At 36.4% G+C, this 115,343-nt stretch carries 106 protein-coding genes, 2 tRNA genes and 1 pseudogene (1 of these 109 running past the window's edge); 82 read left to right on the forward strand and 27 right to left on the reverse strand.

Features of this window, described 5'->3' with window-relative positions:
• The 7 genes from FT993_RS03160 to FT993_RS03190 form a co-directional block, all read right to left on the reverse strand.
• Window positions 1–4,202 (reverse strand): hypothetical protein (locus tag FT993_RS03160; RefSeq protein ID WP_147861092.1); only part of this gene is annotated, 4,202 nt, incomplete at its 3' end.
• 229 nt (window positions 4,203–4,431) lie between these two features.
• Window positions 4,432–6,312, reverse strand: a complete 1,881-nt coding sequence (locus FT993_RS03165) for an OmpA family protein (protein WP_147861093.1) — start codon at window positions 6,310–6,312, stop codon at window positions 4,432–4,434.
• Window positions 6,313–6,338: 26 nt separating this feature from the next.
• Window positions 6,339–7,250, reverse strand: a complete 912-nt coding sequence (locus tag FT993_RS03170; RefSeq protein WP_147861094.1) for a type IX secretion system membrane protein PorP/SprF — start codon at window positions 7,248–7,250, stop codon at window positions 6,339–6,341.
• A gap of 63 nt (window positions 7,251–7,313) precedes the next feature.
• Window positions 7,314–10,115 carry a gliding motility-associated C-terminal domain-containing protein gene (locus FT993_RS03175; protein ID WP_147861095.1) on the reverse strand — a complete coding sequence of 934 codons (2,802 nt, stop codon included), beginning with the start codon at window positions 10,113–10,115 and terminating at the stop codon, window positions 7,314–7,316.
• 61 nt (window positions 10,116–10,176) lie between these two features.
• Window positions 10,177–14,295, reverse strand: coding sequence for a T9SS type A sorting domain-containing protein (locus tag FT993_RS03180; RefSeq protein WP_147861096.1), 4,119 nt, complete (start codon window positions 14,293–14,295; stop codon window positions 10,177–10,179).
• Between the two features lie 89 nt (window positions 14,296–14,384).
• Complete coding sequence (locus FT993_RS03185; protein WP_147861097.1) at window positions 14,385–20,297, reverse strand: GEVED domain-containing protein; 5,913 nt, start codon at window positions 20,295–20,297, stop codon at window positions 14,385–14,387.
• A 165-nt stretch (window positions 20,298–20,462) separates the two neighbouring features.
• Complete coding sequence (locus FT993_RS03190) at window positions 20,463–25,406, reverse strand: GEVED domain-containing protein (RefSeq protein WP_147861098.1); 4,944 nt, start codon at window positions 25,404–25,406, stop codon at window positions 20,463–20,465.
• Between the two features lie 288 nt (window positions 25,407–25,694).
• On the opposite strand from FT993_RS03190, the gene metK reads away from it, so the two are divergent.
• On the forward strand, window positions 25,695–26,951 hold the full coding sequence (gene metK, locus FT993_RS03195) for a methionine adenosyltransferase (protein WP_147861099.1): 1,257 nt from the start codon (window positions 25,695–25,697) through the stop codon (window positions 26,949–26,951).
• A gap of 174 nt (window positions 26,952–27,125) precedes the next feature.
• Window positions 27,126–27,773, forward strand: a complete 648-nt coding sequence (locus tag FT993_RS03200) for a MarC family protein (RefSeq protein ID WP_147861100.1) — start codon at window positions 27,126–27,128, stop codon at window positions 27,771–27,773.
• 514 nt (window positions 27,774–28,287) lie between these two features.
• Here FT993_RS03200 and FT993_RS03205 read toward each other — a convergent pair.
• Window positions 28,288–30,423 (reverse strand): Tex family protein, encoded by a 2,136-nt coding sequence (locus tag FT993_RS03205; protein ID WP_147861101.1) that lies wholly within the window; start codon window positions 30,421–30,423, stop codon window positions 28,288–28,290.
• A 139-nt stretch (window positions 30,424–30,562) separates the two neighbouring features.
• Here FT993_RS03205 and FT993_RS03210 point away from each other — a divergent pair, with 139 nt between their 5' ends.
• Genes FT993_RS03210 through FT993_RS03245 form a run of 8 tightly spaced genes read left to right on the forward strand, consistent with a single transcriptional unit; the run spans window position 30,563 to window position 37,444 of the window.
• Window positions 30,563–31,924 carry an acyl-CoA dehydrogenase family protein gene (locus FT993_RS03210; RefSeq protein ID WP_147861102.1) on the forward strand — a complete coding sequence of 454 codons (1,362 nt, stop codon included), beginning with the start codon at window positions 30,563–30,565 and terminating at the stop codon, window positions 31,922–31,924.
• Between the two features lie 20 nt (window positions 31,925–31,944).
• The gene (locus tag FT993_RS03215; RefSeq protein ID WP_147861103.1) at window positions 31,945–32,880 is read left to right on the forward strand and encodes a glyoxylate/hydroxypyruvate reductase A; all 936 of its coding nucleotides are present in this window, start codon (window positions 31,945–31,947) and stop codon (window positions 32,878–32,880) included.
• Between the two features lie 44 nt (window positions 32,881–32,924).
• Window positions 32,925–34,685, forward strand: a complete 1,761-nt coding sequence (locus tag FT993_RS03220; RefSeq protein WP_147861104.1) for an SLC13 family permease — start codon at window positions 32,925–32,927, stop codon at window positions 34,683–34,685.
• Window positions 34,686–34,697: 12 nt separating this feature from the next.
• The gene (locus tag FT993_RS03225) at window positions 34,698–35,024 is read left to right on the forward strand and encodes a DUF202 domain-containing protein (RefSeq protein WP_147861105.1); all 327 of its coding nucleotides are present in this window, start codon (window positions 34,698–34,700) and stop codon (window positions 35,022–35,024) included.
• Entirely contained in the window at window positions 35,024–35,365 is a 342-nt protein-coding gene (locus FT993_RS03230) for a DUF6122 family protein (protein ID WP_222708297.1), read from the forward strand. Before FT993_RS03225 ends, FT993_RS03230 begins: the two co-directional genes overlap by 1 nt.
• A 1-nt stretch (window position 35,366) precedes the next feature.
• Window positions 35,367–36,137 (forward strand): hypothetical protein, encoded by a 771-nt coding sequence (locus tag FT993_RS03235; protein ID WP_147861107.1) that lies wholly within the window; start codon window positions 35,367–35,369, stop codon window positions 36,135–36,137.
• A gap of 3 nt (window positions 36,138–36,140) precedes the next feature.
• Window positions 36,141–36,755: a deoxynucleoside kinase gene (locus FT993_RS03240; protein WP_147861108.1), complete on the forward strand. Its 615-nt coding sequence runs from the start codon at window positions 36,141–36,143 to the stop codon at window positions 36,753–36,755.
• An 11-nt stretch (window positions 36,756–36,766) separates the two neighbouring features.
• Window positions 36,767–37,444 carry a sterol desaturase family protein gene (locus tag FT993_RS03245; RefSeq protein ID WP_147861109.1) on the forward strand — a complete coding sequence of 226 codons (678 nt, stop codon included), beginning with the start codon at window positions 36,767–36,769 and terminating at the stop codon, window positions 37,442–37,444.
• Between the two features lie 33 nt (window positions 37,445–37,477).
• On the opposite strand, the gene FT993_RS03250 is transcribed toward FT993_RS03245, so the two are convergent.
• The 5 genes from FT993_RS03250 to FT993_RS03270 form a co-directional block, all read right to left on the reverse strand.
• Window positions 37,478–38,485, reverse strand: a complete 1,008-nt coding sequence (locus FT993_RS03250; protein WP_147861110.1) for a phosphatase domain-containing protein — start codon at window positions 38,483–38,485, stop codon at window positions 37,478–37,480.
• 30 nt (window positions 38,486–38,515) lie between these two features.
• The gene (locus tag FT993_RS03255; protein ID WP_147861111.1) at window positions 38,516–40,753 is read right to left on the reverse strand and encodes a sodium-translocating pyrophosphatase; all 2,238 of its coding nucleotides are present in this window, start codon (window positions 40,751–40,753) and stop codon (window positions 38,516–38,518) included.
• A gap of 109 nt (window positions 40,754–40,862) precedes the next feature.
• Window positions 40,863–41,372 (reverse strand): inorganic diphosphatase, encoded by a 510-nt coding sequence (locus FT993_RS03260; RefSeq protein WP_147861112.1) that lies wholly within the window; start codon window positions 41,370–41,372, stop codon window positions 40,863–40,865.
• Window positions 41,373–41,457: 85 nt separating this feature from the next.
• On the reverse strand, window positions 41,458–43,950 hold the full coding sequence (locus FT993_RS03265) for a DUF5686 and carboxypeptidase-like regulatory domain-containing protein (RefSeq protein WP_147861113.1): 2,493 nt from the start codon (window positions 43,948–43,950) through the stop codon (window positions 41,458–41,460).
• Window positions 43,951–44,003: 53 nt separating this feature from the next.
• Complete coding sequence (locus FT993_RS03270; protein WP_147861114.1) at window positions 44,004–44,987, reverse strand: pyruvate dehydrogenase complex E1 component subunit beta; 984 nt, start codon at window positions 44,985–44,987, stop codon at window positions 44,004–44,006.
• A gap of 162 nt (window positions 44,988–45,149) precedes the next feature.
• Here FT993_RS03270 and FT993_RS03275 point away from each other — a divergent pair, with 162 nt between their 5' ends.
• The 4 genes from FT993_RS03275 (at window position 45,150) to FT993_RS03290 (ending at window position 49,328) form a co-directional block, all read left to right on the forward strand.
• A complete protein-coding gene (locus FT993_RS03275) occupies window positions 45,150–45,896 on the forward strand; it encodes an electron transfer flavoprotein subunit beta/FixA family protein (RefSeq protein WP_147861115.1) in 747 nt (248 codons plus the stop codon).
• A gap of 36 nt (window positions 45,897–45,932) precedes the next feature.
• Window positions 45,933–46,901: an electron transfer flavoprotein subunit alpha/FixB family protein gene (locus FT993_RS03280; RefSeq protein ID WP_147861116.1), complete on the forward strand. Its 969-nt coding sequence runs from the start codon at window positions 45,933–45,935 to the stop codon at window positions 46,899–46,901.
• 100 nt (window positions 46,902–47,001) lie between these two features.
• Window positions 47,002–47,634, forward strand: a complete 633-nt coding sequence (locus FT993_RS03285) for a bifunctional nuclease family protein (protein WP_147861117.1) — start codon at window positions 47,002–47,004, stop codon at window positions 47,632–47,634.
• Between the two features lie 2 nt (window positions 47,635–47,636).
• Window positions 47,637–49,328 (forward strand): NupC/NupG family nucleoside CNT transporter, encoded by a 1,692-nt coding sequence (locus FT993_RS03290; RefSeq protein ID WP_147861118.1) that lies wholly within the window; start codon window positions 47,637–47,639, stop codon window positions 49,326–49,328.
• A 54-nt stretch (window positions 49,329–49,382) separates the two neighbouring features.
• On the opposite strand, the gene FT993_RS03295 is transcribed toward FT993_RS03290, so the two are convergent.
• Window positions 49,383–49,769 (reverse strand): helix-turn-helix domain-containing protein, encoded by a 387-nt coding sequence (locus FT993_RS03295; protein ID WP_147861119.1) that lies wholly within the window; start codon window positions 49,767–49,769, stop codon window positions 49,383–49,385.
• Window positions 49,770–49,985: 216 nt separating this feature from the next.
• On the opposite strand from FT993_RS03295, the gene FT993_RS03300 reads away from it, so the two are divergent.
• The 5 genes and pseudogenes from FT993_RS03300 to FT993_RS12565 all read left to right on the forward strand — a co-directional run.
• The gene (locus FT993_RS03300) at window positions 49,986–50,183 is read left to right on the forward strand and encodes a hypothetical protein (protein ID WP_147861120.1); all 198 of its coding nucleotides are present in this window, start codon (window positions 49,986–49,988) and stop codon (window positions 50,181–50,183) included.
• 62 nt (window positions 50,184–50,245) lie between these two features.
• Window positions 50,246–50,620: a hypothetical protein gene (locus tag FT993_RS03305; protein WP_147861121.1), complete on the forward strand. Its 375-nt coding sequence runs from the start codon at window positions 50,246–50,248 to the stop codon at window positions 50,618–50,620.
• A gap of 127 nt (window positions 50,621–50,747) precedes the next feature.
• Window positions 50,748–51,884: an HlyD family secretion protein gene (locus FT993_RS03310; RefSeq protein ID WP_147861122.1), complete on the forward strand. Its 1,137-nt coding sequence runs from the start codon at window positions 50,748–50,750 to the stop codon at window positions 51,882–51,884.
• On the forward strand, window positions 51,885–54,035 hold the full coding sequence (locus FT993_RS03315) for a peptidase domain-containing ABC transporter (protein WP_147861123.1): 2,151 nt from the start codon (window positions 51,885–51,887) through the stop codon (window positions 54,033–54,035).
• Between the two features lie 27 nt (window positions 54,036–54,062).
• Window positions 54,063–54,158: pseudogene (locus FT993_RS12565) on the forward strand (Na+ dependent nucleoside transporter domain-containing protein); the annotation flags it as partial.
• An 85-nt stretch (window positions 54,159–54,243) separates the two neighbouring features.
• On the opposite strand, the gene FT993_RS12490 reads toward FT993_RS12565, so the two are convergent.
• Complete coding sequence (locus FT993_RS12490) at window positions 54,244–54,375, reverse strand: hypothetical protein (protein ID WP_255504410.1); 132 nt, start codon at window positions 54,373–54,375, stop codon at window positions 54,244–54,246.
• Here FT993_RS12490 and FT993_RS03325 point away from each other — a divergent pair.
• The 4 genes from FT993_RS03325 (at window position 54,374) to egtD (ending at window position 58,022) form a co-directional block, all read left to right on the forward strand.
• Entirely contained in the window at window positions 54,374–55,198 is an 825-nt protein-coding gene (locus tag FT993_RS03325; protein WP_147861124.1) for a thymidylate synthase, read from the forward strand. The genes FT993_RS12490 and FT993_RS03325 overlap by 2 nt on opposite strands.
• Window positions 55,199–55,209: 11 nt before the next feature.
• Entirely contained in the window at window positions 55,210–55,614 is a 405-nt protein-coding gene (locus tag FT993_RS03330) for an energy transducer TonB (protein ID WP_147861125.1), read from the forward strand.
• A gap of 243 nt (window positions 55,615–55,857) precedes the next feature.
• Window positions 55,858–57,024, forward strand: coding sequence for an ergothioneine biosynthesis protein EgtB (gene egtB, locus FT993_RS03335; protein WP_147861126.1), 1,167 nt, complete (start codon window positions 55,858–55,860; stop codon window positions 57,022–57,024).
• A 17-nt stretch (window positions 57,025–57,041) separates the two neighbouring features.
• Window positions 57,042–58,022, forward strand: coding sequence for an L-histidine N(alpha)-methyltransferase (gene egtD, locus FT993_RS03340; RefSeq protein WP_147861127.1), 981 nt, complete (start codon window positions 57,042–57,044; stop codon window positions 58,020–58,022).
• Here the strand turns inward: egtD and FT993_RS03345 are convergent.
• A complete protein-coding gene (locus FT993_RS03345) occupies window positions 58,019–59,104 on the reverse strand; it encodes an aminotransferase class V-fold PLP-dependent enzyme (protein WP_147861128.1) in 1,086 nt (361 codons plus the stop codon). The two genes, egtD and FT993_RS03345, sit on opposite strands and share 4 nt — an antisense overlap.
• 60 nt (window positions 59,105–59,164) lie before the next feature.
• Between FT993_RS03345 and FT993_RS03350 the strand changes: the two genes are divergently transcribed.
• From FT993_RS03350 to FT993_RS03375, 6 genes are all read left to right on the forward strand, one after another.
• Window positions 59,165–59,617: a 2TM domain-containing protein gene (locus FT993_RS03350; protein ID WP_147861129.1), complete on the forward strand. Its 453-nt coding sequence runs from the start codon at window positions 59,165–59,167 to the stop codon at window positions 59,615–59,617.
• A gap of 4 nt (window positions 59,618–59,621) precedes the next feature.
• The gene (locus tag FT993_RS03355; RefSeq protein ID WP_147861130.1) at window positions 59,622–60,104 is read left to right on the forward strand and encodes a dihydrofolate reductase; all 483 of its coding nucleotides are present in this window, start codon (window positions 59,622–59,624) and stop codon (window positions 60,102–60,104) included.
• 6 nt (window positions 60,105–60,110) lie between these two features.
• On the forward strand, window positions 60,111–60,956 hold the full coding sequence (locus FT993_RS03360) for a fructosamine kinase family protein (RefSeq protein ID WP_147861131.1): 846 nt from the start codon (window positions 60,111–60,113) through the stop codon (window positions 60,954–60,956).
• A gap of 78 nt (window positions 60,957–61,034) precedes the next feature.
• A complete protein-coding gene (locus FT993_RS03365; protein WP_147861132.1) occupies window positions 61,035–61,535 on the forward strand; it encodes a pyridoxamine 5'-phosphate oxidase family protein in 501 nt (166 codons plus the stop codon).
• Between the two features lie 122 nt (window positions 61,536–61,657).
• Window positions 61,658–62,539, forward strand: coding sequence for an ACP S-malonyltransferase (gene fabD, locus FT993_RS03370; protein WP_147861133.1), 882 nt, complete (start codon window positions 61,658–61,660; stop codon window positions 62,537–62,539).
• A gap of 50 nt (window positions 62,540–62,589) precedes the next feature.
• Entirely contained in the window at window positions 62,590–64,986 is a 2,397-nt protein-coding gene (locus FT993_RS03375) for a hypothetical protein (protein ID WP_147861134.1), read from the forward strand.
• Between the two features lie 44 nt (window positions 64,987–65,030).
• Here FT993_RS03375 and FT993_RS03380 read toward each other — a convergent pair whose 3' ends face one another.
• Window positions 65,031–66,161, reverse strand: a complete 1,131-nt coding sequence (locus tag FT993_RS03380; RefSeq protein WP_147861135.1) for a DegT/DnrJ/EryC1/StrS aminotransferase family protein — start codon at window positions 66,159–66,161, stop codon at window positions 65,031–65,033.
• A 95-nt stretch (window positions 66,162–66,256) separates the two neighbouring features.
• Here FT993_RS03380 and FT993_RS03385 point away from each other — a divergent pair, with 95 nt between their 5' ends.
• Together FT993_RS03385 and FT993_RS03390 are read left to right on the forward strand one after the other, a co-directional pair.
• The gene (locus FT993_RS03385) at window positions 66,257–67,504 is read left to right on the forward strand and encodes a 3-deoxy-D-manno-octulosonic acid transferase (protein WP_147861136.1); all 1,248 of its coding nucleotides are present in this window, start codon (window positions 66,257–66,259) and stop codon (window positions 67,502–67,504) included.
• Window positions 67,505–67,621: 117 nt separating this feature from the next.
• A complete protein-coding gene (locus FT993_RS03390) occupies window positions 67,622–67,972 on the forward strand; it encodes a hypothetical protein (RefSeq protein WP_147861137.1) in 351 nt (116 codons plus the stop codon).
• A gap of 497 nt (window positions 67,973–68,469) precedes the next feature.
• Here FT993_RS03390 and FT993_RS03395 read toward each other — a convergent pair whose 3' ends face one another.
• Together FT993_RS03395 and FT993_RS03400 are read right to left on the reverse strand one after the other, a co-directional pair.
• Window positions 68,470–68,973: a hypothetical protein gene (locus FT993_RS03395; RefSeq protein ID WP_147861138.1), complete on the reverse strand. Its 504-nt coding sequence runs from the start codon at window positions 68,971–68,973 to the stop codon at window positions 68,470–68,472.
• 2 nt (window positions 68,974–68,975) lie between these two features.
• The gene (locus FT993_RS03400) at window positions 68,976–69,467 is read right to left on the reverse strand and encodes a hypothetical protein (RefSeq protein WP_147861139.1); all 492 of its coding nucleotides are present in this window, start codon (window positions 69,465–69,467) and stop codon (window positions 68,976–68,978) included.
• Between the two features lie 194 nt (window positions 69,468–69,661).
• Between FT993_RS03400 and FT993_RS03405 the strand changes: the two genes are divergently transcribed.
• From FT993_RS03405 to FT993_RS03545, 29 genes are all read left to right on the forward strand, one after another.
• Complete coding sequence (locus tag FT993_RS03405; RefSeq protein ID WP_187240743.1) at window positions 69,662–69,952, forward strand: hypothetical protein; 291 nt, start codon at window positions 69,662–69,664, stop codon at window positions 69,950–69,952.
• Between the two features lie 4 nt (window positions 69,953–69,956).
• Window positions 69,957–70,154: a hypothetical protein gene (locus FT993_RS03410; RefSeq protein ID WP_147861141.1), complete on the forward strand. Its 198-nt coding sequence runs from the start codon at window positions 69,957–69,959 to the stop codon at window positions 70,152–70,154.
• Between the two features lie 84 nt (window positions 70,155–70,238).
• Window positions 70,239–70,856, forward strand: a complete 618-nt coding sequence (locus tag FT993_RS03415; RefSeq protein ID WP_147861142.1) for a response regulator transcription factor — start codon at window positions 70,239–70,241, stop codon at window positions 70,854–70,856.
• Window positions 70,853–71,041 (forward strand): hypothetical protein, encoded by a 189-nt coding sequence (locus tag FT993_RS03420; RefSeq protein ID WP_147861143.1) that lies wholly within the window; start codon window positions 70,853–70,855, stop codon window positions 71,039–71,041. The genes FT993_RS03415 and FT993_RS03420 overlap by 4 nt, the downstream gene beginning before the upstream one ends.
• 36 nt (window positions 71,042–71,077) lie before the next feature.
• Window positions 71,078–71,272, forward strand: coding sequence for a hypothetical protein (locus FT993_RS03425; protein ID WP_147861144.1), 195 nt, complete (start codon window positions 71,078–71,080; stop codon window positions 71,270–71,272).
• The gene (locus FT993_RS03430) at window positions 71,272–71,478 is read left to right on the forward strand and encodes a hypothetical protein (RefSeq protein ID WP_147861145.1); all 207 of its coding nucleotides are present in this window, start codon (window positions 71,272–71,274) and stop codon (window positions 71,476–71,478) included. Before FT993_RS03425 ends, FT993_RS03430 begins: the two co-directional genes overlap by 1 nt.
• 128 nt (window positions 71,479–71,606) lie before the next feature.
• The gene (locus FT993_RS03435; protein WP_147861146.1) at window positions 71,607–73,268 is read left to right on the forward strand and encodes a hypothetical protein; all 1,662 of its coding nucleotides are present in this window, start codon (window positions 71,607–71,609) and stop codon (window positions 73,266–73,268) included.
• A gap of 18 nt (window positions 73,269–73,286) precedes the next feature.
• A complete protein-coding gene (locus FT993_RS03440; RefSeq protein ID WP_147861147.1) occupies window positions 73,287–73,481 on the forward strand; it encodes a hypothetical protein in 195 nt (64 codons plus the stop codon).
• A 65-nt stretch (window positions 73,482–73,546) separates the two neighbouring features.
• The gene (locus FT993_RS03445; protein ID WP_147861148.1) at window positions 73,547–73,783 is read left to right on the forward strand and encodes a hypothetical protein; all 237 of its coding nucleotides are present in this window, start codon (window positions 73,547–73,549) and stop codon (window positions 73,781–73,783) included.
• Window positions 73,780–74,181 (forward strand): hypothetical protein, encoded by a 402-nt coding sequence (locus tag FT993_RS03450; protein WP_147861149.1) that lies wholly within the window; start codon window positions 73,780–73,782, stop codon window positions 74,179–74,181. The genes FT993_RS03445 and FT993_RS03450 overlap by 4 nt, the downstream gene beginning before the upstream one ends.
• A 129-nt stretch (window positions 74,182–74,310) precedes the next feature.
• Window positions 74,311–74,805: a hypothetical protein gene (locus FT993_RS03455; protein WP_147861150.1), complete on the forward strand. Its 495-nt coding sequence runs from the start codon at window positions 74,311–74,313 to the stop codon at window positions 74,803–74,805.
• 105 nt (window positions 74,806–74,910) lie between these two features.
• Window positions 74,911–75,243, forward strand: coding sequence for a hypothetical protein (locus FT993_RS03460; protein ID WP_147861151.1), 333 nt, complete (start codon window positions 74,911–74,913; stop codon window positions 75,241–75,243).
• A 4-nt stretch (window positions 75,244–75,247) separates the two neighbouring features.
• Window positions 75,248–75,625, forward strand: a complete 378-nt coding sequence (locus tag FT993_RS03465) for a hypothetical protein (RefSeq protein WP_147861152.1) — start codon at window positions 75,248–75,250, stop codon at window positions 75,623–75,625.
• 85 nt (window positions 75,626–75,710) lie between these two features.
• Complete coding sequence (locus FT993_RS03470) at window positions 75,711–75,980, forward strand: hypothetical protein (RefSeq protein WP_147861153.1); 270 nt, start codon at window positions 75,711–75,713, stop codon at window positions 75,978–75,980.
• Between the two features lie 187 nt (window positions 75,981–76,167).
• Window positions 76,168–76,425 (forward strand): hypothetical protein, encoded by a 258-nt coding sequence (locus FT993_RS03475; protein WP_147861154.1) that lies wholly within the window; start codon window positions 76,168–76,170, stop codon window positions 76,423–76,425.
• A gap of 275 nt (window positions 76,426–76,700) precedes the next feature.
• Window positions 76,701–77,087, forward strand: coding sequence for a hypothetical protein (locus FT993_RS03480; protein ID WP_147861155.1), 387 nt, complete (start codon window positions 76,701–76,703; stop codon window positions 77,085–77,087).
• Window positions 77,088–77,323: 236 nt separating this feature from the next.
• Window positions 77,324–77,755 carry a hypothetical protein gene (locus tag FT993_RS03485; protein WP_147861156.1) on the forward strand — a complete coding sequence of 144 codons (432 nt, stop codon included), beginning with the start codon at window positions 77,324–77,326 and terminating at the stop codon, window positions 77,753–77,755.
• Window positions 77,756–77,880: 125 nt separating this feature from the next.
• Window positions 77,881–78,120 (forward strand): hypothetical protein, encoded by a 240-nt coding sequence (locus FT993_RS03490; protein ID WP_147861157.1) that lies wholly within the window; start codon window positions 77,881–77,883, stop codon window positions 78,118–78,120.
• Window positions 78,121–78,272: 152 nt separating this feature from the next.
• The gene (locus FT993_RS03495) at window positions 78,273–78,512 is read left to right on the forward strand and encodes a hypothetical protein (protein WP_147861158.1); all 240 of its coding nucleotides are present in this window, start codon (window positions 78,273–78,275) and stop codon (window positions 78,510–78,512) included.
• A 192-nt stretch (window positions 78,513–78,704) separates the two neighbouring features.
• A complete protein-coding gene (locus FT993_RS03500; RefSeq protein ID WP_147861159.1) occupies window positions 78,705–79,172 on the forward strand; it encodes a hypothetical protein in 468 nt (155 codons plus the stop codon).
• 59 nt (window positions 79,173–79,231) lie between these two features.
• Window positions 79,232–79,774: a hypothetical protein gene (locus FT993_RS03505; protein ID WP_147861160.1), complete on the forward strand. Its 543-nt coding sequence runs from the start codon at window positions 79,232–79,234 to the stop codon at window positions 79,772–79,774.
• Between the two features lie 73 nt (window positions 79,775–79,847).
• On the forward strand, window positions 79,848–80,996 hold the full coding sequence (locus FT993_RS03510; RefSeq protein ID WP_187240744.1) for a head maturation protease, ClpP-related: 1,149 nt from the start codon (window positions 79,848–79,850) through the stop codon (window positions 80,994–80,996).
• Between the two features lies 1 nt (window position 80,997).
• Window positions 80,998–82,023 (forward strand): hypothetical protein, encoded by a 1,026-nt coding sequence (locus FT993_RS03515; protein ID WP_147861162.1) that lies wholly within the window; start codon window positions 80,998–81,000, stop codon window positions 82,021–82,023.
• A gap of 12 nt (window positions 82,024–82,035) precedes the next feature.
• Complete coding sequence (locus tag FT993_RS03520) at window positions 82,036–82,356, forward strand: hypothetical protein (RefSeq protein ID WP_147861163.1); 321 nt, start codon at window positions 82,036–82,038, stop codon at window positions 82,354–82,356.
• Window positions 82,357–82,359: 3 nt separating this feature from the next.
• Window positions 82,360–82,935, forward strand: a complete 576-nt coding sequence (locus FT993_RS03525) for a hypothetical protein (RefSeq protein ID WP_147861164.1) — start codon at window positions 82,360–82,362, stop codon at window positions 82,933–82,935.
• Window positions 82,936–82,938: 3 nt separating this feature from the next.
• Window positions 82,939–83,280, forward strand: coding sequence for a hypothetical protein (locus tag FT993_RS03530; protein ID WP_147861165.1), 342 nt, complete (start codon window positions 82,939–82,941; stop codon window positions 83,278–83,280).
• A gap of 122 nt (window positions 83,281–83,402) precedes the next feature.
• The gene (locus tag FT993_RS03535; RefSeq protein ID WP_147861166.1) at window positions 83,403–84,164 is read left to right on the forward strand and encodes a hypothetical protein; all 762 of its coding nucleotides are present in this window, start codon (window positions 83,403–83,405) and stop codon (window positions 84,162–84,164) included.
• Between the two features lie 145 nt (window positions 84,165–84,309).
• Window positions 84,310–85,623: a DNA modification methylase gene (locus tag FT993_RS03540; RefSeq protein WP_147861167.1), complete on the forward strand. Its 1,314-nt coding sequence runs from the start codon at window positions 84,310–84,312 to the stop codon at window positions 85,621–85,623.
• 52 nt (window positions 85,624–85,675) lie between these two features.
• Window positions 85,676–85,981, forward strand: coding sequence for a hypothetical protein (locus FT993_RS03545; protein ID WP_147861168.1), 306 nt, complete (start codon window positions 85,676–85,678; stop codon window positions 85,979–85,981).
• A gap of 24 nt (window positions 85,982–86,005) precedes the next feature.
• Here FT993_RS03545 and FT993_RS03550 read toward each other — a convergent pair whose 3' ends face one another.
• The 3 genes from FT993_RS03550 to FT993_RS03560 form a co-directional block, all read right to left on the reverse strand.
• Complete coding sequence (locus FT993_RS03550) at window positions 86,006–86,320, reverse strand: hypothetical protein (RefSeq protein ID WP_147861169.1); 315 nt, start codon at window positions 86,318–86,320, stop codon at window positions 86,006–86,008.
• A gap of 183 nt (window positions 86,321–86,503) precedes the next feature.
• On the reverse strand, window positions 86,504–88,057 hold the full coding sequence (locus FT993_RS03555) for a terminase large subunit domain-containing protein (RefSeq protein WP_147861170.1): 1,554 nt from the start codon (window positions 88,055–88,057) through the stop codon (window positions 86,504–86,506).
• Entirely contained in the window at window positions 88,041–88,643 is a 603-nt protein-coding gene (locus FT993_RS03560) for a hypothetical protein (RefSeq protein ID WP_147861171.1), read from the reverse strand. The genes FT993_RS03555 and FT993_RS03560 overlap by 17 nt, the downstream gene beginning before the upstream one ends.
• Before the next feature lie 102 nt (window positions 88,644–88,745).
• Here FT993_RS03560 and FT993_RS03565 point away from each other — a divergent pair, with 102 nt between their 5' ends.
• The 18 genes from FT993_RS03565 to FT993_RS03645 all read left to right on the forward strand — a co-directional run bounded on the left by FT993_RS03565 (window position 88,746) and on the right by FT993_RS03645 (window position 105,265).
• Window positions 88,746–89,099, forward strand: a complete 354-nt coding sequence (locus tag FT993_RS03565) for a hypothetical protein (protein WP_255504411.1) — start codon at window positions 88,746–88,748, stop codon at window positions 89,097–89,099.
• Window positions 89,099–90,442 carry a hypothetical protein gene (locus FT993_RS03570; RefSeq protein WP_147861172.1) on the forward strand — a complete coding sequence of 448 codons (1,344 nt, stop codon included), beginning with the start codon at window positions 89,099–89,101 and terminating at the stop codon, window positions 90,440–90,442. The genes FT993_RS03565 and FT993_RS03570 overlap by 1 nt, the downstream gene beginning before the upstream one ends.
• The gene (locus FT993_RS03575) at window positions 90,442–91,380 is read left to right on the forward strand and encodes a DUF6712 family protein (RefSeq protein WP_147861173.1); all 939 of its coding nucleotides are present in this window, start codon (window positions 90,442–90,444) and stop codon (window positions 91,378–91,380) included. The genes FT993_RS03570 and FT993_RS03575 overlap by 1 nt, the downstream gene beginning before the upstream one ends.
• Before the next feature lie 51 nt (window positions 91,381–91,431).
• Window positions 91,432–92,526, forward strand: a complete 1,095-nt coding sequence (locus tag FT993_RS03580) for a hypothetical protein (RefSeq protein WP_147861174.1) — start codon at window positions 91,432–91,434, stop codon at window positions 92,524–92,526.
• 11 nt (window positions 92,527–92,537) lie between these two features.
• The gene (locus FT993_RS03585) at window positions 92,538–93,290 is read left to right on the forward strand and encodes a hypothetical protein (RefSeq protein WP_147861175.1); all 753 of its coding nucleotides are present in this window, start codon (window positions 92,538–92,540) and stop codon (window positions 93,288–93,290) included.
• 1 nt (window position 93,291) lies between these two features.
• Entirely contained in the window at window positions 93,292–94,764 is a 1,473-nt protein-coding gene (locus FT993_RS03590; RefSeq protein ID WP_147861176.1) for a hypothetical protein, read from the forward strand.
• 1 nt (window position 94,765) lies between these two features.
• Window positions 94,766–95,014 carry a hypothetical protein gene (locus tag FT993_RS03595; RefSeq protein ID WP_147861177.1) on the forward strand — a complete coding sequence of 83 codons (249 nt, stop codon included), beginning with the start codon at window positions 94,766–94,768 and terminating at the stop codon, window positions 95,012–95,014.
• Complete coding sequence (locus FT993_RS03600; RefSeq protein ID WP_147861178.1) at window positions 95,011–95,307, forward strand: hypothetical protein; 297 nt, start codon at window positions 95,011–95,013, stop codon at window positions 95,305–95,307. Before FT993_RS03595 ends, FT993_RS03600 begins: the two co-directional genes overlap by 4 nt.
• A 22-nt stretch (window positions 95,308–95,329) precedes the next feature.
• Window positions 95,330–95,713, forward strand: a complete 384-nt coding sequence (locus tag FT993_RS03605; RefSeq protein WP_147861179.1) for a hypothetical protein — start codon at window positions 95,330–95,332, stop codon at window positions 95,711–95,713.
• Entirely contained in the window at window positions 95,710–95,856 is a 147-nt protein-coding gene (locus tag FT993_RS12260; protein ID WP_187240745.1) for a hypothetical protein, read from the forward strand. The genes FT993_RS03605 and FT993_RS12260 overlap by 4 nt, the downstream gene beginning before the upstream one ends.
• Entirely contained in the window at window positions 95,853–96,263 is a 411-nt protein-coding gene (locus FT993_RS03610; protein ID WP_147861180.1) for a D-Ala-D-Ala carboxypeptidase family metallohydrolase, read from the forward strand. The genes FT993_RS12260 and FT993_RS03610 overlap by 4 nt, the downstream gene beginning before the upstream one ends.
• Entirely contained in the window at window positions 96,257–96,751 is a 495-nt protein-coding gene (locus FT993_RS03615; RefSeq protein ID WP_147861181.1) for a hypothetical protein, read from the forward strand. The genes FT993_RS03610 and FT993_RS03615 overlap by 7 nt, the downstream gene beginning before the upstream one ends.
• Window positions 96,752–96,839: 88 nt before the next feature.
• Window positions 96,840–97,616 (forward strand): hypothetical protein, encoded by a 777-nt coding sequence (locus tag FT993_RS03620; protein ID WP_147861182.1) that lies wholly within the window; start codon window positions 96,840–96,842, stop codon window positions 97,614–97,616.
• Entirely contained in the window at window positions 97,616–98,119 is a 504-nt protein-coding gene (locus FT993_RS03625) for a hypothetical protein (protein ID WP_147861183.1), read from the forward strand. Before FT993_RS03620 ends, FT993_RS03625 begins: the two co-directional genes overlap by 1 nt.
• A gap of 79 nt (window positions 98,120–98,198) precedes the next feature.
• On the forward strand, window positions 98,199–98,693 hold the full coding sequence (locus tag FT993_RS03630; protein ID WP_147861184.1) for a hypothetical protein: 495 nt from the start codon (window positions 98,199–98,201) through the stop codon (window positions 98,691–98,693).
• Window positions 98,683–101,391 carry a phage tail tape measure protein gene (locus FT993_RS03635; RefSeq protein ID WP_147861185.1) on the forward strand — a complete coding sequence of 903 codons (2,709 nt, stop codon included), beginning with the start codon at window positions 98,683–98,685 and terminating at the stop codon, window positions 101,389–101,391. Before FT993_RS03630 ends, FT993_RS03635 begins: the two co-directional genes overlap by 11 nt.
• Window positions 101,391–103,469, forward strand: a complete 2,079-nt coding sequence (locus tag FT993_RS03640) for a BACON domain-containing protein (RefSeq protein WP_147861186.1) — start codon at window positions 101,391–101,393, stop codon at window positions 103,467–103,469. The genes FT993_RS03635 and FT993_RS03640 overlap by 1 nt, the downstream gene beginning before the upstream one ends.
• Window positions 103,466–105,265 carry a hypothetical protein gene (locus FT993_RS03645; RefSeq protein ID WP_147861187.1) on the forward strand — a complete coding sequence of 600 codons (1,800 nt, stop codon included), beginning with the start codon at window positions 103,466–103,468 and terminating at the stop codon, window positions 105,263–105,265. Before FT993_RS03640 ends, FT993_RS03645 begins: the two co-directional genes overlap by 4 nt.
• On the opposite strand, the gene FT993_RS03650 is transcribed toward FT993_RS03645, so the two are convergent.
• The 4 genes from FT993_RS03650 to mutS all read right to left on the reverse strand — a co-directional run bounded on the left by FT993_RS03650 (window position 105,262) and on the right by mutS (window position 109,581).
• On the reverse strand, window positions 105,262–106,572 hold the full coding sequence (locus tag FT993_RS03650) for a site-specific integrase (RefSeq protein WP_147861188.1): 1,311 nt from the start codon (window positions 106,570–106,572) through the stop codon (window positions 105,262–105,264). The two genes, FT993_RS03645 and FT993_RS03650, sit on opposite strands and share 4 nt — an antisense overlap.
• A 59-nt stretch (window positions 106,573–106,631) precedes the next feature.
• A tRNA-Leu gene (locus FT993_RS03655) sits at window positions 106,632–106,715 on the reverse strand.
• Between the two features lie 35 nt (window positions 106,716–106,750).
• Window positions 106,751–106,823 (reverse strand) — tRNA-Gly (locus FT993_RS03660).
• Window positions 106,824–107,001: 178 nt separating this feature from the next.
• On the reverse strand, window positions 107,002–109,581 hold the full coding sequence (gene mutS, locus FT993_RS03665; RefSeq protein ID WP_147861224.1) for a DNA mismatch repair protein MutS: 2,580 nt from the start codon (window positions 109,579–109,581) through the stop codon (window positions 107,002–107,004).
• Window positions 109,582–109,784: 203 nt separating this feature from the next.
• Between mutS and FT993_RS03670 the strand changes: the two genes are divergently transcribed.
• Complete coding sequence (locus tag FT993_RS03670) at window positions 109,785–110,321, forward strand: RNA methyltransferase (protein ID WP_147861189.1); 537 nt, start codon at window positions 109,785–109,787, stop codon at window positions 110,319–110,321.
• A 2-nt stretch (window positions 110,322–110,323) separates the two neighbouring features.
• Here FT993_RS03670 and folK read toward each other — a convergent pair whose 3' ends face one another.
• Entirely contained in the window at window positions 110,324–111,442 is a 1,119-nt protein-coding gene (gene folK / locus FT993_RS03675) for a 2-amino-4-hydroxy-6-hydroxymethyldihydropteridine diphosphokinase (protein WP_147861190.1), read from the reverse strand.
• Window positions 111,443–111,543: 101 nt separating this feature from the next.
• On the opposite strand from folK, the gene FT993_RS03680 reads away from it, so the two are divergent.
• The 3 genes in view from FT993_RS03680 to FT993_RS03690 are tightly spaced (at most 40 nt apart) and all read left to right on the forward strand, a layout consistent with a single transcriptional unit that may run on beyond the window.
• Complete coding sequence (locus tag FT993_RS03680; protein WP_147861191.1) at window positions 111,544–112,239, forward strand: queuosine precursor transporter; 696 nt, start codon at window positions 111,544–111,546, stop codon at window positions 112,237–112,239.
• A complete protein-coding gene (locus tag FT993_RS03685) occupies window positions 112,236–114,872 on the forward strand; it encodes an AsmA-like C-terminal region-containing protein (RefSeq protein WP_147861192.1) in 2,637 nt (878 codons plus the stop codon). The genes FT993_RS03680 and FT993_RS03685 overlap by 4 nt, the downstream gene beginning before the upstream one ends.
• A gap of 40 nt (window positions 114,873–114,912) precedes the next feature.
• Window positions 114,913–115,343 carry the 5' end (the start) of an RNA polymerase sigma factor RpoD/SigA gene (locus FT993_RS03690; RefSeq protein WP_147861193.1) on the forward strand. 433 nt of this gene lie beyond the right edge of the window, so only the first 431 of its 864 coding nucleotides appear in the window; its start codon is at window positions 114,913–114,915; the stop codon falls past the right edge of the window.

Consider the following 115,343-nt stretch of genomic DNA (forward strand, 5'->3'; position numbering starts at 1 on the left):
TAGGTCAGGGTGAAATTAGCTGGTGTTGCTTCATTGGCCAAAATGGCTGCAGATTGACTGGTTAAGTCAAAGGTCTGCACACCATTTTGCGCATCGTCACAAGCTTCTAAAGCCGGTAGGTTGGTCACTAGGTCTGGGCTAGGCAATACATTAAGGTTCACTGCAATCGTATTGTAACAACCAGCAGGGCCGTTATCTTCTACTCTTGCATAAACTGTAGTAGTTACTGTACTGTAATTCATTGGTAGCGTTGCCGTTGCGTTGTCTGCATCGGCTTGTGTAGGATGGTAGGTAGTGGTTACACTTCCTGCCGCTCCACCTTCAATAGTCGCCGTTAGGCTGGCTAAAATAAAAGTTTCGCTACCGTCTAAATTTGCATCACACAATTCAAGTGGTCCCGCAGGATTCACTGTTGGTGAAGCCACTACTTCTAAATCTAATTGATCTACCATAGTACAACCTGTTGTGGTGTCTTCAATCAATACATAAATAGTCTGATTATAAGGGGTTGTATTATCATAGTTATTAGCTAAAGTATTGGTATTAGCCGCATTTGCATCTGCCTGAAGCTCATAATAACTCAAGTTAAGATTAGCAAAACCAGCTGTTATTTGTGCGGTTGCTACACTTAAATCAAAAGTGGCAAGACCATCTTGTGCCCCTTGATCACAAATAGAGTACAAATTAGGCGTATTATACGTTGGCAATGGATTTACTACAAGGTCAAAACTAATGGTTGCAATACAAGTATTAGCCCCCTCTACTTCAACCACAATACTTTGCGGATTGCTTATGTTGTCATAAGCAGTAAGGTTAGCACCAGGTATAGGCGTACCGCTATTATAGTCGGTTTGACTCGCATAATAAGTTAAGCTTGCACCAGCGGGATTAGCCATATTAGCAGTAATTGCCGCCGCTTGTGAAGTCAAATCAAAGGTTTGAACACCGTTTTGAGCATCGTCACAAGCTTCTAAATTAGGTATAGAAGCAGGAAGATTTGGCGCATCACCGATTTCTAAATCAATGGCTACTGTATCATAACAGCCTGCACCAGAAGTGTCTTCTAAACGTGCATAAATAGTAGTAGTTGCACCACTAGCTGTATAAGGCGAATTTAAAGCAGCTGTACCGGCTTGAGCATTAGCCAAGCTTGCATGATAGGTTACTGCTAAGTTAGCTCCACCTCCAGATATGGTATTATCCATAGCGGTTAATACAAAATCTTCGCTACCATCGCCATCATTGTCACAGGCAAAAAGCGGACCAGCAGGATTGGCTACTGGAGCAGGAGTAACATCTAAAGTTAATGGCTCTACTACATAACAACCGTTAGAAGTGTCTTCTATGTAAACGTAAATCGTTTGTTGGTTGGCAGTAGTATTGGTATAGTTTAAAGGCAATAAATCGTTAGGGTCTTGTGCATCGGCTCCCGCTTGGGTTTCATAGAAGTCTACCGAAGTATTCGGGTTTCCTCCTATAATTTGATTTGCCGCTGCATTTAGATCAAACTGCGTAAATCCGTCTTGGGTACCTAAATCACACTCCGCTAAATTTGCAGGGGGATTGTAATTTGGTGGCGTACCTACCACTACATCAAAAGTTGTGATTTCATAACAACCTTCTGCATTCTCTACACGAGCATATACCGTCGTGGTTACTGCCGGACTATAGTTAGTTGGATTGGCAATAGGAGACAAATTATTTTGTGCATTATTTAAATCGTCAAAATAAGTAACGCTAACCGTTATGGTCGCTTGCGCTGAAGCCGCCGCATCTTGAGTGGTTAAATCTACAGTTCCCCCACCACAAATGTTCATATTTGCGATAGTAGCTGGAACAGCAGGCACATCACCGATTAAAATATCTAAAGGCACTACATCATAACAATCGGCAATAGCTGGTATAGCATCTAAACGAATATAAACCGTGGTAGAAGTAGTCACTGTATAGTTATTTATGTTGGCTGCTGGAATCTGTGAAGGGCCAGAACCATTTAAGGCGTCGTTTTGATCTGTCCAATACGTAAAGCTAAGATCTGACGCATTCATACCATCTAATACGGCACTTTGGGTGTTAGGATCTTCTAAATCTACGCTAAAACTAGAACCTGTAGTACCACAGAAAGAAACAGCTGGCGGACAACCGGCAGTAGGACAAATTTTAAAACCATTACTGATTGCTTGTACTGGATAGGTATAGGGTTGCGTACCACCACAATTATTCATCACGTACTCAGCATTACTCACAAAGTTATAAGCACCAAAACCTGCTGGAATATCAGTTTGATTAATAGTGTAGTAATAATAACCGGTTACAGGATCTGTACTTACTGTTGAAGGTACTGGAGTGTAGACCTTATTCCCATTAGAATCAAAAATATCAAACTGCAATTCATTTAACTGCCCACCGATAGGTGTATCATAATCAAAATATACATCTATAGGGAACTGTGGGTTCAAAGCAGGTAGCGCTGGCGCGCAATTAGGATCTTGAGGAACATCGAATAAAGAACAAGAGGCGTACGGATCTGTTCCGTCATCCACAGGAACAATAGATAAATAACCGAAAGCTGAATCATCGCAAACTCCTGCTACATCATCTCCGGTATAAAAGTTATCTAGATAACCTGTCGCCCAGTGGCCACTTAAATCACAGTCACCAATAGTTACTTGCAATTTAGCTTTTTGCCCTTGTAACTCACCGGTATTTAATTTGATACAAGACCAAGTACTATAAATTATAAGATCTGTTGCCCCAGGATTAGCTATATTAAATATACAATCTTCAGGATTTGACACCACACAACGGGTTTGTACTAAATTTCCATTTTCGTCAAAAACCCGAATCGTCATAAAAGGCTGATCATCAAAAGCGTGATCGGCAGGATTCTCAAAAACCAAAGCAAAATCAAAAACAAGCACTTCGCCTGCGATAAATTCTTTTTCTAAAATACCAACGGTTCTACCTCCTCCAGTGTTATCATTCAACTTAATAGAGTTAGCAGAACAACCAAAAGGACTGGTGGTGGGAACATATACTGAATAAGGCGTCAAAACCGGTATATTATTACCAGCGGTAGCATACGAAATCGCTGCAGCTTGATCATTGGCAGGTATACTGGCTCCATTTATAAGTGTTGCTCCAGGCATATAATCCATCCCTTGACAAGCCGAAATACTACCAAAAGAATTAGAATAAAAGTCAAAACCAGCTGGATTAAAATTACCACCTTGGTCTTGGAAACCTGAATTTTCCAAACACGCACACTCTTGTTCCGTCACCGTAATGGCCAATAAGTCACTTTCACAACCCAATACGGTTTGACTTACGTAATAGGTTTGTCCTTGAACCAAAGCCGTGCTAGTTGGAATAACTGTTGTACCCGCTGCATCTGAGTACCAAGTTAAATTTTGACCACAAATAATTAAATCTTCTACGGTGTCACCGGGCTGGGCAGGAAAACCTGCAGCCGCCCAAGTGGCCGCTGTACAAAATTCTTGCACACTGGCCGCTTCGGGAACTGGCGATTTGGAACTGATTTGCACCGGTACCAAAGCACAACCTAAACCTAAATCGGCATAGTAAATCTCGTTGAATTGCAATTGGGTATTACTCGGTAAAGCGGTGGTTCCCGCTGCATCATCATACCAAGTAATACTAGGGTAATTCCCCAAAATAGGGATATCGTTTTCTAAATCAGTTAAATCTTTTACATCTCCCCTACACAAGTCGTCATAAGTAAACCCAGTGGTAATTAAAGTAATATCAAAAGTATCTTGACCACAACCTGGTATGGTAAAGGTACCGGTATATTGGTAACTGGTATAATCTTGCGCCCCAATATCTGGGTTGGTGTTACCAGCACCACCTGCGTGCGGGTTACCGTTCCAATACACACTAGGCAATGGAGGTGAGGTTTGACCTGAGGCTCCTCCTGGATTTGGCAATGGCCCCGTTTGACCAGGAGCCACATAAATCCAATCATTATTGTTTAACGTAAAAGTTAGTGGTGCACCCACAGCATCTTCGAGTGTAATTTCCAATTCATAGGCCGGATCTACAATATAGAGTCCGGTAGCTGGATCGGCACAAAGCACAGGTGCGCTAGGATCTGTATACGCCACCGTAAGGTTAGGTGTACATTGCCCAAACGCCGCAAACCTAGCGAGTACTAACAGTAGTAGTAGGGTAATTTTCTTCATAAGTAATCTTTTAATCCAAGTTTTTATCTTAATGGTTACTTATAAAACAACTAAGTAAGGAAAACTCCTACCTCAAAGTTGTTTTATTTATGATAATTTTTGAGTTTCGAAATTTAAACAATTTTTTGGACTTCTCTTAACAAGTATTTAACCTTTCTTTTAAAAATATGAAAACAAAAAAAAGCCTGTGAACAATCACAGGCTTTTATGAGATTAAAAATAAGCTAAGCTATTCTTTAACAATCTTAAATTCAGATCTACGGTTTTCTTGGTATTGCTCTTCTGTACAAGGTGAACATTCAACTTTTGGTTGACTCTCCCCGTAACCTTCTCCATCAATACGACTTGCATCTATACCTTGATCGATAACATATTGTACCGTACTCTTAGCTCTAGCTTGAGACAACTGTAAGTTGTAAGCTTCAGAACCGCGTTTATCGGTATGCGCACGAACAAAAATCTTTAAGCTGTCGTGTTTTTTCATAATTGCCACCAATCTGTCTAGCTCATAAGCACCTTCTTTGGTTATAGCCGACTTATCAAACTCGAAGTAGATAGGATTTAACACGATTTCTTCTTCTTGAATCATCGGTTTAATCGGCGTAAGCTCGATAGTGATTTTCTTAGGTCCTTCTACACTCGTTACAGCAGCCGAATTACTTTCGTATTCTCCTGCATTAACTTGAACCGTATAATCTTCTTGTGAAGAAAGAACAAATTTAGCATTTCCTTTTGCGTTGGTACCGGCAGATTTAAGCTTCTCTTCTGCTTGGTTATACACCGCCACTTCTGCATTGGTAATGCTTTCGCCTGTTTCCATATTGATTACGTGTACCATAAGCTCTAGATCTCTGATGATATCTTTGAACATATAGATATTATCGTTAGCGATATTTTCTAAAACCTCGCCACGATTTGAACTTACAAAACCGTATTCTTTACTTGGGTAATAGGCAAATGCGAAATCATCTCCTTCGCTATTGATCGGTTTACCGATATTGATTACTTGACCGTTTTCGTATTTAAAAACATCTAATCCTCCTACTCCTAAATGTCCATCACTTGAGAAGTATAAGATTCCGTTTTCATCTACAAACGGGAAACTTTCTCTACCCGAAGTATTGATTGCAGTACCCAAATTTTGAGGCGAACCAAAAGTACCGTCCTCGTTGATGCTCACTTTATATAAGTCTGATTGACCTTCTCCTCCTGGCATATCGCTAGAGAAGTAAAGCGTACGACCATCAGGGCTAAGTGCAGTGTGACCTGTAGAATAGTTGGAGTTGTTAAAAGGCAAAGGCTGTACATCTGCCCATTCGCCTTCTAATAAAGTAGCTTTAAAAACCTTTAATTGGTTGATTCCTGTGCTATCCTTTTCGTAATCACCGTCGTAATAATCATTACGCGTAAAATACATAGTTTGCCCGTCTGGAGTAATACTCACTGTACCTTCGTGGTACTTAGAGTTTACATCCCCTGGTATCAAACTAGCCTCTGTATATTCACCAGCCATTTTGGTAGCCACATAAACATCTAAGGTTGGTTGCTTGTTCCACCCGTAATCTTTTCTTGATTTATTACGTGAAGAAACAAAGTACAATTGATTATTGAACTCATAAGCTCCAAAATCTGAAAGTTCTGAGTTCAAGTTCTCTAAAGCCATCATTTCGTAAGCAGGTTGCTTGCTTAACAAATCTTGCATATAGTTAGGATTTGCCATAAAGCTACGTGCTCTACCGTCTCTTGGAAACTTTTGTGCAAAATCTTGCATAGCCTTTTGCGCTAAGTCATACTTTTTGTTGGCTTTTAGCATTTGAGCATAGTTGTAATACTCATCTGCCGAAGCATCTTCTGCAGTCTCTAGGTACAATTTATAATAACGCTCTGCTTCTTTGGTGTTGTAAAGATTGTAGTAGCTTTTGGCTAATCTCCCATACACATATGCATCTGCGTCTCCGTCTTCTACGATATCTAAATATTTGTCGGCTGCTTTTACATATTGCAAGCGCTCAAAATATTTGTCGGCCTTTTTGGCATCGTAATTTTGTGCAAAGCCCATGGTCATAGAACCCATAAAGCCAAGTATAAATAAATAATATATTTTTCTCATAATTAAATTCACTTAAGTTTTTAGCATTAGAAGTAACGAGGCGATCTATAGGTTTTCTTGTTGAAGAACACATCAAATATGATGAAGGCTTCGTACGAAGGCTCATCAATATCTGAAATTGAGTTATCATATGCAAAACCAATATGCATCCAATCGGTTGCTCTAACTCCTACCAAACCACTGATAGCATCTTCATAACGGTAAGAAGCCCCTATTTCAAAACGGTCATAGAATAAAAAGTTAGCATTCAGATCGAATGACAAAGGCGATTCAAATGAAGCCTTAACTAAGGTAGAAGGTTTAAACTTTAAGTTTTCTCCTAACTGAAAAACGTAACCTGCCGTTGCAAAGTAATGCATTTCTTCATTACCATACTCTCTCCCGTCTGGATCTGCATCAAGGTGAGTTGACTTAAGAAAGTTTGGCGCCGATAAACCGATGTAGTAATTATCTCCGTAAAGCAAAACACCGGCACCTACATTAGGGTAGGTATTGTTGATGTTACTGGCAAATGCTGGATCTGCAGTATCATCTAATTGCAGGCTATTCAAGTTAACATCGTGAAAAGTAGCTCCCGCTTTAAGACCAAAAGCCAACTTGGTAGTTGCCCCTAAGTTTAAAGTATACGAGAAATCTGCATACACGTTAGTTTCTTTTACAGGCCCTATTTCGTCTGAAATAGCCGATAGTCCTAATCCTGTTTTTTCTCCTACCGGTGAATGAGCCGAAAAAGTGAATGATTTAGGCGCACCGTCTAGACCACTCCACTGATCTCTGTACAATAAGCCTATACTCAAGTTCTCTTTTGAGCCGGCATATGCGGGGTTCACCACGTTCATATTGTACATATACTGCGTATACTGTGGATCTTGCTGCGCTTGGGCGTCAAAACCGAAAAGCGACATCCCTGCGAACAGTAAAATATATAGTTTTTTCATATTTAATATTTCAAGTTTTATAAAGCACCCCACCCGTGGGTTGGGGTGCTTGCTATACAATTATTAATTAGCCTCACGGTTAATGTAAATCCAACCTTTTTTAGATTTACCAAAAACAGCATCTTCTTGCTTGAATTCGATCACATAGAAATAAGTTCCTGTTGGTAATTTATTTCCATCTTTATCTTGACCGATGAATGAATCTCTGTAATTGTTCTTTTCAAAAACAATTCTTCCATATCGGTTGAAAACCTGCAAAGAGCTTATTCCTGTTCTGTCATCTAAGAAAGATAAATCAAAATTATCATTTTCTCCTGGTGTAGTATCAGGCGATAAACCTTCTGAAATTACACAATTTTCATTGGCATAAAATCCTACGTTAACCATTGCTTCTCCGAAGCAATTACCTACTCCTACTTGATTTACTCTTACTTTATAAACACCTGCTTCACTTACGTTAAGCATAGTTCCTGTTTCTCCAGTAATTTCAACATCATCTCTAAACCAAGTAAATTCAAGGCCACTAGTATCGGTGAAGTTAGAAACATCGGCCATTAATTGGTTAGAATCACCCGAACAGAAAGTAATATCGTCTCCTAACGAAACAATTGGCTGGATAGCAAGTTGTACGTTAATCATTTCGGTTACTGTACAACCCTCGTAAGTTACATCAACTGAGTAGTCTCCAGATTCGGTAACATCTATACTAGGAGTGGTTTCACCATTACTCCAAGCGTAGGTTACCTGACTCATATCCATACCCGCTGTAGTATTGTCAATAATATTAGCGGTAATCGTATAAGAAGAATTACTACAAATTTCTACCATAGGGTCTCCTAAATCTACATCAAACTCTATTACTTCTACGTTTACGGTTTCTGAAACCTCACAATCGTTATTCCATACTGTAAAAGTATATTGACCTGGCTCTGTAGCGGTATAATAACTACCTGTATGTGGTAACTGCACACCGTCTTTGAACCATACATATCTAATATCTTCTAGATCTGCTAAGTTATCTGGTGTAGCTACAATATTTGTAGAAACCGATGAACTAGACCCACAAACGGTTCTATCGGTATCGATATTGATTACTGGCAACGCATCCACATTTAGCTCAACTTTTACTAAGTAGTAGCAATCACTTCCGGTAACACCGTTTGGATTCCAATCTACACGAGCATAAATAACTTGCTCATAAGCAATGGTATTGTTATAAGCCGATAGGTTGGTAATTTCATTTCCACTTGCTGCAAAAGCATCTGCCTCGGTTTCGTAGTAAGTGATATCTAGATCACCTGCCGCCCAAGAAGCTTGAATTTGAGGTGTTGCTTGAGTTAGATCAAAAGTACCGATACCTGTTCCTGTATCATCACAAACCGTGATTGGTGCAGGACATCCTGCATCTGGACAAATATCTATAGAGAATTGATCATCAATAGGCACCACTTGTGGTCGACCACAGTTTAATCCGAACTCAGCATAGGTCTCAAAATTAAAGTCTCCGTATGGCGAAGCATTTACATCTTGTGCCGTTACGGTAAAACAGAAAGTTCCGTTTACCGGATCTAATACAGGATTGGTAAGTGACCCAACCACTGTATTATTTTGTAAAATATCTAATCTGAATTCGTCAATTGTAGCAGGATTACCTGAGCTCTGTGGTAACACATAAGTACCACAAACCTCTAATGGGAAAGGTAAAGCATCGGCAATATTAGAAGTACCACAAGCACCCGTAGTTGTGCTGGTTGCTCCAATCACACAGCCTTCATCACCATTATTACCAGAAGTTTCTAAATTATCAATCGCAACGTAACCAAAGGCAGGATCATCACAATTTGCATCTGCTTCGTCTCCTACAAACAAGTCATCTACATAAGTATACCCGAAGTGTCCTCCTAAGGTACAGTCGGTTGCTGTAAACTCAACACGTACACGTTGACCAATTAAACCAAGTGTATTAATTTTAACACAAGACCATTCGCTAAATAAAAGATCATTTCCAGGGTCAGGTGTAAAAATACAGTCTGTAGGGATAGATATAATACATCTGTCAGCATACAAATCGCCTGAAGCTACATCATATACTCTTACTTGGAAGTGAGGCAACTCATCGAAAGCGTGTTCATTTGAAGGATCTTCTAAAATCATAGAAAAATTAAAAACAAACACCTCACCGGCCACAAACTCGGTTGTTGCGTGCGCTACTTGACCAGTACTGTTGCTATTCAATCTAAGTGAACGCTGAGAGTTCGGATTGTTAGGGTTGGTCGTAGGCACATTAGCCACTTGCACAGTTGGGTCTATTCCCGAAGCTACAATCGATGCATCTTGGTCACCACCTGTTATAGTTGCAGCTCCTAAAGTGGTACCCCCACAAGTTTTATGACCAACCTGATAGGGTTGCTTATAAAAGCTATATCCGGAATAATCGGCTTGTCCATCTTGTGTTTCAAAAGTTCTGTTTTCTATACAACCACAGCCCTTGTCGTTTACCGTAACAACCAGCGGGGTACTTTCGCAACCTCCGGCTGGAGTTTGAGTTACATAATAAGTAGCTCCATCTACCATTTCTTCGGCTGATGGATTAGCAATTGGGTTTCCAGGAACCCCATTGTTATCATCATACCAGGTTAAATTCTCACCAGAGATAAGTAAATCGGTTAAAACATCTCCTTCAGAAACGTTAAAGCCTCCATTATTCCAGCTGGTTTGAGAACAAAAATCTTGTAAGGATTCTCCAACCGGTGGCGGGGTGGTACATTGAGCCATTGCCGAATTGATAGAGAAACCTAAAACACCAACCAATATAACCAACCAACGGGTATCTATTAGCGGTAAGTTGAGTAATTTCATATTCATTTTATTAAAGTTTTATAAGAGCAAGCTCAGTAATAACTAAGCTTGCTCATATTTTAATTGATTAATCTCTTATTATTCTAACCATTTTAGCGGTTTGATTCGATACTACCTTCACAAAATAACTACCCGAGGCTAATGCACTAAAGTCAATTTGCGCACGGTTATTATTTACTTGCTTCACCATAATTTGCTTACCAGAAATGTCATACACTTCTAAACGTTCCATTTCAATTTGGTTTTCGAAGTTAACCAAGCTTGAAGTTGGGTTCGGGTAAAAATTAAATCCGATAAAAGCTGGATTAGCACTACTTAAGTTATTGGTATCGAAGTTAATTGTTTCTGTATTACTTCTTACTGGGTTAGCACTATTTCCGTCACAAATCGTTGAGAACTCTAAGGTATAATCTTCATCTAGCGCTAAGTTTTGGAATATAGCGAAGTCATTACCTACGGCCACATTCTTTTGTGCTATTTGATTTGATTGGCTATCTAAAAGAATTAACTCATAATCAACCACACCATCTAACATGGCCGGCTCTGTCCAAGTTACCACTATGCCTGCGGTGGTAGAGCCTGGTTGCTTAGATGCGCTTACTGTTACATTAGTAGCTTCTGGACACTCCATTGCCACTGTCACAGCAAGATAATCGCTTTCACAATTACCTGTAGACTGTGTTACATAGTAAGTTTGTCCATCGCTTAATGGCTCATTGATGGTTACCTGTTGGTAATCACCATTATTATCTAAAACATACCACTTCAAGTTGGTTCCTGTTACCACTAAATCACTAATTGTTCCTGAACCTGTATAGGTTTGGTTAGCCGCTCCAGTAGGTGCAACTACCTCGGTTACATTTACTGTTATAGTATTGTTCACCGGGTTACAACCTAAAACATCTAAGCTTGCGGTATAAGTAGTTTGCCCGTTAGTATTTCCTTTTACGTAAACCACAGAGGCTGGTGAACCATCATAAGGTAAAGTCGCTTGATCATCAAAATATAAATCGGTAGTAGGTGTCCATTCTACTTGTGCATCTAGGTAAGATCTTGCAACTGAGACATTGTCTACAGCCCAATACCATCCCCAACCGCCTACGTGTCGGAAACGTACGCGTACATCATTAGAACCTGTATAGTTAGAAAGATCGATAGTTTGCATAGCAAAATTATCTGCTGTACCTACATCAGGAGAAGGGGTATCATACTCCTTCAACAACTGCCAAGCACCTTGATCTACAGACACTTCAACTCTAGCCGAAGTAGTTTGATTAGTCATATTACTAAAATATCCTCTAAAGTATTGGTAGAAAGTTAATTCTGCCGAAGACACTCCTGCTAAATCGATAGAAGGTGAAACCAAACTAGCATCCAAATTAGCTCCAGGCCCTAAGTCATCTGCATTTGAAATATAGAACGAAGAATTATCGTTACTAGATATTGAACTCAAGTTTATACCATAAGGAGAACTCACTTGCACCCAATCTGAAGAATTTGGATTCAATCCAGTTACCTGAACGGTTGAATTATTTAGATTTGTCCATCCCATTGGTCCCGATTCGAAATCATAAATAATACTACCTGCTTCTAAAGCAACTACATCATTCTTACAAATATCTAGGCTTGTGGGCGCTACAGGTAAGAAGCTAACTCCTTTAGTGATAATGTCAATAGTATTTACATACTCACAGTTGGTTACTGAATTAACAGCAGTAACGGTATAAGTGGTATTTCCGTTTGGATTAACGGTAATATTAGCACCAGTGTCGGTCTGCAATTGACCACCACTATTCCATTCCCATGTATATACATAATCTGGGTCTGTACTAGTTACCGATAAATTCACAGGGTCACCTACACAAACTAAAGTGTTATCTGCCGTAACAGTAGTTGGAATAATGTCTTCAACAACAGCGTCAACTTGGGTTCTTGTTGTTTCACAAAGAACGGTAGGTCCTGTAATGGTCCAATTATAGAAGTAATAATAATTACTTGAAGTTCCAAAACTTGTTCTACCCCCGGTAACTTCACCCGACTGCCCTAAAGCATATGGGAATGTTGAATTACCTGAAGTACTGTATAATAAATTCGCATTATTGGTTTTAACCAAACGGTAAGTACCTGGATTAGTAATTTCCCAATTTAAATTCACTTTGGTTAAAGTAGGGTTATTTGAAGTACCACTATTTAATGGGACTAATGCAACATCACCTGTTGGGTTTCCACTTCCATCTTGCAATTCTAAAGCTAGATTACCTGAACCAGCAGAATATACATCTAAACTAACAATGGTCATGGGTTGGTTTACCGTAAAATCTAGACCATAATTGGTAGAACTTGAAGTTGAAATGGTAGTAGGTCCTGGCTTGGCCTGACCGTTAATTTGACCTTCTCCTAAAAACACTTCAGACACCCAGTAAGGAGTAGTCTGCGTTAAGTTAGGAGTGGTAAATGAACTACCCACCGCTACTACTTCTCCGCCGGTTGGCGCGTTATACCAATAAATTTTAGTAGGATCTGCTGCGGTAGCTTGTAAAGTCATTGATCCAGATTCACAAACATAAGCACTGGTTGTACTGGTAATTCCTGCTAAATCGGAATTACAATCAAACTCATCAAAAGTTACCTGCAAAGCTGGACTTTCACAAGTTCCAATATTTTGAGTCACCCAATATACGTCTTGGTCATTTAGATTAATACTAGCCAGATTGGTAGTAATTGCAGCTCCTTGCGCACCGTTATTATCTTGGTACCAAGTTAAAGTAGCTCCTGTTATAGTAGGCTGAACCCCTAAAGATGAATCTGAAAAATCATTCAAAGTTTGACCTGATACAAATTGTATATTACTAGCACCGTTTGGAGGCGTCCAGGTATTACAATCAAATCCTTCGATATCAAAAGTGAAAGACGCATCTAATGGCTCAAAAGTATTGTCTGTACTGGCTAGAACAAAGTAATAAGTTTCTCCTTGATTAATAAAAATACTGTTTACATTGATTGGTGTTCCATCATCAGAAAAACCACCTGCAACGCAGAAGTTTCCTATATCGGCACAACTTTCATATACAAACAATCCAACATTAGCGTTGGCCGGTAAATTAGTCACGTTAACCTCAAGAATATCATCCTGCGAACTTGTATATTCATAAACTACTTCATATCCGTTAAGGATAGCGGTAGCTACTCCACAATTAGCACCTGGTGTTCCTGATTCAAAATCACCATAAACCATAGTCTGGCCAGATTGAGTATAAGGAAGATCGGCTGCAACTGGATTATTTGGGTCTGCATTAATCACTAAAGGATCATTACAGCTCGAACCAATTGCAATGGTTTGAAACTCTACTACTTCAGACCAACTGCTATCTCCATTTGTTCCTCCACAAAGGGCTCTTATGTAAACATAATAGTTAGTTGCATCCGTCAATCCTGTTAAACTAATCGAATTGTTACCGGTTACAGTAGTGTTGGTACAAAATGCAACATTCCCAGGTAAACCAGGAAGCGTACAAACAGACACTTCATATTGTGCCGCGTTTGGATTGTTTATGTCTTGCCATGAAATATCTGCACCAGTAGTTGTAATCGAAGTTTCATCGATATCTACATAAACCGGTTGAATACAAGCAAGCTCTTCATAGGCGTAAAAATCATCTATAAAAACTTGAAAGCTACCATTCAGACGGTTGGTAATTAGTTTCCAACCAAAATTTGAACCAGCCGGCAAGTTAGCCGCGGGTATAGTAAAAGAATGATTGGCACAACCCGAAGCTTGCACATCTGTTTGATCTAAAGTTTCGTAGGTAGTCCAAGTGGTTCCACCATCTGCTGTGTACTGCAAGTCAATGGTACCAAAATTACCGGTTACCGGAGTAGTACCATTGGCGCCAGTAATTTTATAGTCAAAAGAGACTGTAATGGCTTCACCAGTGGTAACATTTGGCGACAGATAACGCACGAAAGAACTAAGTGTTGTTGCATTATTCTCTGCTTTTATGGCTTGGTTTCCTTCGCAAGCATTAGAAGTGGTCAAAATAAAAGGCGGCAGAGGAGAGAACCAACCTGGAAAGTCGGTGACCATTGAGCCGTCCTCGAAGTTTTGAGTCTCCAAGACTTGAGAATGTAAATTACTAAACGTCATAAACAAGGTAATGACGCTTAAATACAAGTATATTTTCTTCATATTTAAATAAATTTAGTTGTGTTACAATAATAAGATATTTTTTAACACAGAGAGCAATAAAATTCACTCTCTGTGCTAAAAAAATTACATTAATTTTTAATTAATTTAACAATAACCCAATTACTTCCCACTTTTACACGCATGAAGTATGGACCACTAGCTAAATTACCAACATCAAGGCGAGCTTCGTTAGCTCCTACTTTTTTACTAGCAATTTCTTCGCCTAGCAAGTTATATACGGTCAAACTTTCTATAGGTGAAGTATGCGAAACTTGTATAAAATCAACCATCGGGTTAGGGTAGTATGACAAACCTTCTAGCACTGGGTTGGTTGTACTTAATTCTGAATGCACCGTAATTCCAAGCAATTCACTTTCACATTCATCTGTAGGCGTTTGACTAACATAATAGGTCGTTTGGTCTACTAATGCTTCTGTGGTTGGGTCTGCTATAGGATTGAGTCCGAATGCATCGCTATACCAAGCCAAGTTAGAACCTGTAACCACCAAGTCGCTTACCATATCTCCAGCTCTGAAGCTTTGGTTCCTGTTACCCGCTGGCATTGGTGCTTGATCAAGCACAACTACTGTAACGGCCAACCTTGAAGTACTTTCGCAAGCGTCTACGGTTTGGGTTGCATAGTAAGTTTCTCCATTCACCAAAGGAGTAGCCAATGGTAAAGGCGAGTTACTTGTATTTGAGTCATACCATTGAATATCACTACCAGTAGCTTGCAGATCGCTCACACGCGCATCTTCACAGAAATTTTGTGTGGTCGCACCAGAAGGTACTCCTGTAGGTTGATTATTTACGGTAACCGTTATTGCTTGTCGTGGTGATTCACATAAAACAGTTCCTGTAGTAATAGTCCAATTGTAGAAATAATAATAGTTTGAACTCGTCCCTGTCCCACTGGCGCCATTGGTAATAGAACCATACGAACCACCAGGACCGATGTCATAAGGGAAGTTATTTCCTGAAAAATCACGTATCATACTAGGACCCGACACCGCCTCTAATCTATAAGTTCCTGGTGTAATTGCGAAATTAAGATTCGCAATATAAGACGTAGGATTACTGGTTGTTCCGACTGGAAGCGTAACGGTACGGCTATCTAAAACAGTACCTGATGGGTCTTGCAACTCTATCACCGCTGGACCACCATTTCCTGAACTAAAAAGCTCTACGCTAATTAAATTGAAAGGTTGAGTGGCGTCAAAAATCAATCCATATCCACCAGAAAACGGACTTACTCCAGAGTTTCCTGTCGGGGCCACTTTCCCACTTCCTGAGCTGGCTGACTCGCCATCGATATACACTTCGGTAGCGTAGAAAGTAGTAGTATTACTCACATCTGGCGAATAATTTGGACCTACATTAATTAATTGACCAGCAGTTGCTGCATCATACCAATAAACTTCTGAACCAACACCAGATGGGGTTGCTGTTAAGTCAACTACACCACCGGGAGCACAAATAGTAGTATCTCCTGAGGTTGTGATTCCCATTAAATTACAATCAAATTCAACTGGGGTAATGGCAAAGGTCGCACTTTCACAACCCAAGATTGTCTGGGTTACATAGTAAGTAGTACCACTTACAAGAGCTGTACTGGTCGGGATTGAAATTGTACCCGCTGCATCACTATACCAATTAAAACCAGTATTATGTACAGAACCAGTTACCTCTAAATCAGCAATCGTTTCACCTGCTATAAAATAAGGTGCTTGATCACCTTGAGGAAGATCTACGTTTGCGCAGTCTAATCCTTCAATGGTTAAAGTATAATTAGTAGAACCAGACTTAGAACTCACTACAATAAACAATTGCTCACCAGCCTGAACCAAGTAATCTTCAATACTAATTACAGAAGCTCCCTGGTTTTCTACCCCATCAATACAATTTGTTCCTACATCACCACAACTAGAGTACAGGTACATACCCGTTTCTGGATTGGTAATTCCTGACAATTCAATATTAATTATATCATCATTGGCAGGATCTGCAGTATATTGATAAATCACATCATTTCCTCCTAAATATCCTGCTCCCGGACAGTTTGAACCTGGATCTCCATCAAAATTATCACCAAAAACCGAAGTTGAATTGGTATCCACGTAAGTTAAATCGGTATAATTCACTTGAACATCACCAGTTTGGTTGATTGTTGCTGTAACTTTTGTTCTAGGGGACTCACAAATTACTTGTCCCATCATTACTAAATAATCGTGGGTTTCTCCAAAACTACCTCCTGCATCACAAGAATCTGTAGGTGCTCCTAACCAACGTGAGGTAACGCGCATTCGTGTAACACCTCCTAAGGCATTTCCTGGAATGGTAATCGAACCACTATGAGCATTCGCTCCACTTGTTGAGGCATAAAGCATCTCTCCTGGATCTTCAAATGAACCGTTCTGATTGGCATCTACCCAAATTTTCACGTAGTGCCCAGAATAATTATGAGTAGTTGAGAAATTATACGTTGAACCCGGCGCCATCATAGCATGTAAACTTGGATCATTAGTAAAGTCTCCATAACCATTAGGAGAACAACCCGTGGCTAGATGATTAATACCTGCATCATTCATAATAAAGTCATTAATATCATCACCTACACCACAATTTTTATTAGGTGGGGTACAATAACTATTAATACCTCCTGATCCTCCACCGGTCTCGGTTTTTACTTCTGCTACCCAATAATCGGTAGTGGTTGTAATCTCTGGAGTTGTAAATGAAGAACCAATTCCTACAATTTGCCCTCCAGTTGCAGCATCAAACCAATAAATATCATCACCTGTACCACTAGCGGTTGCCGTTAAAGTCAACTTTCCTTTACAGCTAGCTGAATCATCTGTTGTTGCCGTGATAGCTAAAGTAGTACAATCTATTTCGTTTACAGTAACTGCTGTTAATCCGCTAATACATCCATTAAAATCTTGACCTACATAGTAAGTAGTTCCATCAACCAAAACAGTCGTATCAGCAATTGGGTTATTCCCTTGCGGATCGCTATACCACACTAAAGTCGCATTAGGTTTTGTGGTATCTGCTTCTAAGTCGGCCAAGGTATCCCCTGCCACGTATTCTTGCGCTGGCGGAGCCGTAGGACTCGTTAAGTTATTACAATCAAAAGGTATAATATCTAAGGTGAATCCAATATGATTAACCAGCCAACTAGAAATTACAATATAATAGGTTTGGCCAGCAGTTACTTGAAAATCTTCTATAGCCATATCATCATCGCTAGGACCTGCCACCAAAGAAGCCACACAACTTGAACCTATATCGTTACAGTCTTCATAAACAAACAAACCAGCATAATATGCAGATAAATCCGAAAGTTCAATATCAACATTTTGTGTGGTAGCTGCAGTAAATTCAAACACCACTTCGTCACCATTTAAATAATTTTCGGTGGTACCACAAGTAGACCCTGGGGTTCCTTGGTACACATTCAAATAGTTTTGTGTATCTCCAGTAAAAGTATAAGGTAAGGCGTTAACCACTAAAGGTACGTCGCAACTTGCCCCTGGCGTAAAGGTTCTAAAATCGTAAGGCCCTTCCCAAGTTCCTAGGTCTCCTCCTCCACAATCGGATTGGATGTAAAACTCATAAGCCGTTCCTTGCGTTAATCCTGTTAAGGTGTAAGGATTATTAGTAGCCACCACGGTGGTTCCTGTGCCCTGTGTAAATCCTGGTGCACCATACTCAATATTCCACTGCGTACCCGCTCCGTTGAAATTCAACCAAGAAATATCTACTTGGGTTAATTGCTCATTAGAAACTTCTACGTCATCAACATCAATACACGGAGGCATTTCTAAAAACTCTACGTCATCAATTAAAATATCATTATAAAACGCACTTCCTGTACCGCTGAAGCCGGTCACTGTAAATCGAACTTGAACGTCTCCGGTGATTGTTAAATTAGATAGACTAAATATATATCTTTTCCAATCTGCGCCAAGTAAGCTATTAATGTTAAGTAATGGATTCCAGTTAGCACCATCAAACACCTCGACATCTATAACATTAATAGCTCCGTCATTGGTATTATTACTAAAAAGGTAAAACTGAACAGCTGGTTCGGTAAGCCCTGAAACATCAATCTTAGGACTCGTCAGGGTACTTACATCACCGTTTGAATTAGTAGAACCGTCCATCCAAGCATAATTAGTACCTCCACCGGGCGTATGATCTGGCGTATTCGCTGCAGCGTAAGCAGGACCAGTACTATATTTCCAAGCCGTATCGCCGCTTTCTGTCCAACAATTAGGCGTAGAAGATCCTGCAAAATCCTCATTCCAAGGGGCTATGAATGTTACACAAGGTGTTGTGATTTGCAAAGGACCCACCCAGTTTCCTGGAGTACCGTTACATACATATCGAATATAAATATCATAATCTGTAGCCGCAGAAAGCCCAGTGATCGTTTCCCCGGCAACACCATCGGTATCATTGATTATGGTACCTGATGTGTTCGGATCAAAGCCGGCAGCACCATAAATTATATCCCAAGTTGAAACATTCCCGCCTTGTTGCCAAGTTACATCTACACTCGAGGCCGTTAAATTAGAGAAAGAAGCATTATACGGGTTGGTACAAGCTGGCATCTCATCAAAGGTTATATCGTCAAGTAAAACATCATTATGAAAGGTACTACCTCCATTTGCTGTGCTTCCTGTGATGGTAAATCGAGCTTGTACAATTGTACCTGTGATATTTGAAGCCGAAAGGTCAATAGCCACTTCTTCCCAAGAAGGCCCTAATAAGGTGTTTAAAGTATAAGCATTCACCCAACCCGAACCGTCGTTTAGCTCAACGTCTAAAATATTTGCCGCTGCAGAATCTGTATTATCGCTAAATACATAAAAAATAAGTGCCGGATCGGTTAAAGTAGACACATCTATTTGTGGCGTGGTTAGCGTACTAGATTCACCATTGGTATTAGTACTACCATCGATCCAGGCATAATTGGTACCACCTCCAGCGGTATGATCTCCGGCATTAGATGCAGCATAATCTGCAGCGGTACTGTACTTCCAAGCGGTATCACCACTTTCAGACCAGCAACTAGGTGTTGAAGAAGAGGAAAAATCTTCAACCCAAGGCAAAGTTACCGCAACACACGGGGTTGCAAAACTAAGTGGTCCTAAAAAATCACTATTTACACCATTACATACGTTTCGAACATATAAATCATATGAGGTGTTAGCACTTAATCCTGAAATGCTTTCGCCTAAGGTACCATCATTATCTATTATTGATGTTCCAGCGGTTAGCGGATCAAAACCAGGTGTACCGTATACAATCTCCCATTGCGTAATCCCAGCTCCAGGCTGAGTCCAACTAACATCTACTCCTGTTGCCGTTAAATTATTTAAATCTATTCCGTATAAATCTGGACAAGTTGTAATTTCATCAAAGCTTACATCATCAATTAAAATATCGTTATGAAAGGTACTTCCTCCATTTGCATTTCCAATAATTTTAAACCGAGCTTGCACATTTCCTGTTACATCAACGTAATCTGCTAAATCAATTACAATTTCTTTCCAACTAGCACCAAGAAGGTAATTTTGTTGATAAGCATTTACCCAACCCGAACCATCATTAAGGTCAACTTCTAAAATATTAACTGCAGAAGAATTGGTGTTATCTGAAAATGCATAAAAAATTAAAGCTGGACTAGTTAAAGTCGACACATCTACATTTGGCGTTTCAAGTGTTGAAGCCTCAGCATTGGTGTTATTACTACCATCTATCCAAGCATAGTTTGTAGTACCTGAAGCCGAATGGTCTGCTACGTTTGAAGCAGCATAACCTGGCGAGGTACTATATTTCCATGCGGTATCTCCTCCTTCGACCCAGCAAGATGGCGTCGACGAGGCCGAAAAATCCTCGCTCCAAGGAGCAGTTAACCCACTACACTGCCCAAAAGACAGCCAGGAGTTTAAAAATATGACGGCAAGCGTCATTAAACAGTATTTTTTTTTCATAAATCATTAATTTTAGGGTAGGTTATATTTAACATTATCTCCAAATATATGGATTTTTTAATGACTTATTAAGATTGTTTATGATAATTTTTGGTAAGTATAGTCAATAAAAAAGCGAGAATCATATGATTCCCGCTTTTATTAATTGCGTTAAAATTAGAAGCCTTATTTTTTAACAAGCTTTAACATAACAGATTGTCCGTTAATCGATACTCGCATAAAATAAGGTCCGCTAGCCAAATTAGAAACCTCTAGTTTACTTTGTTGAGCATTTACCGATTGAGTCATCACTTTCTGACCTAAAAGGTTGTATATCTCAATAGTTTCAATTGGATTGCTGTGATTCACCTGAATGAAATCTTCCATTGGGTTAGGGTAATAAGACAAATCTACCAATAAAGGATTCGAGGTACTCAATTCAGAATGAACAGTAATTTCAACCAAACCACTTTCGCATTGATTGGCAGGTGTCTGGCTTACATAGTACTTACCTTGATCAACCAGAACCTCTGCAGCAGGGTTAGTAATTTCATTAGCGCCAAAAGCATCATAGTACCATTTCAGGTTATCTCCCACTACGCTTAGATCCATAACCGTTTCTCCTGCTACAAACGACTGGTTGGTTTGAGCTGTTGGTAAGCTAGAGTTAGGCAATATACTTACCACCACTTCTAATCTAGCCGTACTTTCACAAGCATCAACTGTTTGAGTAGCATAGTAAGTAGAACCATCTACTAAAGGCATTGCATTATCTAATGGTGTAGTGTTCGTATTGCTATCATACCACTGCAAATTAACACCACTAGCTTGCAAATCACCTACACGAGCTCCCTCACAGAATTGCTGGGTTGCATTTCCTGTTGGTACTCCTGTTGGCTGATTGTTTACGTCTATGGTAATACTCTGTCTAGGCGACTCACATAATACTTGCCCAATCATTACCGCATAGTCGTGTGTTTCTCCAAAAGAACCCTGCGGATCACAAGAATCTGTTGGTAAGCTACCATATCTATCCATTACGCGCATTCTAGTTAATCCACTAGGAGTATTAGCAGGTAAGGTAATACTACCAGTAGTATTATTAGAACCTGAACTTGAGGCAAATAACAGCTCTGTTGCATCATCAAATACACCGTCTTTATTTATATCAATCCAAATTTTCACATAGTTACTTGAGAAATTATGCGTAATACTAAATGGATAATTTCCACCAGGAACCATCGCCCCTATTAAACTAGGATCGCTTGTAAAGTCACCATAACCATTAGCTGAACAACCACTTGCCAAATGAACGATATTAGCAGCTGCCATATCAAAATCATCAATATCATCGCCCGCACCACAATTATTATTAGGCGGAATACAATAAGCTACACCTGCACTTCCAGAACCTCCTTCAATGTAAACTTCTGCCGCATAAAAAGTGGTAGTTGCAGTAACATTAGCAGCAAAATTTGCTCCTACATTAACCACATTACCTCCAGTTGGAGCATCATACCAATATACATCGGTTCCTAAACCGCTAGGCTGACCTACTAAATTTACTACCCCACCTGGCGCACATACTTTTGTTGGACCAGAAATAGTTACACCCATAGCATTACAATCAAACTCTTCGGGGGTAACTGCTAATAAAGCCCCTTCACAACCTAAAACAGTTTGCGAAACATAATAGGTTACTCCGTCAACCATTGCTGTAGTATCTGCAATTGGCATTGTTCCAGCCGCATCACTGTACCAGTTAAAAGAAGTTGCATATTGAGAGCCCTCTATATCTAAATCGGCTAAGGTATCACCTGACGTAAAGAAAGGAGATGCCACATCTGTAGTTGGGGCAGCAATATTATTACAATCAAGACCATTGATATTCAAAGTATAGTTAGTACTTCCGTTTTTAGAACTGATTACAATAAAAATTTGTTCACCTGCATTCACATAGTAATCTTCAATAAGAATGCTATTAGCCCCCTCATTCACATCTCCAGCTAAACAATTGGTTCCAACATCTCCACAACTAGAATAGATAAACATCCCTGTGAAATTATTGGTAATTCCTGTCAATTCAATATCTAATATATCATCATTATTTGGGTCTGCCGTGTATTGGTAAACAACATCACTACCATTTAATATATCTACACCTGGGCAGTTACTTCCTGCATCACCATTGAAATTATCGCCAAAAACACTAGTAGTATTGGTATCTGTATACGGCAGGTTGGTATAATCTAAAGATACATCTCCCGATTGATTAACGGTAGCGGTAACTTCTGTTCTAGGAGACTCACAAATAACCTCCCCTTCGATCACCTTCCAATTGTTAAAGTAATAATAGCTTGTAGAAGGACCTCCAAAGGCATATGCTCCAGTAATTGATCCTGTAGAACCAAGCGTATAAGGGAAGTTTACACCGCTAAAGCTATACATCATTGCCGGACCTGTTGCCAACAACCTGTAGTTACCAGGCGTGGCAGCTGTAAAGTTTAAAGAAAGATCAACAGGCACAGGGTTTGAAGAAGACCCTGCAGGAATATTAATTACTTTTGACTGTAATACTGTACCGTTATCATCGGTTAGCTCAACCGTAAGCGGACCTCCGCTACCAGAAGAATAAACACGTGTACTTAATATCGTTGTAAATTGATTAACAGTAAAAGTAAGTCCTCTTGGTGTAGATGGTGTACTCGAAAAATCATTAGGAGTAACTTTACCTTGGTCTTGGTAAGTACCACCCATAAGCATCACTTCTGATGCCCAATAAGACGTAGTTGAGGTTAACTCTTCTGTTGTAAATTGATTTCCTACTCCAACGATTTGTCCTCCAGTAGCGGCATCGTACCAAAATACTTGAGAACCCGTTCCGCTTGGTGTAGCCGATAATTGCATAACACCCTTACAAGAAACAGTATCGTCTATACTAGAAATAATTGCCAAAGATGTACAATCAATTTCATCAACTGTAATTGGAATTAAAGTACTCTCACAGCCGTTAAAAACTTGAGCTACATAATAGGTTGTTCCATCAACCAAAGTAGTAGTATCGGCAATCGGATTATTTCCTTGAGGATCGCTATACCATGCAAGGGTAGCTGTATTTTTTGTGGTATCTACTTCTAAATCCGCTAAGGTGTCTCCCGCTACAAAATCTTGGAGTGGGTCTGCTACTGGGCTGGCTAAACTGGCACAAGAAAAAGGTATAATATCTAAGGTATAGCCAACTGTTGAAGTTAACCAACTCGATACTACTATAAAATAGTCTTGACCGGCTGTCATTTGAAAATCTTCGATTCCAAAATCATCATCGCTTGGACCAGCCACAGCGCCAGCCACACAGTTAACTCCTAAATCGCCACAGCTTTCATAAACAAAAACCCCTGCATAGTAACCTGACAAGTTGGACATTAAAATATCTACCAACTCGGTATTGGTTGCGGTATATTTATAAATAACATCGTTACCGCTTAGGTAATTTTCAGATCCAGCACCGCAATTTGTGCCGGGGGTACCCTCAAACGGATCTCCATAATTAGCGGTATCATTACTATTGTTATAAGGTAGTGCTGTAACTGCTAAATCACCAGCAGCCGAAACGTTTGCTGTTGCAGCTACACGAGGAGACTCACATTCTAAATCTGCAATAATCACTTGGTAATCGTGTGTTTCTCCGAAAGAACCACCGGCATCACAAGCAGTTGCTCCGCTGCCGAACGAGCCATATTTACCCATCACTCGCATCACTGTTGCCCCGCCAACAGATGCAGGAATCGTAATGCTTCCAGTTGTTGTACTTCCTCCGTTTGGAGAATCAAATAGCATTTCTGACGGATCGAAGTTACCGTCCATATTTAAATCGATATAAATTCTCAAATGATGGCTTGAGAAATTGTGCGTAGCACTAAAATTATAGGTTGCACCAACCGATAAGGTACCTATCAAGCTAGAATCATTTGTGAAATCGCCATAGGCACCTGTTGAACAGCCTGAACCTAAATGATTTATTCCGGCATCATTCATAATAAAGTCATCAATATCATCTGAAGAAGTACAACCTATACTATAAGTAGGCGTACAATAGGTGGGTAAACTAGACCCTCCTGAACTCCCTCCAGAAAAAGCTACTTCCGAGGCATAATAAGTGGTGGTTTGTGTTAGGTACGGAGTAGTAAAACTAGCACCAGCACCAACAAGGTTACCACCTACCGCTGCGTCATACCAAAAAATATCGCTACCGTTACCACTAGCAGTTGCTGTCAAAACGGTACTACCTGCGCAAGTAATAGATCCATCTGTAGTTGAGCTAATCCCTAAATTCAATGGTCCGCAATCAATAGTTGTGGTACCTGAAATAGGACCCACCCAGGCAGAATCACCATTGGTACCACAATTTGCCCGCACATAAAAGTCATAAGTTGTACTATCTGTAAGTCCTGATATGGTAGTATTTGGATTTGTGTTTACCACTACAGTCGTCCCAGCACCTTGAGTAAAACCAGGAGCACCGTATTCCACTTCCCAAGATGAAACCGTTCCTGTTTGACTCCAAGACAAATCTAAAGTTGTATTGGTCTTATTAGAAACTTGAAGATTGTTCGGTGCAATGCAAGTAGGTGCAGTTTGATAATTCACTGTAATGGTCCAGGTGTTGTCATCTACTTTATTATATTGTGTATCACATAGAGACCCTCCATAGGTTCTCCAAGCCTTCATTTCAAAAGTCAAAACATCCCCTCCATTATAAAAACCGTTTGCTATAGCGATATTGGTTCTGTTATAATTTTGAGTCCCTGCCGAGGAACCTGAGCCATTAACAACCGCCTCTTCTATACCATTTATTGCTATTTGGGAGCGTTGCTCGCTCATCCAGCCACCAGAGGCAGCCGTCATATCGTAGGCCACGTCAAATCCGGTTACCTGCCAAGGCCCTCCAGCAGGCAAAGTAATATCTAAAGTCGTGCTAGGCCCTGTACAACTAGCATCGTAACTGCCATAAGAAGTAGGTATATCTCCTAAACTATAAGTAGCAGAAACCGTAGACTGCGCAGAAACGCTTGCTACGCCCAATACCACTAGGCAGAATGTTAAAAAAAAGCTTAAGTAGTTTTTTTTCATAATTATTATTTTTGAATATGTTGATTAAATGGTTTACAAAAACTTAACAAATATATACTTTTTAGGTTTAAATCCTAATTATGTGATAGCTTTTTAAAGCAAATAGATAGAATTTAATTTTCGTAAATAAATCTTAAAAAATTATATTTCTGCAATAGACTTACGTATTTTTCTATCTTTGCTCATGTTAAACAGGGAAAGATTTGACTGATTGCAACCCTTAAAAAATGCTAAAGCAGAAATTCTACTTTAGTGGCGTGACCCAAATCTTTCTAAATTATTTAAAACATGCCTTACTTATTTACTTCTGAAAGTGTTTCTGAAGGACATCCCGATAAAATAGCCGATCAAATTAGCGATACATTGCTAGATAATTTTCTGGCTTTTGATAATTCTTCAAAAGTTGCCTGCGAAACCATGGTAACTACCGGCCAAGTAGTTTTGGCAGGTGAAGTAAAATCAAATACCTATATAGACGTACAACAAATTGCTAGAGAAGTGATAAATGACATAGGATATACCAAAGGAGAATATCGTTTTAGCGGAGATTCTTGCGGAGTTATCTCCTTAATTCATGAACAGTCTCCCGACATCAATCAAGGAGTAGATCGAGCAACTCAAGAGGAACAAGGAGCAGGAGACCAAGGAATGATGTTTGGATATGCTACCAATGAGACTGAAAACTATATGCCTCTAGCATTAGACATCTCACACAAATTGCTTATTGAGTTGGCCAAAATCAGGAGAGAAGGGAAAGAAATGACTTATCTTAGACCCGATTCAAAAAGTCAGGTTACCATAGAATATAGCGATGAAAACGTACCTCAAAAAATTGTAGCTATTGTTTTGTCTACCCAGCACGATGAGTTTGATGAAAATGAGGCTGATATGTTAGCTACGATAAAAAAAGACATTCAAGAAATTTTAATTCCGCGCATAAAAAATCAACTTCCAGAAGGGCTTCAAGATTTATTTACAGATGATATTGTTTACCATATTAACCCTACAGGAAAATTTGTGATTGGTGGGCCGCACGGAGATGCAGGATTAACGGGTAGAAAAATTATTGTTGACACCTACGGCGGAAAAGGCGCCCACGGTGGTGGTGCGTTCTCGGGCAAAGATCCTAGCAAGGTAGATCGAAGTGCCGCTTATGCCGCAAGACATATTGCTAAAAATTTAGTTGCCGCTGGTGTTGCCGATGAAATTTTAGTACAAGTATCCTATGCTATTGGTGTAGCAGAACCTACGTCTATTTTTGTTGACACCTACAAGAGCAGTCATTTAAACATTTCGGATGGAGAAATTGCAAAAAAGGTAGCTCAGATTTTTGATATGCGCCCTGCTGCTATAGAAAAACGTCTTGCACTACGCAACCCTATTTATAGAGAAACCTCTGCATACGGCCATATGGGTAAGACCCCAAGAACAGTTACTAAAGTTTTTGAAAGCCCTTACTCTGGTGTGGTAAAGCACGAAGTTGAACTCTTTACTTGGGAAAAATTAGATTATGTAGATAAAATTAAAGATGTTTTTGAAATATAGGACGCACTTGATATATCACCAACCGCCCTTCTAAATCGTATTTAGAAGGGCGGTTTTTTAACCCTCTTGGATCTCATTTATGGAGTTCATATTTATTTAAATAACACCAAATGCATCTGAATTCTGTTGCTTAATTTTTTTTTGTATTCTTGCAATAAAATTTAACTGGCCGTTATGAGCGATTTACTTGGTTTTGGGTTATTAGCATTTACTTCTTTCTTCACCCTGATTAATCCAATAGGCACCATGCCCGTTTTTATGAGCATGACCTCTGAGCTAGATGCAGAACACCGCAATAAAACGGCGAGAAAAGCAACCATTGCTGCTTTTTTCACTATTGTAGCTTTTGCTTTTTCAGGACAACTTCTTTTTCAATTTTTCGGTATATCGGTAAATAGTTTTCGATTGGTGGGAGGGGTTATTTTCTTTCTTATGGGTATGGACATGCTTCAAGCAAGATTAGCCAGTGTAAAAGTAAAGACCAAATTAGAAAAGAAAAGTTATGTAGAAGATATTTCAATTACCCCACTGGCAATACCTATGATTTCTGGACCAGGATCAATTACCAATGCTATCATAATGATGGAAGACGCTAAAACCATTCAGTCCAAAATTGCCTTAATAGGAGCTATATTCTTGGTTTTATTACTCACCTATTTAATATTGCTTAGTTCTTCTAAAATATTAAAAATACTAGGCAATACAGGAAAAAATGTCTTGATGCGTTTAATGGGGTTAATAGTAATGGTTATTGCAGTAGAATTTTTCTTTAGCGGACTAAAACCCATATTAATAGATATTCTCAATAGTTCGAATTTATAGATTTTTTCAGCTTTTTAAGCGTTAATTACTACTTAGTAACTATAAGTTTATATAAAAAGGTGTATCCGATATTAACTAAACCACTACATATTAGCGGTAGCTCACGCTTAACTTACTATTTATAAGTAGAAATATTTACCTCTCGATCATTTGACACCTTAATAAAAGAGGTTGCTACTACTCTAATAAAAGCAAACACAAAATTAAATTGGAAAGAAAATTCAAGTCTCAGTTACGCAAGCATGTTATTAAATGGTTAATTCATTAATAAATTTAGACACAATTTTAAAAAAATAATAAAATAATGGCGAGATAATAATTGGCTCGATTTATGATGTAGAAATTGAAAAAGTTGACTTTACTAAGTAGACTATAAAAATTTATCTAAACATAAATATTAGTGTTAATTTACTGTCCCGCGTTAAAGCGATATAAAATTATGGTTTTATATTCTTGTTTTATTTGCCATTAGCCAAAATGTTATTCAACAAGTTAAGCTAGTGGGACAGTTTTTTTACTTTTCGTTCAATTTTATTTTTTTGAGTTGTATACGCTTTCGCGGAAGATCTATCTCGAGTACTTTCACCAATATTTGTTCATGTAAGTGTACATATTCATTTACATCACTTACAAATTCATCGGCTAGGTTAGACACGTGAATCAAGCCACTTTCCTTTATTCCTATCGATACAAAACAACCAAAATTGGTAATATTATTTACAATTCCAGGTAAACGCATACCTACTTCTAAATCGGCAATGGTTTTTATATTCTGATTAAAGCTAAAAGCCTTAGCTTTTTCTCTTATATCTCTGCCCGGTTTTTTCATCTCTTCTCTTATGTCTTCGAGGGTTGGTAAACCAAACTTTGTTGTACAATATCGCTCTAAATCAATACTGTTTAATAAGGCATCATTGCCTATCAAATCAACCACCTCAACCCCTTCTTCTTGCGCTATTTTTTTTACCAATTCATATTGCTCTGGGTGTACAGCAGAATCATCTAACGGATTTTCACTTTGCTTCACTCGTAAAAACCCAGCGGCTTGTTGATAAACTTTTGCACCTAAGCGCGGAACTTTTTTAAGGTCTACTCTTTTACCAAATGCACCATGCTCGTGCCTAAACGTCACAATATTTTCGGCTAGTTTTTCACCAATACCCGATACATGTTGCAATAAAGACTTACTCGCCGAATTTAAATTAACTCCAACCGTGTTCACGCAGTGCTCTACCACTCTATCTAAACTCCGCTGCAATTCAATTTGATTTACATCGTGTTGATATTGGCCCACACCAATTGATTTAGGATCAATTTTAACCAGTTCGGCCAAGGGGTCTTGTAGTCTTCTCCCTATAGATATTGCTCCTCTAACCGTAATATCATAATTAGGAAATTCTTCTCTAGCAATCGATGAAGCCGAATAAATGGAAGCACCCGCCTCGCTCACCACAAAAACTTCTATAGGATGTTTAAACTGTATGCGCTTAACCAAAGCTTCGGTTTCTCGCGATGCCGTCCCATCACCAATGGCAATTGCCTCAATTTTATAAGCCTCGCATAAAGTACTTATCTTCTTGATACTTTCTTTGTGTTGTTTTTGTGGCGGATGCGGAAAAATAGTTTCATTATGCATTAAATCGCCTTGTTCATCTATACAAACCAGTTTACAACCTGTTCTAAAACCGGGATCTAGCGCCAAAACTCTTTTTTGCCCCAGTGGCGCACCCAATAACAACTGTTTTAAATTTTTAGCAAAAACACTTATAGCGGTAGCATCTGCTCTTTGCTTAGCTTCTTGAAAAATTTCTTTACTCAAGCTAGGATACATCAAACGTTTATAAGCGTCTTTAATAACATCCTTTAAAAAAGAGGCAGTTTCTCCTTGTGTTTTTATCAATTTACTTTCAAACTTCGCTAATAAATGTTGTTCGTCTATCACCAGTTTTATTCGTATAACACCAGCCTGTTCGGCTCTTGAAATCGCTAAAAATCGATGAGATGGCAGGTTTTTCAATCGCTCTTCCCAATCAAAATAATCCTTATACTTTTGAGCGTTTTCCTCCTCCTTTTTACTGGAAATTACTCGTGCCTTTAAAAAACTAAATTCTTGCAATTGAAAACGCAAATAATTCCGTAAATCAATTCGTTCAGCTATCCACTCGGCAATGATAAACCCCGCCCCAGTGAGCGCGTCCTGACTCGTCTTTACTTGGCTCGAACAGTAAGACTTACTTAAATCACGTAGGTCTGTACGTTTTTGTACCATAATTTGTTTGGCCAGTGGTTCAAGTCCTAAAGCCTTTGCTTCATCGGCTTTGGTTTTTCGCTTTTTCTTATAAGGCAAATACAAATCTTCTAGCCTTGTTAAGTCTTGAGCCTCTTTTATTTGCTTTTTTAAGTCTGTAGTTAGCACCCCATCCGCCTCTAAGCGATTTAAAATAGATTCTCGTCGCTTTTCTAGTGTCAAATAGTCTTCTTGTGCTTTACGGATTTGCTCTAGGTCAACTTCATCTAATTGCTGGGTAAATTCTTTTCTGTACCGAGCGATAAAAGGTATGGTGGCATCTTCAGAAAAAAGTTGTAATGCTTTCTCTATACGTTGACTCTCTAGCTTAGTGTGCTGTTCTATATATTGGATTACTTGCATAAAAGCGAAAGTAGTAAATTATAAGCATTCTTATTTATTTAAAAAAAACGCACTTATCAAATTCTTTTTTATTCGCAATTCTTTAACAGCGAGAGAAAAATTATTTCAATAATTTTAAACTAACTGTAAATTAAACGCTATGACCTTCTTTCAAAAAATAAAACAAACGATTAATCTTTTAAAAGAGGTCGATTTAGATCAATTAACTAAAATACATGATAAAATCGATTTAAAGCAAACCCTAGCAACTTTAGGAAAATTAGATGATCGGCAAATAAAAAATATGCTCAAGTTGTTGCACCACCAGGGCAAACGCGGACAGCATCAATTACCACCTATCGATGGAGATTTTTATAATTTAGATCTCAAACTAACCGATACTCAACGCGATTTACAACTGCGGGTACGACAATTTATGGAAAAGGAAGTTCGCCCTATTGTTAACGATTATTGGAACAAAGCAAAATTCCCTTTTGATATCATCCCTAAATTAGGAGAATTGAATATTACGGGTATTGCCTACGAAGGTTACGGTTGCGCGGCTATGCCTTTTTTAATGGAGGGCATTATCGCCCAAGAAATTGCTCGGGTAGATGTTTCTATTTCTACTTTTTTTGGTGTACATAGCGGATTGGCTATGGGCTCAATATACCTTTGCGGAAGCGAGGCTCAAAAACAAGAATGGTTGCCCAAAATGCAAAAATTAAAAACGATTGGAGCTTTTGGTTTAACCGAACCAAATGTAGGTTCGGCCGTTTCGCAAGGAATGGAAACCACCTGCCGTTTTGATGGAGAGAACTGGATATTAAACGGTCAAAAAAAATGGATTGGTAATGCCACCTTTGCAGATGTTATTGTAATATGGGCAAAAGACATCGACTCAAAGCAGGTGAAAGGATTTTTGGTACGTAAAGAAAACCCTGGCTTTAAAGCCGAAAAGATGGAAGATAAGATGGCTCTGCGCATCGTGCAAAATGCCTTGATCACCTTATCCGATTGCAAAGTTCCCGAGACCGATCGTTTGCAAAAAGCTAACTCTTTTGCCGATACTGCCAAAGTCTTAAAAATGACCCGAGCGGGCGTAGCTTGGCAAGCCGTTGGCTGTGCGCGAGGGGCTTATGAAAGTGCCTTAAAGTATACTAAAAAACGTGAACAATTTAGCAAACCTATAGCCAGTTTTCAACTTGTTCAAAATCATTTGGTAGAAATGCTATCCAATTTAACCGCTATGCAAACCATGGTTTTTCGCTTGTCTGAATTACAAGACGAAGGAATTTTAACCGATGAGCACGCCTCCTTAGCCAAGGTGTTTTGCAGTTTGCGCACCCGTGATGTGGTAAGCCGCGCACGAGAAGTACTAGGCGGCAATGGAATATTGCTCGAGCATGATGTGGCACGTTTTGTAGCCGATGCCGAAGCAATTTATAGCTATGAAGGAACCAAAGAAATCAATACATTAATCGTTGGTAGAGCTATAACAGGTTATAGTGCGTTTGTTTAATCCATAAAAAACACCTTAAAATGAATAACAAAATTGTTGTCATCGCTCCAGGAAGAAATTTAGACCAATGGGTTCAAGCCTTAAAGGATGAAAATAAGAATTTGACCATAGAAATTTATCCAAATGATACCCAGCGAGAAAAAACCGAATTTATATTAACCTGGCAGCCTCCAGCAGGAGTTTTTGACCAATACCCTAATTTAAAAGTAATCGCCTCTATGGGGGCGGGTGTACATCATATTTTTGCTCAAAACACCATAAAAGAGCATATACAAGTCACAAAAATTGAACACCCGCGTTTAGCAACCGATTTGAGTCAGTTTGTGCTATCGATTTGCTTGATGCACATTCGTGACTTATATGCTTATTTTAAGCTTCAACAAAAAAAGAAATGGAAACCTATTGCTTACAAACGCCCTAAAGATACTGTTGTAGGTATATTAGGTTTTGGAAAAATTGGTCAATCGGTGGGGGAGCTTTTGGTTAAAAATAATTTTCAGGTTTTAGGCTATTCTTCTACCGCAAAAACACACGAAAATATTACCACCTACCATTCTGAACAACAACTGCCTCAATTTTTGCAGTCTTGTGATATCTTAGTGTGTCTTCTACCCTTAACATCTAAAACCCGTGGTATTCTCAATAGCACGCTTTTTAATCAGCTTAAGCCTGGTTGTTATTTAATAAATGTAGGACGTGGTGCGCACTTGAAAGAAAACGACTTATTAGAAGCTTTACAAAATGGACAATTATGTGGAGCCAGCATTGATGTATTTTCAGAAGAGCCTCTGCCCCAAAATCATGCTTTTTGGGAAAACGAACATATTCAAATTACACCGCATATGGCTAGTGCTACCGACCCTAAGGTGGTAAGCCAGCAAATTGTATCTAATTTAGAACGATTGCATCAAGGTAAAGCAATGAAAAACCGAATTGATCAAAATCGAGAATATTAAAAATTATGTTTTAACTTTATAAACCTTCATAAAGAAAAGGCTTTATGTATTTAACCATCACCTTTATAATAATAGGCATAGGCATCTTTCTTTTTGTGAAAGACTACTTTAGTATAGATACTACTTCTATACTCATAATGTCTTTGTTTATTGTTTCTGGTGTACTAAACCCCGAAGAAGGTTTTGCCGGCTTTAACCATCCCGCCACTATAACCTTAGGCTGTATGTTTGTGCTTAGCGCTGCCGTGTTTAAATCGGGTATTATTAACGGATTAAGCTCAAAAATTGTAAAAATAGCGCGGGTAAACTACGTACTGGCTTTAATTGTTTTTTGCCTTACGGCGGCTGTTTTTTCTGCCTTTATAAATGATACGGCTGTGGTCGCTATGTTAATTCCTATGGCGCTAATGGTATCGCGAGAAACCGGTATTGCGCCTTCGCGTTTGCTTATTCCTATTTCATTTTCGGCTCTGTTTGGAGGCACTTGTACGCTAATAGGTACATCTACCAATATTTTGGTTAGTAGTTATGCTCAAGAATTAGGCAGTACTGGATTTAAGATGTTTGAATTTTCACTTGCGGCTTTGGGTATTACAGCAGCTGGACTCATTTATATTTTTATCGTAGCTCCCTTGATTCTGCCTAAACGCATAAAAAAATCTGAAACCCTACAACATGAAGCCGAGGATTATATGGCAGAAATCGAAATTTTACCCAAAAATCCAGACATCAATAAAGCTATCGGTAAAAGCTTTTTGATTAGTGATTTACAAGTGCAAATTTTAATGATAAAGCGAAACCATCTTCGGTTTTATGAGTTTAATGAAGAAACTATTTTACGAGAAGGAGACGTGCTCAAGGTACTTATGAATCCAAGCAAAACCAGTAAAATAAGAGAAAGTAAATACTATAAGTTTAGCGGTATAGGAGAAATTAGCGAAGACGATAGTGAAAAGCGCATCTTTGAGGTAATGATTCCTCACGGTTCTTCACTATCAGGAAAAACTTTAGCGAAAACCAAATTTAGAAACAACTATTATGCTTCGGTTTTGGCTATTAGGCAACGCAAAGAGACCATTACTAAAAACGTGGCTAACGTTTCTCTTAAAGAGGGAGATATGCTGCTTATTTATACAGCACGCCATAATATACAAGCTTTAACACGCAACAAAATGCTTGTGGCTTTATCTGAATATGAAGACCGTAAAATAAATTATAAAAAGGCTATACCGGCAATTCTCATTTTAATGGGTGTAATTTTGGCCGCCGCTTTTAATATTACTTCAATACTCATAAGCGCCTTGGTAGGGAGTTTACTTATTGTGACCACCGCTATACTTAAGCCTAATGAAGCTTATAAAGCAATAGAATGGAAAGTGATTTTTATGGTCGCCGGAGTTTTATCTATGGGTAAAGCCTTAGAAAAAACCGGTGGCTCAGAGCTAATATCTAATTTTCTTTTTGAAAATTTAGGCGGCCTACCTCCACAAATTATGTTAAGCTTCATATTTCTATTTACCTTTCTAGCAACCAATGTATTATCAAGTAAAGCTACCGCTGTGCTAATGACCCCAATTGTGATAGAGTTTGCTCAAATTTTGCAGGTAAGCGAAAAACCTTTTTTAATTGCGGTTATGTTTGCTTGTTCGCTCACCTTTATGACACCCGTAAGTTACCCTACCAACACCATGGTTTACGCTCCAGGTAATTATAAATTTACCGATTATTTAAAAATAGGCACCCCACTTAATCTTGTTGTCTGGATTGCTGCCTCTATTATCATACCTTTGTTCTTTCCCTTTTAAAGTCTGACCATCATGAAAAAGAGATTAAAACTACATAACCCATTTAAACCACGCATAACCGATGAGAAAAACTTGCGCGAACATTTGGCGCTTGAAAGAACCAAACTTGCCAATGAGCGCACTTTGCTTTCTTACATTAGAGCTTCCCTTTACCTACTGTTAGGCGGTATAGCCCTGCTGCAAGTAAAAGAATACACAAATTTAAAAATCATTGGGTATATCGCACTGTTTATTTGCGTGGTATTTTTATTGATTGGTATTGGCCGTTATATATCATTAGAGCGAAGACTCAACGATTTACTTTTACCTGATGAAGACGATATAGAAAAGCCAGATTGATGCAAACTTTCACCCACTACTTTTTACATTTTGGTTTTATTTTTTTCATTGCTTTTCTAATCGATAGAAATAACATCAAGCAAAATTATTTGATTTTATTAGCTAGTATGTTAGTCGATTTAGATCACCTGCTAGCCAATCCTATTTTTGACCCTAATCGCTGTAGTATTAACTTTCATATATTACATACCTATTGGGCTTGGGGATTGTACTTTTTAGTAGCTATTTTAGCAAAAAATAAAATGATAAAAACCTTTGCAATTGGATTAAGCTTTCATCTATTTACAGATGCTATCGACTGTTTATGGAGCTATAATTGGGATTTTAAAGTACTTTTGTAAGATGAAACTATTCTTATTTTTCTTTATTATTAGCGTCAATCTACTTCAAGCACAAACACAAGAAGGTACTATATTAAATACGCTTAAAGCGGATAAGTTTGTAGGAGTAGATGTATTCGGTCGGTATTATTTTATAAAAGACCAAGTTTTTTACAAGAAAACCCAAAATGATTTAAAACAGTATACCAACCTGAATTTAGGAAATTTAAGCCTTGTTGATATCAGCAATCCGCTACGCATTAGCTTATTTTATCAAGACTTCAACACGGTGGTCATACTAGACAATCAATTGAATCCCATTACAAAAATTAACTTTAACAATTTAACCCCTTTACGGATTTTAAAGGCCGCTTACACCGCTCAAAACAATAGTTTATGGCTGGTAAATACTGAACAAGGTATACTCGATTTTTTTAATTTTCCACAGCAAAAAACCTTGTACCAGTCGCCTCCTGTTTTATCAAACGAGGCTTTTCACGCTTCAAACTTAACCCACTTTTTTGAAGCTCAAGAAAATAAAATCCGGGTTTTTAATATCTATGGAAATATCACCCAGGAATTTTATTTTAAAGGTGCCGAGCAACTTGTGGCAACAGCCAATCATTTGTATGTTTACGCCGAAGGTAATTTCTATCGTCTCAACTTAAACTCTAATGAGGTTTTAAAACTTGATATTTATGAAAATGACGTTAAAGATTTTTATGTGAGTAAGGAAAACCTTTATATTTACAAGCAAAACAAACTAATTTATTACCAAATCAACACAAACTAATCTATGCACGTAGCCATAGCCGGAAATATAGGCGCGGGAAAAACAACCCTAACCAGACTCTTAGCTAAACACTTTAATTGGGAAGCGCAATTTGAAGACGTATTAGAAAATCCGTATTTAGAAGATTTCTACAATCAAATGGAGCGCTGGTCATTTAATTTACAAGTTTATTTCTTGAACTCGCGCTTCAGACAAATATTAGATATCCGCAAAAGCGGAAAAGACATTATTCAAGATCGAACCATCTATGAAGATGCCTTTATTTTTGCTCCCAATTTACACGCAATGGGACTTATGACCAATCGTGATTTCAACAACTATAGTTCATTATTTAACTTAATGGAGCGCGTTACTGAAGCACCAGATCTTTTGATTTATTTGCGTAGCAGTATACCCAATCTTGTTGCACAAATTCATAAACGCGGAAGAGATTATGAAAGTAGCATCTCTATTGATTATTTAAGCCGACTTAATGAACGTTATGAAGCTTGGATTGCGACTTATGACAAAGGCAATTTATTGGTTATTGATGTTGATAATATTAATTTTGTAGACAACCCTGAAGATCTTGGAGAAATTATTAATAAAATAGATGCAGAAATTAACGGACTCTTTTAAAAATCAGCCATATGGAATCGACAAAACTAAAAAGGCCTAAACACAAGGGCTCTCCTAAATTATTCAAGAATCCTATTTTAGAAAAATTAACGCACACCCATATTTCTTTGCCCTTGATTATCTTTTCGGTAATTTCTGCGGCACTAATATATTATGGAATTGTAGAGAAAGGGTTTGAAACCCCTACAATGGTTTTATTGTTCTTTGCAGGATTATTCTTTTTTACATTTATTGAGTATATCATGCACCGTTACTTATATCATATTCCTGCTACAAGCGAACGTAAGAAGAAAATTAGTTATACCATGCATGGTGTGCATCATGACTACCCAAAAGATAAGTCTAGGTTGGCCATGCCGCCCGTTTTAAGCTTGATTATTGCTACCGTACTCTTTATTGTGTACCGCGTGTTTTTAGGTGAATTTGTTTTTGGTTTTTTAGCTGGTTTTTTAATGGGATATGCTGCTTATCTAGCGGTACATTATTCGGTTCATGCTTTTAAGGTACCCAATAACTTTTTAAAGGTTTTATGGCACCATCACAGCATTCATCACTACCGTGAGCCAGACCGAGCTTTTGGAGTGTCTTCTACCCTTTGGGATCATATTTTTGGCACTATGCCCAGAAAGGATATTAAGGCTAAAAGAAAACAAAAAACCAATGTTTATATAGACCCAGAAACAACCTAATTTCATTGAGAAATTACCTTATAGGGCTTAATTTTATTGAATTAAGCCCATTTTTTTTGCCGCTGTAATAGCTTCTTCTCCATTTGAGAAAAAGACCACAGGAGTGGTTTTAAATTTACTTACAATACGACTGGCGAGCCTCATTTTAGATTTACTTTTTACTCGTCTTAACAGTATGGCCGTTATCCTATCAGGATATACCTGTGCTATTTCAGTGTAAATACTAGGATCATGCTCTCCACTGTCACCAATAAGAACAAAGGTTTTATCTTGAAATGCGTTTAAGATGCGTAAAATTTCTTTTTGTTTATGCGGTTTTTCTTGGTTAAACATTTGCCGCCATAGGTTAGGAAAATCACGTAATAACAATACCCCTTTGGGGAATTTATGAATGCGTAAAAAAACTTGTAAGTAACTATATAAATTAAATGGACTATTACTTAAATAGAAAAATGGTCGATCTACATCAGTAGATTGGGCTCGTAAAGCTTGATAAAACTTACTTGCAGAGTTAATAGGAACTCTTTCTTCTGCTAGGGTAAAAATAGAATTTTTAATTAGCTCCCATTTAAAAAAGGAGTTCACCCCCGTATGAATAAGTGTGTCGTCTATATCACTAATAATCCCATAATCAAAATTAGAATTAGGCTGAAAAAACCAACATTTTTTCTCTTGAGCAAGTTTTTGGTACTCGCATTGTATTTTATAAGGCAGCCATTTTGTTTGCTTTTCTTTTGCTTCTTCCCACAGCATTTGAACTTCAAAATAATAGTATCCTTCGCTATTGGTTAAACAACAAGCTACAGGTTTCCCATTAAACCAAAGCGTTACTTGAACATTTTCTACTTCATAGGTATTAAAATTGGCAAAACTAGCTTGCCAGGCATAAGGTGAATTATCTGTTTTACTATTTCTTGGTTTATGATTTAAAACTCTTCCCGTCACCCTTAAGCCATCCGCGAAAGCATAACCTGAAAACGACTGAATATACAAGTGATCGACTTGTTTAGACAACCGAAGAAATTTAAGAAATTGTTTCAAAGTAAAATATTTTAAAACGCAAATTGACGCCTAATTGGATTTTGTTTTTACCAAAATAATATTTTCATTTTGATTGTTCAAGTTTTTGTCTAATTGAGCCTTACGCGGCTCTTCATGCTGCACTTCGGCAATTAGAGGTGCCAAAACTAAACCTACAAGACATGTAAGTTTAATAAGAATGTTCATACTAGGGCCAGAAGTATCTTTAAAAGGATCGCCTACCGTGTCTCCTGTCACGGACGCTTTATGTGCATCGCTGCCTTTATACATTTTTTTACCATCAATAAGCACTCCTGCCTCAAAAGATTTTTTAGCATTATCCCAGGCTCCACCCGCATTATTTTGAAAAATAGCCCACATTACTCCTGAAACACAAACCCCTGCCATATAACCCCCAAGCGGCTCTGCTCCCAGCCATAAACCAATAAGTATAGGGGTTATGAGTGTTAAAACCCCTGGTAAAATCATTTCTTTTAGAGCCGCTTGCGTAGATATAGCGACGCATTTTGCGTGTTCGGGTTCGGCTGTACCTTCTAAAATTCCTGGTATTTCTCTAAACTGTCTTCTCACCTCTTTTACCATCTGCATGGCCGCTTTCCCTACCGACTCCATAGCTAGTGCCGAAAAAACTACAGGCACCATACCGCCTACAAACAAAGTGGCTAAAACATCTGCTTTAAAAATATTAATACCCTGAATACCTGTAAAGGTGACATATGCCGCAAAAAGAGCCAGGGCAGTTAAGGCAGCCGAAGCAATTGCAAAACCTTTACCTACTGCAGCAGTTGTGTTTCCTACAGAGTCTAAAATATCTGTTCTTTCTCTCACTTGTGCTGGTAATTGGCTCATTTCAGCTACTCCTCCAGCGTTATCGGCAATGGGTCCGAATGCATCGATAGCCAACTGCATAGCCGTTGTTGCCATCATTGCCGAAGCGGCTAGAGCAACACCATAGAATCCCGCAAGCGCATAAGAGCCAAAAATAGCCACCGCAAAAAGCAAAACGGAAGCAAAAGTAGATTTCATCCCAACCGCCAAACCTGCAATGATATTAGTGGCTGCGCCTGTAGAACTATTTTTCACGATACTCATAACTGGCTTTTTACCCAGGCTGGTATAATATGCCGTAACCACCGAGATAAGTGCTCCTACTGCCAGCCCAATTACTGCTGCCCAAAAAACATGCGTTGCAGGTATGCGTTGCATTCCCTTACCAAAAAACAACATTTCAAGCGTTTCGGGAAGCATCCAATCTATCAAAAACCAAGTAGCAAGTAACGTAATACCTATAGCTATCCAATTGCCACGGTCTAAAGCGGCTTGAACTTGGGGTTCTTTGGCTTTGTTGCTGTTAATTCTTACAACGAAAGTTGCTAAAATCGTGGCAAGAATACCAACCCCTGCAATTAGTAGCGGCAGTAAAATAGGCCTCATATTACCAAAATCGTCTGTAAAGCTTGTAGAGATAGACATATCTCGAATCAAATAGTTACCCAATACCATAGCCGCTAAAACGGTAGCTACATAGCTACCAAATAAGTCGGCACCCATACCTGCCACATCTCCTACGTTATCGCCAACATTATCGGCAATTGTAGCCGGATTTCTTGGGTCATCTTCGGGAATTCCAGCTTCAACTTTCCCAACTAAATCGGCACCTACATCGGCTGCTTTAGTATAAATACCACCGCCAACTCGTGCGAATAATGCTATAGACTCGGCACCTAAAGAAAAACCTGCTAAGGTTTCCAAAATAAGGGTCATATCATAGTAGAAACTAATTGTATCTCCTAAAAATTGATTGATAAAAAAAAGAAATAACAAACTTAGTCCCAAGACGGCTAAGCCTGCTACCCCTAACCCCATAACTGTACCTCCATTAAACGAAATTTGTAAAGCTTTAGGCAAACTTGTTTTGGCTGCTTCGGCGGTTCTAGAATTGGCTTCTGTCGCTATACGCATTCCAATATTTCCTGCTAGTGCCGAAAAAAAAGCTCCTAAAATAAAAGCGGGAACAATCATCCAATGAGTTGAACTTACTTGAGTGGAAACAAAAAATAAGGCCGCTGCGGCAATTATCACAAAAACAAACAATAGGCGGTACTCTGCGTGAAGAAAAGCCAAAGCTCCTGCTTTAATATTTTTAGAAATGCGCTGCATGCTTGCATCGCCTTGTGCTTGTTTCTTTACCCATATTGCTTTTATTAGCATAAAAACAATACCTAAAACGGCGCATAAAATAGGTAGATAAAAGACCAAAGATTTCATAAATTATTGATTTTTAATTTACTAAATCTAAGTTTTTCTTTTTAATTAATAACAAAAAAAGCAGCACTTTTTACAAAATGCTGCTTTTCTAATAATTTAAAGCATATCGTTATTTAATACTTACTTCGGCCGTTGGCACGTCACTTTCTTTAAATCTTTCTACACATTTACGTACAATTTCTTTTGCTTCTTGAGCATCTCCCCAACCACCTACATCAACTTTCTTCTCTTCTAAATCTTTATACACACGGAAAAAATGCTCAATCTCTTTTATTAAGTGAGGATTTAAACCAGAAAGATCATCTACTTTATTTGCTATAGGGTCACTAACTGGGACACATATAATTTTTTCATCTGGACCTTTTTCATCGGCCATATGAAAAACACCAATAGGAGCAACTTCCATTACGCAGCCTGGAAAAGTAGGCTCGGTAACCAATACTAAAACATCTAATGGGTCCCCGTCTAATGCTAATGTTTCAGGAACAAAACCGTAATCTGCAGGATACATCATTGATGAAAATATCATTCTGTCATAACGAATTTTCTTTAACTCAAAATCGTATTCATATTTATTTCTGCTCCCTTTTGGGATTTCAATCAATACATCAAAGGTCATTTTTCGTTTATTTTAAAAATTAGATTTATTTCAAAAAATTCAAGATTGCAAATTTAAGAAATATAACTCGTTCTGTAGTACTTTTTTAGAAATAAAAACCGAAGGCTCCCGTAACTCCAAAAGAGCGTGCTCCTGGGTTCTGAAAATAGTTTCCACGGAAATGAAAATCGATTCGAAAGATCTTAAAAATATTACCGATACCCGCACTCCAAGACCAGTAAGGATCTTGATCTGGAGCCAGTAAAATAGGATTAGAAGTACTGGCGTTTAAATCTCGATTGGCTTGCGATAGTGTGCCATAAACTCCTCGAACACTAATAATTTCTCTCAGGTTCCAGTCGCGCACCACAGGAATTCGGCTAAATAATCTACCGTTAAAGTTATGCTCGATGTGCAAACTCGCATATTCATCGGTTACAAACTCATAGAAATCTAGTAGTGGAAAACTGCCGTAAATAGAAAATAAGGTTTGATTCCCAGGCACCACATTAAGTAAACTCAACGGTACCTCACCATAAGTTTTACCAGTTTCTAAAGTTGTAGTTAGCTTGCCAAAGCCTCCTAACTGCCAAGGATGTCTATAATAAAACTGCAATTTCTTATAATCAAAATCGCTGAAAAGTACATCTTTTATACCCAGAGAATAATTTAAAAACAAGTCAGGATAATCCCCATCATTTACTACTATTCGTTCTACACCATAACCTGTAGTTTTACGTTTAGGGGTGTATTTTAGCATGGTTGAAAATTGGGCTTGACGTGTTTTATTTTCAATTTGTGTTCTGGCTTTATCCGTAAAGTAAGCTAAACTAAATTGATTTGATGCCGATTCGAGCGTACGAAAAGATCCGCCAAAGCGAACATTAAAATTTTTAAAAGGCTCAAAAGAGAGTGCGGCCGTAGTTAGATTGATGTTGGTTAAACTAGTATTGGCTCCTATTGTAATTAACGACGAAGAAGCCAAGCTACGCCCCAAAACATCATTAGTATTGGTAAGGCTCGCCCCCAGTTGTTCTACGTCTCGCCGGTTACCACCCGAAATTATAAGCCGCATTTTTTTATCAAGCAACCACTTTCCCGAAATACCATACTTAAATTTGTTATCTTTTAATCCGTAAGCTGTGTAACCTTCGATTCGCCAAGGGTCGTTCCTACCAAAATAGGTACGCCCGCCTACACGCAATCGCAAGCCTTCAACATCATTATAGCCAAAGGTTGAAAAAATGGGACCAAAATCAAAATTATCAAATTCAACATACCCTGAGGCCAAAATAGAACCCACATTATACAATCGCTGAAAAGCTTTTACGGTTTTAAGCGTATCTAACATTACATATACTTGACGCTCATCTTTGTTTAATTCTTCCAAACGATTGTTTTCCCAGAAGGTAGATTCACGATTGTAAACGTGATCGTTATAGTATTGCGGCTGGTATTTATAAAATTGTGCTCCTTTCTCTTGGTCAAAAACATACTCGTCATACAATGTGGTCCGCTTGCCATAAATGCCTCGTGATTCTTGTTTTTTATTCAAGGAGAAGTCAGACATAAAATGATCTCTAGTAATCAAGAATACAGAATCATTCAACACCTTAAAATCTTGCTCAATATAAATTTCTTTAACCCAATTTATATTAGCGCTTTTGGTTACCTGTAACTTGATATTTTTAATCGCCCAAGTAGTATCGTTTACCCAAAAATCACCTTTAAAAGTAAGTTCATTTTTTCTTCTAGGATAATAGACAATTTTGTAACACCACTTATTATCTACAAAGGCACTATCGGCCAAGACGTAATTATAGTTATCAATACCCGTTGTGCTTAGCGGACTAACAAAGCTTTTATCGAAAAATTTAAGGTAATTATCATAAACATCATACTCGGCATACAAATCTTTAACAAAGGCAATTAAGGTTTGGTTATCGCTAAAACCAGAATTTTTATTGCCAAGCAAAATTTCTTTTTCTTTGTTTAATTTATTATCCCCATAAACGCGATACACGGCCTCATTTAAAAAAATTGGCAAATAGGTTTTACCAGTTACCGCATTGGTGTCTGTTTCTTTAAAGATAAACTCCATACCTTTAAAAATTGGACTTTTAATCAAGTTGCTATCAATAGTATTTAGATCAAATTCTTGTTTTTCGTATTTTTTGTATTGGTATTGATCAAAAAGTTTAACGCCATTTTTACGTTTATTGGCCCATATTTTACGTAAGATATCAATTGCAGGATTGTTCTTTTTTGAGGTTTTTCCTTGATAAATGACCACTTCAGATAGTGCACTGGCCTCCTCCTTTAATACTATATCTAGCTTGTAATTTACTGCGTTTTTTAGGCTTATCGATTTAGTTTCGAATCCTACGAAAGAAAACTCTACGCTCGTATAGGTGTTTTCAGATTGCAAATAAAAAGTGCCATCATCATTGGTTATGGTACCCTCACTAGAATCTGTAAAAACAACATTTACAAAGGGTATAGGCTCTCCATGTTCATCGGTTACCTTACCCCCTACTTTTGTTTGTGCATAAGTAAAAAAAGTACACAAACAGCATATAAAAACTGTGATTTTAGACATAAAAAAACTTCATCTTTTAAAGATGAAGTTTCAAATATAAATCTATAATTTATTTAAGCGTCTTTATATAAAACTTTTTTTACTGCTTTAACAACGTCTTCACTATTTGGCAACCATTCTTTTAACAAAACTGGTGAATAAGGCGCTGGAGTATCTGCGGTATTGATTTTTAAAATGGGCGCATCTAAATAATCAAAAGCATTTTCTTGAATATGGTAGGTAATTTCTGTTGAAACATTACCAAAAGGCCAAGCTTCTTCTAGAATAACTAATCTATTGGTTTTCTTTACGGATTTGATGATTGCTTCATAATCTAAAGGGCGTACCGTTCTCAAATCGATAATCTCACAAGAAATACCATCTTTTTCTAGTTGTTCTGCAGCTTTATAAGCCTCTTTAATAATCTTTCCAAAAGATACAATGGTTACATCGTCTCCCTCTCTTTTTATATCAGCTTTACCAATAGGAATGGTATATTCTTCTTCTGGAACTTCTCCTTTATCGCCATACATTTGCTCGCTTTCCATAAAAATAACCGGATCGTCATCGCGAATAGCCGACTTTAAAAGTCCCTTAGCATCGTAAGGATTTGAAGGAACAATAACTTTTAACCCAGGGCAATTAGCATACCAACTCTCAAAGGCCTGAGAGTGTGTTGCTGCCAATTGACCGGCCGAAGCTGTAGGCCCTCTAAAAACTATAGGGCAATTAAACTGCCCACCAGACATTTGTCTAATTTTTGCGGCATTATTAATAATTTGATCTATACCTACCAGCGAAAAATTAAATGTCATAAATTCTATAATAGGTCTTGTACCGGTCATGGTAGAGCCTACACCAATACCACTAAAACCAGCCTCTGAGATTGGGGTATCCCAAACGCGTTCTGGCCCAAATTCATCAAGCATTCCCTTAGAAGCTTTGTATGCACCGTTGTATTCTGCTACTTCTTCCCCCATTAAATAAATGCTTTCATCATGACGCATTTCCTCACTCATAGCTTCGGCAATCGCTTCTCTGAATTGTATTGTTCTCATAATCTAATTACAATTTATTTCGTGTTCTGTCTTAAAAAGCAAAAGTAGGTATATCTACGTCATAAAACTACTGCATTTTATTAAATTTTTACTATGCGTGCATAGTATTTTTTACAGTTTTTTTGTATATTCGCAACGCATAAATTAAAAAAACTTGAAAGCATGAAAATTTTAGTATGCATAAGTCACGTACCTGATACTACTTCAAAGATAAATTTTACTGACAATAATTCTGCATTTGACACCAACGGAGTTCAATTTGTAATCAACCCAAATGACGAATTCGGATTGACCCGTGCCATGTGGTTCAAAGAAAAGCAAGGAGCTAGTGTAGACGTTGTAAACGTAGGCGGACCCGAAACAGAACCTACACTACGTAAGGCTTTGGCCATTGGGGCAGACAACGCCATTCGCGTAAACACCCCAGCGTTAGACGGTTACCAAGTAGCTAAAGAGCTGGCTAAAGTAGCACAAGATGGCGGTTACGATTTAATCATTGCAGGAAGAGAATCTATCGATTATAACGGAGGTATGGTTCCCGGAATGATGGCTCAAATCTTAAAAGCTAACTTTGTAAATACTTGTGTAAGCCTTGAGATAGATGGAAACCAAGCCACAGCCATTCGAGAAATTGACGGGGGGAAAGAAACCCTAAAAACTAGTTTACCGCTGGTGATAGGAGGACAAAAAGGTCTTGTAGAAGAAAGCGATTTAAAAATACCAAATATGCGTGGTATTATGATGGCCAGAAAAAAGCCCTTAAACGTAGTTGAAGCAAGTTCTACCGAAAGCTTTACCGAAACTAAAAGCTTTGAAAAGCCAGCGCCAAAAGGAGAGGTTAAAATCATTGAAGAAGATAATCTTGACCAATTAATAGACTTATTGCATAACGAAGCAAAAGTAATATAAGGCCCTGCACGATTGTTGAATTAAAAAATTAAAAACATGTCAATTTTAGTATATACCGAAACCGAAAACGGAAAATTTAAAAAAGCATCATTTGAAGCAGCCTCTTACGCTAAAGGAGTTGCCGAAAAAATGGGAACAGATGTTACTGCAGTTGCCTTTAATGCCGAAGACATAAAAGCTTTAGGCGATTATGGCGTAGCTAAAGTTTTACACATACAGAACGATAAATTAAAAACCTTTAACGCCGAAGCTTACGCGGATGCTATTGCGCAAGCCGCACAAGAAGCAGGCGCCGAAGTTGTAGTATTAGGTCAAACTGCAAATGACAAGTATCTTGCACCACTTTTAGCTGTTCAGTTAGAAGCAGGTTATGCCCCGAATGTGGTAGAATTACCTGAAACTGAAAATGGATTTACTGTAAAGCGAAGCGTTTTTACCAACAAAGCTTTTAATCATACCGCCATAACTACCGATAAAAAAATTATCGGGGTTTCTAAAAACGCCTACGGCTTAAAAGAGAGTTCGGCCACAGCCGAGGAAAGCAGTTTTTCTCCTAACTTAAAGGAAGAAGATTTTAATATTGAAGTAGCTAATGTAGACAAAGCTACCGACAAGGTTACCATTGCAGATGCCGAAGTTGTTGTGTCAGGCGGACGTGGTTTAAAGGGTCCTGAGAACTGGAACTTAATTGAAGACTTAGCCGATGTTTTAGGCGCAGCAACAGCTTGTTCTAAACCCGTAAGTGATATGGGATGGAGACCTCACAGTGAGCACGTAGGGCAAACCGGTAAACCTGTAGCCTCTAACCTTTATATCGCAATTGGTATTTCTGGTGCAATTCAACACTTGGCAGGAGTAAGCGCTTCTAAAACTAAAGTAGTTATCAACAATGATCCAGAAGCTCCATTTTTCAAGGCAGCAGACTATGGTATTGTAGGTGATGCTTTTGAAGTTGTACCTAAGCTAACCGAAAAATTAAAAGAATTTAAAGCGAATAACGCATAATTTTTTATAAATTGTGCCCCTATTTAAAGGGCGGTCTAAATAGGTTTTTGTCCTTGTTTAGACCGCTTTTTTATTGAAAAGCATTTAAATTGCAAATTCTATGAGTTTAGTGCGATTAACCATAAAAGGAATATCTTACAGCCAAACCCAAAACGGCGCATATGCTTTGCTATTAAGCGAGCTAGATGGCGAGCGTCAATTACCTATTGTGATTGGAGCATTTGAAGCCCAGTCAATCGCCATTGCTTTAGAAAAAGATATTAAACCGCCAAGACCACTAACCCACGATTTATTCAAAACTTTTGCAGATAGATTTGATATTCAAGTTAAACAAGTCATAATTCATAAATTGGTAGACGGGGTGTTTTACTCTAGCCTTATTTGCGAACGCGATAAAATAGAGGAGATCATCGATGCGCGTACCAGCGACGCCATTGCACTTGCACTACGTTTTAATGCGCCTATTTTTACTTATGAAAATATTTTAGACAAAGCAGGCATTTATTTAAAACCCGAACAGCAAACCCCAGAAGAAAAATCGACTTCTGCAGATTTTATTTTTGACGAAGATCAAGAAGACGCAGAAGAAGAACAAAGTTCTGCTTCAAAACAAAAAGGAGATTTTGCGCATAAAAGCATTCAACAGCTCGAAAAAGAATTAGAAGAAGCGGTAAAAAAAGAAGACTACGAGAAGGCAGCTAGACTGCGCGATGAGATCTCTAAAAGACAATAACTATGAAACGCCATGTTGTAATAAGCCTGCTTTTTTTCTGGGTAGGTGTACTAGGAATAAACGCCCAATCTATTGAGAAGCAATGGGAATTGCTTGCCCCCCAACAAAACGACAGCTTAGCTATTGACCGTTTAAATTTAAAAGATGGCTTATTTGAGTATCAGCAGAAAAAATTAAAAACTAGTCAGCAAGGGGATTTTCTATATCAAAACGATCTTCTTCTGCTCTTTATCCCCGAAAACAATTCAGAAAAAATCCAGAAATATAGAGTAAAGCAACTATCTGATAGTTTACTCACCCTAAAAACAAACAATAGAGAATACACCTATATTACTCGCCAAAAAGCCAAAGAAACTGTTGTAGCACCGCCTCAAAAAACAGCTATTCCCAGTCAAGGATTCTCTATTGAAAGTCTATGGAAAGGTCTATTAGGGATGTTCTCTTTACTAGTTATCGCCTTTCTTTTTAGCAGTAACCGTAAAGCTATAAACTGGAAAACCGTTGGCGCTGGGCTTAGTGCTCAATTGTTATTAGCCTATGGGGTTTTACAAGTAAAATGGGTTCAAGTTGCTTTTGAATTTGTTGGTGAAATATTTGTGAAAATTCTTGATTTTACAGCGGCAGGTAGTGAGTTTTTGTTGGGCGGCCTTATGGATGTTAATAGTTATGGTTTTATTTTCTTGTTTCAAGTCTTACCAACGGTAATCTTCTTCTCGGCACTTACCTCAATTCTCTTTTATCTAGGTGTGATTCAAGTTATCGTAAAAGGATTAGCCTGGATGCTTACCAAACTATTAGGCGTTTCTGGTGCCGAAGGTTTAAGCGTTGCCGGTAATATTTTTTTAGGTCAAACCGAAGCACCTTTAATGATTAAGGCTTATTTAGAGCGAATGACCAAATCTGAAATTCTTTTGGTGATGGTTGGTGGTATGGCTACGGTAGCTGGAGGAGTTTTAGCAGCCTACATTGGTTTCTTAGGTGGCGATGATCCTGTTGTTCGGTTGGAGTTTGCGAAACATTTATTGGCAGCATCTGTCATGGCTGCACCTGGAGCTATTATTATATCTAAAATATTATATCCTCAGCAGGAAAAAATCAATACAAGTGTAGAAGTTTCAGAAGAGAAAATAGGAACTAATATCTTAGATGCTATCGCTAACGGAACTACCGAAGGTCTTAAACTAGCTGCTAATGTTGGAGCTATGCTTCTTGTTTTTGTAGCACTTATTGCTATGATTAATTATGGTTTTGCTAAAATTGGAGATTGGACTTACCTTAACGGATTTTTAGCCGAAAACACCCCCTACCAAAGTTTTTCTATTGAAGCTATTTTAGGAACCGTTTTCGCTCCTCTTATGTGGTTAGTAGGTGTGGCCACCGAAGATATGATGCTTATGGGACAACTCTTAGGAATTAAACTTGCCGCAAGCGAATTTGTAGGTTACATTCAATTAGCTGAATTAAAAGATCCTGCAACAGCATTAAGCCTTACTTATGAGAAATCAATAATCATGGCCACCTATATGTTATGTGGATTTGCCAATTTTGCTTCTATTGGGATTCAATTAGGAGGTATTGGCTCTTTAGCACCAGGACAACGTAAAACACTTTCTAAATTTGGTTTAAAAGCTGTGATTGGAGGAACGTTAGCTTCATTACTTTCAGCTACGATTGCAGGGATGATTATTGGGTAGGGAATTGAAGTTCAACCCGAAATTGAAAGCATTACATTTTATGGCTCATATTAACTATTTTGAGCTTAACACTTCAATACTTTTTTTCATTTCAGCAATGATAAACTCTTTATCTGCAATTCGCTGTTCATAAAGTAAGATAATTTTTTTACTCTGCTCTTTGTTTTCTTGATAAAAATTTGCTGTTTGCTGTAAATACCCAGTTGTATTATCTTTATTAGTTTGGTTAAATTGATTATTAGGTTGAAGATTAAGAATTTCCCCTACCTCAACATCAAGAATTTCTGCAATTTTATAAAGACGTTCTACTGTTAGTTTGGTTTTATTGCTTTCAAGTTTTGTATAAGCTACTTGACTTAAATCTAACATGTGTGCCATATATTCATGAGAGTAACCCAATTTTTTTCTAATTGTCTTAATGTTTTCTAGTATTTCAATCATAATCTGGTATAATTTATTATTGCAATATAACAGTAAGCTTTCTTTATTATTAATTTTATTAATAACTATTAATTATAAAATATTTCGTAAAAATAATGTTTTCATCATTAAGGTTATTGAAAAACATTCAAAATATTTAAATATTTGTCTTATCAAAATAATCGCGATTCTATTTTTTGATAAAACAAATAATGTTTAATTTTAAAAACTTAAAAAATGAATTTAGAAAATTATGGCGTTAAAGAACTGAAAGCCAAAGAAATCAATGAAACAAATGGTGGTTTATGGCAATTTGTGGCTGGAGCAATTATAGGCGGGCTTATATGGGATGGTGTAAAATGGGTTTACACACACGATGTGGAAGGTTATGGGGAATGGCTTTTGGAAACTGGCAGCCCTGGTGGAGCAAAGTAATTATTTATAAACCAAAGCCATGATTTTTAAAAATTGTGGCTTCGATTTAATTAAAAATAAATTTGGTTAAGAAAAAAAAATACCTCATAATTTGTGTTTTTACAATTACTCTTGGGGTAGTGCTTACTGTTTTTTACCGCCCCTATATATACAACAACAACATCTACGATTTTGGCTTTGCAGATGTTATAGGCAGTTTAGTTTCAGTTATTGGGTTTTGTACTTTCATTTGGACTAATAAAGACTATTCTAGTAAAATAAAAAACTCCCATATTTTAATAGCCACATTTATTTATGCCATACTTTGGGAAGCTCTAGGCTATTTTGGTCTATATGGAACCTTTGACCAAAAGGATATATTAGCTTCTATTTTTAGTGGTTTTTTAACATTTGTAATTAAAACATACATAGAAAAGAAGTATTCTAATAAGAATTAAAGTAAAATGTTTTAATCAAAGGAAACACTCTTTAAATAAATCTAAAAAACACTATTAGTTATTAAAAATACATAAAAGTTATTGAATAAAATATATCTACCTCGTTTATTTGTATTAAAAAATTTTTATGAACTTTAGTTCAGACCCAATAAATAATCTTGAAAACCTTACTGCAAAAAACAAAACTACAACGGTTTCAATATACATAATTGTGGTTCTAGCTATTGTGGTTGCTTTGGGCTTACTTCCTATTGTAGAAGTTAACGTGAGTAGCCAGGGCAGAGGTATAGTAAGAAGTCTTACAGACCCAGTCCCCATTATGGCAATAACACAAGGTAAGGTAGCTGGCGTTTTTATAAAAAATAATCAAGATGTAAAAAAGGGCGATACTCTTCTAACTATAGCTACAGAACATGTTTCTGCAGAATTAAAACTACAGGACACATTACAAACTACTATAAAAGAACAAATAGCAGACCTCCAAAAACTCACACAAGGAAATTTTACTAATCTTAAAACTGTTTTTTACAAAGGGGAGCTTCAAAAGTACAGAACAGGTTTATTTGAGTTACAAAGTAAAGTGGCTCAAGCACAAGTAAATCATGATCGCAACAAACTGCTCTTTGACAGAGATGTTATTGCTAAAGCTGAGTATGAGAATTATCTTTATAATTTACAGTTTGCTAAGGAGTCAAAACAAAATTACATGGCTACATTTAATAGTCAATGGCAAAATACAAAGCAACAACTATTAGAACGCATTAACAACATACAAGCTACAAGTGAGCAACTAGAGATTGAGAAAAACAACTATGTAATTACTTCGCCTATAAGCGGAACGATAGAAAATTTTATTGGTTTATTACCAGGTTCATTTATAAACCCTTCACAATCGCTTGGTGTAATTTCTCCAAATCAAAACCTTATTGTTGAATGTATAGTAGCCCCAAAAGATATTGGTTTAATTAACAGAAGTCAAAAAGTACAGTTTCAGTTTGATGCCTTTAATTACAACCAATGGGGTTTGATTGAAGGTAATGTTATTGAAATTGATCAAAATGCAACAGTAAAAAACGAAGATGTTTATTTTAAAGTACGTTGTTCATTGAACACTTTTGAACTACAATTAAACTCTGGTTATAGAACTGAAATCAGAAAAGGACTCACCGTAACAGGTCGATTTGTAATTACACGTAGAAGTCTATTTGATTTACTTTTTGATAAAGTAGATGATTGGTTAAACCCTACTCAAATAAGTAACTAAATGGCTTCAATAAAAGTAAAACAACAAGACTTTAAAGACTGTGGTGCTGCTTGCTTAGCTTCTATTGGCAACCATTTTCAGGTAAAATTACCCATAGCCAGAATACGTCAATTTGCAAATACAGATAAAAGAGGTACCAATGTGTTGGGCATGATTGAAGCTGCCGAGAAAATGGGCTTTACTGCAAAGGGTGTAAAAGGTGAGGTTGATGCTCTCAATAAAATTCCATTGCCTGCTGTTGCCCATTTAATTTTAGAAAATCAATTACAACATTTTGTCGTAATATATAAATCCAGCAAGGGAAAAATAACTATAATGGATCCCGGTAACGGTAAAATGAAATCTTACACTATAGACGAGTTTAAAAAAAAATGGAGTGGTGTTTTGATTCTTTTTGCCAAAGCTGATGACTTTAAAAGTTATGATAACAAAATTTCTCCTACAAAACGTTTTTGGAATTTAGTACAACCTCATAAATCAGTTTTAACACAAGCACTTTTTGGAGCGATTATTTTTACCGTTCTAGGGCTTGCCATGTCTATTTATGTACAAAAAATTACAGATTATGTACTGGTTGAAGGAAACACAAACCTGCTTAATTTATTAAGCACCACAATGATTATTATTTTGCTTTTAAGGCTATTTATTGGTTCATACAAAAGCATATTAATATTAAAAACAGGCCAACTCATTGATGCAAAACTTATATTGGGCTATTATAAGCATTTGTTAAAATTACCGCAACGCTTTTTTGACACCATGCAAATTGGAGAAATCACTTCAAGAATTAGTGATGCTGTAAAAATAAGAGCCTTTATTAATGATGTAGTTATAGAATTAGTTGTAAACCTTTTTATTGTTATTTTTTCATTTGTACTGATGTTTACTTTTTACTGGAAACTAGCTTTGGTTATTCTACTTGTTATTCCGTTTTATATTGTTATATACATTTTAATGAACTATTTCAATAAAAAAGTAGAACGGCGTATTATGGAAAATGGAGCTTCACTTGAAACTCAACTTGTTGAAAGCATCACTCATGTGAGAACAGTAAAAGAATTTGGAATTGAAAATTATTCAAACTTAAAAACCGAAAACAAGTTTGTAAAATTGCTTTTTACAACTTATAAATCTGGAATGAATAGCATTTTTTCTGCAAACTCCACTCAATTCCTTGCTTCTACTTTCACGGTCATTCTTTTATGGGTAGGTTCAGGGTATGTTATTAACCAAGAACTAACACCTGGTGAATTATTTTCATTTTATGCATTAATTGGCTATTTTACTTCGCCTATCGCTTCTTTAATTAGCATGAATAAAACTATTCAAAATGCACTCATCGCAGCAGACAGGCTTTTCGAAATTATGGATCTTGAAAGAGAAGAGTCTACAAATAAAATAATAATAGATAAAAATGAATTAGGTGATATCCGGTTTGAAAATATAAACTTTAGATACGGCTCAAGAATTCAGGTGTTTGAAAATTTCAATGCTATCATTAAAGTTAACAAAACCACTGCTATTGTTGGAGAAAGCGGCTGTGGAAAAACAACTTTAATTTCTTTAATTCAGAATCTATATCCTATAAAAAGTGGTAAGATATTTATTGGAAATTATGATTTAAATTTTGTAGATAACCACTCGCTTAGAAAACATATTGGTATAATACCTCAAGAACTTAACTTGTTTTCTGGAAGCATCATTGAAAATATTGCGCTCGGAGAACCTTTTCCTGATATAAAACGAATCATTGAGCTCTCAGCCCAACTCGACATCACTTCTTTTGTAGAAAAAATGCCTAATGGTTATGACACTTTGCTTGGCGAAAATGGAGCCTTACTCTCTGGCGGACAAAAACAACGTATTGCAATAGCAAGAGCTCTATATAAAAACCCAGATATACTTATTATGGATGAAGCTACATCTGCCCTAGATACCGTATCAGAAGAGCTAGTGCAAAAGGTCATTTCAGATTTTAAAAATCAAGAAAAAACAATCATTGTTATAGCACACAGATTAAGTACAATTCAAAATGCTGACACAATTTTAGTTATGAAAGAAGGAAAAATTGTTGAGCAAGGAAATCATATAGACTTAATCAATAAAAAAGGTAATTATTTTAATCTTTGGAAAAAACAGACACTACATTAAAAAAGCAGAACACTCATAGAATAGCTACGTAAAACACTTTCTAAATTTGGTTTAAAAGCTGTGATTGGAGGAACGTTAGCTTCATTACTTTCAGCTACGATTGCTGGGATGATTATTGGGTAAACTATGTTCCTTATCGCTTTCGCGGAATTATATAGAAGTTAAAAATTAATCTTTTATCATTCATTTTTAGCTTCTTTTTATATTTTTACCAAAAGACTTGCGTTAGGGATTGAGCGATTTGTTGAAGCTCTTTTGTTTTGTCATCTCGAGCAGAGTCGAGAAACAAAACAAAAAGCGACTCGCGAAAGCCCGCCCGAACGCCTAAAATACTATTCATGAAACAATATCACGATTTACTTCAACACGTTTTAGAACACGGTAATGAAAAAGGAGACCGCACAGGAACAGGTACTAAAAGTGTTTTTGGCTACCAAATGCGTTTTGATTTGAGTGAAGGCTTTCCCATGGTGACCACCAAGAAGTTGCATCTAAAATCGATTGTTCATGAGCTTTTATGGTTTTTAAAAGGAGACACCAACATAAAATACTTACAAGAGAACGGAGTACGAATTTGGAATGAATGGGCAGATGAAAACGGAGATTTAGGTCCGATTTACGGTCATCAATGGCGCAATTGGAACAGCGAAGAGATTGATCAAATTAAAGATATTGTAGAGACTCTGAAGAAAAATCCTAACAGCAGAAGAATGTTAGTTTCTGCATGGAATCCTAGCGTCATGCCAGATACATCAGTCTCATTTGATGAAAATGTGGCTAACGGAAAAGCTGCTTTACCACCTTGTCATGCCTTTTTTCAGTTTTATGTAGCCAACGGTAAATTATCTTGCCAGCTTTATCAACGAAGCGCCGATATTTTTCTTGGCGTTCCTTTTAATATTGCTTCTTATGCATTGTTTACCATGATGATGGCGCAAGTGTGCGGCTATGAAGCAGGAGATTTCATTCATACCTTTGGTGATGCTCACATTTATAATAACCACCAAGAGCAAGTAGAATTACAGCTTTCTCGAGAGCCCAGAGAACTTCCTAAAATGGTTATTAATCCAGAAGTGAAAGATATCTTTGGCTTTGTATTTGAAGATTTTACCTTAGAAAACTACCAACCACATCCGCATATTAAAGCTAAAGTCGCGGTTTAAAACCAATGATTATGAAAAAATATATCTTTATTTTAACCTTAATCCTTACCTCATCGTTTGGATTTTCTCAAACTGCATCAGGTAACAAAGTATCTTCTAAAGAAGTAGCTCCCGTTTGGCCAGGGTGCGAGGAAAGTAGTCAAAAATCAAATTGCTTTAATCAAATGCTAGCCAAGCATATTCAGCAAAATTTTAAATTTCCGAAAGGTTATAGTGCCGAAGATAAAGGCACACGAGTAATTGTAAGTTTTGTAGTAGATGAGACAGGAAAAACCAAAATTCTTGAAACTACGGGCGGAAGAGAGCTTTTACAAAAAGAAGCCGAAAGAAATATTCTTGCTATTCCAAAAATGAAACCGGGTCATCTTAACGGAAAAGCTCGAGCTATAAAATATAAAGTGCCTTTTACTTTTTAAGCTTAAAGCGGATTTTTTTTACTTTTTTAAAGACCCTATCAGCTAAGTCATAAGAGGTTTGTTTTTAATATTTACTGAAATAAAAAAAATGACTTGCCTTATTTGAAAACATAGGGATTATTGCCTAATGGAGGTAAGCAAGCTTAAATTGAGCCAGTTTTAGCAAGCCCTTAACACATTAACAACATTTTGATTCATTTTATATCGTAACTTTGAGAAAGACCTTAAAAAGACACATTTGGCATGCAAAATGACGCTTTACTCCAACTCTTTAAAAACACTCGTCAACAATCTGAAAAAATTTGCAGTCCGCTTCAAGTGGAAGACTATGTCATACAGCCTGTTGAATTTGTATCTCCGCCCAAGTGGCATTTGGGTCATACCTCTTGGTTTTTCGAAGAATTTATCTTAAAAAAGCATAAACCAGATTATGAAGTTTATGATCAAGATTTCGCTTTTGTCTTTAACAGTTACTATGAGAGTGTGGGCGAAAAGGTTATCCGCACCCATCGAGGTAATTTATCGCGGCCAACCGTAGAAGAAGTGTACAACTATAGAAAATATGTGACTAATGAAATTTGCGCGTTTCTAGAACAACATGCAATAAGTAAAGATCTAGATGCTGTCTTTCAAATAGGGATACATCACGAAAAACAACACCAAGAATTACTGCTCACAGACATAAAATATATTTTAGGTAATAATCCTTTATTACCCGCTTATGACAAGGATTTCATTGAAAACACTTCAGAAAATCAATCTCTGCAATGGTTACAAGTACCAGAAGGTTTATATAAAATAGGGCTACCCGAGACCAGTGCAGAATTTGCTTACGATAATGAGAAAGCAGAACATCGCGTTTTTTTACAAGATTTCTTCATCGCTAATAATTTGGTTACCAATCAAGATTACCTAGCTTTTATTAATAGTGGCGGGTACCAAAACGTCCTACTCTGGCATGCCGTAGCTTGGGATTGGCTTAAAGCAGAAAAGATTACCGCCCCAGCTTATTGGCATTTAATAAATGATGAATGGTACCAATATACTTTAGCCGGTTTAAAACCCATTGATTTACAGGCTCCGCTTACCCATATTTCTTATTATGAAGCTTTTGCCTTTGCTCAATGGAAAAACTTACGCCTACCAACCGAATTTGAATGGGAAGTAGCCCAACACCTTTTTAATTGGGGTCAGCGTTGGGAGTGGACAGAAAGTGCCTACCTACCCTATCCTAAATATAAAAAAAACGAAGGTGCCTTAGGCGAGTATAACGGTAAATTCATGGTCAACCAAAAGGTACTGCGTGGCGGCTCTATTGCCACCGCAAAAAATCATACGCGAAAAACTTATCGTAATTTCTTTCATCCTCAACTGCGCTGGCAATATACAGGCTTGAGACTCGCAAAATAACAACATAACTAAACACTATGAAAAAAACCAAAATAAAATCCTTAAAAAGCGATTTTGAAAAAGATGTTTTAAAAGGATTAAGCAGCTATCCTAAATATCTCGACAGTAAATATATCTATGACCAAAAAGGCGATAAGTTATTTCAACAAATAATGCATATGCCCGAGTATTATTTGACCCGCTGCGAGCATGAAATTATAAACACTCATCAAAAAGAATTATGTTCAATTTTTGACAACAAGGCAGGATTTGATTTAATTGAGCTTGGCGCAGGCGATGGAAAAAAAACAAAAGTTATTTTAGAAGGCTTGCTTAAAGCGGATGCAAATTTCTCCTATTTACCAATTGATATTAGCCTTCATAGTTTAGAAGACTTGCAAGAGAGGTTGTTACTAGAACTCCCAGACTTGCATATAGAACCTTTACAGGGAAGTTATTTCAAAGTTTTAAAGCGCTTAAAGGGCTATATAAAACGTAAAAAAGTTCTCCTTGTTTTAGGATCAAATATTGGTAATTTAGACCATAAAAAAGCAATTCTTTTTTTGAAGAATATTCAAAAGTCTATGCAAAAAGACGATTTGCTATTTATGGGATTTGATCAAAAAAAGGACCCTCAAGTAATACTTAATGCCTACAACGATGCTGCCGGTATTACCGCTGAATTCAATAAAAATTTATTACACCGCATCAATAAACAGTTGGATGCAAATTTTAATGTAGATCAATTTAAACATTGGGAGACTTATAACCCAGAAACCGGTACCGCCAAAAGCTTCTTAGTTTGTCAAGAAGCACAACAAGTGCACATTAAAAAATTAGATCTTGCCGTAAATTTTGAAGCTTATGAAAGTATACATTGCGAAATAAGTCAGAAGTATGACGATGCCACCGTAGCTTGGCTTGCAGATAAAGCTGGCTTAGAAATAGTCAATACTTTTACCGATCAACGCGCTTATTATAAAAATTATATTTTCAAGAAAAAAGCAGGATTTGCTTAATAAGGTAAATTTTTAAGCGCCTTTAGCAAATAGCTTAAGTCTTGGATACTATTATAATAATGAAAACCAACACGAATACCTTGACCACGCTGTGCACAAATAATATTTTGATTGTTTAAATAGGCTAAGTTTCTAGTATCTATTTGCAAATTAAATATGGGAGAAGAGGTGCTCTGTTTTATGATTTGATTTTCTAACAAGTTCAACTCAGCAAAGGCTGTTTTAGCGGTTCTACTGATTTGCTCAATTTTTTTGTAGATTTTTTCTTCGCCAATTTCAAAAAGGGTCTCTAAAGCAGGCGCCAATGAACCTAGCTGCATTAAATCTAAATGCCCAGGTTCTAATTTTTTATGTAGAGGTATAGCTTGCAAAGCGCTTTCTTTATCTACAGCATTTGAGCCTATAGTTTTAGGCTGCACACGCATTTCTAATCCTTTACGAAAGACAAAAAAGGCACTACCCCAACCGGCGTGCAGCCATTTATAGGCACTAACCCCTAAAATATCTATACCTGATTCCTCAAAATTGAAAGATTCGGTACCGCAAAATTGGGTGCCGTCGGCTATAAATAGCGTTTGTGGAAAAATTTGTTTTAAGTTCTTTATAAAAGAAGCATTCAATTTTAAACCGTTTAAATACTGAATGACACTAAAGATAAATACATCGGGTTGTTCTTTTTTGAAAGCCTTAAATATAGTTTCTTCGATATCCGCTTTAAGCGCTATTTCTCGAAATTGAAAATCCCATTTTTTAACGGCTAAGGTGATTGATGGGTAATCATTTTCTATAAACATAATTTTGCTATTCGGTGAAATACCACTCAATACCCCGTGAAATCCGAATGAAAAGTTAGGGGTAAAAGCAATATTCCCATTTTTAACTCTTAGCAAGCGTTTTAAATAATTAGTTACTTGGTTCAATTGGGAATCATAATTTTCAAAATACCTTGTCGGATGCTGCAGGTGTAAATCAAGTATATCTTTCTTATAATTATAAACATTTTGAGGAATAAGACCCATAGCCGGGGTGTTGAGATAAACGCTATTTGAAAGCCCAGGAAAAAGTTGGTCTAAATTGTTCATGCCTCTTGTTTTATATAGAAAAATAGTACATTTGAATATAATCAAATAAATGTAAAAATTATGGCTCCTTCATCGTCAAAAAAACCAAGTATCGATCCTGAGCAAAAACAGCTTATAGAGAATGCACAACACCGCATTAAACAAAAGAAAAATTTATCACGGCATTTTGTTTTATTTCTGGCAGGCAGCATTCTTTTCATTCTCCTAAACTTAGTTCTTGGTTTTGGCAAAGAAATTAGGCTTTTTGACGTCGACTGGTTTGTTTGGGCTATTGTGCTGTGGCTTTTTATTTTATTAATTCACACTATAAATGTGTTATTGATGAGTAAGTTTATGAACAAGGATTGGGAGAATAAACAATTAGAGTTATTGGTAAGCAAGCAGAAAGAGCGCATTGCAGAGCTTCAAGAAAGAGTAGATAAGGAATATCCTTTGCCTCATTTTAAAACGAATAATCCCCATGACATTAATAAGGATGATGATTTAGATAGCATTAAACCCTATAATCAATAATTTTATGATTACTATGATTGCCGCAATTGGGCAGAATTTTGCTTTAGGAAAAGACAATGAGCTTCTTTGGCACCTGCCAGATGATTTTAAAAGGTTTAAGAAAATCACCTCATATCATAATATTATAATGGGGCGAAAAACCTTTGAATCATTTCCGAAACCACTCCCTAATCGAAGACACTTGGTAATTACTCGGCAAAAAGACTATCAAAAGGAAGGTGCGGTAGTGGTGCATTCTTTAGAAGAAGCGCTAGAACAAGTTCCTAAAGAAGAAGATTGCTTTATAATTGGAGGAGGTGAGATTTATGCTTTAGGATTAGAAAAAGCAGATCGCTTAGAGTTAACTTGGGTAAATGGCACCTTTGAAGCCGATGCTTTCTTCCCTCAATTTAATAAACAAAATTGGAGAATCACAAAACAAAAATTCCACCCGGCAGACAATAAGCATGCATATAGTTTCTCCTACACCAGTTATATAAAAATTTAGTCGTTAATGTTGATCAGTCAGATTGCTATAAAAGAGCAAATAAATCTCAAAAAGCATTGCTGCATTAGCCAAAACGATAAAGCTGAGATTTATCTTATTACCGATACCAATCAAGCAAATTTTGTACTTAAGGTATTTACTGGAGAAAACGCCCAGCATCAGTGCCAACTTGAAACCGATTCACTTCATTTTTTCGAAAGAGAGGCTGCTTTAAGCACACCGCAAGTTACACAAATAAATAAACTAGCACAGACTCACTATTTCTTGATGGAATATATGCCCAACAAAATTAAAAGTAGTGATTATTGGGAAATATTTGGTAGGCAGCTCGCTTTAACTCACTTGACAACAAATAATTTTTTCGGATTGCATTTTGATAATTATATAGGCCAGTTAAAGCAGTCGAACGCCCCGAAAAAACAAAAGGCATTCGATTTTTTTATTTACAATAGATTAGAACCACAATTTGAGTTAGCACGTAAAAAAGGATTCCATTTTAACGCTCTCGATAGTTTTTATAAAAATTTAGAGAATCTTATTTCAGATGAAAAGCCGGCTTTGATTCACGGCGATTTATGGCACGGAAATTTACTATCTGATGAAAAAGGGCGTCCTAGTGTAATTGACACCGCTTGTTGTTTTGCTCCACGCCCTATGGATTGGGCTATGATGGAGTTGTTTGGCGGATTTGATTCGTCTTGGGTAGATAGTTACCATGAAGTTTATTCCATGCCCACAAATTGGAAAAAAGATTTAGCCATTTGGCAACTTTACTTCCTTCTTGTTCATTTAAATAGTTTTGGCAAATCATACTACAATCCTTGCCAAGAAATAATAACAAAATACAGGTAAATTAACAAATAGAGTCGTTTTTTTAATAATTTTTAAACAGTAAACTGTCGCTTTCGATTGTAACTTTAAAGAAAAAACATGAGTACTGTAAACAAAAACGATCAAGAAGCACTTGAAAAATTAAAAAATCTAACAAACTCAATAGAAACTTGCATGATGCTTACGGGATTAGATAAGCGCCCCATTCATGCTAATCCTATGACGCAAAAAAAGATTGACGAAGAAGGAAATATTTGGTTCTTAAGTCCGGGTGATAGTGAACACAATAAAAACATCACTCAATCCAGAAATACACAACTTATCTACAACGATACCCAAGCCAATACCTTTGTATCGGTTTATGGCAAAACAAAAATTGTATTGGATGATACTATTTTAAAGGACTTATACACGAGTATTTCTGATAATTGGTTTAATGGTGTAGATGATCCTAATTTAACCGCGCTTAAGTTTACGCCTACTAAAGCTTATTATTGGGATACCAAAACCAATAAATTCATTAGCTTTTTAAAAATAGCTAAAGGTAGTATAACAGGCGAGAAACAAGATATAGGAAAAAAAGGACACCTCGACTTATAAGTTAGCATCTTATTAGTGGTGGCCAAAATAAGTGAAATAAGTAAATTAATGTAGTCCGATGAAAAGTTAATTTTTACAAGCTATCTTTTTTCTTATTTTTGCTCCAACTAAATAACATGACTATGAAAGCATATGTTTTTCCAGGACAAGGAGCTCAATATCCCGGCATGGGGTTAGATTTATATGAAAAATATCCTGAAGCACAAGATTTGTTCAACAAGGCAAATAAAATATTAGGATTTCCTATAACCGATATTATGTTTGAGGGTAGTGCTGAAGACTTAAAGCAAACCAAAGTAACACAACCGGCTATATTTTTACATTCGGTAATTATGCATAAAATTTTAGGCGAAGCAGGCCAACCAGATATGGTAGCAGGTCATTCTTTAGGGGAATTTTCTGCACTTGTAGCCAACAACACTTTGAGTTTTGAAGATGCTTTAAAGTTAGTAGCTAAGCGTGCGCAAGCAATGCAAAAAGCTTGTGAGCTCCAAGACTCTACAATGGCCGCTGTTTTAGGTTTAGAAGATGAAATGGTTGAAGCCGTTTGCGCAAATATAGAAGGAACAGTAGTTGCTGCTAACTATAATTGTCCAGGACAGATAGTTATTTCTGGAGAAACAAAAGCAGTAGAAGAGGCTTGTGCTGCACTTAAAGAAAAAGGAGCCAAACGTGCACTTTTGTTACCCGTAGGAGGCGCTTTTCACTCTCCACTTATGGAGCCCGCACGTGAAGAACTGGCTCAAGCCATAGAGGAGACACAGTTTAATACGCCTACTTGCCCGGTATACCAAAATGTAACCACCTTTGGAGTAACCAATCCAGATGAAATAAAGAAAAATTTGATTTTTCAGCTAACCGCACCGGTCAAGTGGACGCAAAGTGTTCAACAAATGATTAATGATGGAGCGACACAATTCACCGAAGTGGGACCAGGTAAAGTCTTGCAGGGGCTTATTAAAAAAGTAGATCGAAAGATGCCAACCTTCGCCGCTGAACTATAAAATTTTATTTTAACAATTAAAAGAAGTAGCTTTGCATAAAATTAACATTTATGAAAGCTACTTTTTTCATTTTAGCCCTTTTTTGGGCCACAACAAGCTTTGCTCAATTTCAATCTCTTAAACAATTAAAAAGCGATTACCTGGCAAATGAAAAAAACGACTACGAAGTCTTGTTCGCACACTTTAATAAAACCAAGTTTCTTCCAGGTGAAGATTTATGGCTAACCGTTTACGCTAATAGCTCTCATACGGGAACCCCTAGACAGCTTACCAGTAACGCCCTTTTAAGCATATACAATGAAGACAATCAATGTGTTCTAAACAATTATCAAATTTATATAGAAAATGGTACCGGCTCCAGTTTTGTAAAGCTAAACAAAGCTATTTTTAAACCTGGAAAATATGTAGCTGTAATTTCAACCCAATACCTTAAAAACTTCAATCCCAACTATTCTTACACCCAAGAGTTGGAAATACTTAATAACCAAAAAATTGCTGTTTCCGAACCAACAAAGACTGTTAGACCTAAAATTTTTATTCAAGATTTCCCTGAGGGAGGCCATTTGTTAAAAAATACAGCCAATGTTGTTGCCTTAAAAGCTAATTATGAAAATGGTAAACCTGTAAAAAATTATACAGCGGTTTTAGTAAATCAAAATAATGACACCCTGCTACGTTTTAAATCAAATCAATTTGGTACTAGTAAATTTAACTTTGTACCTCAAGCCGAACAGTTTACGGTGCACATCGAAACAGAATTTGGCGAGAGCTATTCGCACAATTTAAGCAGTGTAAAAAATATTGGAATAAACCTCACGATTAATACTATGCCGCAAAATTACACGGCTATACAAGTAAACACTAACAAAACCTCGTATGATAAAATTAAAAATAAACCCTTTTATCTCTTGATTCATAAAGATGGAAAGCTATTTTCTCAGGAGTTTAAATTCGAAGAAGGAAGAAATAATCTAGAGATTAGAATTCCTAAAAAGGCGCTTCCTGCCGGAGTAAATACAGCTACGGTTTTTAATCATAAGTTTGAACCAATTTTAGAACGTCTCTTTTACAATAGTTTTGGAGTAAATAGAATTCCGCTTCAAGCGAAAGTTAAAGAAGATTTATTAGATAGTTTAAACGTAGAGATTTTTAGTTCAAAGCGCATAGATACTTTATCACAAATGAGTATATCTGTACTACCCATTGCCAGCGAAGCTTATGAACCTGCGCACTCAATTATCTCTGCCAATGTTTTAAAACCGTATGTTCGTGGCCATTTAGACCAACCTAGTTATTATTTTAATCCTGATATTTCGAGCCGGAAAAGAGAGTACTTAATAGATTTATTGCTATGTACTCAAGGTTGGAGAAAAATAGATTGGAATCAATTGGGCGCTAAAAATTTAAAATATGCTGCAGAAAATGGATTTACTATTAAAGGAAAAATACTCAATCACAATGAGCGTAGAAAAACCACTATATTTTTAAAAACACCAGGGTTTTCGCAAGTTTTTGATGTAAATGCGAACGGTGAATTTATCGCGGAAAACATATATGTACAAGATAGCGCCAAAGTATCATTGGGCACTGTAAATGAAAGATCTGAGAAATTAAAAAAGCCAAAAATTACGGCTAGAATACTTCCTGTAAAGGTGAAAAATACAGCACTCAAAAATTACCAATGGAAAAATAATGATGCTCTTGACCAAGGTAGTCCCGATTTTTCTTTAAAAAATTTAAGCAATAATATTTTTAGTACAGAAGAACTCGATTCTATTGTTATTCAAGCTAAAAAAGCCAAAAGAGAAAAACCTCGTAGATTCAACGATGTAATTTACACCGAAGATATAAATCAAGATCACGTTTTGGTGACTAATTTTATACGTTCAAAGGGTTATTTGGTTAAACAAAATATTGGAAAATTGGTAATTCTCTCTAACATTAGAAAAAACATCACTGGAAAAGGTGACCGACAAGTACTTTTAATAATTGACAATTTTCAAGTTAGGGATCCAGAAACAGCCGATCTTTATTTGAATCAGTTATTTATGGAAAATATTGAATACATTGCCTTTAATAAACAAGGTAGCAGTTTTGGGGTAACTGGATTTAACGGAATTATAAAAATTAAAACAAAGCTCGATTACCGAGAGAGAAAACGCTCTAACGATTTATTTTATGAATATGTAAGTAACAACGGATACCACCCTGCAAAAGAATTTTACCGCCCTCCCTTTAAAGATTTCTTAAACCCTCTATTTAAAAAATATGGCGCTATTGAATGGGTAGATCAACTTATTCTAGATAAAAATAAACAGAAAGCAAATTTTCTCATTGAAAACACTTGGAATCGTAAAGTCAATCTGTTTATAGAAGGAATATCTAGCGATGGTAAATTTATTTCAGAGATTATAGAACTCAATACATTACCAACAGACAACGAATAAAAAAAGCAGCCCTAGGGCTGCTTTTTTTTATAATCTACTTTTGCCTATTTAATAAAATCATTTATAGTTTTGGTAATGTAGGCAATTTGATCCTCTTCTAATTCGGTATGCATAGGAAGTGCAATTACCTCTTTCACCAATTGATTGGTCACCGCAAAATCTTTCTCGTGGTAACGATCATCTAAATAGGCTTTTTGCTTATGTAAAGGTATAGGATAGTAAATACCACAAGGTATATCTTGAGCTTGCAAATGCTTGATTAAAGCATCGCGCTGACCATTCATCACACGTAAGGTATATTGATGAAAGACATGAGTGTCATCGCTTTCAATAATTTTTGGAGTAATTAAGTTTTTATTTTGACTTAATGCCGCAGAATATTTCTTGGCTGCCGCACGACGAGCAGCATTGTACTCATCTAAATGTGGTAGTTTAGCGCGTAAAACAGCTGCTTGCAAACTATCTAATCTAGAATTAACCCCCACCACATCGTGATGATAACGCTCATACATACCATGGTTAACAATCCCTCTTAGATGATGCGCCAACTGGTCATCATTGGTAAATAAAGCTCCACCATCACCATAACAACCTAAATTTTTTGAAGGAAAAAAAGAGGTTGTTCCAACGTGACCAATGCCACCTGTTTTTGAAACATGTCCGTCTTTAGCGTAATGGTTTGCGCCAATGGCTTGTGCATTATCTTCAATCACAAATAAGTTGTACTTTTCTGCAATTTCCATAATGGCATTCATATCGGCCGATTGCCCGAATAAATGCACAGGAACAATAGCTTTTGTTTTGGGTGTAATGGCAGCTTCAATGGCCTTAGGATTTATGTTAAAACTCTCAGCATCTACGTCAACCAACACGGGAGTTAAATTCAATAAAGCTATGACCTCTACTGTCGCTGCAAAAGTAAAATCTGTAGTTATCACCTCGTCTCCAGGCTTTAAACCAAGCCCCATCATCGCAATTTGTAAAGCATCTGTACCATTAGCACAAGGTATCACGTGTTTAACCCCTAGATAGGCTTCTAATTCGCTTTGAAAGCTATGCACCTCTGGTCCATTAATAAATGCTGTATTTTCTAAAATTTGTTCAAAAGAGCTGTTAACCTGATTTTTAATTCCTTGAAATTGACCCTTCAAGTCAACCATTTGTATTTTTTTCATAAGCTTGTTTTAACGATTACAAAAATAAGAAATAATACGCGCCTAGTCCTCAAACCTTAACACAGAATCTATTATTTTAGCAAAAAGTTTATATTTTGAAATTTCTATACGATTTATTCATTCACATTCTTCAAAGTTTATTAACTGTTTTAGCTTGGGTTAGCCCAAAAATGAAACTTTTTGTTTCAGGAAGAAAAAATCTACTAAGAAAATTAGAACACACGATTCCGCAAAAAAAGAATAAGCGCCTCTGGTTGCACGCAGCCTCGCTAGGTGAATACGAACAAGCCTTACCTATTATACGCGCACTCAAAGAGAAAAACCCAAATCTTGAAATTATTGTTAGCTTCTTTTCTCCCTCAGGTTATGAAATCAGAAAAAATAATGAGTGGGCCATATGCACCACCTATTTGCCGCTGGACACCCCAAAAAATGCTAAAGCTTTTTTAAAAATTGTAAATCCAGATCTTATCCTTTTTGTTAAATATGAAATTTGGCCTAATTATTTAAAGGTAATTGCTAAAAACGATTTGCCATGTTACTTAATTTCGGCAGTTTTTCGTAAAAACCATTTTCTCTTTACAAAATTTGGGCAATTCATCCGTAAAGCCCTAAATTCATTCAATCATATATTTGTACAAGACCAAAATTCTCTTAATGTTTTAAATGCCAATGGTTTTCTTAATGCAAGTTGGGCGGGAGATACTAGGTATGATCGTGTTATTCAACAATTGCAACAAGACAACCATTTACCAATTATCAAATCGTTTAAGAAAAATCATAAACTTCTTGTAGCCGGCAGTACCTGGCCCACCGACGAAAAAGTTATTCTTTCTTCTTTAAATGAATTACCTAAAGATCTTAAAATAATAATTGCACCACATCAAGTAGATGAAAACCATATTCGCAAAATAGAGTCTATGCTAAATGTTTCTTATAGGCGTTACTCTCAAATTGATTTAAAAAGCGATTTTGATTTTAAGCTTTTAATTATTGATAATATTGGCATTCTAAGCCGCATCTACGCTTACGCGGATTTGGCCTACGTTGGGGGAGCTTTAGGCGAAACCGGATTACATAATATTTTAGAACCAGCTGTTTTTGGAGTTCCCATTTGTATTGGCCCGAACTATCATAAATACCCAGAAGCCAATTTATTTAAAGCCGCTGGAGCGCTACAAATTATCGAAAATACAACAGATTTCAAAAAAACAATTAATCGTATGACAAGTGACGAAATTTACCATAAAAAGCTAAGTGAAAAAACTCAAAATATTGTAAACCAACAAGCTGGAGCCACTATAAGAATACTAAATAAAATAGGCCAGCACCTAAAAAGATGATTTATTTAAATGCAAAAATTTTCTTATTTTATTTTGCATATCTCAGGAGTTTAGTATTTTAGCCCCTTGAAACAATGAATAAAACTAAATCAAACAGTAACACAAAAACCCAAAATTATGAAAAAAACAGTATTTACATTAGCAATGTTATTTGCCCTTTCTACTTCTTTTGTTTCTTGTAGAGAAGAAGCTAACAAAGCTGAAGACAAGATGGAACAAGCTGAAGAAAACATGGAAGATGCAGCAGATGATATGGAAGACGCTGCTGAGGACGCTGCAAACGACATGGAAGATGCAGCAGAAGATACCGAGAACTCGCTAAAAAATGCCGTAAATGAAACCGGTGATGCTATCGAGAACGCTGCCAATGAAACTGGCGATGCTATTGAAAACGCTGCCAACGAAACTGGTGAAGCCGTAAATAAAGCAGCTAAAGAAGTTAAAGAAACTGTAGACGGAGATAAATAAGCTGTCTCAAACTTCTAAAAAAAAAGCTCTTGTAACAAGAGCTTTTTTTTTATGCTAAAATCACAACATAAGACGCAAATAAACTTTAATACTAGACTACTTTAGCCAACTAATCTATAAGGGTGCATTAAATATAAGGCAAAAAAAACCCCCAAAATCAAAAGATCTTGAGGGTTAAAGTACTCGGGACGGGACTTGAACCCGTACGAACAAATGTTCATTGGATTTTAAGTGCTGCTGCTAAATCCCTTTGAGTGGGTAAACCCCTTAAATTGCTTAGATTAAGTCTATTGGACTTTTAAATTTTATAGTTAAAAATATGTTCGTTTTTGTTTGTAATTTTTTATGTTAAAAAATTTGTATTTTAGGCGGTTCTCACCAATAATATGGTATAATTTGTCTGCCCAAGAAAAACTTGAAGCCTATATGTTGTACCTTGAAAATAAACACCTTTACTCAAAAAAAGAGCAAGAAGCTATTGAAAAGACTTTTGATGATTAAAGCTTGATTATGTTTTCTTTTGCATAGTCTTCTATCTTTGACATTGCTTTTTCAAAATCTTCTTTTTTTGAAATTGTAAATAATTTTTTATCACTACCAAATAATACTACGGCTTGTTCTTCGCCTATATTTGTTTGGACTTCTAAATAAATTGCCTCAAAAAAGAAATCTAGACTGTCAATTTCTTTTTTTAGTTTAAACCTTTTTTCATCGATTTCTCGCATTTGGTTTTTATATAAATTAACTCTTTTTTCGTGTTCTTTTTCATCGCCGATTGTTTCTAAACCAACTTTTAAACTTTCATATTCAAAATCAAGATCTGAATTTATGATCTCTAGTAAATCTACAGCTCGTAAAGTGTCAATATGAATTCTTTTTAATTCTACTTGATCTTCGTAAATATTACTTTTATTTACAATCTCTAAAATTTTATCTTCTTTAGTTTTTTCTGCACAGCCTAATAGGTTCAGACTAATTAATACTAAAAATATCTTTCTCATAATTATTTATGTTCTTGCAGAAATTTAGAAAGCTCTTTTGCTCCTTTATTAATTTCTTCTGGATTAATATTTTCTATGAATTTTATAATTTTTTGCTGCCCTTGTAAAGTTCTTAGCAGCCCCTTATTAATTGTTTCAAAATTAGTGGCCAATCCTTCTGCAATGGCTTTTAGGTCCTGTTTTAAATCTTGATGAAGACTAAGGGCTATATCCTCTTTATTCAATTTTTCATATTGCTGCCTCGGCTCATTAAGCACTCCTTCATCTTCTTTGCTATTTAACATTGAACCTTCACCAGTTAAAAGCCAGTTATAACTAATCTCTGGATAACGGGTTACAATCTTATCCGCTAGATCACTACTTATTCCGTTTCTACCATTTTTAACGTGATAGATTGAGGTATTTGCAGTTAATCCTATCTCCTCAGAAAGCTTATTTGCGCTTATTTTAAGGTGATTCAATAATTCAATTAATATTTTTTGACTCCGCTTCAAAATTTGTTAGTATTTGTTAGCATTTCAAAAACCCTTTAAAATCAATGCTTCACACAATTATGACTATAAAAAAGTGTTTTTAACATATAAATTTGTTGGTAAATGTTTGCATTGTTAGTAAATGTTTGTATCTTTGAAACATCAACACGCACAAAGATACGTTTTTAAAATAATCTCACCAATAATAGAAATCTATGTTAAAGATTAACCAACAGAAAGCCTGCAAGAAACTAATAGGAAAAAATTTTTTTGTTAGGATGCAGGCTTTCATCTCTAAAAAAGGCTTTAAAAATAGATTTGGTAATACTTATACCCAAGTTTATTTAAGTATGGTTTTTAGAGGATTAGAGACCAATGCTAAAATAGAGCCGGTAATTAGAGAATTTATAAACCTAGAAGTAAAAAAAGCAGAAAAACGCTTAAATAAGAAAAACCAAGAATTGCAAGAGCTTTTAAAAACCGCTAAATCAATAAACCATGTATAAATCTATGCAAAAGCACCAAAACACCCTAGACAATTATAAAGCTTATCAAGCTTTACTTAAAAAGCAACGCATTTACAGAAGAATGCAGTGGGCACTATTTTGTACTATGCTTTTTGTGGTAGCCTTATTTGCGCTCTTGCTTTTAAATATAGCATTTGTTGAAACTTTTTTAAAGATTGATGTTTCAAAATGGCTCTGGTAAGATGCATCGGAGCCAAAAAAAAACCCCACGCACTGGACTGCAATGGGGTAAGTAAATTAAGTATTAACGCTTAAACTAATACCTATGAGCAAAACTAATAAAAAAAACAGTACACCGCAAAGAATAATCGCGGGAATTCAAACGGCAGATAATTCTATTGAGTTTTTTGCCATTAAAGCAACCAAGGAGGTTATGTTTTTACAAAACGGCCAAACACATCCTTTTAAAGACCTTCCCGGCTTTGCGGTTAGAGAAGTTTGCAGGGCCTATGAGCAAGATCGGCCAGCAAAGAAAATTCTTAGCAGCTTGGTAGATGATGAAGGAGAGCCGGTAAACCTACCTTATGCAAGACAAGTAGAGCTTTACATTTATTATATGTATGGTAGCCTAGATCATCGTGCAGATATGGTTGACGGAAAGCTACAAGCCCCAGAAAACTTTAGAGAGGCTACAGATTGTATAAGTCTAAATTTTGGTAAAAAGCAACTGCATATAGACAAAACTCCGCTTAAAGCTAGAGAAGTAAAGATGCTAGACTTAATAGCAAATGAGAAATGCTACAAGGGTAGTGTTATAGCCTCTAAAATGGGAATAGCAGAAAGCACATACGATCAACACAAAAGAGCTTTAATGCAAAAACTAGGCGTGTTTACTACTACGGCCTTAATTGTTAAAGCTGTAAAACAACAAGTTGTGCTATGATGATAGATATTAACAATCCGGGCTGGTATAAAAATGCAATTGCACGCGTAAAGCAAAATATAAAAGTAGTTGAGCAATCTAATTATGAAGAAGATGAAAAGAAAAAATTACTTGAAATATATGAAAAGCAGCTGCGAAAATACAAGCGAAAAATGAAGTCCTTTTTTTTAAAATCAACTTATTAAATCTTTGTTATGCGAGATATATAACTAATAGAATTTTTGCTGAGAAGTGAATTTTTTGAAAACCAATTAAGAGTAGATGAAAAAATAAAAATTAAAGTAGTACGACCACCGCTAGGTACACTATTCTTTAAAGAATTAGCCAAAACCAATAGAGCTTATAGTATATCTGGCGATGTGGTAGAGTTTGAGACCCAAGAAGTGAATAAACCTCTTTTAACTCTTGCCCAGTAATGAGCCAATTAACTGCAAATAGTGTTATGCCAATAGTCTCCTCTTTACCAAAAGAGGAGAAGGCTTTGCTTTTGCAGCGATTAAAAGAAATGATAGGCGCGGCTCCTAAAGCTAAAAAGAAACGCAAGAGTGTATATGATAATGTAGACCCCATTTTTTGGCCAGAGAACCACGAGATGCTAGTCGCAGAAATTATGAATAATTAACCGCTTAAGTAGAAAAGGTATTTTAGAGGGTTCGAACCCCTCCTTAAGCTCACCCAGAGGCAAATGCCCAACAATCGGGGAGAATCGAGTAAAAAGAACTCCCCTCCCCGATTAAAAAACTTAATATTATGAGTACAAGATCGCTAGGAAGTATAACCAACAGTATTCTGCAAATGAATGGGCTATCAAAGCCAATTGCAGAGCTAAGAAAAAACAATGAGAATACAGATAGAGAGCAATACATTTATCCTATTCTTACTAATGCAAATTTCAAGGAGACCTTAGCTAATTACAACAAGCATATTAAAAAATATAATATGCAAGTTTGGATGAACAATGCCGAGGTAAGAAAATACAACAAAGAGGTTATAAAAAACAGACGCGCCAATGCTGTAAGCTTTGACCAAAAGGTACAAGAGCAGGTATGGAAAGAAACGCATAAGCATCTTGAACCAGAAGATTACAATAAGGCTGTAGAAGCCTACAATAATGAACACGGCCCACAACTAAGAAAGAGAAATATAAAGCAAGAGGTAAAGCCCGATACAGAAAAGTACTTTATGGCTTTCTTGCATCAATTTAATATGCAACTTTTCAAGCGAAAAGAAGTAAGAAGTAAATTAGGTGTAGATATATCTGGTGATCTTCCAAAGCTTGAGTTATACCCCAACAAAATTGTTGAAGCAGAAAAAGACGGATGCAAAAACCTACCGGTATCAACCGAATCTGTAAGGCATCACAGAGAACGATTAGAGCAAGCAGGGGTGTTGCATAGTTATGAGTATAGAGGCTCAAAGCGACCGGTTAAAATAGCTTTTAACGAGGAAATTTTAAGCCTAACAGACAACAAAAAGCCAAAAACTGCTTTAACTGATAATCAAGCAGTTACAGAGAATAGAACCAACAAAGTTCAGCATAACAATGTATCTAGTAGAAAGAATATATTAGTTAAGTATAATACAAGAGATAAAGGAAATGACGCTACCGCGCCATTAAAATCAGATTGTACTAAAGAATTTACTAAAAAACCCAAAGGCAAGCTGCCGCAAAAAATTGAGCCAGCCAAAAAAATTCACGGCCAAAACTCGAAAAAATTAACCATCAGCGAAGTTTTAGCCGAAAATCTAGTAGAAAAAGGTAAGCTGGGCCAAAATTTAGCCGCTGGCGAGTACAAAAACTACAGAAGTCTTGGCAAAGAGATTTTAAAACAAGAGGTTTTTTACGGAGCCTTGAATCAAGATGACTTCAAAGAGGTTATTATTCAAGACATTTTTAAATTTTCGGCAAAAATCTTCAATGATTTAAATGATATTCACCCGGGTGCCTGGGTTAACGCCTACAATCTTTGGATAAAATCCAAATTCATATCTCCAAATGGCTATACGCTAAATAAAGTAAATCTTTTTGACAGGTGGCAAAAGCATATAGCGGTGTTACAAGAAATAAGAAAATTTAAGGAAAATCATCCGAGCTGGCAACCACACTATCCAAGCCTATATTTTGATCCGGCAAGATTGTATAAAGAAAATAACAGTTTTGAGTATGCTTACCGCAATTTTAGGCTAGAAAGCACGGCTTTAGAATCAGAAAAAAGCAGAAAATTAAAGGCCTTAAAAGATTTGCGTAAAAAAACAGATGTAAAAAAGGCCCAGTTAAAAATACGAGAATATTTATCGGGAAAAATTAACCTTGATGCGGTGTACGAGTATGTAAAATACAATTGTAACCACGAGGTAAACGAAAAAATAAACATCCTCATAAAAAAAGAATTCAACAAAGTAAATCAATAATTAAAAAACGCTTAAACAATGAATGAAATTTTAAAAATTGTTAAAAGTAAATCCGTGAAAACTGGAAATAAAAGCGGAATTACAGATGTGCAATTGGCGCAAAAAGCAGGTTACAGCCTTGATACCACGCACCAGAAATTAAATCAGCTGCATCAAGAGGCCAAAGTAATAGTGAGGGAGGGTATTAATAGAAAATTAATCTTCTCGATATGAAAAGTAAACGATGCACTTGCCACTTAAAAAAGAAGATCTATTGCGTTAATTGCAGCAAAATAAAAATGGTGATATGCCTTAAGAATGGCAATGATCATTTAAAAGTAACTGCGAGCAACGGCAACACTTACAACCCTACTTGGTATAATTTTTTGAAAGACAACTCAAAAGATATGACCCAAATTATAGATAAAATGCACAAAAGGGTTTTGACACACGCTACATATGCCTCTGCAGCAAATGTATTGCTATTCTACATTAACGGTAACCGCAGCCACGCTGTACATAAAATAACATTATGATAAAAATTCAAACCATATCTATAACTGATATTAACCCAGACCGACTACAAATTTTGCACGATGCGGCCGAGAAATACATAAGTATTTTAAGCCAACTTGCAGATAAGCAAAACACTAGTCAGCAACACATACATCTTAACCTAGCTCATCTTTGGCACCTTCAAATCACCAAGAAAATGCTTAATAGAAGTGCTACAGAAAAAATAAAGGTAGAGATAAGCACAGCATTTGTAGTGTATGACACCTTGCAAAACTACCAAAGCTATGTAAGTCATCCATTAGAAAAATCACAACTTAATGATATCATAATGCAACTATTTAGCAAGCTGCCCTACACTACAGATATCAAGGATGTACTAAGCATAGAAAGTAAATTAAATATTAACGCAAATGTATAAACCGTTAAAAAATAATTGCCAGCATCTCACTACCGTAAAAATTGTAATAGGAGGCAGTGTAAATGTAGAAGTAACCGCATTAAGATGCCTAGAATGCAACACTATTTTTAACAAGAAAATTGATTACTAATGAAAAAATTAATACCAACACTACTCCTATTATGTAGCATAGTAGCAGTAGGCCAAATAAAATTCACCGATCAAGAATATTTCACGCTTAGAGGCGGAATAGACCCCGGAGCAACCATTAAAGAAAAAGGTTTGCCAGACGTTTTACTTGAAATTGAATATGCAGGGCATATATACGCAAAGCTAGGATTTGAATATTTTGAAGCCTTAGACCCTTACTATGCAGACATTCACGGGGCAGTAGGAGTTAATCTGCACGCTGGCCGTTTTGAAAAAATAAGAATTTATGGAGGTTTGCGCTTAGCACGGATATTTAGAGGTAATGGTGGCCGTGGTGAGCTCGTTGGTTTTGAGGCAGGACTAGATTATAACATCACCGAAAAATTTTTTATAGGTCCAAGATTCACATACGACTACCGCAATGACGGAAAAACCCTAGGATGGGACCCTTACTGGCGAGAAAACTTCTTTATAACCGCTGGAATCAAATTTTAAACTAACGGCCGGGCATTTAACCAAGGTCTACGTTTTAACTAAATTTCAATAACCTAATTAATAACGCCCGGCCTAAATTAATATTAACGCTAAAAAATACAAGAGATGATCATTAAATTTACTGTAAGAAAAAGATTTCTAAATCGAGAAACCAATCAAGTTGAAATTAAAGAAAAAGAGTATAACAAATTATCTAATCACTTTTTTGATTATGAAATATTAGAGCATTTAGATGAATCTGATATTGAAGAATTTGCTATTGATAATTTAGGCCTAGAAAGAGAGGAAAATATATTTAAAAAACCAGATCCCAAAGAGATAGACACCCAAGATTTAATAAACGAGCTAAAATCTAGAGGTTTTGAAATAATTAAAAACCACACCCTAGCAGATAGCTACAAAATAGCCGAGTTAAAAAATCAACTTCAAATAAATTAAAATTATGTTTAAAGTACCAGAGAATTATAGAATAAAAAATAAAGGAGTTCATTGGTTAGAATCTGACAGTTCTTTCGGAAATAACGGAGCTTTTAAAATTCCTTTAAGCGGGCGAACAATAGCATTTGCGATTGCTTCAGATGGTGAAGGGTGGGAACACGTTTCTGTTAGTTGTAGAGTTGATAATAAAAAAGACAGAACACCTACTTGGGCTGAAATGTGTAAAATAAAATCTATGTTTTGGGACGATGAAGATTGCGTGATTCAATACCACCCTCAAAAATCATCTTATGTAAATAATCACAAACACACCTTGCATTTATGGCGACCTATTGGAGTTGAGTTGCCTAAACCAAAAACTATTTTAGTAGGCATTGTTTAACGGATTTGGTTATGGTTTGTTGCGTGAAAATAGACCATATTGTTGACGCAAACAAAAAGGTTTAAAAACAAAAATAAACACTAAGATGAAAGAAATAATTTGGACAAAACGATATAGCGGAACAAATGAACCTGACGATTTAGGTAGATGGGCTAGAGTTGGTTATTTAGAACATAAGTCTAAAGATTGGATGAAAAGAACTGAAATTGCTTGGATAAAAAAAGTTAAAGACAAGTTATGCGCCTATGTGTACTTAGGTAGCGGTAAGTTTAGCAATATATTTGATACAGAAGAACAAGCAAAAGAATATTGTGAGCAAGTAATAAATGACTTTTATAATGATTACTTAGCTTAAAATTATTGAGTATATCGTATTTGGTTATGGTTTGTTGCGTGAAGATAGACCATATTCCCGAAGCCAGCAAAATGGTTTAGAAATAAAAATAATTATTAATTACGGCACTTAGTAGCAATTAACTATAACCGTTGTTGTGAAATGTAATAGCCGTGGCGGCGATAGCCGACAAAAAACACGTACAGTTATGAATTTACAAGATTTAGAAGAACAATATCGAGAAGATATGCAACAAGCAGAATTAGAAGGAAAACAGTCTATTGATGATGCAGAAGAAGAGTTAATAGACGATTTATTGTTGAAAATTGCAGATGCAGAAAGACAGTTGTTTGAGGTTAAATATCACTTAAAAAATAGATGCTACATTTCTAGTAAAGCTAAGTTGAAATTTGCAATCAAACCATTAATTGAAGTTGAAGAAGTTGTTTCTGCGAATTGTGAATAAAATTAGCAAGCGAAAGCGCGCAGCTCTAACCGCTGTTGCTTGCGTATGAGTGATAATTCTTTAATTAAGCAGCACGAGTTAAGTCGGCATTTATTACTCACAACGGATTTGTATAACCGTCAGTAGCGCAAAAAAAGCTATTTAATCGGTTGTGAAACTAAAATGTTCAAAAATAAATAAATTGAAAATAAAAACGAAAATAAGCTATTGCGGTTATGCGTTGTTGTATAAAGTAATAGCCGTGGCGGCGATAGCCGACAAAAAAACGTACAGATATGAAAACAAATGAATTAAGAATAGGTAATTATGTTTTGTTCAATAATAAAACAAAAACTGTTGATTTAAGCGATTTTGGCACCGAATGGACGGGAGATTTAGGACGTACTATATTTAAAGAGTTTAAACCAATTCCAGTAAACAAAGAATGGCTATCTGATTTAGATATTTTAACTGATTCAAAGTTTGATTACAAAGAAAATGTAGCTTATGTGGTTAACAATAAATGTTATTATGTAATTGATACTTATTATGATTCAAATGACGCCACCTGTTATGTGGAAATAGAAATTGATTTTGTTCACGAGTTGCAAAACCTACACTTCTCTTTAACTGGAGAAGAATTGAAATTAGCAAGCGGAGCGCGCAGTTCTTCTACGGAGTGATTGCGTAGTGCTTGTAAATCTTAATTAGTCCGCAGCGAGTAAGTTTCGGCTATTATTTTTTACAACGAATTTGGTTATGGTTTGTTGCGTGAAATTTGCAACCCTCATCAATGAGGTTAACAAAATATAAATTTAAAAATAATTATTAATTACGGCACTTATCAGCAATGAACTATAACCGTTGTTGTACAAAGTAATAGCCGTGGCGGCGATAGCCGACAAAAACACGTACAGATATGAAATCACACGAATTAAGAATTGGGAATTATGTAAGCACTCCGTCTGGTATTCAAGAGGTAATACACATAGAAGAAGATTGTTTTTACACTAAGGATTATAAAAACAAATGGGCTGAAATTAAACCAATAACATTAAATGATTATTGGTTAGAGAAATTCGGTATGCATATGCCCATAAATGAGGGTATTTATTCGGCTGATGAAGCTAAATATGATGGTTGGGTTTTTGGTTTTTGCAAAGTGCAGCAGACATTGATAGATGCTAATTACACTTGGGATTGTTTTGATTTTTACCAAGATAGCAATGGTTTTTGGTTTCCCTTCTTAAACACTCATACAAATGTTAATTACGTTCACGAATTTCAAAACTTATATTTCGCTTTAACGGGAAACGAATTAAAATTAGCAAGCGATAGCGCGCAGCTCTAACCGCTGTTGCTTGCGTAGTGCTTGTAAATCTTAATTTGTCCGCAGCGAGTAAGTTTCGGCTATTATTTTTTACAACTTAGAGATGTAACAATTGTTGCGTTGATTAATAACTTAAATTTATAAAAATGAATTACGATTTAGAAGAAAAATACAAGCAAGAAAGTGGTTATGATGTTGGTAGATACAATATTGATAATGCCAATTATTATTCTGAAGATTATGTAGAGTGGCTTGAAAAGCAATTGTTGTTACATACAGTTATGCAGGCGCAGCCCGAAAAGGTTTGCCCAAGATGTAAATTACCTTACACAAGAGAAGAAATTAAAGCAAATGAGCATTGCAATAACTGCGGGCTTAAAATGTAAAACCTTTGAGCTGTACAAAAAAAATAGCGTTGGCAATGCGTGCTGATATACGAGCGTTCGCTCTCTATCTGTCGAGCTTCGGCTTTTTTGTATTGTGCATAACGTATTTGGGTATATGTAGTTGCGTAGATTAATAAATAAATTTTATAAATATGGATGAAAATATAGTAAGAATATTAGCAAGTTATGGCTGTAAATATATGGCTGACGACAACAAGAAAATGATTGAAGAAATAGAGGCTTATGTAAAAAAGCGTGAAGAGCAATTATTTATACCCACAGTTATGCAGGCGAAGCCCGAAAAAACTTTATGTAATTCGTGTGAGGAGAAAAATGAAATTAAAAATACATTTTGTTGGAACTGCGGTACAATAATGAATGATGACGAATAAAGTTTTTGAGCTGTACAAAAAAATTAGCGTTGGCTTTGAGTGCTGATAAACGTGCGTTCGCTCTCTATCTGTCGAGCTTCGGCTTTTTTGTATTGTGCGATAACTACTGATAAAGAGCATTTTAAAACTTGTAAGCGTTTGCAAGTAATTTCATTGGATTTTTTCACTATATTTGGTCATAAACCTAACATTATGGCCAATTTTGCTATCACTCAACACATTCCGGTGGCCAACCACGTGTACAAATATCTAGTTAAGCGCTGCGGTAGCGACACTATTACGGCTAATAGAAATACATTTATAGGCTGCCTTATCACTACACTTCACTCTAGAAATAATGATTTAAGAAAAAAACAATCCGTTAAGAAGTATACCAAAACATTTAACATCGTTGTGCCTTATCATCTTTACGGCAAAAATGGAGTGTATATTACAGAAGTTAACGCACAGCTTTTTAATACAATGATTGACAGGATGTTTCGAGAAGAAATATATGCGCATATAATGATCTGCAATATAACCAACCAGACAATGTTCCTTAAATCATTAAAAAGCTTTTTAGAGATATATGAAATTAGCGAAGAAGATATAAAATTAGAAACCCTCTACCGCGATTTCAAGCGAAAAAAAGAAGAACTAGAGAATAAATTAACCGCATAAAAACCACAAGGGACAATTTGAGAATAATCTAAATTTATCCCTACAAAAAAATATAAATTATGGTTTACAATTTTTGCAATCAACAACTCGATGCCAGCCTTGACACCTCAAAAACAATTTCTATAATTAAGAAAAGTCACCTGCCTTTATTTAATCATTTAGACAGAAAAAAATCTATTCTACAAGTATTAAACTCTTTGCCAGATACCGCAGACGCTATACATATGCCGTTTCTTATAGAAAAGAATAGCATTAATGCCGCCACTAATGTAAGAAATCAAAATGAGGCTTGGAGTTTAAGTATACAATTCCCATTTACACCGCAAAATGCTAATGTATTGCAAGTATTAAATACATACAACAACACAGAAGTTGTTGCACTTATACATAAGACCAATAGCGCTAAGCTATATGGCACTAGTTTGCAGCCATTACTATTTACTTTTGAAGAGATTAACAGCCCCGTGCCGCAAAGCCTTAAAGGTTTCTCTATAAGCATAACTGGGCGTACATACGGGTCTCCGTTATACTTCACCAATCAAGAAATAACAGAAAACCCAATAGTTCAAGGACTTGCATTTCCGCTATCTGGGCCACTATAAATTACTGTCCTTTTTTAAAAAAACCAATCCCGTTAATATTGTCAATATATATGTTTAACATAAAGGCAATATTTTGGCAAAAAAACCATATTTCAGTATAGTAAAAAACGAAACCAAGCGAGAAGCTACCATATACATTTATGGGGCAATTGGCGGTTTTGACTGGAATACCTATGAAGAAATAAACACTGCATCTTCTTTTACTCAAGAATTTAATGAAGTAGAAAAAGAAGCAGATACTATTCATATACGCATTAACAGCCCAGGAGGCTATGTGTTTGAAGGCAATGCAATTTACAACACCCTTATCGCCTCAAAAAAGAAAATTATAACCTATAATGATGGTTTAGCGGCTAGTATGGCAGCTTTAATTCTTTTAGCCGGAGACGAGATAAATGCATTTGAATCTTCATTGTTGATGATTCACAATTCAAGCAGCTACTATTTTGGTAACACAAAAGAGGTAGAAGCACAACTACAGGCAGGTATTAAAATAGATAAGGCGCTTGGAAAAACCATTTCTAAACGCCTAGACATAACCGAAGAAGAAGTAGAAAAAAGCTATTTAAACTTTAAAGATAATTGGTATACAAGCGATGAAGCTCAAGAACTAGGTTTTTATGATAAAATAATTACTGGCGAAGAAACGCAAATACCAGAAGATGTAATGAAGCTAAACACAGAGCAGCGATTTAAAAAGTATGCTGCTATGACCTTTAAGCTGCCCACTACACAAAACCCAACCCAAAATAAAAACAAAATGAGTAAACCAAATTCCTACCCCAACTTAGAGGCTACTTTAGGTTTAAAACACCCTTTAGCTACTACAGAGAATGGGTCTTATCTAAATGAGGATCAAAAACAAACATTAGAAAACCAACTATCTGCTCAAGCTACAAGTTTAAAGAATGCCCAAGACGCAAAAAATAAAGCTGTAGCTGATTTAGATGAAGCTAAAAAAAATCATAGCGCTGCACTACAAGCAGAAAAAGATAAAACAACTGCTGCAGAAAAGAAAATTCGTGATGCAGCCACCTTAGCCGGTGTAGAAAATTTAGCAGAAGATGCTTCTGCAGAAGACATCGCCAAAGCACTTACCGCACAAATTGAAGTGCTTAACGGTAAGCCGGGAGCCGCACACACCAATGGCGTAGCGGATGAAGAAGAGAGTGAATTCTCTTACTTGAATCTTGAATCATCAATCTATAAAGACCTAAAATAAAATGGCAAATACGACAATTTTAATTGACGATGTTGTAAAAGAATTAAATACATTCTTAGTAAACAACCCTAAACTGGTAGCTACAGCGATTAATCGCGCTGAGATACCCCTTGACAAACACACTAAACCATTAACAAAGGTAAAAGGAAAATATCCGCAAGCTCACACCTTATTATCAGATGTGGTACAAGGTTTTAGCACCTCTTGGAACGAGCTAGGAGAAATGAGAATAAAGCATAAAATTTTACAGAATTACCACCAGAAGGTAAATTTTGCAATTATACCTGCAGAAATTCTTAACTCTTATTTTGCAGAGCTGTATCAAGAAAATAAGACTGCTCAAGAGATGCCTATCTCTAAGTACATTATGGACAATGAGCTTTTACCAAAAGTTATTGATAATATGGCTTGGTTAAGTGTTAACGGAGTATATGACCCTGCACGTTTAGAAGAGTTTGGGTACAGTATGAATGGTGTTGTTAAGCTTTTAAGCGATATGAAGGCAGCAACGGTTGATGTTGATATGAAAAATCCAACACCTTTTAAAATTCCTATCTCTGCGCTTACCGACACAAATATTGTAGATCAAGTAACCGCATTTGAACGTAAGCTCCCATCTAAGCTTAAGCGTAAGATTAAGAAAATCTTCATGTCAGAAAATAATGTAGAGCGTTACATTATAGATTATGAAGACAAATTTGGTCAGAACAAATTTCAAAATGATGTGCTTAAAACACGTCTAGGAAAAAGAGAGATTGTTGCTATTCCAGATATGGAAACAGACGACATCTTTGCTACGACAGAAAACAACTTTAGAAATCTCATTGACGTATTTGAAGCACCTGCTATCACAGATGTTCAAAAGCAAGATTACAAGGTTAAAATCTTTATGGAGTTCTGGAAAGGTTATGATTTCCTTATAGAAGAACTTGTTTGCTTGGCAAACTATGCCGATGTGACTTACGGTTTAGGAAAAACCGAGAAGAACCAACTTTATTACGGATTTGACGGTGTAACAACGCCTTAAAAAATTTGATTTATGAATAAAGCAGATTTATTAGAAAAAGCAAAAAACCTCGGTATCGATAACGTTACCGAGGATAATACAGTAAAAGAGATTAAAGCAGCTATTGCTGATGTAGATCAAGAATCTCAAGATAATCCTCAAGAAAAACAAGAGGATCAAGCCGAAATTATTTTTAAAGATGATAGAGGCTTAAAATGGACTTTTAAAAAGAGTGCGCCAAAAACAATTAACATAGATGGCAAAATTATGACTCAGCAAGAAATTGCAGATCAAGAAGACATTATGTTAGAATTAGTGTATGGTAACTCTAATTTCTTAACTCAAAAATTATAAAAGATGCCAAATTGTGTAGACCCCATACCATTAGAAAATATTGATTTTTGCCCAACGCAAGAAACAGCTCCAGGAATTAGCGAAGTAGGCGTATATGTAGCTCCTGTAACAGATTTTGAAACTATAGAAAAACCTTTAGAATTAGATGCCGGCACAGATTTAGAAAGCGTAGCTACTATATCTGCAGCCCACACCTTTAAAACAGACAAAGGTTTTTTTAAAGTGTACATTAATCCGGACACGGGATTGGTTGAAACCGCACACGGAGGCGAAAAAGGTAATATTAGTTTTAACAACAGTATTACCGGTACGCTACAAGGCACAGGACCCTTGGTAGCAGGATTTCTAAGAAAGTACAAGAATATGCCTTTAATAATTATTGTTAAAGAGCGTAGCGGTAACGTAAAGCAAATAGGTAGTGAGTTATCTCCTGCTTATTTAATTGAAGTTACTGGTACATCTGGCCAAAAGGTTGGAGATAACAAAAATACCATTGTTAAATTTCAAGATACTCAGAATTATCCTGCTCCAGAATATGCAGGCACAATTCAAGAGTTTCCGGCACCAGCAGGAACATAAGCTATGAGCAAATATTTTAACATACCCCCTGGAGTTTATAACGTGCCTAAATTAGGTAGAATAGACACGATTAATAATAACCTTTCTAACGAAAAGGCATTTGCTGTGTATAGATTACCTAGACGTGTATTCCCTTGGATAAAATTAAATAAAGAATCTGCAAGCTATTTAAAAAAACAAAAGCTTACCGCAGAAGAAGTAGCACAATTAATTAATAATGCTGTTAGCATTGAAGAAGTTGAAATCTTGGGAGACTTAAGCGACACGCAAACAGTCTCTAGAATTAAAGAAACCAAGCTTAAAGCTTTTAAAAACTCAAATAAATCAAACCCACCGAAATCCTAGAGATGGGATTAGGCTTTTTTTTCATAGTTATTTTTAAGTTGATTTAGTTGAAAAGCTCCAGTTATTGCTGGAGCTTTTTTTATGTCCTTTTTTTAGCTGTGTAGGTGGGCCATATTCGTAATATGAAAATAGAGAATTGGTTTAAAAATAAAGATTACAAAGAAGGTGTTGAGATTTTAAAATCTTCTTCATCGGCAAAAGCCAGAATTATTTCGCTCTTAGAGCGGGGTAAATCTAATAGAAATATGGCTTTATTAATCGCTGAACTAAGAAAGTTAAAAAAGGTAAATTTACCGCAGTCTAAAGCCCAAATTACTAGCGCTACCAAACCTAAAAAGGTAAATTTACCGCTTCAAGATGTTAGCGTTCAACAGGAGGCTCTCCGCGCAAAGCAGAAAGATGAAAGCTCTTCTAACTATTTTAAAAAAATTAGATATGGTGAATTACCACCAGAATTAAAAATTCGCTTTAGGCAACTTAAAGATTTGTTTTATGACTTCTGCGATCTTAAGTACCAGCTTAATGACTTGCCAGATGAATTAGAAGAAGAGGCATTAGCGATAATTTTAAAGATGGAAGACTTAGATCAGCAACGCGATGTTATCTGGAAGGAGCTAGACCATTGGCAAAATTTTAAAACCAAACTACCAACAGCCACAGATAATGACTATAGCGACTGGGGCCCGAAAAAGCTATACGCAAAAAAAGCTTCTCTAAATAGCAGCATTTCTAAGATGAATAAACGCTTAAAGAAATGGAATGAAGAAATTGATTTATTGAAAGACAAAGCTGCAATAAAGAAAAAAAGGCAGCAAATTTCTAGAACAGAAAAGAATCTACATAAAAATAAAATTGACCTTCAAAAGATAGAGACCTTATTATAATAGCCTCCCCGCTCTCTTATATTATCTCACCAATTAAAAGATTAAACCTCTCGGTTTACGAGGAGGCAGTTAAATGCCAAATGTATGCCGTGAGGTTTAATCAATAATTGGTGAGAATAACAAATATAATATAATTTAAACAAAGATGAGCGAAAAGATTTATCAGCCACTAGAGTGGCACAACGAAAAAAGAGCGGTTAAAGATTTAGTGCCTTTTGAATTTAATCCAAGAATCCTAACCGAAGACAAGAAAGAGCGGCTAATTAAGAGCATAGAAAAGTTTAATCTTGCTGAAGTTCCCGCAATTAACACTGACAATAAAATTATTGCTGGACATCAACGGGTTAAAGTTTTAATGCTACTTGGCCGTCAAGATGAATTAATCGACGTGCGAGTTCCTAATAGATCGCTTACAGAAGAAGAATTTAAGCAATATAATATAACCTCTAATGTTCCTGCCGGATTTTGGGATACAGATGTACTAGAAGAGCATTTTGCTGATATTGATTTAGAAGAATTGGGTCTTTTTATAGAAGACATACAATTACCCGAAGATTTACTTCCAGAAGATTTTAAAAATGAAGATGAAGGAGATTTTGAACCAGAACCACCACTAGAACCAGTAAGCAAGTTAAATGATGTATATGAGTTTGTATCTAAGCAAAAAGGAATTACACATCGATTAATATGTGGTGACAGCTTAAAAGAAGAAAATTTTGATCTCCTACTTAAAAATGAATTAGTTGATTTGACCGTTACAGACCCTCCGTACAATGTAGATTATCAAGGCGGAGCTGCTAAGAAAAGAGATAAAATTGCGAATGACAAAATGGAGAGTAATTCATTTTATCAATTTTTAGAAGCTTATTATAAAAATGTTTTTGATAAATCTCAAATGGGAGCTCCAATTTATGTATTTCACGCAGATACGGAGGGAGTTAACTTTAGAAAAGCCTTTACAGATGTAGGTTTTAAACTATCACAATGTTTAATTTGGAAAAAGAACTCGATTGTGATGAGTCGGCAAGATTATCATTGGTTACACGAACCTTGTCTTTATGGTTGGAAATTAGGCAAAGCACACCCTTGGTATTCAGATAGAAAACAACGTACCATTTTAGAGTTTGACAGACCATTAAAGAGTGAGGACCATCCAACAATGAAGCCAGTGCCACTTTTGGAGTATCTTATAAAAAATTCTAGCAAGCAAAAACAAATTGTTTTTGATGGGTTTTTAGGTTCTGGCTCTACATTGATAGCTTGTGAGAAAAACTGGAGGCAGTGTAGAGGAATCGAACTAGAGCCGGCTTATTGTGACGTAAACGTTAAAAGATGGGTTAACTATATGCTTGAAAACAACCTTGATTTTGAAGTTTACAAGAATGGCCAAAGAATTAATTTTGAAGATTTAAAAACCTACAATATTAAGGCGAATAAAATCAGTAAAGACTACGTATAAAGGCTTTTAAGTGTTATCTTAGATGTAGTATTAACGCTTAAAAATATAAAAAATGAGACTTTTTTTAGTGCCTAAAAACCTTACAACTGACCCAAACAACAAACAAGGGCAAATCGGAATTTTTCATTCTAAAGATGAAGACATAATAACCCTTAAATTTCCAGATGACCAACTTTGTAATTATTTTGAAGAAGCTTTAATAGAGGTTGAAGATGACGTTTTTTATCCAGAATTTATTTTTCAAACTCAAAATAATTTTATTTTAAGTTTAATTGCACAAGGTAAAATTGATGCAAAGGAGCTCGCTAAGAAAGAGCTCGAAAGAAGATATCTAGATGTACATTTAAATAGGAAATAAGATTATTTAAAATTAAAACAGCCGCTAAATAGCGGCTGTTTTTTTATTTAGGAAGTAAGCATATTCCAATTCAGATTCTACTACAATATTACCCTCTTGATCTTCTTTGGGTTCTGTACTATATCCAAAATTTTTAAAACCAAGATCTGTGAGTGCTTGGTATACGTCATCTTGATAAATAAATGTGCTAGGCAGCACACACGTGACTTGTTTGTAAATTTCCCGTAGCGTTAGTTTTACGGTGTATTCATCCGCTTCAAGCGGACTATTTATAGGGTCATAATTAGATTCTAAAAACTTTTTAATTTCTAAATTCCATTCGGTTTTTGGTACAGACATAATTGGTGAGATTTATATTTTAGTCATTATCATTTTTAAAAACTTAAAGCGTTGTTTTTCAATATGTTAACTCGTTTATCAAAATTAAATTTTATCAAATGTTCGCCGATTGAACACGCCGTAACCTATACTGCTATGACTTATGCCGTTTCATATTTAAGGGAAATATGAAACGGGATTGTGTCAAAAAGTTGAGAGTGGTAAATCTTCGGTCTTTAAATTATTACCAGAAAATTTATTCCAAAACATTTCAAAGATAGGATAGTCAAACGTATCGCTCAGGTGAGTGGCGTGCTCCTGCTCTACTCCCTTCCTTTGCTCTGACCTCTTATCTTTTTCAAGACCACGCCCTCGATCATAGGCTTCGGCGTGTTCCATTGAAACTATAAGGTTAGGGCAATTAACTTTATTAATTCTAATTTTAGGCAGTAGCTTACGTCCATCATCTTTTAGCATTACGTTAATTAATCTAAACTTATCAATGTAACTAGGATTAAGCCCGGTTGTCATATTGTGCACAGTCCAGCCGTGGTTTTCCATTATTTCTTTTGCCTGGTCCGCAAAGGTCATCTTACTATTTGCTGTGCGGTTATTACCCGTCCTGTCGTAATAAAAATAAACAGTCTTATCTAGATGACTTGAATAATAGGGTAGGAATTCTTCAATAAACAGATGATCTAAGATTTTAGGAGACTTCACATAAAATTCTTTTAGAACACGCCAAGTGTTATCTTGTAATTGATGCACAGTCATTGCGTTAATGTTAGCTCCCCAGTCCACAGAAATTATCAGCGGATCGCTTTTAATTACATCTGCATCTTGTTTTGAGTTAAAATGCTTGTCTTGGCTCGTTAAAGGTTCACCATTAAGGTCGCAAAGCGGAATACTCTCAAGGTAACTATTATCCTTATCTGTATAGTAATGATCCTCTGTAAGCTGCGGGTAAAAACCATCGGCAATTTCTTTAGGTCGTATATTCAGCATTTCTGCATTATAAATAAGATCACTAGAATAAGAATCACGCATATACTCAAAATAGTCAGGCCTTACATTTGCCAAATTCCAATGCGCCGTAGCAGAATGAAAAAAGTATTCATTAGGTTTTTTCTTTGCCAACTCTTCCCCATCAATAAACCATTTCCCTTTCTTAGTTAGTGGTGTAGAGCTAACATAAGTTTCAGAAAGCAACCAAGGATTATTAGCACCATAAATATCTGTCTTGGCAGCCCGGTTGGTATTCTTTACATTAATAGAAAGTTTTTCGTTATCTAACAGCGCTGCCTCATCTGCAAGAATCCCCGAAGAATTTATACCACGACCACCATTAGAGCTATTCGGATTATCAAGCCCCACCAGTTGAAATACAGTACCGTTACTAAAATGTATGATGTTTTTCCAGTGGTTAGGCTTTTCGTATGGCATTTTAAAACCTAGTCTCTTACCCTGGCTAGACCCCACCACATAATCAACATCCTCATAAATACCAAAAAACTCAAGCGCCGCCTTTGTAGATTTAAGCGTATTACTCAAAACTTGCGCATAAGTATTACCTACCAAAATAAAAGTAGCACGAGGCAAATGCTTAACCATCATCAACATAAAATAAGCTAGAATAGTACTCTTACCAGTACCACGACCCCACTCTAAAAACTTTACCTTTTGTTGTGCCATAATAGCAACCATCTGGGCAAAATTAAGCGTTATTTTTCTGCGCTTGCCTCTAATCTTCTTGCTCATCTTCAACACTATTTATCTCCTCAAAATCAATTTCAAGAGTATCGCTATTCACATTCATATTCACAGCACCACCCGCCAATATTTGTTGTATAAGCTTCTCATTCTTTTTAGAGATAATTATATCATAATCTTGAGCAGCAATTTTCTCTAGATCAATAGGCGAGTCCATTTCGTGTAAGCCTAGCAGCTTATCCATTTCCTTATCAATTTTTGCTGCCAACTCATAATTCTTATCCTTTAAGGCAAGTTGCAGTAATTTGCTTTTTCGCTCATAAGAAATATAACGATGCGCCTCTTTATCAAACCGCTTAAAAGAACCAAAAAGCATCTCGCAACGTTGTATATCACGATATGCAGTAGCTTGGCTTATACCAAAGGTCTCCATAAGCATTTTTTTAACCTGCTCTGGGCTTCTCCACTCTAGCATACCTACAAAAGCAGCCTCCCATCTTTTTTTAAGCTCTTTATCGGTATCGCTAAGCCTTTGTAGTTTAATCTCATCTGGTGTCTTATCATCCATATAAAAAGACAAGATGTTCTCAAAATGCGTGTTGCTGCTCGCAACTTTTAATTCATTACTAGCCAAATTTCTAAGTTTTACCATAAAAATCAACATAACCACCCATCAAAAAAAGGACATCAAGCGGTTGTCCTTTTTTTTAGCAGTTACCTAGGCCATATTCGTAATATGAAAGAAACCGTGTATTTAAAAGATGTGCTTAAAGAAATGCGAACGCTAAACCAAGAAGGCTTAGCCGTAAGGTTTGACATAGCCTACCGCAGCTTTAATCGTAATAGCAAGACAGGCGGTAAGATGTACCGCTACCAAAATGCAAAACTGGTAATGAATGAAAAGCCAATAGACCCCACGAGTCTATTTGCATTACAAAACTTCAAGCCTAAAGAAAAACGTGAGATAGTAAAGAAAAACCCTAACCATTTCACCAACAAAACAAGAAATATAAAGCTTGAAAACGGCCAAATAAAAAAAATAAACATCAAATACATTATAGAGTTTAACGGCAAAAACGTAATACCATAATGACAAATATAAAATCAGTTTCAAACTACTTAACCTTTGGACTAGGAAAGGCTGCAGCATTTCGTATAGACGAAAAAAAAGATCATACCAGCGTAAAACCAAAAGAAACAAATAGCCAGAGTAAAATTGCAAAATGGGGCGATGACAACCGCTACCCGCAAAACTTCCTAAAAATGGTAAGAAAAAATGGTGCTGCCGGTGCTTCTTACAGATTTTTAAAAGCAACACACTACGGCCAAGGCTTTAAACTTCACGAAGTTGATGCTACAGATGACGGCAAAGAGCAAAAAAAAGTAGTTCCACTAGCCTCGCAAAAAGAAATCAATGAGTTTTTTAAACGCAGCAAAATGCAGCGAGTATGGTTAGAAATAATACACGATTTAGAAACCTTTACCCTGGCTTTTCCAGAGTTCACCATCACCAACGACTATTCTGAAATATACACCGTAAGAAGGCAACCCACCGCAAAGTGGCGTTTTGAAAAAATGAATCCTAAAACAGGACTTATAGAGCACGCCTACTTCTGCCACAATTGGCAAGCCAATACCAACCCAGAAGACAAAGAATATGTAAAAAAGGTAGCAGTTGTAGACAGTTATCTATCTGCAGCTGAAATCAAAGAATATTGCAAAGCAAAAAAAATACACAAATTTGTAATGCCTATTTTCTATCCTTTAATGGATGAAATCTACTACCCAGAACCCGACCACCATTCGCCTTACCGCAATGGCTGGATGGAAGTCGTAAATAACATACCAGCATATAAAAAAGCATTCTCAAAAAACCAGCTTAACATCAAACATATGGTGTACATAAGCGAGGAGTATTTCACAAGAACATACGGCCAAGACTGGGATAAATTTACAACCGATAAAAAACAAGAAATAAGGCAACACCTTTCAGACTCAATAGACGATCACCTATCCGGTAACGAAAACGCAGGAAAGTCTATACAATCAACCGTTTTTAAAGACCGCGAAGGCAAATGGGTAAAAGGCATAGAGGTAGTACCGCTTAAAAATGAAGGCAACGATGGTGACGGCAAAGGACTTTTAGATGCCGGCACTGGTAATCAAGAAATAATGAATGCAATTGGTACAGACCCCAACCTAATGGGCACGGGCATACCTGGCAGTAAACTAGGTGGCGAAGGAGGCAGCAACAAACGCGAAGCATTCAGCATCTTAAACTCGCTATTCAAATCTAAGCGCGAAATTACCCTAGACATCTGGCGCCTTATTAGAGATTACAACGGCTGGAATCAAAACTTAGAAGGAGACTTTGCCGTAAACAACCTCACAACATTAGACAAAAACCCAACGGGAACACAAAACGAATTATAATGGCTACACTAGTAAAAGACATAGATACGGTAAAAAAGCACGCAACAGTAAACTTCAATACAAATTTTAATGTGTTGCAGCCTCACATCCGTCAAGCGGAAAGAAAACACTTAAAACCCGCTATAAGCAAAGAACAATTACAAAACTTAGCAGCAGGAAACAATACAGGCAAAAAACTAGAAGTACAAGAACTACTAGAAGAAGCATCGGTTAACCTAGCACTTTTGCGTTATTCAAAAACAGCAATCATAAGCATTGGCAACAACGGCCTGTTAATTACCACCGCCGCAAATGCAAAACCTGCAGAGTGGTGGCAAGTAAGAGATTTGCAAAGAGAGCTATACAAAAGCGGCACAGACGCAATAGATGAAGCACTTGAAATAATGGAAGAAAATACCGCAGACTTCCAAGAATGGCAACAATCAAGCAGTTATACAAAATTTAAAGAGTTATTTACCCACACTACCGCAAGCTTTCAAAATTGGTACAACATTAATAACAGCCGCATAACCTTTTTGCAGCTTCGGCCACACATTAAAAGAACAGAAGATAAATACTTTAAAGCCTTACTGGGCCAAGATACAATAACGCAAATCAAAGAGGCAAGCAGCGATGAAGAGAAAGAGGCCTTAAAAATTTGCCAAGCAGCGCAAACAATGCTCACAATTGCAGAAGTAGCAGATGAAGGCCTATTCCTGCTCACAAAAAACGGACTAATGCTTATGACAGATGAAGTGCAGGGAGAAAGCAAGCAAGGCATAAGCACACAAGAGCGCGAACACTTAAAATTTAAAAAGCAACAAGACGGCAATGAGTATCTCAAGCAGCTCTTGAAATTGCTCAATAGCAACTTACAAACCTTTTCACACTTTGCAAATAAGCAAAAAACAGAGGCAATAAAAACAACCTACAACAAGAAAAGCTTACTAAGCATTTAATGTCCTTTTTTTTAAAAGCCAATAGCGCAAAATTGCATAAAAATAATCAAGATGCCCGCAGCAAGACCATCATCAAATTTTAAAGATAAAACAAATATAACCCCCTCGGTTAACAGAAAAACAGAAGCAACAGCAGAAGACTTTCAAGAAGCGGGGCAAATATTTGACGATCACGCAAACCGCATAGATCAATTAGAAAATGAACTCTACCACCAAGATTTCATTGGCTATTTTTCTAGCCTAGCCAGTTTGCAGGCAAACTACCCAACCGCCCCAGATCAATCTTTTGCAATAATTGTAAACGGCGCAAATGTACCGCAAGAAATATACAGGTACATCAACAACACTTGGACAGCCTCACAAACCTACAAGGCTATTCTTACCTACCCAACAAAGGCAGACTTCCCAAACCCCGGGCAAGAAGAAACCTTATACTTTGCAAAAGACAATAAAAAATCTTGGTTGTGGTATGACAGCAAGTATAATGACATCACACCAGTTGGCGGAGCTGCCGGTGCTGTCACCGCCTCAGACGTTGCTGTAGACTCTACCCTACTCGCGCAAACAGATGGCGCCACACAAGAAGAAGTTAACGAAGACTTTGACACCGCTATAACCGCAAATGAGCAGCAAGCAGAAGAAAACCGCACAGAGCTTGAGAGCCTTAACGCAGCGGCTGTTAAAACAACCGCACAAACATTAACGCCTACAGAGCAACAACAAGCAAGAGAAAACATTAAGGCAGCGTCAATCCCTATTTATACAGATTGGCAAGATTTCACCTATTCTTCTAATGCTACACTATCTGGGCGAGAGCAATTAAAATATAAGAAGATAGGCAACCGAGTTTTGCTAAAAGGTGGCGGAGAAATGAACGATAGTGCAAATTTAGTGCATATAGGTACTTTGCCAGCCTCACACGCTCCAGATGTGCCTAGAACCTTTGTTTACGATATGCAGACCTTTATAATGCGTTTGCAAATAGACGAATATGGAGCCGTTTTTTTGATGCGCAATGGCACAGGAAATAAGTCTTTTTACATCGATATAGAATTTATACAAGAAATTAATTATGTAACCCCTGTTAACCCAAGCACACAGCAGTTTATCCAACAAGGTTTCATCGAAGATGGTTTCATCGAATAACACAATTTATTATGCAACAAAAAAATATTAGAGAATTTAATGGGCAGCAATATACCACACAAGAGGCTGCCGAATGGTTAAAAGAACTAGACGACAGAACAAAGTCTAACGAAAATGGTTATAATTCTGTAGGAGAGTTGGTGGGTAAAGTGAAAGAAACAGAAGATAATATTGATGAAATTTCTGAGGTAAAAAGTATATCAACAAATCTGCTAAACAAAGATTTATTTGTGTTAGATGAAGCGTATGACAATGTAGATGGTACTATTTTTGCATCGGCAGGACGAGGTAGAACACATAAGTTAGATTGTTTACCAGGTCAAAATTACACTTTCACAGGAGGTAAAGCGGATTATTTATATGCATTATTCTGGGATTCCACAGACAACTTTCTATCCTCTGTAAATCTTTCTAGTGGAATAGATACCACTTTTACGCCTATTGCAAATGCTGCAAAAATGGCGTTTAATTTTGCTAATTCTGACGCATCAGATTATGTAGACACTTTGCAACTTAATGAAGGTGATCAGGTGCTTCCTTATGAGTCTTATAATAACTTGAGTAGAAAAATTAAGAAATCTGCCTTACCAAAATATATAGGCGGAGAAGCCTACGACCAAACCTTAAACACGACAGATAGTGTTGAATTTGCTAGTGTAAGGGTTTCTGGACTAGAATTAGATTTACCTACAAGCTCATCAGGTTTAGCTGCTGGTCAAGCTTGGGTTGATACATCGGCAGGAAATGTAATTAAAATTGTGTAAAATGAAAGTAGTATTTCTTCCAAAGAATAATGTAAGTGCTAAGGTGTGTAATTTTAAATGGGGAGCTAAAGCAGCTATAAGTCAATGTACAGATTTATATTCAACTCCTTCATCTAATGCTGCTGAAATGATAGGGTTGAAGTATAACATTAAGCCTACTTTTTTTATTCGTGTTCGTGATGCTAAACCTTTAGGGGAAAATGGTGTTGAAAGAACAGGTAGGTGTGGTTTTGGCGTTTATTTTCAAACATCGCAATGGCATAATGGCACAACGGTCGAAACTATTCCAGACTATTACAGTGCAACTTGGTCAAGTGCAGGTGCATCAGCTTTCGCAAATGTGATTGCTGGTAATTCTAAGCCTAATAGATACCCTAATCACGGTCAAGAGTTATATGATGTAAGTGGTGGGGTATATGGTTATGACTCTGTTAATCAAATTGCAGGCAGTAATAACCTAGATGAAATTAAACTTCTTGCTGAAGATTCTTCAAATGAGTTTTTTAAAAAAATCGGAAAAAACCCTTCATCTCTTAGCTATCAAAATGGAAAAAATGAATGCGCACCCTTTATGATTGATTATTTTTTGTTTGGCAGAAATTCCAATAGTACTTCGCCAAGTGCAGATGGGCGAACAGCTTATGGTTATGATAAAAATAATAGTCAGTTTTTAGGATTTCCAAATCAAGCTTTTTCTCGATTAGACAGGATTAATCAAGCAGCTACCACAAGGTTTTGGGATAATGGGAAAAATATAACACACGTTGAATCGCAAGTTGCTAAAGCAATTTTAGAAGGGGGTTGGTATAACGATTTTATTCATTATCATAGCGCATATAGTCAAGGTACTTTTGATACCATTGAAAATATGTATAATGCGATTAATACGCAGATAGGCTCAGATTTAGTTTGGCGATGCAGTTATGGTGAGGCAGCAGAATATTTCTTTTTACGTGAAGCTATTGATTTAGTTGTAGCTAATGAAAAAGCAAATAAAATAAGGGTTTTTCTTAAAGTTTTAGAAACTTTTAATTTTTCTTTTGATAAAATAAACACTCCAATTAGTGTAGAAGTAGACCTAACAGGTACCTATTTACAAGGTAAGGAAGTTAAGTGCGCTCAAGGTACGGTTTTAAAAAGTTCTGCAAATAAAGTAGTGATTACCACAAGACTTAAAAATCTTACAAATGGAGTTTATTCTTTCGTGTTAGAAGAAAGTGCAGAAGATGTATCAATTAATTTGAATGTGCCAACGGCAACAAAATCTGTAAATGGTGATATAGTAACAATCACTACTGATTTGCCTACAAAAGCGGTTTTGTTTTCAAAAAATGATGCGACTGCATATAACTATCAAGTTAATGAAAGAATTAATGAGTTTTCTACAGAACATATTTTTGACATTTCTAATTTAACAGGGGCTGTTGTAGGTTTTATCACCGCAAATGAACAATCAAATTTAATACAAATATAAAATGAAAACAATTCTTAAAAACATCGCTCAAGGCGGATTGCTGCACGTAATAATAGCGGCAATACTATTCGCCATTTTTGAAAAAACAGAAGATACCCACGCTATAGCTGCAATTGTAAGTCTAGGCGCAATCATCACCTACGTGATTATCAACTGGGTGAGAAACTACAGTAAAAACGGCTGGCACTACTTTCAAATGGGTGTAGGCGTTATTGCAGCAGCATTCATTATAATAAAAACTGTATTATGAAAAATTTTATCCGCGAAAGCATCGCAAAAATCAAAAAAGAACGCTGGCACTTGCACGCGTTAGTGGCCTTCTTAATTGCTTTATCAGCAAATGTGTTATTTCTATCTCCTTATAAGCCCTTTTATATGGCATTAGGAGTGGCATTCCCCGTATTTTTTCTATCGTGGTTCTGGGAAGAATACCACAAAAAAACAAGCAAAGCAAAGTTCTCGTGGAGCGATATAGGAGTCGGTACCTTGGTAGCCTTCCTATTCACGCTCTTATATCAATTAATAAAGCAGCACCTTTTTTAAGCTGCGCAAAAAACACCTAACAATGAAATTCATCACAGAAAATTTAAGCGTATTGGTGCCCTACCTGGCATCTGTAGTAACCTTTTTTGGAGGTTACAAGCTTAGAAAAATTAAGTTAAAAACAAGCGAGGCAGATGCTTTGAGTAATATTCAAAAGGTATATGACACCCTAACCGAGCAGATAAAAGACGAAGTGGCAAATTTGCGTGATGACCTTAAAGAAGTGAAAAGCGAGAATAGAGATCAGCGCAAAGCTTTAATCTTATTGCAAGAAGATAACCGCAGTTTGCATAAGCAAATATCTAGCCTTATGAGCGAGAACAACGCCTTGAAGATGGAGTTGGCAAAATTGAGAAATGAAAACAAGCAGCTAGTAGAGCAGCTTCAAAAATACAAGCGAAAATGAGTAATGAGAAAGCAATAGAAATTCTATCCGCAATGAACGCCTGGAGGCGAAACGATAGCGATGAGCCTAAACCAATGCCGTATAGCCCGAGTGAATTTGGAGAGGCTATAGATCACGCTATAGAAAAACTACAAGAGTTATGAATCTAAATCATCAAATTACAGAAAATTTCAAGCTTAGCGAATTTGTCTTAAGCGACTTCTATAATGATGAGCAGCAGCAAAGAGTAATTAATTCCTTGACCCCTCAAATTATTGCTAACATTCAGCAATTAGCAGAAAACTTGCAAACAATTAGAGATGAAATTAATGCGCCTATTTCAATTAATATAGCTTTTAGGCCAGTATGGTGGGAGCACTTGCAAGGGCGCAGCGGTAGGAGTCAGCACACCCTAGGCAAGGCCGCTGATATTGTTTGTTCATTGCTGCCTAGCGAGTTAAGAAAAGTGATCTTTAGACTTATTAAAGAACGTAAAATTAAGAATGGCGGTGTAGGCTCTTACAGAACCTTCACGCATTATGACATTAGAGAAACCCCAGCAAGATGGTAAGAATCATAAAAATAATACTACTTATTTTGGCCGCTGTGGTCTTAACCTCCTGCCGGAGTAAAAAAGTAGTAAGCGAAGAGCGCGAAGTAGTGAAAGTAGACACTATCTTTCAAGAAAAAAAAGTGGTAGATACCCTTATTGTAGAAAAAGTTAAGGAGGTAACCAAGCCCGTATATTTTGAAACAAAAATACCTTGCAACGAGAACCAAAGCGGAAAAATAGGCAGCGGTGAGCATTACACAGAATACGAGATAAAAGATGGTGAGCTGTACTTGAAAACAAATATAGATAGCCTAGTAAATAGCAAAGAAGCTTACTACCGGTCAAAATTTGTAGCAGACAGTATAAGCATAAGAAAGCAATTAGAAGAAAAATACAGCTCCCAAGAACGTATAAAAGTGTACGTTTACCCTTGGTGGGTCTGGTTACTCGGCGCAGGAATGTTAATCTTTGCCGTGCTGTGGGTCCGCTCCAAATTTTTGCCGTAAATTTATATATGCTAGAAATAATCTTATATATAATCGGTTGGCTATTTGGTCTTTGGGTGTTATCTAACCTTAAAAACATTTATAAAAAATGGTAATAGATATTAAAATTCCGCAAAGCTGGGATGATCTTACAGAAAGTCAATTAAGACAAATAGCATTAAACCTTGAGCAATTTCGAGAAATGCCAGAGAGCTTTCAAAAATCAGCTAAAGGCATCAACCGCTTGTATGCAAAAATCATAAAAACCTTATTGTCAAAAAACAATTTCATAAAGCGTTATTTTGCTTTTAGGCAAATACCCCCAGCAAATTACTTAGATCATTTAAACTTTGTGCTTTTGCAAAACAACCGCCAAAAATTTCCTTCGGCTTTTTACATAGCGGCAAAAAAATACGTTGGTCCTTCACCAAGGTTACAAAACCTAACAATCAAAGAATTTTCTTTTGCAGATGCAATGTATTATCAGTATAAAAAAACACAAAACATTCATTTTCTTAATTTATTATGCGCAACGCTTTATCGCCCGGTAGACAAGTTAGACACATCAGGCATAGACAAAAGAAAGCCTTTTAACAAGATTACCACCCAGCAAGCTGCACCAAAAATTAGCCGCCTATTACACAGTAAAAAACTAGCAATTTTATATGCTTATGAAGGCTCTAGAAATTATATAGTAAGCCTATACCCTAGCATATTTCCAAAATCAGAAACTACACAAGAAGAAGCTTACACGCCTTTTGGTAAACTATTACATTATAAAATAGGCTTTGACCCATATAAGATTAAAGATACAGAAATGCTTAACCTACATGATTTTTTTAGCATATATGAGAATGAATTGAAAGAACTTCAAAACCAAAAGTAATGAGACCTACGCACAAACCTATTATAGACTACCTAGAAAATCTAAACAAGCAGTTGGTAGATTTTCAAGAAGACTCTTTCTTTAGAGTAGACCTAGATGAGCTTTTTGGTGCCTTTCGCTCGGGTATTAGCTTACCTTGTATGACCGTAGAATCACCAGAGGCAGATGCAGCAAATAGCACAGTAAGCGCATCAGCAATTGCTCGTCATCCCGCTTTTACAATTTTACAAGCCCCACAAAATGGTAATTTTGCAGAGCAAAACACAATGTTAGATCAATGCGAACAAATAGGCCTAAAGATTATAGCAAGAATGCGCCTAGATGCCAGTAACCCAGAAACTATAATATATAACAAGTTTAAAGCCAATAGCGTGAAATATGTAAAGGTAGGTCCTATTTTTAATGAGCAACTTTACGGCTACCGCTTTAGCTTTACTTTAGAAGATAATGAGCCACTTAAAGTAGATGCAGCAGATTGGCTAGACTTACAAACTACCTGCTAAATAAGCCCCGTTTACACGGGGTTTTTTAATGTCCTTTTTTTACACCCCTACTCTTGCCAAATTGCTTAAAAATAGCAGAATGGCCAGAAATCCAGAACAGCAAAAAATATACAATAAAGAACGCTACATTGGTCGTAAAGCGGCAAAAATGGCGCAAGACTATGTGTTGCAGCTGCTCAAGCAGCAATTACACATTCGCAATCAAGGTGACCCCAAAAAAAATATAAAACCCATTCTAGAAGCCACAAAAGTGCGTGCAAAAATGGGTAACTATCGCTTATTGGGTTTAAATTTCACTTCTTCAAAAATTGGTTTTATTCTGCATTACGGCCACGTTGGTACAAGGGGCGCTTCAACCGTAATTTTAGAGGCACAGCGCTACCATAAAAACGCTACCCAAAGAAAGGCTACCCAAGTAGACCTGCCAGCAAAAGAATTCTACAATAATATTTATGCAAAATCTGGTGCATTAGACTATCTCGTGAAAGCACTCGCAGAAACCAGAATAGATGCTATTAAAGCAACTGTAAATAGTCTAGTAGTACAACTTAACACTCAAGAAAATGGCAGTTAATAACTCGCAATTTAATCTTACCATACGCGTAAATGGCAAAGAAGTAAAAAATACGCTTAATGGCGTAGGCAAAGAACTAAGGTCTTTGCGCGCCCGTACAAAAAATTTAACCGAGGGGACAGAAGAATGGTATAAGGCCAATAAAGAATTGGCAAAAACCGAGAAGATATATGATGATCTTAAGAAGAACCAACGCGAACTTTTAAACGAGACGAAAAAAAGCATCGCCGCTCAAGAAGATCAAAATGCCGCTTTCGCTGATTTTTCAGATAATGTAGGTCAAGCTTTTGCAGCCCTAAGAACGGGTGATTTAGTAGGTTTTAGAGCTGCAATGTTAGGAGTTGCAGGAGGCCTAAAGGCAGCAACAAAAGCAGGTCTTGCGTTTATAGCAACACCTATAGGGGCAACCATCGCGGCGCTGGGTACAATTGCCTTTGCCACCAAAAAATGGTTTGATTACAACAAGGCGGTGAGCCAAACCATTAAACTCACAGAGCAGCTTACAGATTTTAGCGGTGAGCGGCTTTCGCAATACAGAGCATCTGTACAAGCCACGGCAGATACTTTTGATAAAGATTTTAACGATGTGTTAAGAGCCGCCAACAACCTTTCAAAACAGATGGGTATTACTCAAGAAGAATCGCTTGAGCTCATTAATCAAGGTTTTGTGAGGGGCGCAGATGCGCAAAACGATTTCTTAGACAAGGTAAAAGAATATCCTGTACAATTTAAGAATGCCGGATACTCTGCACAAGATTTTATAGATATTGCCACCCAAGAAGCAACTGGTGGCATATATGGTGATAAGCTTTTAGACGCCATTAAAGAGGCAGATTTATCGCTAAAGGAGTTTACAAACACACAGCGCGAAGCACTAGAGAACGCATTTGGAAAAAAGTTTGCAGACGAAATGGCAAAAGGTTTAAGCGAGGGTAGCATCACCACACGAGATGCCCTTAACCTAATTATGCAAAAGTCTGATGAAATGGGGCTCAACCTGCAGCAAAAACAACAATTAGTTGCAGATGTCTTTAAAGGTGCGGGTGAAGATGCAGGAGGTTTTGAAGAAATTCTTAACCAAATAAACGAAGCCTTTTCAGAACAAAATAAAGAGCTAAGCGAGACAGAGCGCAGCACACAACGCCTTGTCACCGCAAATAAAGAATATGAGCAAGCATTAGCCAGCCTTTTTGATGCTTCGCAGTCTGGTTTTCCCGCTATGCTCAACAACCTAAAGTCTATTGGTACAGAAATTTCCACCAATATACTTACAGGAATTAAAAGAATGTTCACCGGTATAGAACAGCTTAAGCAGCAAGCCGGTTTAAAGGGGCAAAGTGATGCCGTTAAACAAATTGTTGAGAACACTAAAGAATTTGGCACCACATTCGCCGAAGAGGCTCAAATACAAATGGATGCCACCGCTAAAAATATTGAGCGGTTATCAAAAAAAGTGCAAGAGCAAAAAGATAGTTGGTTTGGTTCTTCTAAAAAATATGAAGAAGAGCTCGCCGAACAAAAAGCCTATTTTGAAGAACTTAAATTAATAGCCCAGGGAGAAAGCCAAGAGCTGCAAGTTTATCTAGATGAAATTAAATTTGGAGAAAGCAACACCGGTACTTATACACCAACTCAAGATAAAAACAAAGAAAAAGCTGATAAGAAGGCAGAGAAAGAAGAGCAGGATAAACTAGACAGAATAAGAAGATTTGAAAAGCTAAAAAAAGCTTTATTAAATGAAATTGAATTACAAAATGAAGAGGAAGAGCAAGCAAAAGAAGAGTTAAAGGAGGAGCAGCGTTATGAAAAAGAACAAGCCGCACTAGAGGATTTAAAGTTAACAAAAGAAGAGCAAGATGCCCTGTTGGAGTTGATGGAAGAGAGCCACCAAAACAGAATGTTGGCCATACAAGAAAAATTCCAAGAAAAAAGAACAGCAGAAAATCAAAAGTTTTATGATGATCTTATTGCAGCTCAAGAAAACTTAGAGGCAGCAAAGAGCAACGCCATGGCGATTGGTATATCAAATTTAAAAAACTTCTTTGGAGATTTTGAAGGTATATACAAAGCGTTATTTTTACTTGAAAAAGGATTAGCTATTGGCGAAATTATCACCAATTCATCAAAGGCAATTGCCGTGGCAAAAGCCAACCTAGCTACCATACCCGCATTTTTACCACCCGGTATACCAAACCCTGCCTTTGCTTTAGCAGCTGCTACAACTTCAAGTCAAATATTAGCTACCAAAATTACCGCTGCAACTCAGATTGCCTCAATCGCTGGCCAAACCCTAACAGGATTTGCAGATGGTGGTTTTACAGATATGTTTGGTCAAGGCTATAAAGACGCTACAGGCCACGAAGTAGCCGGTGTTGTACATACAGGCGAGTATGTGGTGCCAAAAGTTGTGCGGCAAGACCCAGAGGTTCCGCAAATTCTTAATTACTTAGAAACCAAAAGAAAAAAGAAATTAGGATTGTATGCAACTGGTGGTGAAACCAATCAAAGTACTTCATCTTCAAATCAAGATTATATAGATAATAATAATATGCTAATGCAAATGATGCAAGCATTTATGAATAAACTAGATCAACCACTAGAAGCCCCTATTTATTTTGGTCCAGAAGCCGAATTAAAAAGACAAGAGCAACAAAAAAAACTAGAACAAATTATAAATAACTCAAAAATTAAAAAATAATGGCTACTCCTATTTTTAATCCTGCGGTACTATCTTACAACTACCAGAAAAATTCAGGCTTGGTGCCTAGCCAACAGTTCACCATATTTTTAGGCGACAACCCTAACTTAGATTTTCAACTTAACACGTTGCAGTTAACTGGCCCCAATTGGCTTACCTTTATTTTTGATAAGTTTACCTATGATGGCAATAATAAGGTTGAGTATGCATTCTTTAACATAGCCATTAATCCGCAATTTGCAGATAATCTTGCCGTTGGCTATCATCAAGATAATGTTAATTTTAGTATCAAATTCACCGATACTGCTTTGCCGTTAGGTACTTTTACCTACTCAAAAACTACTACTGCAAATGTTCAAGTATCAGAATATCAACAACTAGAGGTAAACCCCACACAATTTAATTTTAATGAAGTAGTGGGTAACCCCAACCCGGCAGCCGTTTATTTTACTATACAAACACAAAACAACTGGTCTATTACACCCAACCAAAATTGGTTAAGTTTTAGCGCTACAAATGGTTATGGCAATGACACTATAGCGCTCTTTGTAGATATTTCTGGTCTTGCAAAAGGTTATTACACTGCCAGCTTCTTGGTAGACGATGGTAACACGACAAAAACAGGAAATGTAGCCATTAATATGGCGGCAAATGGTCAAGAAGAAGAGTTTTTATTGGCTACGCCAAATGCTCTTCAATTTTCTATTGAATATTTAGAGGCAGCTACCACCCAAAAAAATATTGTAATACAAACCTCGCAGCCCGTAAGCATAAGCACCACAGAAAGTTGGTTAAACCTACAGCAAACCAACTTTGCTGCAGGAACACACATTTTAAATGTCAACTTACAAAACACATCAAATTTAGCTATTGGCAGCTACCCTGCAACCATTAAGCTAGATAATGGCATAAAAGAAGAATATATAAATGTGTTGCTCATTGTAAGTAAAGAAGAAGTAAGCGGTCTTTATAATGGAGCCTTTTACTTTTCAGAATCACGCCCAAAACTCGTGTTAACCACTCCCAATCAAAATAAAGAGGCGGTGCTAGATTATACCGTACAAGCCACTAGAGGGATTAAGAAATACCAACAGAAAGTACCTTTTTACAACAATAATTTAAATAGGGTAATAGGTCAAGAAACCAATTTGCTTTTGCAAGCAGAATCTTTACCAAATGTAATTATTACCAGCTTTGTCGCCATGTTAAATCCGTTGCAAATGGCTTTAGAAATTTCAGATAAATACATAAATGGTTTAGAGCTTAATCATCGTATAAACTATGGTAACTTAAGATTTATAACGGGATTAAATCCGCTTCAAGCGCTTAAAGAAGATTTTATAGAGATGCACATTCTGCGCTATATAACCGTTAATGGCTCTGGCAATCAAGGTCAAGGCGAGGCACCTATTGGTCCTATTGCCCCAGCTTCTTTACCGCACGAATATAGGCTTACGCATTTACCTTTAAAGGTTTATGCACCAAAAGACGGCTTGTTGGCTTTTTCATTTTATAGCGATAATACGCCCGCCCAATGCGATTTAACCTTTGTAGATTTAGAAGATAATGTATCGGTTAGCTTTATACCTAATCCTATTCGCGCAGATTTAATTACTTGCTTTATCAATTTAAATGATTATGATCTTGAGCCTGGGGAGCAACTACAAATAGCTTGTAGCCTTATAGAGTGTACGGTGGTTATTAAAGAAAGCAAGCTACCTACCACTCAAATAATTTTTGAAAATCAGTGGCAACTGCCAGAGATTTTTAATTGCACGGGAGAGGTAGAAGTAGATTTTCAAGAAGACTCAGAAACCACAACTATAAGCGTAGATGGTAAAGAATACACCAAAATTTTAGAGAGCAAAACCCCTCAAAAATTTAGAATAAACACGGGTAACATCTATACCGAAGAAGAAGTAGCACAACTAACGCGAATTTTAGAGTCTAAAAAAATATGGATTAAAATTGGTGATTATAAATATGAGGTGGTGCGAAATTTCTCTAGTCTAAAAAAACACGCTACTAGAAGAAATGAGAGAGAATTTATTTTAACTTTTGAAACCGCATTGGTATGATTTTACTGCAAGCTCCTACTTTTCAAATAGACTTAAGTGCTTATGGTGTAAAGCTTAATGAAGAAAGCGATTTATTTTCAGACAACATCTATAAATCTTATAGTTTACCATTTACCATTAAAGCAGATGAAGAGCTATTGGTAAAACTTGGTTTGCCAACTTTGGGTAATATACAAAACATTAACCAAGAGATAAAATGCCGTATTGTATTACCTAACCGCCATTTACCAGCAACCTTATTTTTAGGTGAAATGAGAAATCACAACCTAGAGTGCAATATTACCTATGGTAAAAATAACCTTGCTGTATATGATGTAGCCCTTAAAGATTTGCCTTGGCCCTTTATAATTCCCAACGAGCCACTTATAGATTTTGCAAAAAATCAAACACAAAACTCTTGGCCCAACAGCCAAATGGCTTTTCCTGTTGTGTATGCTCCAGATATCGTAAAGGGCGATGAATACGATAAATTCTTAGGTTTTGTAAATAATTATGACACGCAAAATGATAAGTATATAGAAAACGAAATTGTACAAGAGCAAGATGATCAAGGCGCAAACATAGATGTGTATTACAATAAAAACGTGATGCTGCCTATGCCTTATCTTCTAGAAATTGTAAAAATGGGTTACGCACAAGAAAATAAAAAGGTGGTGGGTGCCGCCTTACTAGATGAAGATTTAAAAAGAGCGGTTTACTTTCCTAAAGGTTACTTAGAGAAATTTGCGGCAAACGAGTATGCGCAAATAAGTTTTACAACCCGATCTGGTGTAGATAGACTTACTCCGAATTCACCGCTTTACAATGTGTATGATTACCGCTTTACCCCAACCAAACAAGGCACTTATAAATTAGACTTATTTATAAATTTACCTCCTGGGCTTGCCTCGGCTTTTTTTCTTACGGTCTTTAGAGAAGATGCACTTTCTCAAGCTTTAACCGCTGTTAAAAGCTACCAATCTTTTAACACGCGTGTGCAAATACAGGAAACGCTAACCTTTAATGTAGAAATTCAAGATACTTTAGACCCCGTACTGGTAAGGTTGGCTATACCCTACACAGATGTAAATATTGAAGAATACAACAGTTTAGAGTGGAAATATGACGAAGGTAGATTAAATGTATTCCCACAAATTTTTAACCTTGCCAATTTTATGCCAGATTTAAAATTTGGCGAGTTTATGAATGAGTTAAAAAACTGGTTGAATCTTGATGTAGATGTACAAGAAAATTATGTTAAAATAGATTTTGTAAAAGACTCTATATTACAACGCCCAAAAGTAAATCACGAACATTTAGAACTGGTAAGCCCGTTATGGCGAAATAACAATAACAGAGTTTACGTGCTTAAATATTCAAATGGCGATGAAATATATTATGACAAAACGGGTCAAGTATATCAAAAACCACGTGATGGGCAAGAAGCTATAAATATAGATATGGATGTACAACCCTTAGAGGTAGAAAGCAATAAAAGTATAATTACCGCCAAAGCTCCAGAAGAAAGGGCAAAAATAGATTTTATCTTGCACGATGCCCCTAGCGTATTTGTTAACCCGAAAATAGCTGAAAATTTAAGTTTGCAAGAAGTGGCAACAAAAAACTGGTTCCCTTGGCTTCGCTTTCGCGTTAATTCAAAAACTTGTAAAGAAGAATTTGAATGCAGCATACACGAAGAAGTAGAGCTTAAACCTTTAAGCTACAAGTATAAAGAACTACTCATTATAAAGAAGTTAAACAAAAAGTTTTTAAGTGAGAAACGTATGCGTGTAGAGATAGAGGCCGAGTCTTTCTAAATATCTAAAGTGTAAATGTCGCTATGATCTGCCGGGATAGATCGCTTATGTTTACGCAAATAATTTTTTATGCCGCTTACAGACCTATGCCCTGTAAGTGGCATTAGTTTAAACAAAATTTCTTGTTCACCCATACCTTTATCAACCAAAGAGTTATAAAGATTAAGAATAGCCGTGTGCCTTACAGAATAGAGGCTGTAATAACGACCATAACCAAGTTCATTTTTAATGTCGCGAAAACGTTTAGAAAAATGATCTACCCGGCTTTTTAATTTGGCACCATTCCACTCTGCCGGTTTACCTTCTGCGGTAAATAAGTGATAGTTTGCAGGGTATTTATCTATTTGCATTTCATTTAAGGTAGGCTTTATTTTATGAATTAAGCGCCTATAACTCAGTAATTCGGTTTTTGTTTTAACACTTAAAAAAAAGTTTTCGATATCAATATCTCCTACTTTTAGTCTACAAATCTCTATAGGTCTTAAAATAGGGTAAATCATAAACCTTAAAAAATGCAATAAGTAAGGATCATTTTTTAAAATGTATTTTTTAATATCATCTAATTCTTTAACCGTAAAAGCTTTGTTGTTCACCGGTTCTTGATCTACTTTAGGTACTTGCTTAATAAAGTTTAAAGGTATAAAACGCTCGTCTTGTAAGATAGTAAAGAGAGAAGATAAAGAGCGTTTATGATTATTTATCGAAGTACCACTTAAACCTTTTTTAGTTTTTTGATTTACATAATCAAAGCGTAAAAAATCCCAAAATTCATAAAACTTATCAATATCAAAATCTTTGACATCAAGCCCTAAATAACCATTTTTATAAGCCCAATCTTTAAATCTATTAAGATGAAAGTTGTACCCATTTAGGGTAGCTTCAGCTTTATTTGCCTCTAAAATTTTATAGGCATACGCCAAAGCTTTTTCTAAGGTAATAGACTTTCTATTTATTTTTTTTGAAGAAGCTATATTTTTAGTAACAGGATTCCACCCTCTTTGTAAAGCCGACTCAATAGCTTGTTTTAAGCTTTTAGCTACTGCCTCTCGCTCTTTAAGTGTTTTATAGCGATTGATGCCTTTTTGATACTGAAATTTCTTTTTAAATTTACCCGTATTCTCATCCCGCCAGTAAAAATAAACGTGCCACCTTTTTTTAAGAGTAACCTTACCATCTATTTTTGGTTTATAAATGCTAATTTTAGAATAGGGTTTCTTTTTCATTTCAACATCAAAATATACCGTTTCCACGGATTGTTTTATATGTTCGTTTTTAGTCGCATTTTTATTTTTTGATTTCTTTCTCATCGCCTTAAGAGAAGTCCAAAAACAAGCAAACCCCTTAAAAAATAAGGGGTTTGCTAAAGTACTCGGGACGGGACTTGAACCCGTACGAACAAATGTTCATTGGATTTTAAGTCCAACGTGTCTACCAATTCCACCACCCGAGCATACTATTTTTTACCGATAGGTATAATACATACAGAGCGAAAAACGGGATTCGAACCCGCGACCTCCACCTTGGCAAGGTGGCGCTCTACCAACTGAGCTATTTTCGCGTTTTATCGTTGACAATAAAACCAAACTAAACTTTGGGCAATTTACCTAAACATTTCTAAGAAATGATTTTCTTACTAAGGCCTTATCGTGGTGTGTTTTCTAAAGAACGTGCAATCGTGATTGCGGATGCAAATTTAAATGTTTTTTTAGTTTAAACAAGTAAAACCTCAAGTTTTTTTATTTTTTTTCTTGTTGCACCAAACTTCGTTTAATTTCATTTAATTTCATTAAAGCCTCAACTGGCGTTAATGTATTGATATCTAGAGACGTAATCATTTCTTTAATTTCTTCGAGTAAAGGATCATCTAATTTAAAAAAACTAAGTTGGGGTTCTTGCTCTGTAGCCTTCTTTATATTATCTCTTTGAGTTTCTTCTCCTCTAGAAGCTTCTAGCTTACCTAATATTTTACCTGCCCTATACAAAACCTGCTGGGGCATACCGGCCATTTTGGCCACGTGAATTCCAAAACTATGCTCGCTACCCCCGGGTACCAATTTCCTCAAAAATAAAACCTTATCTTTTAATTCCTTAACCGAAACATTAAAATTCTTAATTCTGGTAAAATCTTGAGTCATCTCATTTAATTCGTGATAATGCGTTGCAAATAAGGTTTTTGGTTGAGCAGGATGTTCGTGCAAATACTCGCTAATCGCCCAAGCAATAGAAATACCATCATAGGTACTGGTCCCCCTTCCTATCTCATCTAACAAAATCAAACTACGTGGTGATAAATTATTTAATATACTGGCGGTTTCATTCATTTCAACCATAAAGGTAGATTCCCCTAAACTGATGTTATCACTAGCCCCTACCCTTGTAAAAATTTTATCAACCAAACCAATTTCCGCCGATTTTGCCGGAACAAAACTCCCCATCTGGGCTAGCAAAACTATTAAAGCAGTTTGCCTTAATATTGCCGATTTACCACTCATATTTGGCCCCGTTATCATCATGATTTGTTGCGACTCAGAATCCAGGTACAAATCATTTGCGATATATACTTGATCGCTCTTTAGTTGTTTTTCAATAACAGGATGCCTACCCGATTCAATGTTCAACTGCAAACTATCATTAATCTTTGGTCGTACATAGGAGTTTTCTTGCGCCAATTGAGCAAATCCTTGCAAACAATCTAATTGACCAATAACCAATGCGTTTTGTTGTATTGTTTTAATGTAATCGCTTAGCCAGTTTACCAATTGCCCAAACAATTGCTGTTCTATTTGATAAATCTTTTCTTCAGCTCCTAGTATTTTTGCTTCGTACTCTTTAAGTTCTTCGGTGATGTAACGTTCTGCATTAACCAAAGTTTGCTTTCGCACCCAATGCTCAGGCACCTTATCTTTATGTGTGTTTCTAACCTCAAGATAATAACCAAATACATTATTACTTGCTATCTTTAAGCTACTTATTCCTGTTTCTTGTATATGTTTTTGAAGCATTTGATCGAGATGATCTTTACCTGTATAAGCTAAATTCCTTAAGTCATCAAGTTCTTCAGAAAAACCAGCTGCAATAGCTCCTCCTTTCAAAATAGAAACCGGAGCCTCTTCCTTTAAACAAGATTCAATTTTATTCTGTAACAAGTTGCATGGCTGTAAATTTTCTGACATCTTAGCCAGTGCCTCTATTTTAGAATTTTGTAGCAGGGCTTTTATCGGTTCAATCGCAGCAATCGAGTTTTTTAGTTGTACCACTTCACGTGGATTTATTTTCTGTGTAGCTATCTTAGAAACCAACCGCTCTAAATCACCAATTTTATGCAGTTGTTGCTGAAGGGTTTCTCTAGCTGCAAAAGATTTATGAAAAAAATCTACAGCCTCGTGACGATCTGTAATACGTTCTTTGTTTTTTAGAGGCAATGCTAACCAACGTTTTAACATCCTGCCTCCCATGGCACTCAGAGTTTTATCTATAACGCCCAGCAAAGTAACGGCTTGCGGTGTATTGGCCTCATAAAGCTCTAAATTCCTGATGGTAAATTTGTCCATCCAAACAAATTCTTCTGTGGCAATGCGCTGTATAGCGGTGATATGCTTTAATTGCCTGTGCTGCGTCTCACTCAAATAATACAAAATAGCTCCGCAAGCTATAATGCCTTCTTCTAAATGTTCAACGCCAAAACCTTTTAAACTAGCCACATCAAAATGTGATTTTAGTGTCTCTTTGGCATAATCACTTTGATAAACCCAATCTTCTAAATAAAAATTATTTAAATCTTCGCCAAGTAGTTTTGCAACTTGAGATCTATGTTTTTTAGAAATAAGCACTTCACTAGGCGAAAAATTTTGCAACAACTTCTCAATGTACTCCTCATTACCCTGGGCTGTTAAAAATTCACCGGTAGAAACATCTAGAAACGCAATACCAAAATGGGTTTTGCCAACCTGTATCGCCGCTAAAAAATTATTGGTTTTTCGCTGTAAAACCTCATCATTTAGTGCTACTCCTGGCGTCACCAACTCGGTAACTCCTCGCTTTACAATTTTTTTGGTTTGCTTAGGGTCTTCGAGCTGATCGCAAATAGCAACTCGTTCGCCTGCTTTAACTAATTTTGGTAAGTAGTTGTTTAAAGAATGGTGAGGAAATCCGGCTAACTCTGTTCGTTCTCCTCCATTATTTCTATTGGTAAGTACAATATCAAGTATACGAGCAGCTTTAACCGCGTCTTCACCAAAAGTTTCGTAAAAATCACCCACACGAAATAGAAGCATAGCATCAGGATACTTAGCTTTAATCGCGTTGTATTGTTTCATCAACGGGGTTACTTTATCTTTCTTTTTTGCTGCCACGTTAATTGGTTTTTAGGTTGGTGGTAAAAATACAAGTTTTGCTTCACAAAGCCCTTTTAGCTGCATAATTTTATAAATTTGCAGCTTAAAAATCCGCCTTTAAGGCAAAATATAAATATTGCCATAAGTCGTTGTTATTATTTTACCAAATTATTTAGCGCTTCATTATGAAAAATAGAAAATTAAAAAATATAGAATTAGATCGTAAGTCTCCAAAAGAATTTAAAACAGCGACTAAAACACCAATAAGTATAATTTTAGATAACATAAGAAGCCTAAATAATATAGGATCTGTTTTTAGAACAGCCGATGCTTTTTTAATTGAAAAGGTTTACCTATGCGGAATTACGGCGCAACCGCCACATAAAGATATACGCAAAACAGCACTAGGAGCTACCGAAACAGTTTCTTGGGAGTATGTAGAAGACACGCTAAGTTTGGTTGAGCGACTAAAAGCAGAAAACAAAAAAATACTGGCAGTTGAACAAGCCGAAAATTCTACGGCGTTACAAAATTATGTTCCCACAAAAAATGAACATCTGGTTTTAATTTTTGGCAACGAGGTAAAAGGAGTGCAGCAAAATGTTGTATCGGTTAGTGATTATGTAATTGAAATTCCGCAGCTAGGCAGCAAGCATTCGCTTAATATTTCGGTTAGTACAGGTATTGTAGTTTGGGATTTATTTAGTAAAATAACACACTAAGTTTATGCCGATGCTATTTGCTCTAGTAGCGCTAAATAATCGGTTCGGTTTTGCACAAAATCATATTTAGAAATATCTATAATCTTTACATTTAGATGATGCTGGTTTTTTATAAATCCTAAATATCCTTGATTAATTTTTTCTAAATAATCTTGGGGTATATTTTGTTCATAAGTTCTACCCCGTTTTTTAATATTTTGCATTAAGCGCTCGGTGTTTTGGTATAGATACACATACAAATCTGGCTTGGCTAAATCTTTGTACATTATATCAAATAGCTTTTTATACAAGGCATACTCTTCTTCTTGAAGAGTGACTTTGGCGAAAATCAACGATTTGTATACATCGTAATCGGCCACCATAAAATCAGAAAACAAATCATATTGCCCAATATCATCTAATAATTGTTGATACCGATCGGCTAAAAATGACATTTCTAAAGGAAAGGCATAGCGCGCTTGATCTTTATAAAATTTAGGTAAAAAAGGGTTATCTTTAAAACGTTCAGGAATTAATTTTGCCCCATAATCTTGTGCAATCATGGTAGCTAAACTTGTTTTTCCTGCCCCTATATTTCCTTCTATAGCCAAATAATTGCGTTTGTTAGCTGGTAATTGAGGCTGGTCTAAAACGGTATCTATTTTTTTAATGGGTAAACTCTCCAACTCGGCATACATTTGCTTTACGGATTTTTTGAGTTCAGGGTGAATAAAATCAGGCGCAATTTCGTTCAAAGGATACAGTACAAAATTGCGTTTATGCAGTTGCAAATGCGGCACATTTAGATGTTTACTATGAATTACTTCATCTTCAAAAAATAAAATATCTAAATCGATAGTTCTATTTGAAAAAAAATCGCCTTCACGAACTCTACCCAGTTTTTTTTCGATTCCCAATAAGGCATCAAGTAACTCTACTGGAGAAAGTCGCGCTTGCACCTGGATCACCAAATTTAAGAAGTCATCACCCAAAAACCCTTGTGCTTGCGTAGCATAAAGTGATGAACAGGCAGCAATGGTACCCACCTCTAGATGAATCTGATTTAGGGCAAGTTGAAGAAAATGCAATTTATCAGGGGCGTTACTACCCAGAGCGATGTAGGTTGAGGCAATATTTTTCAAAAAATTAACAGGCTAAGTTCTACAATTTCACAGCAAATTAAGTAAAACAAATTTACATATAGCTACATTTGTGACGAAGAGTATTAACAATTATTATTTTATTGAAACCGAGTTTTAATCCATTAGCTTATAAAATATACCTAAGGTTGGGTGCTTTGTTTATCGCAGCATTGGTAGCAAGCAATTTAATATTTAAAAAGTTTTTTTACTGGAATTTTTTTGACTGGCATACCTTTGAAATATCAGTAGGAGTTTTGCCCTATCCGGTTACTTTTTTAATAACCGATTTAATTAGCGAAATTTACGGGAAAAAGAAAGCCAACCAAGTAGTTATTTCAGGGATGTTTGCTTCGGCATTTTCGCTTTTAATCATCTATACGGCTAGCGTCGTTCCGGCTACCCAGTGGTCGCCCATAGATGATGATTTATTTCAAAAGGTATTTGGAGCCACAACATTGGCCGTTTTTGCCTCTATGAGCGCCTATTTAATTGCCCAATTGGTAGATATACAGCTATACCATTTCTGGAAAAGAAAGACGAAGGGCAAGCATCTTTGGTTAAGAAACAATTTTTCAACTTTTTTTTCTCAGTTTATCGATACTTTTACTGTTGTATTTTTACTCTGTGTGTTTAAAGAAATATCTTGGGAACTTTTTGGCGGCCTCCTTGTCAGTGGTTTTTTGTTCAAAGTTCTTATAGCTGCTATTGACACCCCATTTTTATACTTAGGGGTACATCTTTTTAGAAAAAAATTTAAATTAAAACTCCAACAAGAATTAAATATAGATTATATATGAAAAAAGCAATAAAAATTTTCGCGATCACCATAGGTGTTTTACTTGTTTTAATTCTGCTTACCCCGATAATCTTTAAGGGACCTATTGAAAGGGCAATAAAAAAATCAGTAAATAACAATTTAACGGCACAAGTTAATTGGGAAAAACTAGACCTTAGCTTATACAGAGACTTTCCTAATGCGCACGTACAATTGCAAAATTTAAGCGTAATTAACCAAGAACCATTTAACGGTGATACTTTGGCAGCGGTAAAAAGCATCGGGTTAAGTATGGGTATTATGCAATTATTTGCTTCAGGAGAAAACCCTATTAGCATCACTCAATTTACAGCAGACCAAGCCTTCATTAATATAAAAGTAGATAGCTTAGGACGTGCTAATTATGATATCGCTAAACCGAGTGAGCCAAGTACTAAAACAGATACAACTAACAAGGCGTTAAGCTTAGACCTACAAAATTACAGCTTAAGCCAGTCTACAATTTCATATTTAGATGAATCTAGCAATATTTTGTTTCGTTTAGAAGAGTTTAACCACACGGGGTCGGGAGATTTTAAAAATGATATCACCAATTTAGACACTCAAACTAATACTTTAATTTCGTTAGAGCTCGATAAGGAGAAATATCTAGACAAAAATAAACTCGCACTTGATGCCCTATTTAAATTAGATCTAGCCAAACAGCGCTATAGCTTCCTCGAAAATGAAGCTTTAATAAATCAACTACCGCTTTCGTTTGACGGATTTTTCCAGGTAAACGATAAGGATAGTGAAATTGATCTCACTTTTAAAACACCTACCTCTGATTTTAAGAACTTCTTAGCCGTAATTCCTGAAAGCTATGCAAAAAACCTTGATCAAGTGAAAACCACGGGAGATTTTTCTGTTAATGGAAAAATAAAAGGAATAATAAACGATGAACTTATACCCCAAATAGATATTCGGGTTGCTAGTGATAACGCATCGTTTAAATATCCTGACTTACCAAAAGGGGTTGAAAATATAAGCATTACCGCCAATTTAAAAAATGACACCGGTAAATTAGACGACACCTACCTAAATCTTGAAAAATTAAATTTTAGAATAGATCAGGATCAATTTGCTGCTTCGGGTACATTCAGAAATATCACAAGTAATATGCTAGTGAACACTCAATTGGCAGGGAAAATAAATTTAGCCAATATCGAGAAAGCCTACCCAATTGAATTAGAACAAAAGCTTAACGGACTTATAGATACTGATTTAAGTTTAGCTTTTGCTATGAACGATATAGAGAATGAGCATTATGAAAATATAAAAAGCAATGGAAAGCTGCTATTGCAAAATTTTGAATACTCTTCTCCCGAGCTTCCCAACAAAATCGCCATTAAAAAAGCGGGTATAAATTTTAACCCAGAGGTTGTAAACTTAAATGAATTAGAGTTAACTACCGGTAAAACCGATTTAAACGCCAAAGGTAAAATTGAAAATTTATTAGGTTTCCTATTTACCAATCAGCAATTAAAAGGAGATTTTACCATAACCTCTACCAATTTTGTGCTTGAAGATTTTAAGCTTCCTGAAACTAAATCCGTAAAGGAAGAAGAAAAACAAGCCGACCCGAACCGTGTTAACAAAACGCAAGATGCCATAAAAATACCTTCTTTTTTAGATGCTAACCTTAATTTTACAGCCAACAATGTAGTTTATGACAATTTAAAATTAAAAAACGTAAACGGGTCCTTAAACATAAAAGATGAAAAGGCCGAACTTAAACAGGTTAAGGCCTCTATTTTTGGTGGGCAGATTAACCTTGGCGGAAGTGTTTCTACCCAAGCCGATACACCAGCGTTTGATATGGATATTCAATTAGAAAGAATAGATATAGCCGAGTCTTTTGCTGGTTTAGAATTGTTTAAACAATTTGCTCCTATCGTTCAGGCCTTGGAAGGAACTTTAACTACACAATTAAAATTAAATGGTGCACTTACAAGCGATTTTACTCCTATTTTAAGCAGCCTTGACGGAAGTGCCTTAGCGCAAATTTTACAAGCTCAAGTACAAGAAAGTAAGCTACCATTGCTGTCAAAATTAAACGCTAGACTAGACTTTTTAGATTTCACAAAACTAAACTTAAACAATTTAACTACTCAATTTGAGTTTAACAATGGTCAAGTATTGGTGAAACCCTTTGAATTAAAACTAAAAGATATACTTATAAAAGCACAAGGAACTCACAGTTTGAGCAATGAAATGAATTATCAATTACAAATTGATTTACCTGCAAAGTATTTAGGTAAGGAAATTGCTGGTGGACTTGCCTCCCTCACCGAACATAATTTAAATGAAACCAAAGTAAAGCTTCCGGTTCAAATAGGTGGTAGTTTTGCCTCTCCTAAAGTGCATGTAGAAACTAAAGCTGCAGTTAAGAACCTAAGTCAGCAAATTATAGATGCTAAAAAAGATGATGTAATTAACGAAGCGAAAGATAAAATTACAGATCTAATTAAGGGGAACCAAAAAGAAAAGGATAGCACAAACACCTCGCAAACCTCACCAGAAAAAACAAAAGAAGAGGAAATTAAAGAAAAAGCTGGCGATTTAATTAAAGACATATTAAAGGGCAAGAAAAAGAAAAATAATCAAGAGAATTAAAATTCTTTTATTAAATTACGCTATTCTAGGCCAATAAATTATGAGACAGTTAAAAATAACCAAGCAGCTTACCAATAGAGAATCTGTTTCTCTAGATAAGTATTTGCAAGATATTAGTAAAGTAGACTTAATTACGGCCGAAGAGGAAGTTGAACTCGCCCAACGCATTAAACAAGGTGACCAGGTTGCACTTGAAAAATTAACGACAGCCAATTTAAGATTTGTAGTATCGGTAGCGAAGCAATATCAAAACCAAGGTCTTACGCTACCAGATTTAATTAACGAAGGTAATTTAGGTCTTGTAAAGGCCGCCAAGCGATTTGATGAGACCCGTGGTTTTAAGTTTATATCCTACGCTGTTTGGTGGATTAGGCAATCTATTTTGCAGGCACTCGCCGAGCAATCGCGTATTGTGCGCTTACCACTAAATAAAATAGGAACCCTAAATAAGATTAATAAGGCTTATGCCCA

Origin of the sequence: Mesonia sp. HuA40 (genome assembly GCF_008017835.1) — a bacterium.
GTDB lineage: Bacteria > Bacteroidota > Bacteroidia > Flavobacteriales > Flavobacteriaceae > Mesonia.

Excerpts from the sequence above, each read along its gene's own strand:
- FT993_RS03165 (WP_147861093.1), bottom strand. The coding sequence starts at position 6,312 with ATGAGAAAAATATATTATTTATTTATACTTGGCTTTATGGGTTCTATG.
- FT993_RS03170 (WP_147861094.1), bottom strand. The coding sequence starts at position 7,250 with ATGAAAAAACTATATATTTTACTGTTCGCAGGGATGTCGCTTTTCGGT.
- FT993_RS03175 (WP_147861095.1), bottom strand. The coding sequence starts at position 10,115 with ATGAATATGAAATTACTCAACTTACCGCTAATAGATACCCGTTGGTTG.
- FT993_RS03180 (WP_147861096.1), bottom strand. The coding sequence starts at position 14,295 with ATGAAGAAAATATACTTGTATTTAAGCGTCATTACCTTGTTTATGACG.
- FT993_RS03185 (WP_147861097.1), bottom strand. The coding sequence starts at position 20,297 with ATGAAAAAAAAATACTGTTTAATGACGCTTGCCGTCATATTTTTAAAC.
- FT993_RS03190 (WP_147861098.1), bottom strand. The coding sequence starts at position 25,406 with ATGAAAAAAAACTACTTAAGCTTTTTTTTAACATTCTGCCTAGTGGTA.
- metK (WP_147861099.1), top strand. The coding sequence starts at position 25,695 with ATGCCTTACTTATTTACTTCTGAAAGTGTTTCTGAAGGACATCCCGAT.
- FT993_RS03200 (WP_147861100.1), top strand. The coding sequence starts at position 27,126 with ATGAGCGATTTACTTGGTTTTGGGTTATTAGCATTTACTTCTTTCTTC.
- FT993_RS03205 (WP_147861101.1), bottom strand. The coding sequence starts at position 30,423 with ATGCAAGTAATCCAATATATAGAACAGCACACTAAGCTAGAGAGTCAA.
- FT993_RS03210 (WP_147861102.1), top strand. The coding sequence starts at position 30,563 with ATGACCTTCTTTCAAAAAATAAAACAAACGATTAATCTTTTAAAAGAG.
- FT993_RS03215 (WP_147861103.1), top strand. The coding sequence starts at position 31,945 with ATGAATAACAAAATTGTTGTCATCGCTCCAGGAAGAAATTTAGACCAA.
- FT993_RS03220 (WP_147861104.1), top strand. The coding sequence starts at position 32,925 with ATGTATTTAACCATCACCTTTATAATAATAGGCATAGGCATCTTTCTT.
- FT993_RS03225 (WP_147861105.1), top strand. The coding sequence starts at position 34,698 with ATGAAAAAGAGATTAAAACTACATAACCCATTTAAACCACGCATAACC.
- FT993_RS03230 (WP_222708297.1), top strand. The coding sequence starts at position 35,024 with ATGCAAACTTTCACCCACTACTTTTTACATTTTGGTTTTATTTTTTTC.
- FT993_RS03235 (WP_147861107.1), top strand. The coding sequence starts at position 35,367 with ATGAAACTATTCTTATTTTTCTTTATTATTAGCGTCAATCTACTTCAA.
- FT993_RS03240 (WP_147861108.1), top strand. The coding sequence starts at position 36,141 with ATGCACGTAGCCATAGCCGGAAATATAGGCGCGGGAAAAACAACCCTA.
- FT993_RS03245 (WP_147861109.1), top strand. The coding sequence starts at position 36,767 with ATGGAATCGACAAAACTAAAAAGGCCTAAACACAAGGGCTCTCCTAAA.
- FT993_RS03255 (WP_147861111.1), bottom strand. The coding sequence starts at position 40,753 with ATGAAATCTTTGGTCTTTTATCTACCTATTTTATGCGCCGTTTTAGGT.
- FT993_RS03260 (WP_147861112.1), bottom strand. The coding sequence starts at position 41,372 with ATGACCTTTGATGTATTGATTGAAATCCCAAAAGGGAGCAGAAATAAA.
- FT993_RS03265 (WP_147861113.1), bottom strand. The coding sequence starts at position 43,950 with ATGTCTAAAATCACAGTTTTTATATGCTGTTTGTGTACTTTTTTTACT.
- FT993_RS03270 (WP_147861114.1), bottom strand. The coding sequence starts at position 44,987 with ATGAGAACAATACAATTCAGAGAAGCGATTGCCGAAGCTATGAGTGAG.
- FT993_RS03275 (WP_147861115.1), top strand. The coding sequence starts at position 45,150 with ATGAAAATTTTAGTATGCATAAGTCACGTACCTGATACTACTTCAAAG.
- FT993_RS03280 (WP_147861116.1), top strand. The coding sequence starts at position 45,933 with ATGTCAATTTTAGTATATACCGAAACCGAAAACGGAAAATTTAAAAAA.
- FT993_RS03285 (WP_147861117.1), top strand. The coding sequence starts at position 47,002 with ATGAGTTTAGTGCGATTAACCATAAAAGGAATATCTTACAGCCAAACC.
- FT993_RS03290 (WP_147861118.1), top strand. The coding sequence starts at position 47,637 with ATGAAACGCCATGTTGTAATAAGCCTGCTTTTTTTCTGGGTAGGTGTA.
- FT993_RS03295 (WP_147861119.1), bottom strand. The coding sequence starts at position 49,769 with ATGATTGAAATACTAGAAAACATTAAGACAATTAGAAAAAAATTGGGT.
- FT993_RS03300 (WP_147861120.1), top strand. The coding sequence starts at position 49,986 with ATGAATTTAGAAAATTATGGCGTTAAAGAACTGAAAGCCAAAGAAATC.
- FT993_RS03310 (WP_147861122.1), top strand. The coding sequence starts at position 50,748 with ATGAACTTTAGTTCAGACCCAATAAATAATCTTGAAAACCTTACTGCA.
- FT993_RS03315 (WP_147861123.1), top strand. The coding sequence starts at position 51,885 with ATGGCTTCAATAAAAGTAAAACAACAAGACTTTAAAGACTGTGGTGCT.
- FT993_RS03325 (WP_147861124.1), top strand. The coding sequence starts at position 54,374 with ATGAAACAATATCACGATTTACTTCAACACGTTTTAGAACACGGTAAT.
- FT993_RS12490 (WP_255504410.1), bottom strand. The coding sequence starts at position 54,375 with ATGAATAGTATTTTAGGCGTTCGGGCGGGCTTTCGCGAGTCGCTTTTT.
- FT993_RS03330 (WP_147861125.1), top strand. The coding sequence starts at position 55,210 with ATGAAAAAATATATCTTTATTTTAACCTTAATCCTTACCTCATCGTTT.
- egtB (WP_147861126.1), top strand. The coding sequence starts at position 55,858 with ATGCAAAATGACGCTTTACTCCAACTCTTTAAAAACACTCGTCAACAA.
- egtD (WP_147861127.1), top strand. The coding sequence starts at position 57,042 with ATGAAAAAAACCAAAATAAAATCCTTAAAAAGCGATTTTGAAAAAGAT.
- FT993_RS03345 (WP_147861128.1), bottom strand. The coding sequence starts at position 59,104 with ATGAACAATTTAGACCAACTTTTTCCTGGGCTTTCAAATAGCGTTTAT.
- FT993_RS03350 (WP_147861129.1), top strand. The coding sequence starts at position 59,165 with ATGGCTCCTTCATCGTCAAAAAAACCAAGTATCGATCCTGAGCAAAAA.
- FT993_RS03355 (WP_147861130.1), top strand. The coding sequence starts at position 59,622 with ATGATTACTATGATTGCCGCAATTGGGCAGAATTTTGCTTTAGGAAAA.
- FT993_RS03360 (WP_147861131.1), top strand. The coding sequence starts at position 60,111 with ATGTTGATCAGTCAGATTGCTATAAAAGAGCAAATAAATCTCAAAAAG.
- FT993_RS03365 (WP_147861132.1), top strand. The coding sequence starts at position 61,035 with ATGAGTACTGTAAACAAAAACGATCAAGAAGCACTTGAAAAATTAAAA.
- fabD (WP_147861133.1), top strand. The coding sequence starts at position 61,658 with ATGAAAGCATATGTTTTTCCAGGACAAGGAGCTCAATATCCCGGCATG.
- FT993_RS03375 (WP_147861134.1), top strand. The coding sequence starts at position 62,590 with ATGAAAGCTACTTTTTTCATTTTAGCCCTTTTTTGGGCCACAACAAGC.
- FT993_RS03380 (WP_147861135.1), bottom strand. The coding sequence starts at position 66,161 with ATGAAAAAAATACAAATGGTTGACTTGAAGGGTCAATTTCAAGGAATT.
- FT993_RS03390 (WP_147861137.1), top strand. The coding sequence starts at position 67,622 with ATGAAAAAAACAGTATTTACATTAGCAATGTTATTTGCCCTTTCTACT.
- FT993_RS03395 (WP_147861138.1), bottom strand. The coding sequence starts at position 68,973 with ATGAGAAAGATATTTTTAGTATTAATTAGTCTGAACCTATTAGGCTGT.
- FT993_RS03405 (WP_187240743.1), top strand. The coding sequence starts at position 69,662 with ATGTTAAAGATTAACCAACAGAAAGCCTGCAAGAAACTAATAGGAAAA.
- FT993_RS03410 (WP_147861141.1), top strand. The coding sequence starts at position 69,957 with ATGCAAAAGCACCAAAACACCCTAGACAATTATAAAGCTTATCAAGCT.
- FT993_RS03415 (WP_147861142.1), top strand. The coding sequence starts at position 70,239 with ATGAGCAAAACTAATAAAAAAAACAGTACACCGCAAAGAATAATCGCG.
- FT993_RS03420 (WP_147861143.1), top strand. The coding sequence starts at position 70,853 with ATGATGATAGATATTAACAATCCGGGCTGGTATAAAAATGCAATTGCA.
- FT993_RS03430 (WP_147861145.1), top strand. The coding sequence starts at position 71,272 with ATGAGCCAATTAACTGCAAATAGTGTTATGCCAATAGTCTCCTCTTTA.
- FT993_RS03435 (WP_147861146.1), top strand. The coding sequence starts at position 71,607 with ATGAGTACAAGATCGCTAGGAAGTATAACCAACAGTATTCTGCAAATG.
- FT993_RS03440 (WP_147861147.1), top strand. The coding sequence starts at position 73,287 with ATGAATGAAATTTTAAAAATTGTTAAAAGTAAATCCGTGAAAACTGGA.
- FT993_RS03445 (WP_147861148.1), top strand. The coding sequence starts at position 73,547 with ATGGTGATATGCCTTAAGAATGGCAATGATCATTTAAAAGTAACTGCG.
- FT993_RS03450 (WP_147861149.1), top strand. The coding sequence starts at position 73,780 with ATGATAAAAATTCAAACCATATCTATAACTGATATTAACCCAGACCGA.
- FT993_RS03455 (WP_147861150.1), top strand. The coding sequence starts at position 74,311 with ATGAAAAAATTAATACCAACACTACTCCTATTATGTAGCATAGTAGCA.
- FT993_RS03460 (WP_147861151.1), top strand. The coding sequence starts at position 74,911 with ATGATCATTAAATTTACTGTAAGAAAAAGATTTCTAAATCGAGAAACC.
- FT993_RS03465 (WP_147861152.1), top strand. The coding sequence starts at position 75,248 with ATGTTTAAAGTACCAGAGAATTATAGAATAAAAAATAAAGGAGTTCAT.
- FT993_RS03470 (WP_147861153.1), top strand. The coding sequence starts at position 75,711 with ATGAAAGAAATAATTTGGACAAAACGATATAGCGGAACAAATGAACCT.
- FT993_RS03475 (WP_147861154.1), top strand. The coding sequence starts at position 76,168 with ATGAATTTACAAGATTTAGAAGAACAATATCGAGAAGATATGCAACAA.
- FT993_RS03480 (WP_147861155.1), top strand. The coding sequence starts at position 76,701 with ATGAAAACAAATGAATTAAGAATAGGTAATTATGTTTTGTTCAATAAT.
- FT993_RS03485 (WP_147861156.1), top strand. The coding sequence starts at position 77,324 with ATGAAATCACACGAATTAAGAATTGGGAATTATGTAAGCACTCCGTCT.
- FT993_RS03490 (WP_147861157.1), top strand. The coding sequence starts at position 77,881 with ATGAATTACGATTTAGAAGAAAAATACAAGCAAGAAAGTGGTTATGAT.
- FT993_RS03495 (WP_147861158.1), top strand. The coding sequence starts at position 78,273 with ATGGATGAAAATATAGTAAGAATATTAGCAAGTTATGGCTGTAAATAT.
- FT993_RS03500 (WP_147861159.1), top strand. The coding sequence starts at position 78,705 with ATGGCCAATTTTGCTATCACTCAACACATTCCGGTGGCCAACCACGTG.
- FT993_RS03505 (WP_147861160.1), top strand. The coding sequence starts at position 79,232 with ATGGTTTACAATTTTTGCAATCAACAACTCGATGCCAGCCTTGACACC.
- FT993_RS03515 (WP_147861162.1), top strand. The coding sequence starts at position 80,998 with ATGGCAAATACGACAATTTTAATTGACGATGTTGTAAAAGAATTAAAT.
- FT993_RS03520 (WP_147861163.1), top strand. The coding sequence starts at position 82,036 with ATGAATAAAGCAGATTTATTAGAAAAAGCAAAAAACCTCGGTATCGAT.
- FT993_RS03525 (WP_147861164.1), top strand. The coding sequence starts at position 82,360 with ATGCCAAATTGTGTAGACCCCATACCATTAGAAAATATTGATTTTTGC.
- FT993_RS03530 (WP_147861165.1), top strand. The coding sequence starts at position 82,939 with ATGAGCAAATATTTTAACATACCCCCTGGAGTTTATAACGTGCCTAAA.
- FT993_RS03535 (WP_147861166.1), top strand. The coding sequence starts at position 83,403 with ATGAAAATAGAGAATTGGTTTAAAAATAAAGATTACAAAGAAGGTGTT.
- FT993_RS03540 (WP_147861167.1), top strand. The coding sequence starts at position 84,310 with ATGAGCGAAAAGATTTATCAGCCACTAGAGTGGCACAACGAAAAAAGA.
- FT993_RS03545 (WP_147861168.1), top strand. The coding sequence starts at position 85,676 with ATGAGACTTTTTTTAGTGCCTAAAAACCTTACAACTGACCCAAACAAC.
- FT993_RS03550 (WP_147861169.1), bottom strand. The coding sequence starts at position 86,320 with ATGTCTGTACCAAAAACCGAATGGAATTTAGAAATTAAAAAGTTTTTA.
- FT993_RS03555 (WP_147861170.1), bottom strand. The coding sequence starts at position 88,057 with ATGAGCAAGAAGATTAGAGGCAAGCGCAGAAAAATAACGCTTAATTTT.
- FT993_RS03565 (WP_255504411.1), top strand. The coding sequence starts at position 88,746 with ATGAAAGAAACCGTGTATTTAAAAGATGTGCTTAAAGAAATGCGAACG.
- FT993_RS03570 (WP_147861172.1), top strand. The coding sequence starts at position 89,099 with ATGACAAATATAAAATCAGTTTCAAACTACTTAACCTTTGGACTAGGA.
- FT993_RS03575 (WP_147861173.1), top strand. The coding sequence starts at position 90,442 with ATGGCTACACTAGTAAAAGACATAGATACGGTAAAAAAGCACGCAACA.
- FT993_RS03580 (WP_147861174.1), top strand. The coding sequence starts at position 91,432 with ATGCCCGCAGCAAGACCATCATCAAATTTTAAAGATAAAACAAATATA.
- FT993_RS03585 (WP_147861175.1), top strand. The coding sequence starts at position 92,538 with ATGCAACAAAAAAATATTAGAGAATTTAATGGGCAGCAATATACCACA.
- FT993_RS03590 (WP_147861176.1), top strand. The coding sequence starts at position 93,292 with ATGAAAGTAGTATTTCTTCCAAAGAATAATGTAAGTGCTAAGGTGTGT.
- FT993_RS03595 (WP_147861177.1), top strand. The coding sequence starts at position 94,766 with ATGAAAACAATTCTTAAAAACATCGCTCAAGGCGGATTGCTGCACGTA.
- FT993_RS03600 (WP_147861178.1), top strand. The coding sequence starts at position 95,011 with ATGAAAAATTTTATCCGCGAAAGCATCGCAAAAATCAAAAAAGAACGC.
- FT993_RS03605 (WP_147861179.1), top strand. The coding sequence starts at position 95,330 with ATGAAATTCATCACAGAAAATTTAAGCGTATTGGTGCCCTACCTGGCA.
- FT993_RS12260 (WP_187240745.1), top strand. The coding sequence starts at position 95,710 with ATGAGTAATGAGAAAGCAATAGAAATTCTATCCGCAATGAACGCCTGG.
- FT993_RS03610 (WP_147861180.1), top strand. The coding sequence starts at position 95,853 with ATGAATCTAAATCATCAAATTACAGAAAATTTCAAGCTTAGCGAATTT.
- FT993_RS03615 (WP_147861181.1), top strand. The coding sequence starts at position 96,257 with ATGGTAAGAATCATAAAAATAATACTACTTATTTTGGCCGCTGTGGTC.
- FT993_RS03620 (WP_147861182.1), top strand. The coding sequence starts at position 96,840 with ATGGTAATAGATATTAAAATTCCGCAAAGCTGGGATGATCTTACAGAA.
- FT993_RS03625 (WP_147861183.1), top strand. The coding sequence starts at position 97,616 with ATGAGACCTACGCACAAACCTATTATAGACTACCTAGAAAATCTAAAC.
- FT993_RS03630 (WP_147861184.1), top strand. The coding sequence starts at position 98,199 with ATGGCCAGAAATCCAGAACAGCAAAAAATATACAATAAAGAACGCTAC.
- FT993_RS03635 (WP_147861185.1), top strand. The coding sequence starts at position 98,683 with ATGGCAGTTAATAACTCGCAATTTAATCTTACCATACGCGTAAATGGC.
- FT993_RS03640 (WP_147861186.1), top strand. The coding sequence starts at position 101,391 with ATGGCTACTCCTATTTTTAATCCTGCGGTACTATCTTACAACTACCAG.
- FT993_RS03645 (WP_147861187.1), top strand. The coding sequence starts at position 103,466 with ATGATTTTACTGCAAGCTCCTACTTTTCAAATAGACTTAAGTGCTTAT.
- FT993_RS03650 (WP_147861188.1), bottom strand. The coding sequence starts at position 106,572 with ATGAGAAAGAAATCAAAAAATAAAAATGCGACTAAAAACGAACATATA.
- mutS (WP_147861224.1), bottom strand. The coding sequence starts at position 109,581 with ATGAAACAATACAACGCGATTAAAGCTAAGTATCCTGATGCTATGCTT.
- FT993_RS03670 (WP_147861189.1), top strand. The coding sequence starts at position 109,785 with ATGAAAAATAGAAAATTAAAAAATATAGAATTAGATCGTAAGTCTCCA.
- FT993_RS03685 (WP_147861192.1), top strand. The coding sequence starts at position 112,236 with ATGAAAAAAGCAATAAAAATTTTCGCGATCACCATAGGTGTTTTACTT.